The organism is Saprospiraceae bacterium (assembly GCA_016712145.1).
Taxonomy (GTDB): domain Bacteria; phylum Bacteroidota; class Bacteroidia; order Chitinophagales; family Saprospiraceae; genus Vicinibacter.
On the sequence record JADJRO010000003.1, the window covers coordinates 749,730 to 865,072 of the forward strand.

General features: G+C 36.1%; 102 protein-coding genes, 2 tRNA genes and 4 pseudogenes (2 of these 108 cut by a window edge). 91 read left to right on the forward strand and 17 right to left on the reverse strand.

The annotated features are described in order from the left end of the window. The 55 genes and pseudogenes from IPK91_15745 to IPK91_16015 all read left to right on the forward strand — a co-directional run. A protein-coding gene (locus tag IPK91_15745; GenBank protein MBK8298696.1) for a ribose-phosphate pyrophosphokinase crosses the window boundary here: on the forward strand, positions 1-127 show its final stretch. 755 nt of this gene lie to the left of the window's left edge; 127 of the gene's 882 nt are visible here — the last part of the coding sequence; its start codon lies beyond the left edge, outside the window; the stop codon is at positions 125-127. A 2-nt stretch (positions 128-129) separates the two neighbouring features. Next, positions 130-489: a hypothetical protein gene (locus IPK91_15750; protein MBK8298697.1), complete on the forward strand. Its 360-nt coding sequence runs from the start codon at positions 130-132 to the stop codon at positions 487-489. Positions 490-501: 12 nt separating this feature from the next. After that, on the forward strand, positions 502-1,776 hold the full coding sequence (locus IPK91_15755) for an efflux RND transporter permease subunit (protein ID MBK8298698.1): 1,275 nt from the start codon (positions 502-504) through the stop codon (positions 1,774-1,776). Further along, entirely contained in the window at positions 1,776-3,695 is a 1,920-nt protein-coding gene (locus tag IPK91_15760) for an efflux RND transporter permease subunit (GenBank protein MBK8298699.1), read from the forward strand. The genes IPK91_15755 and IPK91_15760 overlap by 1 nt, the downstream gene beginning before the upstream one ends. 4 nt (positions 3,696-3,699) lie before the next feature. Continuing rightward, positions 3,700-4,953, forward strand: coding sequence for a TolC family protein (locus IPK91_15765; GenBank protein ID MBK8298700.1), 1,254 nt, complete (start codon positions 3,700-3,702; stop codon positions 4,951-4,953). Continuing rightward, positions 4,928-5,341, forward strand: a complete 414-nt coding sequence (locus IPK91_15770) for a hypothetical protein (protein MBK8298701.1) — start codon at positions 4,928-4,930, stop codon at positions 5,339-5,341. The genes IPK91_15765 and IPK91_15770 overlap by 26 nt, the downstream gene beginning before the upstream one ends. Positions 5,342-5,371: 30 nt before the next feature. Continuing rightward, positions 5,372-6,229 (forward strand): efflux RND transporter periplasmic adaptor subunit, encoded by an 858-nt coding sequence (locus tag IPK91_15775; GenBank protein ID MBK8298702.1) that lies wholly within the window; start codon positions 5,372-5,374, stop codon positions 6,227-6,229. A gap of 1 nt (position 6,230) precedes the next feature. Continuing rightward, entirely contained in the window at positions 6,231-7,433 is a 1,203-nt protein-coding gene (locus tag IPK91_15780) for an efflux RND transporter periplasmic adaptor subunit (GenBank protein ID MBK8298703.1), read from the forward strand. A 104-nt stretch (positions 7,434-7,537) separates the two neighbouring features. Next, a complete protein-coding gene (locus IPK91_15785; protein MBK8298704.1) occupies positions 7,538-7,849 on the forward strand; it encodes a hypothetical protein in 312 nt (103 codons plus the stop codon). 7 nt (positions 7,850-7,856) lie between these two features. Continuing rightward, positions 7,857-10,157, forward strand: a complete 2,301-nt coding sequence (locus tag IPK91_15790) for a CRTAC1 family protein (protein ID MBK8298705.1) — start codon at positions 7,857-7,859, stop codon at positions 10,155-10,157. A gap of 407 nt (positions 10,158-10,564) precedes the next feature. Then, positions 10,565-10,927, forward strand: a complete 363-nt coding sequence (locus IPK91_15795; protein MBK8298706.1) for a four-helix bundle copper-binding protein — start codon at positions 10,565-10,567, stop codon at positions 10,925-10,927. A 4-nt stretch (positions 10,928-10,931) separates the two neighbouring features. Then, on the forward strand, positions 10,932-11,096 hold the full coding sequence (locus tag IPK91_15800; GenBank protein ID MBK8298707.1) for a hypothetical protein: 165 nt from the start codon (positions 10,932-10,934) through the stop codon (positions 11,094-11,096). Positions 11,097-11,400: 304 nt separating this feature from the next. Further along, positions 11,401-11,673, forward strand: a complete 273-nt coding sequence (locus tag IPK91_15805; protein ID MBK8298708.1) for a hypothetical protein — start codon at positions 11,401-11,403, stop codon at positions 11,671-11,673. Between the two features lie 39 nt (positions 11,674-11,712). Next, positions 11,713-12,156 carry a hypothetical protein gene (locus IPK91_15810; protein MBK8298709.1) on the forward strand — a complete coding sequence of 148 codons (444 nt, stop codon included), beginning with the start codon at positions 11,713-11,715 and terminating at the stop codon, positions 12,154-12,156. Positions 12,157-12,206: 50 nt separating this feature from the next. Then, positions 12,207-12,431, forward strand: coding sequence for an SHOCT domain-containing protein (locus IPK91_15815; protein ID MBK8298710.1), 225 nt, complete (start codon positions 12,207-12,209; stop codon positions 12,429-12,431). A gap of 241 nt (positions 12,432-12,672) precedes the next feature. Further along, positions 12,673-13,029: a hypothetical protein gene (locus tag IPK91_15820; protein ID MBK8298711.1), complete on the forward strand. Its 357-nt coding sequence runs from the start codon at positions 12,673-12,675 to the stop codon at positions 13,027-13,029. An 87-nt stretch (positions 13,030-13,116) separates the two neighbouring features. Beyond that, entirely contained in the window at positions 13,117-13,497 is a 381-nt protein-coding gene (locus IPK91_15825; GenBank protein ID MBK8298712.1) for a hypothetical protein, read from the forward strand. A 17-nt stretch (positions 13,498-13,514) separates the two neighbouring features. Continuing rightward, a complete protein-coding gene (locus IPK91_15830; protein MBK8298713.1) occupies positions 13,515-14,171 on the forward strand; it encodes a DUF4136 domain-containing protein in 657 nt (218 codons plus the stop codon). A 225-nt stretch (positions 14,172-14,396) separates the two neighbouring features. After that, positions 14,397-14,756 carry a DUF1622 domain-containing protein gene (locus IPK91_15835; protein MBK8298714.1) on the forward strand — a complete coding sequence of 120 codons (360 nt, stop codon included), beginning with the start codon at positions 14,397-14,399 and terminating at the stop codon, positions 14,754-14,756. Between the two features lie 128 nt (positions 14,757-14,884). After that, a pseudogene (locus IPK91_15840) lies at positions 14,885-15,926 on the forward strand (zinc-dependent alcohol dehydrogenase family protein). A 9-nt stretch (positions 15,927-15,935) separates the two neighbouring features. Continuing rightward, positions 15,936-16,136: a hypothetical protein gene (locus IPK91_15845; protein ID MBK8298715.1), complete on the forward strand. Its 201-nt coding sequence runs from the start codon at positions 15,936-15,938 to the stop codon at positions 16,134-16,136. A 100-nt stretch (positions 16,137-16,236) separates the two neighbouring features. Then, positions 16,237-16,533, forward strand: a complete 297-nt coding sequence (locus IPK91_15850) for a hypothetical protein (GenBank protein ID MBK8298716.1) — start codon at positions 16,237-16,239, stop codon at positions 16,531-16,533. A gap of 81 nt (positions 16,534-16,614) precedes the next feature. Continuing rightward, a complete protein-coding gene (locus IPK91_15855; GenBank protein ID MBK8298717.1) occupies positions 16,615-17,538 on the forward strand; it encodes a hypothetical protein in 924 nt (307 codons plus the stop codon). Positions 17,539-17,636: 98 nt separating this feature from the next. Beyond that, positions 17,637-19,592 carry a 2Fe-2S iron-sulfur cluster binding domain-containing protein gene (locus IPK91_15860; GenBank protein MBK8298718.1) on the forward strand — a complete coding sequence of 652 codons (1,956 nt, stop codon included), beginning with the start codon at positions 17,637-17,639 and terminating at the stop codon, positions 19,590-19,592. A 5-nt stretch (positions 19,593-19,597) separates the two neighbouring features. Further along, entirely contained in the window at positions 19,598-20,359 is a 762-nt protein-coding gene (locus IPK91_15865) for a hypothetical protein (GenBank protein MBK8298719.1), read from the forward strand. Further along, positions 20,356-21,132, forward strand: a complete 777-nt coding sequence (locus IPK91_15870) for a hypothetical protein (protein MBK8298720.1) — start codon at positions 20,356-20,358, stop codon at positions 21,130-21,132. Before IPK91_15865 ends, IPK91_15870 begins: the two co-directional genes overlap by 4 nt. 11 nt (positions 21,133-21,143) lie before the next feature. Continuing rightward, positions 21,144-23,057 (forward strand): multicopper oxidase domain-containing protein, encoded by a 1,914-nt coding sequence (locus IPK91_15875; protein ID MBK8298721.1) that lies wholly within the window; start codon positions 21,144-21,146, stop codon positions 23,055-23,057. Then, entirely contained in the window at positions 23,041-23,631 is a 591-nt protein-coding gene (locus IPK91_15880) for a hypothetical protein (protein MBK8298722.1), read from the forward strand. Before IPK91_15875 ends, IPK91_15880 begins: the two co-directional genes overlap by 17 nt. Before the next feature lie 609 nt (positions 23,632-24,240). Continuing rightward, on the forward strand, positions 24,241-26,268 hold the full coding sequence (cadA, locus tag IPK91_15885) for a cadmium-translocating P-type ATPase (protein MBK8298723.1): 2,028 nt from the start codon (positions 24,241-24,243) through the stop codon (positions 26,266-26,268). 68 nt (positions 26,269-26,336) lie between these two features. After that, positions 26,337-27,170: a T9SS type A sorting domain-containing protein gene (locus IPK91_15890; protein MBK8298724.1), complete on the forward strand. Its 834-nt coding sequence runs from the start codon at positions 26,337-26,339 to the stop codon at positions 27,168-27,170. Between the two features lie 383 nt (positions 27,171-27,553). After that, positions 27,554-29,422: a DUF1929 domain-containing protein gene (locus IPK91_15895; protein MBK8298725.1), complete on the forward strand. Its 1,869-nt coding sequence runs from the start codon at positions 27,554-27,556 to the stop codon at positions 29,420-29,422. A 16-nt stretch (positions 29,423-29,438) separates the two neighbouring features. Continuing rightward, positions 29,439-30,365 carry a T9SS type A sorting domain-containing protein gene (locus tag IPK91_15900; protein ID MBK8298726.1) on the forward strand — a complete coding sequence of 309 codons (927 nt, stop codon included), beginning with the start codon at positions 29,439-29,441 and terminating at the stop codon, positions 30,363-30,365. Positions 30,366-30,455: 90 nt separating this feature from the next. Next, positions 30,456-32,300 carry a DUF5060 domain-containing protein gene (locus IPK91_15905; GenBank protein MBK8298727.1) on the forward strand — a complete coding sequence of 615 codons (1,845 nt, stop codon included), beginning with the start codon at positions 30,456-30,458 and terminating at the stop codon, positions 32,298-32,300. Positions 32,301-32,401: 101 nt separating this feature from the next. Beyond that, positions 32,402-33,325 carry a hypothetical protein gene (locus IPK91_15910; GenBank protein ID MBK8298728.1) on the forward strand — a complete coding sequence of 308 codons (924 nt, stop codon included), beginning with the start codon at positions 32,402-32,404 and terminating at the stop codon, positions 33,323-33,325. A 697-nt stretch (positions 33,326-34,022) separates the two neighbouring features. Further along, on the forward strand, positions 34,023-35,063 hold the full coding sequence (locus IPK91_15915; protein MBK8298729.1) for a YncE family protein: 1,041 nt from the start codon (positions 34,023-34,025) through the stop codon (positions 35,061-35,063). A 20-nt stretch (positions 35,064-35,083) separates the two neighbouring features. Next, entirely contained in the window at positions 35,084-35,662 is a 579-nt protein-coding gene (locus IPK91_15920; GenBank protein ID MBK8298730.1) for a DUF3347 domain-containing protein, read from the forward strand. Between the two features lie 86 nt (positions 35,663-35,748). Beyond that, positions 35,749-36,471 (forward strand): cation transporter, encoded by a 723-nt coding sequence (locus tag IPK91_15925; GenBank protein MBK8298731.1) that lies wholly within the window; start codon positions 35,749-35,751, stop codon positions 36,469-36,471. A 54-nt stretch (positions 36,472-36,525) separates the two neighbouring features. Beyond that, positions 36,526-37,206 (forward strand): class I SAM-dependent methyltransferase, encoded by a 681-nt coding sequence (locus IPK91_15930; GenBank protein MBK8298732.1) that lies wholly within the window; start codon positions 36,526-36,528, stop codon positions 37,204-37,206. A 248-nt stretch (positions 37,207-37,454) separates the two neighbouring features. Further along, positions 37,455-37,983: pseudogene (locus IPK91_15935) on the forward strand (heavy-metal-associated domain-containing protein). Further along, a complete protein-coding gene (locus tag IPK91_15940) occupies positions 37,980-38,789 on the forward strand; it encodes a hypothetical protein (protein ID MBK8298733.1) in 810 nt (269 codons plus the stop codon). Before IPK91_15935 ends, IPK91_15940 begins: the two are co-directional and overlap by 4 nt. A gap of 98 nt (positions 38,790-38,887) precedes the next feature. After that, a complete protein-coding gene (locus IPK91_15945; GenBank protein MBK8298734.1) occupies positions 38,888-39,580 on the forward strand; it encodes a DUF3347 domain-containing protein in 693 nt (230 codons plus the stop codon). Between the two features lie 7 nt (positions 39,581-39,587). After that, positions 39,588-40,046 (forward strand): heme-binding domain-containing protein, encoded by a 459-nt coding sequence (locus IPK91_15950; GenBank protein ID MBK8298735.1) that lies wholly within the window; start codon positions 39,588-39,590, stop codon positions 40,044-40,046. A 143-nt stretch (positions 40,047-40,189) separates the two neighbouring features. Then, a complete protein-coding gene (locus IPK91_15955; protein ID MBK8298736.1) occupies positions 40,190-42,238 on the forward strand; it encodes a T9SS type A sorting domain-containing protein in 2,049 nt (682 codons plus the stop codon). A gap of 148 nt (positions 42,239-42,386) precedes the next feature. Then, the gene (locus tag IPK91_15960; protein ID MBK8298737.1) at positions 42,387-45,029 is read left to right on the forward strand and encodes a multicopper oxidase domain-containing protein; all 2,643 of its coding nucleotides are present in this window, start codon (positions 42,387-42,389) and stop codon (positions 45,027-45,029) included. A 129-nt stretch (positions 45,030-45,158) separates the two neighbouring features. Then, positions 45,159-45,941, forward strand: a complete 783-nt coding sequence (locus tag IPK91_15965; protein MBK8298738.1) for a T9SS type A sorting domain-containing protein — start codon at positions 45,159-45,161, stop codon at positions 45,939-45,941. 333 nt (positions 45,942-46,274) lie between these two features. Beyond that, positions 46,275-46,502 carry a hypothetical protein gene (locus tag IPK91_15970; GenBank protein MBK8298739.1) on the forward strand — a complete coding sequence of 76 codons (228 nt, stop codon included), beginning with the start codon at positions 46,275-46,277 and terminating at the stop codon, positions 46,500-46,502. Between the two features lie 112 nt (positions 46,503-46,614). Continuing rightward, positions 46,615-46,932: a hypothetical protein gene (locus tag IPK91_15975; GenBank protein ID MBK8298740.1), complete on the forward strand. Its 318-nt coding sequence runs from the start codon at positions 46,615-46,617 to the stop codon at positions 46,930-46,932. A gap of 98 nt (positions 46,933-47,030) precedes the next feature. Continuing rightward, positions 47,031-51,386: pseudogene (locus IPK91_15980) on the forward strand (CusA/CzcA family heavy metal efflux RND transporter). 11 nt (positions 51,387-51,397) lie between these two features. Then, positions 51,398-52,738, forward strand: a complete 1,341-nt coding sequence (locus IPK91_15985; protein ID MBK8298741.1) for an efflux RND transporter periplasmic adaptor subunit — start codon at positions 51,398-51,400, stop codon at positions 52,736-52,738. A 37-nt stretch (positions 52,739-52,775) separates the two neighbouring features. Then, entirely contained in the window at positions 52,776-53,063 is a 288-nt protein-coding gene (locus IPK91_15990; GenBank protein ID MBK8298742.1) for a hypothetical protein, read from the forward strand. A 130-nt stretch (positions 53,064-53,193) separates the two neighbouring features. After that, on the forward strand, positions 53,194-55,077 hold the full coding sequence (locus IPK91_15995; protein ID MBK8298743.1) for a cation-translocating P-type ATPase: 1,884 nt from the start codon (positions 53,194-53,196) through the stop codon (positions 55,075-55,077). Positions 55,078-55,266: 189 nt separating this feature from the next. After that, positions 55,267-57,501, forward strand: coding sequence for a TonB-dependent receptor (locus tag IPK91_16000; GenBank protein ID MBK8298744.1), 2,235 nt, complete (start codon positions 55,267-55,269; stop codon positions 57,499-57,501). 261 nt (positions 57,502-57,762) lie between these two features. Then, positions 57,763-58,455, forward strand: coding sequence for a T9SS type A sorting domain-containing protein (locus IPK91_16005; GenBank protein ID MBK8298745.1), 693 nt, complete (start codon positions 57,763-57,765; stop codon positions 58,453-58,455). Positions 58,456-58,549: 94 nt separating this feature from the next. Beyond that, the gene (locus IPK91_16010) at positions 58,550-59,332 is read left to right on the forward strand and encodes a T9SS type A sorting domain-containing protein (GenBank protein ID MBK8298746.1); all 783 of its coding nucleotides are present in this window, start codon (positions 58,550-58,552) and stop codon (positions 59,330-59,332) included. Between the two features lie 100 nt (positions 59,333-59,432). Next, positions 59,433-60,437, forward strand: a complete 1,005-nt coding sequence (locus IPK91_16015) for a hypothetical protein (protein MBK8298747.1) — start codon at positions 59,433-59,435, stop codon at positions 60,435-60,437. Between the two features lie 82 nt (positions 60,438-60,519). Here the strand turns inward: IPK91_16015 and IPK91_16020 are convergent, their stop codons facing one another. Next, the gene (locus tag IPK91_16020) at positions 60,520-61,695 is read right to left on the reverse strand and encodes a type IV secretion system DNA-binding domain-containing protein (GenBank protein MBK8298748.1); all 1,176 of its coding nucleotides are present in this window, start codon (positions 61,693-61,695) and stop codon (positions 60,520-60,522) included. 122 nt (positions 61,696-61,817) lie between these two features. On the opposite strand from IPK91_16020, the gene IPK91_16025 reads away from it, so the two are divergent. Genes IPK91_16025 through IPK91_16035 form a run of 3 tightly spaced genes read left to right on the forward strand, consistent with a single transcriptional unit; the run spans position 61,818 to position 64,188 of the window. Next, complete coding sequence (locus IPK91_16025; protein MBK8298749.1) at positions 61,818-61,997, forward strand: hypothetical protein; 180 nt, start codon at positions 61,818-61,820, stop codon at positions 61,995-61,997. A 29-nt stretch (positions 61,998-62,026) separates the two neighbouring features. Further along, complete coding sequence (locus IPK91_16030) at positions 62,027-63,682, forward strand: recombinase family protein (GenBank protein MBK8298750.1); 1,656 nt, start codon at positions 62,027-62,029, stop codon at positions 63,680-63,682. 17 nt (positions 63,683-63,699) lie between these two features. Then, on the forward strand, positions 63,700-64,188 hold the full coding sequence (locus tag IPK91_16035; GenBank protein ID MBK8298751.1) for a hypothetical protein: 489 nt from the start codon (positions 63,700-63,702) through the stop codon (positions 64,186-64,188). Here the strand turns inward: IPK91_16035 and IPK91_16040 are convergent. After that, entirely contained in the window at positions 64,185-68,306 is a 4,122-nt protein-coding gene (locus tag IPK91_16040) for an ATP-binding protein (GenBank protein ID MBK8298752.1), read from the reverse strand. The genes IPK91_16035 and IPK91_16040 overlap by 4 nt on opposite strands. Positions 68,307-68,470: 164 nt before the next feature. Here IPK91_16040 and IPK91_16045 point away from each other — a divergent pair, with 164 nt between their 5' ends. The 3 genes from IPK91_16045 to IPK91_16055 are packed head-to-tail and all read left to right on the forward strand — an operon-like array spanning position 68,471 to position 69,541. Next, positions 68,471-68,656: a hypothetical protein gene (locus IPK91_16045; GenBank protein MBK8298753.1), complete on the forward strand. Its 186-nt coding sequence runs from the start codon at positions 68,471-68,473 to the stop codon at positions 68,654-68,656. After that, positions 68,653-68,910: a hypothetical protein gene (locus tag IPK91_16050; GenBank protein MBK8298754.1), complete on the forward strand. Its 258-nt coding sequence runs from the start codon at positions 68,653-68,655 to the stop codon at positions 68,908-68,910. Before IPK91_16045 ends, IPK91_16050 begins: the two co-directional genes overlap by 4 nt. Continuing rightward, complete coding sequence (locus IPK91_16055; protein ID MBK8298755.1) at positions 68,903-69,541, forward strand: hypothetical protein; 639 nt, start codon at positions 68,903-68,905, stop codon at positions 69,539-69,541. The genes IPK91_16050 and IPK91_16055 overlap by 8 nt, the downstream gene beginning before the upstream one ends. A 404-nt stretch (positions 69,542-69,945) precedes the next feature. On the opposite strand, the gene IPK91_16060 is transcribed toward IPK91_16055, so the two are convergent. Next, on the reverse strand, positions 69,946-71,466 hold the full coding sequence (locus tag IPK91_16060; protein MBK8298756.1) for an AAA family ATPase: 1,521 nt from the start codon (positions 71,464-71,466) through the stop codon (positions 69,946-69,948). Positions 71,467-71,620: 154 nt separating this feature from the next. On the opposite strand from IPK91_16060, the gene IPK91_16065 reads away from it, so the two are divergent. From IPK91_16065 to IPK91_16085, 5 genes are all read left to right on the forward strand, one after another. Further along, entirely contained in the window at positions 71,621-71,959 is a 339-nt protein-coding gene (locus IPK91_16065) for a YegP family protein (protein ID MBK8298757.1), read from the forward strand. Continuing rightward, complete coding sequence (locus IPK91_16070; GenBank protein MBK8298758.1) at positions 71,956-72,711, forward strand: hypothetical protein; 756 nt, start codon at positions 71,956-71,958, stop codon at positions 72,709-72,711. Before IPK91_16065 ends, IPK91_16070 begins: the two co-directional genes overlap by 4 nt. Positions 72,712-73,289: 578 nt before the next feature. After that, a complete protein-coding gene (locus tag IPK91_16075; GenBank protein MBK8298759.1) occupies positions 73,290-73,628 on the forward strand; it encodes a helix-turn-helix transcriptional regulator in 339 nt (112 codons plus the stop codon). 7 nt (positions 73,629-73,635) lie between these two features. Next, complete coding sequence (locus IPK91_16080) at positions 73,636-74,139, forward strand: hypothetical protein (GenBank protein MBK8298760.1); 504 nt, start codon at positions 73,636-73,638, stop codon at positions 74,137-74,139. Positions 74,140-74,469: 330 nt separating this feature from the next. After that, positions 74,470-76,029 (forward strand): recombinase family protein, encoded by a 1,560-nt coding sequence (locus IPK91_16085; protein ID MBK8298761.1) that lies wholly within the window; start codon positions 74,470-74,472, stop codon positions 76,027-76,029. A gap of 46 nt (positions 76,030-76,075) precedes the next feature. On the opposite strand, the gene IPK91_16090 is transcribed toward IPK91_16085, so the two are convergent. Further along, a complete protein-coding gene (locus IPK91_16090) occupies positions 76,076-76,636 on the reverse strand; it encodes a T9SS type A sorting domain-containing protein (GenBank protein MBK8298762.1) in 561 nt (186 codons plus the stop codon). Next, the gene (locus IPK91_16095; GenBank protein MBK8298763.1) at positions 76,633-78,447 is read right to left on the reverse strand and encodes a choice-of-anchor B family protein; all 1,815 of its coding nucleotides are present in this window, start codon (positions 78,445-78,447) and stop codon (positions 76,633-76,635) included. Before IPK91_16095 ends, IPK91_16090 begins: the two co-directional genes overlap by 4 nt. A gap of 272 nt (positions 78,448-78,719) precedes the next feature. Here IPK91_16095 and IPK91_16100 point away from each other — a divergent pair, with 272 nt between their 5' ends. Beyond that, positions 78,720-79,496, forward strand: a complete 777-nt coding sequence (locus tag IPK91_16100) for an enoyl-CoA hydratase/isomerase family protein (protein ID MBK8298764.1) — start codon at positions 78,720-78,722, stop codon at positions 79,494-79,496. Continuing rightward, complete coding sequence (locus tag IPK91_16105; GenBank protein ID MBK8298765.1) at positions 79,496-80,284, forward strand: class I SAM-dependent methyltransferase; 789 nt, start codon at positions 79,496-79,498, stop codon at positions 80,282-80,284. Before IPK91_16100 ends, IPK91_16105 begins: the two co-directional genes overlap by 1 nt. Positions 80,285-80,763: 479 nt before the next feature. Here IPK91_16105 and IPK91_16110 read toward each other — a convergent pair whose 3' ends face one another. Further along, the gene (locus IPK91_16110) at positions 80,764-81,138 is read right to left on the reverse strand and encodes an activator of HSP90 ATPase 1 family protein (protein ID MBK8298766.1); all 375 of its coding nucleotides are present in this window, start codon (positions 81,136-81,138) and stop codon (positions 80,764-80,766) included. 226 nt (positions 81,139-81,364) lie between these two features. Between IPK91_16110 and IPK91_16115 the strand changes: the two genes are divergently transcribed. Genes IPK91_16115 through IPK91_16125 form a run of 3 tightly spaced genes read left to right on the forward strand, consistent with a single transcriptional unit; the run spans position 81,365 to position 85,311 of the window. Further along, positions 81,365-82,231: a sigma-70 family RNA polymerase sigma factor gene (locus IPK91_16115; GenBank protein ID MBK8298767.1), complete on the forward strand. Its 867-nt coding sequence runs from the start codon at positions 81,365-81,367 to the stop codon at positions 82,229-82,231. Between the two features lie 60 nt (positions 82,232-82,291). After that, the gene (locus IPK91_16120) at positions 82,292-83,761 is read left to right on the forward strand and encodes a glyceraldehyde-3-phosphate dehydrogenase (GenBank protein MBK8298768.1); all 1,470 of its coding nucleotides are present in this window, start codon (positions 82,292-82,294) and stop codon (positions 83,759-83,761) included. 14 nt (positions 83,762-83,775) lie between these two features. Next, positions 83,776-85,311, forward strand: coding sequence for a hypothetical protein (locus tag IPK91_16125; GenBank protein ID MBK8298769.1), 1,536 nt, complete (start codon positions 83,776-83,778; stop codon positions 85,309-85,311). A gap of 131 nt (positions 85,312-85,442) precedes the next feature. On the opposite strand, the gene IPK91_16130 is transcribed toward IPK91_16125, so the two are convergent. Then, positions 85,443-86,027: an L-threonylcarbamoyladenylate synthase gene (locus tag IPK91_16130; protein MBK8298770.1), complete on the reverse strand. Its 585-nt coding sequence runs from the start codon at positions 86,025-86,027 to the stop codon at positions 85,443-85,445. Between the two features lie 215 nt (positions 86,028-86,242). Here IPK91_16130 and IPK91_16135 point away from each other — a divergent pair, with 215 nt between their 5' ends. After that, entirely contained in the window at positions 86,243-88,501 is a 2,259-nt protein-coding gene (locus IPK91_16135) for a gliding motility-associated C-terminal domain-containing protein (GenBank protein MBK8298771.1), read from the forward strand. Between the two features lie 77 nt (positions 88,502-88,578). Then, positions 88,579-88,950: a 50S ribosomal protein L19 gene (gene rplS, locus IPK91_16140; protein MBK8298772.1), complete on the forward strand. Its 372-nt coding sequence runs from the start codon at positions 88,579-88,581 to the stop codon at positions 88,948-88,950. A 134-nt stretch (positions 88,951-89,084) separates the two neighbouring features. Here the strand turns inward: rplS and IPK91_16145 are convergent, their stop codons facing one another. Together IPK91_16145 and IPK91_16150 are read right to left on the reverse strand one after the other, a co-directional pair. Beyond that, positions 89,085-90,725 carry a M1 family metallopeptidase gene (locus tag IPK91_16145; protein MBK8298773.1) on the reverse strand — a complete coding sequence of 547 codons (1,641 nt, stop codon included), beginning with the start codon at positions 90,723-90,725 and terminating at the stop codon, positions 89,085-89,087. Further along, on the reverse strand, positions 90,725-91,573 hold the full coding sequence (locus IPK91_16150; protein MBK8298774.1) for an SDR family oxidoreductase: 849 nt from the start codon (positions 91,571-91,573) through the stop codon (positions 90,725-90,727). Before IPK91_16150 ends, IPK91_16145 begins: the two co-directional genes overlap by 1 nt. A gap of 103 nt (positions 91,574-91,676) precedes the next feature. Here IPK91_16150 and IPK91_16155 point away from each other — a divergent pair, with 103 nt between their 5' ends. The 4 genes from IPK91_16155 (at position 91,677) to prmA (ending at position 95,416) form a co-directional block, all read left to right on the forward strand. Continuing rightward, complete coding sequence (locus IPK91_16155) at positions 91,677-92,030, forward strand: hypothetical protein (protein MBK8298775.1); 354 nt, start codon at positions 91,677-91,679, stop codon at positions 92,028-92,030. A gap of 1 nt (position 92,031) precedes the next feature. Beyond that, complete coding sequence (locus tag IPK91_16160; GenBank protein MBK8298776.1) at positions 92,032-93,486, forward strand: GWxTD domain-containing protein; 1,455 nt, start codon at positions 92,032-92,034, stop codon at positions 93,484-93,486. A 209-nt stretch (positions 93,487-93,695) separates the two neighbouring features. After that, entirely contained in the window at positions 93,696-94,571 is an 876-nt protein-coding gene (locus IPK91_16165; GenBank protein ID MBK8298777.1) for a bifunctional 5,10-methylenetetrahydrofolate dehydrogenase/5,10-methenyltetrahydrofolate cyclohydrolase, read from the forward strand. A 2-nt stretch (positions 94,572-94,573) separates the two neighbouring features. Next, the gene (prmA, locus tag IPK91_16170; GenBank protein ID MBK8298778.1) at positions 94,574-95,416 is read left to right on the forward strand and encodes a 50S ribosomal protein L11 methyltransferase; all 843 of its coding nucleotides are present in this window, start codon (positions 94,574-94,576) and stop codon (positions 95,414-95,416) included. Here the strand turns inward: prmA and maf are convergent. From maf to IPK91_16195, 5 genes and pseudogenes are all read right to left on the reverse strand, one after another. Next, positions 95,379-95,981 (reverse strand): septum formation protein Maf, encoded by a 603-nt coding sequence (gene maf / locus IPK91_16175; protein ID MBK8298779.1) that lies wholly within the window; start codon positions 95,979-95,981, stop codon positions 95,379-95,381. The two genes, prmA and maf, sit on opposite strands and share 38 nt — an antisense overlap. Then, the gene (locus tag IPK91_16180) at positions 95,971-96,888 is read right to left on the reverse strand and encodes a UbiA family prenyltransferase (protein ID MBK8298780.1); all 918 of its coding nucleotides are present in this window, start codon (positions 96,886-96,888) and stop codon (positions 95,971-95,973) included. Before IPK91_16180 ends, maf begins: the two co-directional genes overlap by 11 nt. After that, positions 96,882-97,375, reverse strand: a pseudogene (locus IPK91_16185) (HAD-IIIA family hydrolase). Before IPK91_16185 ends, IPK91_16180 begins: the two are co-directional and overlap by 7 nt. Positions 97,376-97,496: 121 nt before the next feature. Continuing rightward, positions 97,497-97,745: a Fe-S cluster assembly protein IscX gene (gene iscX / locus IPK91_16190; GenBank protein MBK8298781.1), complete on the reverse strand. Its 249-nt coding sequence runs from the start codon at positions 97,743-97,745 to the stop codon at positions 97,497-97,499. A gap of 11 nt (positions 97,746-97,756) precedes the next feature. Further along, entirely contained in the window at positions 97,757-98,098 is a 342-nt protein-coding gene (locus IPK91_16195; GenBank protein MBK8298782.1) for a 2Fe-2S iron-sulfur cluster binding domain-containing protein, read from the reverse strand. Between the two features lie 141 nt (positions 98,099-98,239). On the opposite strand from IPK91_16195, the gene IPK91_16200 reads away from it, so the two are divergent. Next, positions 98,240-100,870: an AAA family ATPase gene (locus tag IPK91_16200; GenBank protein MBK8298783.1), complete on the forward strand. Its 2,631-nt coding sequence runs from the start codon at positions 98,240-98,242 to the stop codon at positions 100,868-100,870. 2 nt (positions 100,871-100,872) lie between these two features. On the opposite strand, the gene IPK91_16205 is transcribed toward IPK91_16200, so the two are convergent. Continuing rightward, the gene (locus IPK91_16205) at positions 100,873-101,682 is read right to left on the reverse strand and encodes a class I SAM-dependent methyltransferase (protein ID MBK8298784.1); all 810 of its coding nucleotides are present in this window, start codon (positions 101,680-101,682) and stop codon (positions 100,873-100,875) included. A gap of 32 nt (positions 101,683-101,714) precedes the next feature. On the opposite strand from IPK91_16205, the gene IPK91_16210 reads away from it, so the two are divergent. Continuing rightward, positions 101,715-104,558, forward strand: a complete 2,844-nt coding sequence (locus IPK91_16210; GenBank protein MBK8298785.1) for a CRTAC1 family protein — start codon at positions 101,715-101,717, stop codon at positions 104,556-104,558. Positions 104,559-104,717: 159 nt separating this feature from the next. Here the strand turns inward: IPK91_16210 and IPK91_16215 are convergent. Together IPK91_16215 and IPK91_16220 are read right to left on the reverse strand one after the other, a co-directional pair. Next, positions 104,718-104,791: transfer RNA gene (locus IPK91_16215), tRNA-His, on the reverse strand. A gap of 76 nt (positions 104,792-104,867) precedes the next feature. Then, positions 104,868-105,644 (reverse strand): phosphopeptide-binding protein, encoded by a 777-nt coding sequence (locus IPK91_16220; protein MBK8298786.1) that lies wholly within the window; start codon positions 105,642-105,644, stop codon positions 104,868-104,870. Between the two features lie 178 nt (positions 105,645-105,822). Here IPK91_16220 and IPK91_16225 point away from each other — a divergent pair. The 12 genes from IPK91_16225 to IPK91_16280 form a co-directional block, all read left to right on the forward strand. After that, a tRNA-Ser gene (locus IPK91_16225) sits at positions 105,823-105,907 on the forward strand. Positions 105,908-106,562: 655 nt separating this feature from the next. Beyond that, complete coding sequence (locus IPK91_16230; protein ID MBK8298787.1) at positions 106,563-107,339, forward strand: helix-turn-helix transcriptional regulator; 777 nt, start codon at positions 106,563-106,565, stop codon at positions 107,337-107,339. Positions 107,340-107,460: 121 nt separating this feature from the next. After that, the gene (locus IPK91_16235; GenBank protein ID MBK8298788.1) at positions 107,461-108,747 is read left to right on the forward strand and encodes a hypothetical protein; all 1,287 of its coding nucleotides are present in this window, start codon (positions 107,461-107,463) and stop codon (positions 108,745-108,747) included. A 21-nt stretch (positions 108,748-108,768) separates the two neighbouring features. Then, a complete protein-coding gene (locus IPK91_16240) occupies positions 108,769-109,830 on the forward strand; it encodes an imelysin (protein ID MBK8298789.1) in 1,062 nt (353 codons plus the stop codon). A 9-nt stretch (positions 109,831-109,839) separates the two neighbouring features. Next, the gene (locus tag IPK91_16245) at positions 109,840-111,198 is read left to right on the forward strand and encodes a thiol oxidoreductase (GenBank protein MBK8298790.1); all 1,359 of its coding nucleotides are present in this window, start codon (positions 109,840-109,842) and stop codon (positions 111,196-111,198) included. 447 nt (positions 111,199-111,645) lie between these two features. After that, entirely contained in the window at positions 111,646-112,029 is a 384-nt protein-coding gene (locus tag IPK91_16250) for a hypothetical protein (protein ID MBK8298791.1), read from the forward strand. Positions 112,030-112,160: 131 nt separating this feature from the next. After that, positions 112,161-112,787, forward strand: coding sequence for a hypothetical protein (locus IPK91_16255; protein MBK8298792.1), 627 nt, complete (start codon positions 112,161-112,163; stop codon positions 112,785-112,787). Between the two features lie 108 nt (positions 112,788-112,895). Next, a complete protein-coding gene (locus tag IPK91_16260) occupies positions 112,896-113,096 on the forward strand; it encodes a hypothetical protein (protein ID MBK8298793.1) in 201 nt (66 codons plus the stop codon). A 53-nt stretch (positions 113,097-113,149) separates the two neighbouring features. Beyond that, the gene (locus tag IPK91_16265) at positions 113,150-113,680 is read left to right on the forward strand and encodes an archaeosortase/exosortase family protein (protein MBK8298794.1); all 531 of its coding nucleotides are present in this window, start codon (positions 113,150-113,152) and stop codon (positions 113,678-113,680) included. Beyond that, a complete protein-coding gene (locus IPK91_16270; protein ID MBK8298795.1) occupies positions 113,677-114,339 on the forward strand; it encodes a hypothetical protein in 663 nt (220 codons plus the stop codon). Before IPK91_16265 ends, IPK91_16270 begins: the two co-directional genes overlap by 4 nt. Continuing rightward, the gene (locus IPK91_16275; protein ID MBK8298796.1) at positions 114,329-114,892 is read left to right on the forward strand and encodes a hypothetical protein; all 564 of its coding nucleotides are present in this window, start codon (positions 114,329-114,331) and stop codon (positions 114,890-114,892) included. The genes IPK91_16270 and IPK91_16275 overlap by 11 nt, the downstream gene beginning before the upstream one ends. A 112-nt stretch (positions 114,893-115,004) precedes the next feature. Further along, positions 115,005-115,343: the start of a S8 family serine peptidase gene (locus IPK91_16280; protein MBK8298797.1), read on the forward strand. Its footprint extends 3,378 nt past the window's final position; the window shows 339 of its 3,717 coding nt (coding positions 1-339); the start codon lies at positions 115,005-115,007; its stop codon lies off the right edge, out of view.

The window sequence follows — 115,343 nt, forward strand, 5'->3', positions numbered from 1 at the left end:
ATTTGCTGGAAATGCTTACCAGGATTTATTAAACACGGGAGTAAAAAAAGTAATTACCTGTAACACTATTCCGCACGTAAGTAACAGGATTGATGTAAGTGATTTGTTTTACAATTTATTTGAGTAATAATGAACAGAATAAACAAAAGTCTTCTCATTTTCAGTTTATACTCTCTGCTTGTAGGTATAGTATTGTTATTTTTACCAAATATCATTTTACCTTTTTTTAGTCTTCCTGTTTCGGGTGAACCCTGGTTGAATTTATTAGGATTTGTGCTGCTCTGTTCTTCCTATTATTATTACCGTTCGGCATTATCGGGTAACAGGCAATTTGCGATATACACAATTCATACCCGATTTGCGGCCCCTTTGGTGGTTGCTTATCTTATGCTCTCAGGCAAAGCCGACTGGCATTTTTTATCGTTCGGAATTATTGACGGTTTGGGTGGATTGTGGACTTGGTTTGAACTGAAACGAAATAGAGTATAAAACAGAATTAGGATGATTGAAAAAATAATTTCATGGTCAACGCATAACCGCTTCTTTGTTTGGATCGGCATTGTGATGATTGTTGTGGGAGGAGTTTGGTCAATAATGAATACAGCTGTTGATGCTATTCCTGACCTTTCAGAAAATCAGGTAATCGTATATACCGAGTGGATGGGACGCAACCCGCAAATCATGGAAGACCAAATTACCTATCCATTGGTTTCTAATCTGCAAGGCATTCCAAATGTAAAAGCTATTCGTGCTGCATCGATGTTCGGCATGAGTTTCATCTTCGTCATTTTTAATGATGATGCAGAAATTTATTGGGCAAGAACACGCGTGTTGGAGCGATTGAATTTTGCACAGCAAGCATTACCACAAGGAGTGACTCCTTCACTCGGTCCTGATGGCACCGGTGTAGGACATGTGTTTTGGTATACACTTCAAGGCGATGGATACGATTTGGGAGAACTGAGAGCTTTGCAGGACTGGTATGTTAAATTCGCCCTTCAAAATGTAGAGGGCGTTAGTGAAGTTGCCTCATTTGGCGGATTTCAGAAACAATATCAGGTAAGCATTAATCCACATAAGCTTGTTTACTATAATGTTTCAGCAATGGAAGTAGCAAATGCATTGAAAGCCAATAACCGGGATGTAGGTGGAAGTATATATGAAATGAATCGAATGGGTTATATGATTAGAGGATTGGGATATATAAAGGATATAAAAGACATCGAAGAAATTTCAGTAGGTGCAATGAAGTCAATTCCAATCAGAATGAAAGATGTTGCAGATGTTCAAATGAGCAGCGACATCCGACTTGGGATAGTAGATGAAAACGGAGAAGGCGAAGTTGTTGGTGGTGTGGTAGTCGCGCGATACGGAGAAAATGCCAAAGAGGTAATTGACCGGGTAAAAGAAAGATTAAGCGATGTGGAAAAAGGCCTTCCCCCCGGAACAAAAATTAAAATCGCTTACGACCGCAGCAACCTGATAGAAGCTGCAATTGCTACATTGAAAGAAGCATTAATTGAAGAAATCATTGTGGTTTCTCTCATTGTGTTACTTTTCCTTTTTCATGTGCGAAGCGCAGCAGTTGCAATTGTTACTATTCCCCTCTCGGTGTTGATTGGCTTTATGCTGGTAAAACTATTTGGTATTTCACTCAACATCATGTCGCTTGGTGGCATTGCATTAGCTATTGGCGATTTAGTAGATGCCGGAATTGTAATGACAGAAAATGCTTATAAAGGATTGGTAAAAGCGGTTGTAAAAACTAACGAATAATGGAAAAGCAAAGAATAGGTAACACAAGAGAATTAAGCGAAGATGAACGCATCAAAATCATTGAACGTTCGTCACGCACAGTAGGGAGAGCTGTTTTCTTTTCGATACTCGTAACACTTATATCCTTCGCTCCGATTCTGTTTTTAGAAGGGCAGGAGAAAAAACTTTTCTCACCATTGGTATATACAAAAACATTTGTAATGATTGGATCTGCAATTGTTGCATTGTTTATTGTACCAATGTTGTTGCGTTCTTTAATGAAAGGTAAATTAATTCCTGAAAGTAGAAATCCAATTGCCAATTTCTTCATAAAAATTTACAGCCCTGTTTTACATCTTTGTCAGAGCTGGAAAAAGACAGTAATTGTCATATCTGTTCTTATTTTATTAGGAAGTATCCCTTTCGTATTGCGATTGGGTTCGGAGTTTATGCCACCGTTGGATGAAGGTTCACTTTTGTTTATGCCAGTTACCCTGCCCGATGTTTCCAACAACGAAGTCAAACGAATTTTACAAGTGCAGGATAAAATCATCAGCAGTTTTCCCGAAGTAGAAAATGTGCTGGGAAAAGCAGGTCGCGCTTATACGGCCACCGACAATGCTCCTATGAGTATGATAGAAAGCGTCATCATACTTAAGCCAAAATCGCAATGGCGCAAGGACATGACCACCGAAAAACTGATTTCGGAGTTGAATGCAAAAGTGCAGATACCGGGAGTAACAAATGGTTGGACACAACCCATTATCAATCGCATCAATATGCTTTCAACCGGTGTGCGAACAGATATTGGAATAAAAATATACGGACAAAACTTAGATACCATTTACAAGTTTTCACGTCAAATTGAAAAATCATTACAAGGTATTGAAGGCCTTGCCGATCTATATGTAGAGCAACTCACCGGAGGAAAATACCTTGATATTAAAATTAAGCGGGAAGAAATTGCCAGATACAATCTATCTATCGAGGAAGTAAACATGATAATTGAAATGGCTTTGGGTGGCATGAAATTGACAAATACGGTTGAAGGCCGCCAGCGGTTTAGTATTGCCATGCGTTTGGCGCAGGACTTTCGGAGTGATCTGTCAGAAATAAAACGAACCCCAATACAAACTTCCGATTATGGTGTCATTCCTTTATCCGCAGTGGCAGATTTACAAATTTCTGAAGGCCCTCCCATGATAAATTCAGAAAACGCAATGCTCAGGGGAACTGTATTATTTAATATTCGTGGCAGGGACATGGGGAGCGTAGTGAAAGATGCTAAAACAAAAATTGAAAGTGATTTCAAAAATCTTCCTAAAGGCTACTTCATCAACTGGAGCGGACAATATGAAAATAAAGTTCGTGCAGAAGCCCGTTTGAAAATTATTATTCCCATTACACTCCTCATCATAGCGTTTGTTTTGTTCTTTACTTTCCATTCAGCTAAAGAAATGTTGATTGTGCTATCCAGCATACCAATTGCACTTATCGGGGGCGTGTATTCTATGTATTTCTTTGAAGTCAATTTTTCTGTTGCAGTTGCAGTAGGATTTATTGCACTGTTTGGCATCGCAGTGGAAACCGGCGTTCTAATGTTAGTTTATATGAATGAAGCATTGCGAGAAAAAATAGAACAAAAGAAAACAGCAGAACTATCGCAGGAAGAAATTCAATCAGCGGTGTTTTCGGGGGCCGTGATGCGTGTTCGGCCTAAACTAATGACCGTTATGGCAGATATGATTGGACTTATGCCAATTCTTTTAGCAACTGGCGTTGGAAGCGATGTAATGAAACCGATTACCATACCTTTTGTATTTGGACTTATTACTTCCACCCTTTTTGTGTTAATCGTGTTGCCTGTAGTTTACCAATTGGTGAAGGAGCGTGAAATGAGAAAACATGGAAAAGTAGAATATTTAGAAATAATAGATTAAGAACATGAATAAAATAATTTTAATCATACCATTAATGTGTATTTCCCTGATGAATATTCAGGCACAGAATACAACATACATTTCATTGGAAAAACTTCTGCAACAAGTTGAAACTAATTACCCTTCCATATTACAATACCAACAAAATATTCAATCATGGCAGGCAAAAGCGGAAGGTGCCAAGGCATGGATGCCACCAACATTTTCAACCGGACTAATGCGCTTTCCTTACAAGCTATCGATGATAAACGAAAAGAATGACCCAATGAATCAGGCTGGAATAAACTTATCCATTGAACAAATGATACCTAACCCAAGTAAACTCAATGCAAAGAAAGAGTATATAATTTCATTATTGGAGGTTGAAAAAAGTAAAAGCGAATGGACTAAAAATGAATTAGCCAGAGAAGCAAAAATTTTATATTACAACCGATTTGTAAATGAACAAAAGCAAAATATTATAACCAAAAGCGAAGATGTATTAAATCTTTTATTGACAACAGCAGAAGCCAAGTTCAGCAACAATCAATCGCAATTGCAAACCATTTACAAAGGAAAAGCAAGGTTATCTGAATTAAAAAACATGCATTACATGCTCTTTGGAATGATAGCCGAAAGCAATATCGGTTTAAATATCCTAATGGTGAGAGATGTAAATTCAACAATAGAAATAGACACTCTGATTGAACCTCGGAATTATTCATTCACTTTAATCGATACGAACAATATTTCTAACAGAAGCGATATTACTGCAATGTCAAAATACATTCAATCCATGCAATTGGAGCAACAAGTAATGAAAATTGGCAACAAACCTGACTTTGGAGTACGGGCTGAACACATGTATATGTTTGGAATGCATAACCAATGGTCAGTAATGGGTATGATGACAATTCCAATAGTGCCCTGGTCATCAAAAATGTATTCATCTGAATCAAAATCCATCGGCTTTCAAATTCAGGCAATGGAATTGGAAAAACAAAAAATGGAACTGATGGCAAAGAGAATGGTATCTGAAAAACTCACTCTACTCAACTTTGAAACCAGGCAATATGAAAATTATAGAAACGAAATTATTCTGGCATTTGAAAATAATCTTCAAGCTAATTTACTTGCCTATCAGCAAAACACCGGTGATTTTTTCATATTACTCGATGCCTGGGAAATGTTATTGATGAAGAAATTGGAAATGAATGACAAGTTATTCAACATTTTAAAATTAGAAGCCGAATATGAATTCGAAAAAGAAATCAGATAGTAATCTTGGTTTGATGTTGTTATTATTTTCAGTTATAATCCTGTCTTGTAATAATTCCGATCATACCAATCATATTGAAAAACAAAAGTTGCTCAATGAAGTAATTTACACCTGTCCGATGCATCCTGAAGTTGAAAGTTATCAACCTGGAATCTGCCCAAAATGCAACATGAAACTGGAATTGAAAGTAAATGATGCATCGGATCAGATCATTTCTCCCAACAAGCAGGTTTTATCAAGACAGTCAACCGTAAAGTTAAACGCACAAAGTGAAACACAATCTTTGAAAGCACAAGGCTATATTGATTTGGACAGAAACCGCAATCAAACAGTTTCCAGTCGACTTGGTGGAAGAATTGAAAAACTTTATGTGAAATACGATTTGTAGTTCGTAAAAAAAGGAGATAGAATATTAGAATTGTATAGTCCCGAGTTAAATACATTTCAGGAGGAACACTTATTCATCTTAAAAACAAAAGCGGAAAAGTTCCTTTTAGAACAATCCAGACAGAAACTAAAATTTTTGGGTTTAACGGATAATCAAATTAATCTGCTAGAAAAAAACAAAACATTCACTCAAACAATAACGGTTTATAATTCGTCAAGTGGCTATATTTTTTTCAATACAGAATCCAACAACAATTCAGGATCTGAAAATACACAACAATCATCCATGAACAATATGAACAATACCTCAAAGAATAATCCTGATAAATCATTTGATTCGTCACTTAATCAAATCCGGGAAGGCATGTATATAAATAAAGGGGAAACACTTTTTAATATAAATGATTTACAAAATGTTTGGGCCATTGTTTCGATTCCTGCTGATCTTCATTCCACGATACAATTAAACAGTAAGGTAAAAATCATTTCAGAATTATTTCCGGACCAGCTGCTTAATGGAAAAATTGCTTTGATAGAGCAAAATTTTGAAGAAAATAAACAGCGATTTGTAAGGATAAGGATTGACTTACCAAATCCCAATGGTCAATTAAAATTAAATTCTCTTGTAACAGCAGAAATAAATCTTGGTTCTAAAGGTAATTTCCAAATTCCAGTTTCGGCAGTTTATCGCACAGGATTCAATTCTTTCGTGTGGGTAAAAACAGGAAATACTCAATCAGGTTCAGGTATTTTTAAACTTCGAAAAGTTAGTACAAGTTCACCTATTAATGGCATGGTTACTGTCATCAATGGGCTTGCTGAAAACGAAGAAGTCGCAGAGCACGCAGGGTACTTAACTGATAGTGAAACATTTTTAAATGACAATTGAAATGAAGGAAATAAAAGCTATCCTATATATAGCTGTGACTCTTTTATCATTGAGTTGCAAGAACAATAATGAGGAACATACTGGACATGAGATGGGTACGTATTATACCTGCCCTATGCACCCAAGTGTACAGAGCAATTCGCCCGGAGCTTGTCCTGTATGTAATATGTCTTTGATAAAAGTGGAGAAAAAAGAAAAATCACATGAAGGGCACAAAGGCAATTTTATTACACTTGATGCCCGGCAACAATTATTAGCTGGAATTGAAACTGATACCGTAAAATTCAAAACGATTATTCCCACCTCGACAATTCTTGGAACTGTGTCCATTGATGAAAAACAAGTAACAAGTATCAGCAGCAGAGTAAAGGGCAGAATTGACAAACTCTTTGTCAGATCATCCGGTGAGTTTATTCAAAAGGGGAATTCAATTTATGGAATTTACAGTGAAGAATTGGTTGCTGATGAAAAAGAATATCTTGCATTACTTGAACAAAAGAAACAGGCCATTTCATCGAACGAGACTTTGGATGATATTTTATCTGCATCCAAAAACAAACTTTTGCTTTGGGGACTTACTAATAATCAGATTTTTGAATTAGAAAAAAATAAAAAACCATCACTGCTAATAACTTTCTTTTCTCCGACAGAAGGCTATGTTACGGAATTACTTATCAAAGAAGGAATGTATGTCGAAGAAGGAGCGCCGCTTATGAAATTAGCGGGGTTAAAACAAGTTTGGGTAGAAGCACAAGTTTACACTAATGAAAAAATGAACAGCAATAATTTATTTCAGATTTTTTCAGAAACATCTCCAAATGAAATATACAACGGTCGGCTAGTCTTTAATAATCCAAGTGTAGAAAGCGGCCGTAAAATACAATTGCTCCGCATCACAGTTGATAACGCCAAGCACAAACTAATCCCGGGAATGATGGTATATGTAAGTCCGAAGAAAACAACACAGCCCGTTTTGCTAGTGCCAAAATCAGCCGTACTATTGGAGAGAATGAAAACAGTTTGGATAAAAACAGATGAAACTACGTTTGAACAACGCATGATAGAAACAGGTACAGAGAATAACTATTTCGTTGAAATACTGTCAGGTCTTAAAGCGGGAGAAATTGTTGTAACATCAGGTGCATATCTGATCAGCAGTGAGTTTATATTAAAAAGCGGAGCAGGGCAAAGGCATGAGCACTGATGACTTATCCTGCAAATAATATACTGCCAACTAGTTTAGGGATAAGTCGCCACTTTTAAATGAAAACAAAAAAAATAAAAACAATTGAAGAATAAAATTAAATCATGTCATCTTTTGTAAAGCTTGTTGACGAAAATCATTATATTCCATTTCGAGTATGCTATGTTTGGATGCGTGACATTCAAAATTTTGTAGATCTCCTCTTAGTGCACATCTATGCAAGCTACTATCGATATAAATGCTATTTCACTATTTGTGATGTCTTTGAAAACTTGATAGTTCGTATTGCAGAACACAAATCAACTCTTTGCAAAATACTCAAAAATAATTATATACTTAATGCAGTAAATTTATTTTCAATAAGTCGTACCTTTGTACAAGTGACCTGCGATTTTTTTATATGTGTTTCAAATTGAAAAGAAAATGAAAAACTTACATCGAATCAGATTGATTGTGCAAATCAATTTTCTTTTGTTTATACATGGGAAGAGAAAACATGCTCTTTTAGGATTATTTATAAGTATCCTTTTCCTGATGTCATTTCAGTCTTGCAATGAAAAAACGATTGATAACCATGAAAAAATGATTCAGATAATATCTGAATCTTATAAAATTTTTCAGGACAAGAACAATGGTTACTCAGTTGATGCTGCCATCCCTTCCATTGAAGCAAAGTTGCGAACAAACCTGACTTTAATGCAGCGTCTTGAAACAGAATATGCTTTGGGACTTGCACTTTTGAATACTGGAAACGAAACACAATCTCTCTCTATTTTAAATTCTGTAGTTAATCAGGTTAATGATCCATTCAACCCAAACACATCTTTTTTGGTAAAGAATCTTGCTTTAGCAAATCTAAGATTAGGTGAACGACAAAATTGTGTATCCAATCATTCACCAGAATCATGTATCATTCCAATAAGAGGTAATGGAATTCATAAATTCCAGACAGGTTCACGAACTGCAATTGAAATTTATGAAAAAATATTAATTGCTAATCCTCAAGATTATGAATCGAGATGGCTATTGAATATTGCCTACATGACCTTGGGAGAATATCCTAATAAGGTTCCTAAAAAATGGCTGGTTCCTGAGATTGACAAAGACCGATCCGGACTTCCTATAAAACCATTTCAAGATGTAGCCTCTTTACTGGGTCTTAATATAAGAAATAATGCAGGCGGAGCTATTGTAGAAGATATGAATAATGATGGATATTTGGATATTGTAACTTCGAATTGGTTGTTGAACCAATCCATGCATTACTTTCAAAATGATAAAAAAGGTGGATTCGTAGATATTTCGGTAAAATCCGGCTTATCCAGAATCCAAGGAGGAATAAATACATTGTTTGCAGATTATGACAATGATGGTGATGCAGACATCTTTGTCCTGAGAGGTGGCTGGTGTGAAGTATTCGGCAGGCAACCAAATACCTTGTTAAGAAATAATGGAGATGATACGTTTACAGATGTGACCATTGAGAGTGGTCTTTTTTCCAAACATCCAACCCAAACAGGAGCGTGGCGTGATTTCAACAATGACGGTTGGTTGGATTTATTCATAGGAAATGAATCTTCAAAATCAACAGGTCCGGAACCTTGTGAACTTTTTATAAATAATAAAACGGGTACATTTACAGAAGTAGCGGCGAAAGCAGGTTGTCAAGTTGTTGAATTTATAAAAGGTGTTGCATCGGGTGATTATAACAATGATGGCTTGACGGACCTCTTTCTTTCAAGTACATTTGGAAAAAGATTTCTACTAAAGAATACCGGAATTAAAAATAACATACCACAATTTCAAGATGTATCTCAGGAAGCTGGATTTAGAGACATAGAAGTACCGACGTTTCCTACCTGGTTTTGGGATTACAATAATGATGGATGGCTTGATATTTTTGTTTGCGGTTATGGGTTTGGAATATCAATTGCTCATACCTCTTGCACAGAAGCTTTGAATATTCCCAACAATGCCAGCTTTATGTACCTATATAGGAATAATAAAAATGGTACATTTACTAATGTCTCTAAAAATGCAGGATTGAATAAATCTGTTTTTGCTATGGGTTCTAATTTCGGCGACATAGACAATGACGGTTATTTGGATATGTATCTCGGTACTGGAAATCCATTACTTAGCGAATTGGCCCCAAATCGTTTATTCAAGAATATGGGAAATGAAACATTTGTGGATATCACCATTCCTGCACGTGTCGGAAATTTACAAAAAGGTCATGGTGTTGCAATCACAGATATTGATAATGACGGCGATCAGGATATCTTTATTGAAGTTGGAGGTGCTTTTTTGGGCGATTCATATAACAATTCACTCTACATCAATCCAGGTCAAAACAACAACAAGTGGATAAACCTTCGATTGATTGGAACTGAAACAAATAGATCTGCTATTGGTACACGTGTTAAGGTAAGCTTTAAAGAAAATGGAATCCAAAGAACTGTTTACCGTGACGTAAACACAGGAGGAAGTTTTGGTTGCTCTTCATTAAGAAGAGAGATTGGTGTTGGTCAAACAGAAATAATTGATGAGATCGAAATCACCTGGCAAAAAACACAGAAAGTCCAGACTCTTAAAAATGTAAAACCCAATCAGTTCATCACATTACAGGAAGGTGAGAACGATTTTAAAATTGTCGATATTCAAGAATTGAATTTTGCAGGTGATAGCTCCAAACTTAGTATGTGTAAACCAGCAACATTGTGAATTTATCTGGATTCTAAATTGGAATAATCATTTAGAAAAAAATATACAAATCCGTAGAATGCAATTTATATCCTATGAAACTAACATACATTTTATCTCCAGCCTTATGCTTAATATGGGTCGTCGGATTCATCAGCATCTTTCATAATTTGAGGTAATAATTGAATTGACTTCGTTTAAAGCCATCTGGATAAGCCTTATGGTAATCTTCCCACAAAAGCTGTCAGCCTTTGCATTTAAGTTGCTGTTCATAGTATGGAATTATGCTGAACAATCTTACATAAATATTTTAACTAAAATGCGTGAATTGTGCAACACTTTACTCTAAATGTGTAATGATTTAAGAATCAAATAACTCACCTTTGTTTTGTTGTGAAAATTCATTCACAATTTCAAACATAGTAAAGATGAGTCATCAAAAATTTAAAGTATGTATAGATGCCTGCAATGAGTGTGCAGCTGAATGCGAACATTGTGCAACTTCATGTTCAAACGAAAAAGAGGCTCAAAAACTAGCACAGTGTATTGAGCTTGATCGCTATTGTGCTGACATGTGTCGCACAGCCGCTTCTTTTCTGGCAAGATCAGATGAACATACTATCAACTTTGTAAATAAGTTTTGCAGTTTATGTGCAGAGATATGCAATGCCTGTGCTGTTGAATGCGAAAAATATACACATTTGGAGCATTGTAAAAAATGTGCAGAATCTTGCCGTAAATGTGCTGCTGAATGCATCAAGATGGGTAAAATGGAATTTGCAAATAACTAAAATAATGAACAACCTAAAACATTCAGAGTTGTTTAGGAAGTTTTTTTTAGGTTTTATGATTTTATTTTTGGGTATATTTTCATTATACGGTCAGCAAATGCCGATTATGAAAATGGATGCTTCTACTGCAAAACAAGAAAATATGAAAGATGGGCAACATCTGAAATGATAATAAAATATTTCTAAATGACTACAATCACCTTTCAATATGACCCTGGTTATTTATTAATTATATAGTAATATAGACCTTCGTTTTGACATCTAAAAAGTAACTAATATGAATAAACATTTAATTTGGATGATTATCGGTTGTATAATTCCACTGCTTCTGATTTTTCTTTTACCATTATTTGGAATAACAGGAAACTACCCCTTTTTCATATTTATTCTTGCAATGTTCGCTTGTCATTTATTAATGCCAATGAACCATCGACAACATCAAACGCATTCACAAATCCCTAATAAGGAAAGCCATGAATCACATAAACATTAGAAAATTTGGATTGGCATTTGGCCTAACGGGTGCATTGCTGCACTTTGGTTGTGTATTTGTCATGATGATATTGGGCCATGATAGCACCGTGAAATTTTTCAATACCTTAATTCATGGCTTAGATGTTTCGTCAATAATCAGAATGGAGATTTCACCTGTTGAAGTAATATTAGGTCTTGTGCAAGTATTTATTCTTTGTTGGCTAATAGGTGCTTGCATTGCCTGCATTTACAATGTTTCACTAAATAAATAATTATAAACTCAATACAACTAAACTTTTAAAAATAAACAAATGAAAAATATTCTTTTTGCCTTCTTCCCATTTGCAATGCTGTTTTTATTAACACAATGCAACAATGCCACACCTGATACCCTTTGCAGCAATGCAGAAACACGTGGAAAAATTATTTCAGCTTTAATGAACAATGACTCCTACATGAATGAAGTGATGGATTCCATGCGAACAAAACATCCTGATTTAATTCTATCGACTGCCTTTGTTGTTGTTACTGACAATACGCAAATGCAAGGAAATATGCTAGATAAAATGACTGACATGTGCAAGATGGATTCTTCCATGTGCAAAATGATGATGAGCAAAACAATGGCAATGTGTGATGCAGACCAATCCAAATGTAACATGATGATGGGCTCGATGCAGCCTCATCCGAATGTAATGAAGTCAATGCAAAGTATGTGTGACATGAAAGGAATGAAGATGGAACATAGTAAATAATTGCATTTATACAATTGAATAATATCCATTAACACTTAAATCAAAAAATTATGAATATGTATGAAGGTTATCACTTTTGGGGTATGCACCTTTTTTGGTGGTTCATTTGGGGAATCCTTCTTTTTTGGATTTTCGCAACACCTTACGATGTTCCGGGTCAGCGAAGGAAAAAAGATTCTCCACTTGATATTTTGCAAAAGCGCTTTGCTTCAGGTCAAATCACAATCCAAGAATATAATGAGAAGAAAAATATTCTCAAAAGTGATTTAGTTTAAAGCAACAATTTAGCAATACGGTTTGCAATCAATGCACCATTTGGGCTAATTATAATAAATTACAAAAGCTTCTTAGCTCGCTTTTGATTATATCTGAGTAATATCAAAAGCTATATTAGAAATAGCCTAAGGATATTTAGCGAACTAAGTATGAACTAAAAAAAATGTATATTAACTAATAAAATATTTTTTTAAAACTTGGCAACTATCAGCATAGCTGTAGAGCCGCAAACTATTAAAAATGAAAAAGCTAATGATTTTATTTGCAGCCTTTACTTTAAGTTCAGAGGTATTTGCTCAAGAACACAAAATGGAAAAAATGGATCCTAAAATGGAAAAAATGGATCCAAAGATGGAAAAACCTAAACATAAAAAGGACCATATTATGATGATGGGCGGTAAGATGATGATGATTAAAAAAGGTAAAACAATGGAGATGGACAAAGATATGTCGCTAAGTAATGGTACAAAGGTAAAGACGGACGGAACCATGAAAACAAAAGCTGGTAAAACGATGATGATGAAAGAAGGGGATATGATATACATGAATGGAAAGATGAGAAAGATGAAAATGGATGAACCTATGAAGAAAATGTAAGTAATTTTTTAATCAGTAGCCATTCTTTGTGTTTGATAATAATAAGAATGAAACTTGAATGAGTCGGCTCATAAAAATTCTGTTACAATGAAATTGTCTCCATTAAAATTCAGTGTTGCACTTGGTTTAGCTTTCAGCATCTCATTCATACTTTGCAATATCTTTCTTGTTATGCTCGGCAAGGAGATTACCCTTCAGGTTTTAAATTCTCTCTTTCACGAAATAGATTTCAAACCGCTGCTCATTGATAATGGATTTAGATTCGGTAAACTTTTGCATGGAACGCTGATGCTGTTTGTGGCAGGTACACTCATCGGATTCATAACTGCATTTATTTACAACTTACTCACCAAAATTATAACCACATCTTCAGAAGATGATTCAGAAAAACAACGTGATAAAGTAATAACCATTCATGAAAATGTCGATGACATTCAAATCCGTAAGCAAATCGGCTATAAAAAATAAATAATTCGTAAATTAAAATGAAAATCTTTCTCTCATTAACATCAATCATGCTCCTTGCAGCATGCGGAGTGTACAACAACATTTCTTCGGACTATGACCGTTCCGTTGATTTTACCAAATACAAAACCTTCGCCTGGCTGCCTGATAAGGATTCCACCAACACTCCCACCAACAATCAGATTATCCGCAACAACACCATCAATTATTTTTCGCATTGCATGGGCGAACGTGGCATGAAAGCCAATGTGGATAGTCCTGATGTGTTGCTACAGTTAGTGGTTTATAGTGTAAAAAAAGAATACACCACTACTTCACCTGCATTTTACAACTACCCAAGTTATAACTATTCGAATCCCTACTATTATCCTTATCCCAATTCATACTATTACCGTTCTCATAATTACAGAAATTATTACAATTATAATTCCATTTATTCAGGTAATTATTCCAATACCAATCGCAGTTATACAACTCAAAAAGTTGAATATACGCAAAGCATAATCACCCTCAATGTGATTGACGCAAAACAAAATAAATTAGTTTGGTTGGGCACTGCCGAAGGTGACTTATATGACCCTTCCTATATTGAATACAATCTGCATCCTGCTGTTTATGACATTCTCACCAATTATCCGGTCAATACAATTCGTGAACATAAGAAACCAAAAAGTTAATATATGAAACAGCACAAACATTCAACAGGGCAACAAGAAAGATACGGCCAATCATCTAAAAGCTCGAGGCAGCATGACGATGCCGCTAAGTCCACTTGCTCGATGGACCCTTGTCCAATGGAAGTAAGCGGGCAGACCGGCAAATGTCCAAAATGCGGGATGATGATTGAACCAGGTGCAGAAAAAAAAGAAATGATGAGATGTTAGTAGCTACATTATTCTCCTATGGATAATTTTAATTATATAGCATTAGGTGTTGGCATAGCAGGTAGCATTATTATTATATGGGGTGTTCTTATAACGCTATTCAATTTTTTTATAAATGAAAAAAATAATCTGATAAATAAGAAATTGCCAAACATCAGCGGAACTATAAGGTATCAATTCAGTGGGTACCTGATACTCGGACTTGATTTTATGTTGGCGGCTGACATGATTCATACCATACATAAACCGCAGTTAAATGAGCTGTATGTTTTAGCAATGATTGTAGGGATAAGGTCGGTTATAAGTTTCTTTTTGGTAAAAGAAATGGGAAGCAGCGAATCGAATACATCTATTTTACAAAATGAGGAAAGGCAATAAATATTTAAATCAGTAAGCAAATATCAATTCACAATTTTAAATCAAAAAAAATGACAACAATAACAACATCAGTCAAAAAGGAAAAAACAAATGGAATACCTGCTGCAAATAAAAAAACCGGTACCACAATGAAAGCATTAGTATATCACGGTCCCGGAAAAAAAGCGTGGGAAGAAAAACCGAAACCAACGATAACAGAACCAACCGATGCAATTGTAAAAATTCTTAAAACGACTATATGTGGCACAGATCTACATATTCTAAAAGGAGATGTTCCCACTGTTACAGATGGTCGAATTATAGGTCACGAAGGAGTTGGCATTATAGAAGATGTTGGAAAGGCTGTAACTAATTTTAAAAAAAGGAGACCATGTTTTAATTTCATGTATCACATCCTGCGGCAAATGCGAATATTGTAAAAAAGCGATGTATTCGCACTGCGAAAAAGGCGGATGGATTTTGGGTAATACCATTGATGGCGCACAGGCAGAATTTGTAAGAATACCTTTTGCCGACAATAGCTTATACCCTATTCCTGCCGGTGCCGATGAAGAAGCATTAGTGATGTTGAGCGACATTTTACCCACGGGTTTTGAATGTGGCGTACTCAACGGACAAGTAAAGCCCGGTGATACCATTTCTATTGTAGGGGCAGGACCCGTAGGCTTAGCAGCATTATTAACAGCTCAATTTTACTCTCCAGCTGTAATTATTGTGATTGATCAGGACGATAATCGCCTGAGTGTTGCAAAAACTTTCGGGGCAACACATATTATTAATAGCGAAAAAGAAAATGCAACTGATAAGATAATGAAACTGACAAATAACAAGGGCGTGGATACAGCCATTGAAGCCGTTGGCATTCCGGCAACATTTGAATTATGTGAAGCGATTATTAGTGCCGGTGGACATATAGCCAATATAGGAGTTCACGGTAAAAGTGTAACTCTTCATCTGGAAACTTTATGGTCTAAAAACATTTCTATCACTACCCGTCTTGTTGATACCGTTTCTACGCCAATGCTTTTTAAAACTGTTCTCGCGGGTAAGTTAGAACCAAAACAACTCATCACACATCGTTTTAAATTAGATGAAATAATTAAGGCTTATGACACCTTTGAACATGCAGCAAAAGAAAATGCATTAAAAGTTATTTTAACCAATGAATAACTATAAAATATGAAAAAACTAATGTTTTTAATCGCGGCATTTACTTCAAGTTCATTGTTTGCCCAAAACGATGGAATGATGAATAACAACAGAAATTCCAATGAAACTTACTCTTTCACAACAGTGGAAATGCTTTTGGGGGCTATTCTGCTCGTTTTAATTGTCGCAGGCTTGATGATGTGGTTTAATAACACCAGAAAAGTAAAATGACAATAAATAAGATTAACATGCTAAAAAAATTGCAATTGCCAAAACATCAACAATCAATAACAAATAAAATATCGTTATGAACAAGTCAATTTTTAATACCATGAAAAGAATCTTTTTAAATATTGACAACAGATTCTTTAGTTGGAGTAATAATATAATAAAGTTTAAAATGATTCAATTAATCATCATCTCAATTTTAATTCCCTTCATCACTGGCTGCGATGGTTGCAATAATGCTGGAGGAGATAAGAATAAAGACACAGTCGCTCCACCTAATGAGCAAAGGGTTGATGACCATGATGACATGAATACTCATCGGGGAATGGGTCATGACAACCATGGTATGGACACGATTCATCGGGAAATGAACAACACTCAACAGAGAAGGCACAATTAATTCATAATAGGTTTAAATATAACAAAACCCTGATCAATATCAGCAACGAAAAAACAATTAATAACAAATAAAAAAATCAGTATGAACGAATCATTTTTAAAAACTCTGATAAATATTTTTCATAATTCAGGTAGAAAGAAGATTACATCAAAATCTGAAACTATTGTCTTAATCATCCTGGTCATTGCATCTGTATTTACCACCGGTTGTAGTGACAATAATAATGCAAGTCGAGATCAGAGAAAAGACAATGTTACCAATCCCAATTTACAAAATTCAGATACTACTAAAGGTATTGAAATGATTTATGAGGGAATGGCCATGGTAAAATCAGGTAACGAAATGATGATTAAAGGAGATAGAACCAATGACAAGATTATGATAAATAGCGGGATAGCAATAATGGACAAAGGGATGGAAATGATAAAATCAGGCAAGAATTTGATTCGTGATGGTCAAGATGACCAACATGAAATTATGGATGAACACATGAGTAGGTCAGACAAGAACAATGCAATGCAAGACAAGGATATGGATATGAAGGATAATGGCATGGACATGATTCATCAGGGAATGGATATGGCGAAATCTGGAAAAATAATGACCGATAAAGCTCAAAAAACGAAGGATGTTGGTATGATGCAAAGAGGAATGGGCATGATGGACAGGGGAATGAGAATGATGACAATGGGCAAAGAAATGATGGAAAAAGACAAAACCGTGATGACCAACAATGGGATGGCTGACGATATGGATATGATGGATATGGGAATGGACATGATGGACAAAGGCAATGATATGACCGGCATGGGTATGGATGCTAAAGACATGAAGATGATGGATGGAGATATGATGGATAAAGGTATGGATATGATGGATAAGGGTATGAACATGATGGAAATGGGTGCTGGTAAAATGAAAAAGGATTCAATGAGTAGTGATCCCATGAAAAAAACTAAAGACACTATGCCAAAAGATCCCCCAATGAAGGACAATGATATGTAATTTCACTAGTCCTCAATAGATCGACATTCTGGAGGACTTTTTATTAAGGGATTTTATATGAATGTATTTTTATTTCAAAACAATCAACATTAATTACCATGAAGCATGTTCATGCTGTAACTTCTGCATTGCTTCTGGTTACCATTTTATTTGCAGCGGCATTTACTGCCTTCACTCAAACTGCTGATGAGCATGCTAAACATCACCCGGTAAAAACTTCACCAGACGCTTCTGCTGTAATGACTAATATGGCAAATTCGAAAGATTCAAACAGTGCAATGTCAAATACAACTCTTGATAAAAAAAGCGCTGGAATGGGTGGAATGATGGATGGAATGGGCGATATGATGAAGGAAATGGGTAAAGCACCAACTAAAGAAATTTATCCTTCGCTGATGCAGTTGCCCGATTTTGGCCCCGAAAAACGCGATGAAATAAAACAATTGGCAGATAAGCTGGTGTCAGAAGGAAATGCACTACTCACCATCGGATTAAAGCAACTTTCAGATGCAACCAGAGATCAGAATTATGAAGCAATGGAGGATGCCACCCAACAAATACACCGTGGGCAAACGATGTTAGAAAGCGGACTTGAAGGTCAGCGGGCTTTAGCCGAAAACAAGGACCCGCGCATTATAGCATTGCAGTGGTTTAAAAAGGAGACAGATCTTTCACACTCCGAAATCGTGCAGCCCCATGGCTTTTTTGGATTATCATGGTTTCACTACATAACAATGTTCACATTTGCCGCATTTGCCATTATCATGATTTGGATGTATTTCCACAAGATGAAACGAGCGAATGAACTCTTCCAAAAATTAGCGGGCAATACCAGTGAAAAAACAAAGCCACCTGGTAACTCAAAGCCCGATGAAGAAGAACGATCTGTTTCTACAACTGAATCTACTGGCAAACCTGAACCAAACACATTGAATTCCGACTTTGCCCCTTCTAAACCAAATTCATGGACGGGGACTTTACTTGTTGCAAAAATTTTTGATGAAACACAGACGGTCAAAACGTTTCGCCTTACCGACCCGGCGGGTGGGAATATCCCTTTTAATTATTTGCCAGGACAATTCATAACAGTAACTGTTGTTCCGAAAGGTGTTCCGGTCAAGCGTTCATATACAATTGCTTCGTCCCCGACACACCGGGATTACTGCGAAATCACTGTAAAGCACGAAGAGAAAGGAACTGTTTCGCATTATATGCACACCTATGTTCATGAGGGAGAGCTTATGCAGTTTACCGCTCCTTCAGGCAAATTTACTTTTACAGAAAAACATGCGGACAGTGCCGTATTTATTGCCGGCGGAGTCGGTGTAACGCCAATGATGAGTGCCATACGATATCTGACTGACCGTTCTTGGAAAGGAGACATTTTTCTTTTCTTTAGCTGTAAAAATGAGAACAGCATCATTTTTCGGGAAGAGATTGGATACTTGCAAAAACGCTATCCGAATTTTCATGTAGTGTTTGTCCTTAGCCAACCGGAGGGTGAGTCCGCTGATGGGTTTATTTCTGGGCATATCACAAAAGAAATTTTAAATGAGCGTGTACCGGATATAATATCCCGCATGATTCACATTTGCGGACCACCTCCCATGATAACCGCGGTTAAGTTGATGCTTGATGAACTGAAGGTGCCAAAAGAAAATGTCATGGTCGAGGTTTTTGCAGGCCCAGCAACACCTGGCCTTAAAACTTCATCAACCTCACCTGCAGAAGCTGGCAAACCAGATTTAGATAAAGAAGCTGGAAAATCATCCGCAACTGATGAAGCAGGAAAAACAGGAGTAGTCACTTTTGCTAAATCAAACAAGACCGCAATACTAACTATTGACAAATCAATTCTTGAAGCATCGGAAGAAGTCGGAGTAAATATTGATTACTCTTGTCGAATCGGAACATGTGGTATTTGTAAAACAAAATTGATTTCTGGCAAAGTAACGATGGCAATTGAGGACTCTCTGACAGAAGAGGATAAAGCACAAAATATAATCCTGGCATGCCAAGCCAAAGCAACTGAAGATGTCTCTGTTGATGCATAAATGTGATGAAAAAAGAACGGATAATAATGTGCGGTTTACTTGTGATTCAACTTATCCTTTGGCTGGGTTTTTTGTTTCACCGTTCACCTCGGTTTCCAGGAAGTTTAACTGGTGGAGTCCTCGCAATTTCAGGCACATTATTATTATTGGTGCCGCCGATATTTTATTCTGCAATAAAGAGAATACCGTTTTTAAAAGAAAAATTTTCGAATCGAATTTCACTTGGCACAATATTGAATTGGCACATTTATACCAGCATCATTGGTTCAATTCTGGCAATTCTTCATACTGGTCACCGTTTCGAAAGTAACCTGGGCATTTGGTTGACAACAATGATGTTACTAACCGTATTGAGTGGCTTCATAGGAAGATATTTTCTCACTTATTCCTCGCAAGAATTACGTGAAAAACAAGATCAACTGAACCTATTGGCCACGCAATACAATCAGATAGTAGGTGAGCTAGGACAGAAGCCTGAAGCTGAAACCACCTACGCAGCTTCTCATGGATTTGTTCGTCATGCTCTTAACAGTATTATTGGAATTGGAAATTCTCAGGCAGATTCAAAAGCCCCACTCTCCATCAGGGCAATGCGATTAGCTGAATCGATCTCTGATCTTGAATACGCTATAAAGACTCATGAATTATTCAAACGCCTCACAGCACGTTGGCTTAAAGTACATATTGTAACATCCTGCGTCTTTTACCTTTTACTCATTATCCACATCTGGTCATCTATATATTTTGGTTTACGGTATTTCAAATGAAAAAAATAAATATTATCATAGTACTGTTTGTCCTGGCTTTTGTCGCATTTGTTTATTTTAGCAATGGTGATATTACTTCAAAAATCAACTTGCAAAGTCAGGTGGGTCCAGGCAAACTGTCTGCTGCCCATGAGCATTTGTCAACTAACTGCGCTTCATGTCATACCGCCGTCAAAGGCATAGATGATGCGAAATGCATTAGCTGCCATGCTGATAATAAAGCATTGCTTGAGCGCCAACCTACAGCCTTTCATGCAACCATCGGTAATTGTGCTTCCTGCCACATTGAACATCAGGGTGCAGATGCTAACATTCGTGTGATGGATCATGAAGCGTTAGCGAAAATTGGTACGAAATTTATTTCAGACGGAACAAAAAATTTAAAACAGACTGACAATTCGCATATACCCGCTGATCATCCTTTGGTTTCACAACTTGTATCGCAACTCAATTGCGTTGGTTGTCATAGCACAAAAGATAAACACTTCGGATTATTCGGCAAGAATTGTGCTTCCTGTCACGCAACAACCCAGTGGACAATACCTGAATATCAGCATCCATCGGTTCTCTCTATTCAATGCGCCCAATGTCACCAAGCACCACCCAGTCATTACATGGAACATTTTGAGATGGTTTCTAAAAAAATAGCGGCCCGAAGCAAGGATCAGAATAATGGTTGTTGTGAAGGTGTTGTAGTTACCCAATGTTATTCCTGCCACAAAACCACTGCCTGGAACGACATCCAGGGCGTTGGTTTTTATAAGCATCATTAAACAATTTTAAAATGAAAATAATATTACTAATAGTCGCAGGAATGATAATACATTCATTTGTATTCGGACAAGATATGAAGGGAATGGAAATGCCGAAAAAAGAAAATAGAAAAAAATCAGAAGTAAAGAAAAAAACCAAAGTTGTTTTAGTTCCGGTTAATGCCGATGAGAACATGCAAATGCCCAAAGATACGTCCAAAGAAAAAAAAATGGATATGGGCAATATGAAAATGCCGGTCCATTCGCCAGATGTGGATAGTATGGAAAGCATGAACATGCCTGAAAACGCAGAAACAAAAAGCATTGGTAACCGTGTAGAATATTACTTAGATGTTACTGATACATTAGTTTCATTTGCAAAAGGGAAATTAAAACCAGCAATTGCAATTAACGGCACCATCCCCGCTCCAACACTTTATTTTACAGAAGGTGATACTGCAATAATTTATGTGCACAACCTGATGAAAAAGGAAACATCCATTCACTGGCATGGTCTATTATTGCCTAATGCAGAAGATGGAGTTCCAAACCTTACTACTCCGCCTATTGAGCCTGGAAGTACCTTTACATTTTCTTTTCCTATTATTCAAAACGGCACTTACTGGTATCATTCGCATACAGGCTTGCAGGAGCAAGTGGGGCTTTATGGAAGTATTGTCATCTATCCAAAAAAAAGCAAGAAAGAACAAAAAGAGAAAGTGATTCTATTTTCTGACTGGACGAATGAAAAAATGTCAACAGTTGTGCGCTCATTAAAGGCGAATTATGAATGGTATGGCATCAAAAGAAAATCGGTGCAAAGCTGGGGTGAAGCAATCATAAAAGGGTATTTAGTTGATAAAGCAAAACAGGAATGGAGCCGTATGCCACCTATGGACGTATCCGATGTTTATTATAATACCTTTTTGGCAAATGGTAAACAAACAATAGAATACACCGAGTTTAAACCAGGTGAAATCATAAGGCTGAGACTGATCAATGGAGCTGCAGGCTCATACTTTTGGGTGCAATTTGCAGGTGGACCTATGACTGTTGTTGCAGCTGATGGAATTGATGTAAAACCAGTGAAAGTAGATAGGATAGATTTTCCTATTGCCGAAACATATGATGTACTTATCACTATTCCTTCTGATGGTGCTTATGAATTACGAGCCACCGCTTCTGATATTTCCGGCTATAGTTCTGTTTATTTTGGTAATGGAAAAAAGAAGAATGCACTTGAAATTCCCAAGCTGAATTATTTTTCGATGCTTCGCGAAAGAAACAAAATGGACATGAATGGTTCTGACAAAAAAGGTAAATCAATGCCCGGTATGGATATGCAACAAGAGAAAAAAGACAATACAAAAAAAATAAAACCAATGGATATGGTCAATCCTGACAAAAAAGACAAATCAATGCCCGGTATGGATATGCAGGAGAAAAAGGACCCCATCAAAAAAATAAAACCGATGGGTATGAATGAAAAAAAAGAAAATGCTGACATGCCAGGCATGGTGATGGAAAACGAAAAAAATGAAGCAACACTCACCTACAACATGCTTCGTTCTTTAGAACCAACAACCTTTAATAAAAATATACCCGCGCGTGAAATTCCACTAACGCTTACCGGCAATATGCTACGATACATCTGGTCGTTTGACGATAAACCGCTTTCACGAGCAGATAAAATTATGATTAAAAAAGGTGAAGTTGTTCGGTTTAAAATGTTTAACAACACCATGATGCGGCATCCTATGCATTTGCATGGTCATTTTTTCCGATTAATTAATGCGCAAGGCGATTATGCTCCACTCAAACATACATTTGATATACAACCAATGGAAACAGTGACCATTGAGTTTTTAGCTAATGAAGAAAAAGACTGGTTTTTTTCATTGCCATATATTGTATCACATGGCAACAGGTATGGCGCGGATAATTAGTTATGAAGGTTCGGAGCAAAATGAGTTTGCAAAAACCGGGTATAAAGAATTGAAGAAAGAAGATAATGCAATTTACAAATGGGCCGATTTAAATGTGCTGTCCAACTGCGCATGGCTCGAAGGGTTTGTATCTAACAATAAAAACCAACTTCGCTTTGATGGCCGGGTAGATTGGAAAGGCAATTATGAAACAGAAACCCATCTGTTACAATTTATAGACAAAAAGGATTACCTCGCTGCATTTATAGGTTATGATTTTCGTCTGAATAAAGGAAGCATTGAAAATTCAAAAAATAATACTAAAGATAACCGCAAGCAGTTTGAAGTCGGCCTATTGTATTTATTACCCTTTTTTATAGAAACTGAAGTACGAATGGATCCAACCGGCAAGTTTCGTGCACAACTGCAAAGAAAGGATATGCCTATTACAACGAGATTGTTTTTTGATGGCAGGGTAAATACAGATAAAGAATATACTTTGGGCTTGCGCTATTTTATTTCGCGCACTTTCTCTATTAGCACTTTGTATGATAGCGACTATGGAGCAGGGGCCGGTATCAGTATTCGTTATTAACATTAAATAAGTAACAAAAATAATTTATATATCAAAAAACATTAACACCCTATTGGTAAAGGATAATTAATAGATTTTTTCAAACAATGAAGAGAATCTGTAAACATCACTTAGACGAATCTTGCAATTTATAAAGTTTCAGTTTTACAGCTGTAAATGAAGAGATTAAAAAAGGATTTTGGAGTAATGGGTGGATATGTTAATGCTTAAGGTATATTGATTAAATTTATTGCACTCACACAAACTAAGCATTTAGTCCAATCTGAATTTCAGGAATCAATTCGATAGGATTTATAACCCTTCTAAAATGTAATATTAATTCGGATTTTAAATGGATACTACTATCTTTACATTACCCTTGTTAATCACATTACTTCTTTACTGTTCTCACAAATAAAAACCAAAATGGAACAACAAAATCCACAACCGAAATATACTTGCCCAATGCATCCGCAGATAAGAGAAGATAAACCGGGGAATTGCACTATCTGCGGAATGAATTTGATTTTAGAAGAAAAAACTTCTCACAAATCCACAGTAGAACCTGCTAAAGTTAGTCTTGTTGATGTGCCACTTACTCAGAATCAACTTCAAAAATATACCTGTCCTATGCATCCGCAAATTATGCAGGATGCACCAGGTAAATGTCCATTATGCGGAATGACCTTAGAGCCGGTTGCAAATAAATCCTATGGAAAAGCGAATCACACAGGTATGATTGCTGATTTTAAAAAAAGATTTTATGTTGTATCAGCGCTTACTATACCGGTTATGTTGCTATCACCAATGATACAACAGTGGCTGAATATCAACATTAGTTTCCCCGGTTCAAAATATGTATTGCTCGCACTTTCTTCAGTTATTTTCTTTTATGGTGGTTGGCCATTCCTGAAAGGATTGGTTGATGAAGCAAGGGTGAAAAACCCAGGTATGATGTTTTTGATTGGCTTTGCAATTTCTGTTGCATACATCTACAGCGTAGCAGTTGTATTTGGTTTGGATGGTATGGATTTTTTTTGGGAACTGGCAACACTTATATTAATTATGCTTTTAGGGCATTGGATTGAAATGAAATCCGTTGCAGGAGCATCAAGAGAATTAGAATTATTGGTACAACTGATGCCATCAGAAGCCCATATGGTTATGCCTGATATGGTTCATGATGTAAGAACAGATACCCTGAAAGTGAACGATATAATTCTTGTAAAGCCAGGTGAAAAAGTTGCAGCAGATGGAATAATACTCGAAGGTGAAAGCTATTTGAATGAATCAATGCTGACTGGCGAATCAAAACCGGTTCAAAAAATAAAAGGAGATAAAGTAATTGCTGGTGCAATTAATGGTAATGGAGGAATTAAAGTTACAGTGTCTCATGCAGCAAAAGATTCTTACCTCTCTCAAGTAATAAAATTGGTTGATGATGCACAAAAATCAAAATCTAAAACGCAGTTACTTGCAGACAGGGCTGCAAAATGGTTAACCATAATTGCAATTGTTGCAGGTATTGCTACATTTATTTTTTGGTTTTTGACTGGACAATCATTGGCATTTGCAATGGAGAGGATGGTTACAGTAATTGTTATTTGTTGCCCTCATGCCTTGGGATTGGCTGTACCCTTAGTGGTTGCAAAATCAACAGCTTTATCAGCGAAGAATGGATTGTTGATTAAGAATAGAACGGCTTTTGAAAATTCCAGAAAAATTACCACCATCGTTTTTGATAAAACCGGAACGCTTACTGTAGGAAAATTTGAAGTGTCGAAAATCGTTTCTTTGCAAAAAGATGTAAACGAAAATGAAATCATTCGCCTGGCATCTGCCTTAGAGCAAAAATCAGAGCATCCAATTGCGACAGGCATTCTTCAAAAAGCAAAAGACTTATCTATCGCAATTGCATCAACAGAGAATTTTAATGCCATCACTGGTAAAGGTGTTGAGGCCACTATAGAAGGAAAAAAAATAATGGTGGTAAGTCCCGGCTATTTAAAAGAAAATAATATTAGTGTTCCTGAAGGATTTATAGCCAATGACACGGAAACAGTTGTGTTTTTAATTATCAATAATACCTTAGCAGGATATATTGCCTTATCCGATGAGATACGACCTGAATCCGCTGAAGCAATTAAAACCTTAAAACAAAACAAGATCAAATCAATTCTACTTACAGGCGATAACAATAAAGTAGCTAAAAGTGTAAGTGAAACTTTAGGTATGGATAGTTTTATTGCCGAAGTTTTACCGCACGAGAAATTAGAAAAAATAAAAGAGTTGCAAGGCAATGGAGAATATGTTGCAATGACCGGAGATGGTGTAAATGATGCACCTGCATTAGCGCAAGCTGATGTAGGAATTGCAGTTGGAAGCGGAAGCGATATTGCAGCCGAAACAGCCGGAATCATTTTAGTAAACAGTAATCCAAAAGATATTGTAAATTTAATTTTATTCGGAAAAGCCACCTATCGCAAAATGATTCAAAATTTGATTTGGGCTACTGGTTATAATGTGATTGCTTTACCTTTGGCCGCAGGTGTGCTTTATAATTATGGCATTCTATTGAGTCCTGCAGCAGGAGCTATATTGATGACAGTGAGTACAATAGTTGTTGCCATCAATGCAAGCTTTTTGAAAATTTCATAATTGTAATCTATAGTGTTACTTAATTTTCAAGGATCAATCCAAAATTAAAAATTAATTAAACTCCACAAATGAAAAAAATACTTACCATCTTTCTAATTATAGGCACTTATTTAATTTTTAGTTCGAGCATCACAAAGGCCCCTTCACCTTGCGACAGTCCTTTTGTAGGAGATCATAGTGGAGCCCCCGGTGAAACAAACTGTTCCGGTTGCCATATTTCACCCGTAAATCCGGATGTTCCAGACTTGTATTTTGCTTTGGACAGTAACCAACTAAATTATATTCCCGGAAAAAGTTATTTGGTTCATTTAAGGATTCGTCGAGTTGGACATGACAAGTTTGGTTTTGTTTGCACTTCCTTAGATTCCCTCAATAAAGCAAAAGGAACGTTTGATTTAATCGATTCGATCAATACCCGTAAATTCAATTCCGGGAATAGAACATACATCAGCCATACACCATGTGGTGCAGATTCTCAAGATAGCATCTATTGGGATTTTCGATGGAAAGCACCTGTATCAAATTCCGGTACAATAAAAATTTATATGTCCTCTCTTGTTGCTAATCATAACCATGCACTTACAGGTGATACAACCTATACGAGAATATTAACATTGAAGCCAAGCGTTCCAACCAATTCAATTAATTCGGATAATTTTGAATTTGTCAAAGTGTATCCTACCCTGTTTAATGATTTGCTAATAATTAAATTTGATGATCAGTTTCAATCAAAAGAAAAACAAATTTCGATAACTGATTTTACGGGCAGGGTTTTAGAAACATTTTCAACAATGGATCAAAATATTTCGCATTTTTTTTTGGACTGCCAAATTAGTGGGATCTACTTTTTACAAATTAAAACTAAGGGATTTCTACAAACTTATAAATTAATAAAGCAATAAAACCAAAGTCACTCTTTAAAGAATTGCATCAGGTACTACATTAATGACTGTTAGTATATTTAGGGCAGTTCCTAAAAGACGACAGTCATCTATAGGTCTATAAACAGAAAATAATAAGATAAGTAATTAAATTATAAACAACCTTTTGGCGGTTATATGCGTACAAAACAAAATGAAAAGAAAAATCACATCATTTGTTGAGCTCCTGTTTGCAACAATCACTTTTTCGTAACTTTTTACTTTTACAATTTTAAATCCACTTTCATGCATCGCATTTTAATCCAGCTTACCGCCTTCATCTTTTTGCTTTAAATTCCTCAGATGCCCAAACTCTTATCGGTAAAATTACCGACACCTTTGGCAATCCAGTGGTCAATGCGCGTGTGACTTTGTTCACGGTAGATACCATCCAATTTTGGGAATCCCGCACTGACATCACAGGCCAATATTTATTTAAAAATCTGAGCGGTGGACCGTACCTATTTTTGGGTGTAGCAGCTCGTGGGTTCGATTATTTTAAACTCGCCACTACTGGCATTATTGATACCGTTGTCTATGATATCAAGCTCAAACCTGAAACCAATCCAGGTGTTTGGACGACTATAGTGGATTCGCCTGAACCACTCGGTGGCACAGATTTGGGTATTTTATTGCCAAATGGAAATATATTTTATTGCCACGATACTAAGGATCCTTTTGCCTTCAATCCTTTACTTAACGACACCATTGGGATGTCAGGCGACATGCTGATACAAGGCTGTGTAGCCCCAAAGCTCCTTTGGAATGGAAAAATCATCATGGCTGGTGGTACAGATCTAGAAATCTATGGCCCTGGTACCCGTAAAATAAAACAATACAATTTTTTTACAAAAACATGGCAAGTGTTACCACTCATGCTTGATTACCGATGGTATCCTTCAATGACCCAATTAGCCGACGGCCGATTACTCATAACAGGTGGTGGTGGGCTAAAAAACCCAATTCGCGTAAACACAACCGAGTTGTATAATCCGCTTACAGGTAAAACTGAATGGGCTGATACTATTGCCATTCGCAATGAACAGTCGCCCATCCTGACTCTTTACAGCGGTCAAGCCTTGATAACTCATCGTCCGCCCCAGCTTTTCGACCCGACAACCAGAAAATGGGAACTTGCTGCAGATTTTATACAAGGCAAACGGATGCCCAATGGTGACCATGTGGACCATGAGTTAATACATTTACCAGAGGGGGAAGTAATTGCAATCGGTTTCAAACCGTTCCCAGCAGGTAGCGGCGGCAAGTTGGTAGAGCGATACGACCCTGTCTCAAATACCTGGACTTTAGGTGCGCATTTTGCCCCTTTGCGCTCACGCCCGGAAGCAGTCTTACTGCCCGATCGACGCATACTCACTCTCGCCGGCGAAAAAGAAGACCCCAATGACCCATCTCCTGTAAACCAATGGAATTATATGGACCTCGCTGACCTTTATGATCCTTACGCCAACACTTGGAGGCGGCTTGCACCCATGCCCCGCAAGAGAGAATATCATGCATTGGCCATTTTAGTGCCAGACGGCCGAGTGATTGTAGTAGGTGGAGAAGGTCAGCCAGGAAACGAGCCACCGAAAAGTGTTATTGATGCTTTTGAGCCACCTTACCTGTTTCGAGGAGTGCGCCCGCAGGTCTTGAATCTGGAAAAAACTGACTATCAACGCGGCGATACAATTCGTTTTGAAGTCGGGCGTACTAATGGGCCCACCGATATAGTACTTCAAAGCACTCAAGCCGCCACACACATGATGAACTGCGGCGAAAACCGCTTTCTTGACCTAGACTTTACTCAACAAGGACAATCGATTGAAGCATTGATTCCAAATGATTCATTAATGGCATTGCCTGGGTGGTATTTGCTCTGGGTAATGGTTGACGATATTCCTTCGGTTGCACGCATCGTGCGAATTTTGCCAGGAAAGCCAGTGATAACTGCGACAGAAGAATCAACGGCAGCAAACGTGTTTAGCTTGTTTCCCAACCCGGCGGCTTTGAGCGGATTGTTGACAGTTAAATTTGCGTCGCATAGAATTGGAAAAATCAATTTCGAATTAACAGATGCAATGGGCAGAACCATTCGCAATTTCTCCTTTTTTGAAAAACCGACTGGAAATCAAATTTTTACATTGAAAACCACTGGAGTAGTCGCTGGTACTTACTTTCTTACAGCACGATTGGATGGGAAATTTTTAGAAACGCAAAAAGTTATTTTGGAATGATAAATATAAAGCTGAAATGAAAAATGAAATCACACTATGGTTGCTTGGAATTATTATTATAATTGTTTGTGCGGTACAATCAAACGCACAAGATCCAGCCATTGATAAATTTGAACGTTCAGTTGGGCTTGGATCAAACTGGACTGTTTACTTTGGAGGTAGTGCTATTACCATAATTGCTGATAGTGATATTGGAATTTCTAATTCCTCAACTTTGTTTGGTATCGCTGCTTGGACCGGCAGCAATTTTGAAGCTAATCAATATAGTGAAGCAATCATTTCATCTGAGAAAATTGAAAGCATGTGGGCTCAGGTATTTGTTAGAAGACGCACCAGTGATGCTGCGCGATACGCATTTCATTGGAGTGACCTCGATGGCAAAATTCCTGGAGTGTGGGACATTAAGTATAACGAAGTTCCAACACCACAAACTCGTATTCTTGATTCACTTTTTGCTCCTCCTCCTGCAGTTGGAGATACTTTACGCATTGAAGTTAGAACAGATATCATAACAGGCTATCCTGAAATAAAAGGATATCATAACGATAAACTTGTAGTATCTGCCATAGATAGTACTAGGACTAAAATTATGAACGGTGCACCGGGAATGGTTTTTCGGTTTCGTGTTGGTTTTAATCCTAGTTATCCTTCAAAGGTTTTTGAAGAATGGGAAGGTGGCAGTTTGAAAACAATAACGGGCATCAACAATAATGCAACAGAACATCAAATTACCCTTTTTCCGAATCCTGTTAACAACGAATTAAAAATCAATTTCTACTCACAAAATGATTTCGAAATCGAAATTTTTAATACAATCGGCAAGATAGAAATTAAGAACCGAAACCAAAACACGATTGATGTCTCAAGATTGCCTTCAGGATTTTATTTCTTGAATTTGAAACAAGGAGTAAGTTCTTACAAACAAAAATTTATAAAAAAATAATTATTTGGACACGTTGCGCTGATTTACTTCATTTAGTAATCTTTAAAGACTTTCAATACTTATACAATTACTATCAATTAAATAAATGACATGATGAAAATAGCAATCAAACTCATTTGTATAGCAATATCATTTGTTTTACATATATCATTATTAAATGCACAAATTACAGTTACCGCAAATACAAATTCAATTGGAAGATATGATATCTATGAACTTACCATTCAGCATCCACAATCGTATTCAAATAACTGGGAAGACGTAAATGTCACCGCAGTTTTTTCAGGACCTCAAACAATAAACATTGATGGATTTTTTTACAATACCAATATCTGGAAAATTCGTTTTGCTCCTCCCCAAACAGGAAGTTGGACTTATGCAATTACTTTTAGCACTCCTACAAATACATACACTGCTTCTGGTGGCTTTAATTGTATACCATCCACTACAAAAGGATTTCTTCGTCAACATCCCAATAATCCGTTTCGTTTAATTTATCCTGACGGAACATTGTTTAACGGAATAGGTATTGGAGACTGCTTCCATGATTGGGATAAAAATGGAACACCACATGATAATTGGGGATATGATGGCGATTTTAGACCAGCAGGCCAGCATGATGGCAGAGATACAACGCTTGAAGTTTATATGAATGCTTATGGTGTCAATGAAGCTGGATTCAATTTGTTCCGTTGGAGTATTGATAATTGCGCCTTCAATCTTTATTACACCATAACCACAACAAGCAACAGCTATCTTGTTCAGCAGGGCATGTGGGGTGACTCATTGGTACAATCACTTCGAGAAAATGGTATACGCTTATGGACTACCTTCTTTGGATTTAATCCACCATTTCCAGATTTAACAGGAAATAATTCTCCTCAGGAAATTGCCATCGAAAGATATATAAGATATGTGGTTGCGAGATATGGAGCTTATACTGATATTTGGGAACTCTACAATGAAGCCACTACTCCCGACCACTGGATTTATGAAATCGTCCCATTTCTTAATTCAATTGACCCCTACAATAGGCTTGTTACAGTAAGTTGGGAAAAACAAAATCTTTCCGTCATAGATATCAACGCTCCGCATTGGTATGAGAAAGAATCGGAATTTGTTTCTGACCAACGCGCATGGGAAATGATTACAAGTAGAAAATCATGGAATAAACCTATCATCTTTGGTGAACAGGGAAATTCAGTGCAAAATTGGGATTCACTTTCTGCATTGCGTATGCGTATTAGAAGTTGGACTGCATTTTTTGCTGAAGGAATGTTTATCTTTTGGAATTTATCCGGGGTTAAAGATTATTTTAGTGGCGCAGCAAATATTTATTTAGGTCCCGAAGAAAGAAGATACATCCGTGCAATGCAGAATTTTACTTCCCATGCAGATACCGCTATTCAGCAAACTACCATTATACCTTCTAATCCTTCAAATGTCAGAGCTTATGGCTTGCAATCTCCTCAAATTATTATGGGATATTTTCATCATTACAGCTCACATTCGAGTAACATCACAACATCATTCAATCTTACATTATCAAAAGCAGGTATAATCTATTGGATAAATCCAGCAAACGATTCGATTATTCAGACTTCTCCAATTGGCGTCGGTACACAAAATATTACTTCACCTGCTTTTAACATTGATCTTGCTATGCGAATAGACTTAGAAACAATCACTGCCACAAAAAATACATTTACAGAATCAGAAATAAATATTTATCCAAACCCTGCAAACACGGAATTAAAAATCAATTTTCAATCAAATACGATTTTTGATGTTGAAATATTTAACACTCTTGGAAAAACGATTATCAAAACTAAAATCAAAAACACCATAGACATTTCCCAATTAGTGAATGGAATTTATTATCTTAAATTAAAAGATGGAAGCAATCATTACTCACAAAATTTTATCAAACAATAATCCGGTATAATTGCGTTTAACAATGTTATATTTTTATACCTATGGTTATGTATTAAAACTTGAATATCATCTAGATGCCTGAAAATAAATTTGACTTAGCAATTATCTATGAACATCCAGCTTGGCATCAGCCCTTGTTTGATGCTTTAGAAAAAGAAGGTGTACGTTACACAACTATTGATTTGAAAAAAGGAGCCATGAGTTTTGATACCATGCCTGAAGCGAAATTATATTACAACATGGTGAGTCCAAGTGCTTACCAGCGTGGTAATCAAGGCGCGATTTCATATGCCAGGGCAATTTGCAAAATTCTAGACAACAAACACAAACGCCTATTGAACGGCACTAAATCAAACGAATTGGAGTTTAGTAAAACTGCTCAAATCGCACTATTGGCATCCATCAAAGCTGAACACCCAAAGACCATCGTATTCAATAATATTGATGCATTGAAGAGAAGATATGACTTGAGCTTTCCAATGATTTTAAAACCGGAACAAGGCGGTAGCGGTGCTAGAATGTTTTTGGTTAATACCTTAGAAGAATTAGAAAATCTATTGCAAGTACAACCAGAAGTCTGGCTACCGGATAATCTTTTGTTGCTTCAGGAAAAGTTGGAATACAATCCTGAATTTGGAATTGTAAGAGTGGAATTTGTAGGCAAAAAATTATTGTATGCTATGCGGGTAGTGACGCAAGGCAAATTCAATTTGTGTCCTTCCGTGGTTTGCAATCCGGAAGATGGAAGTGATAGTCAATGCGATATTCCCGATATGGCTGAAATTAAACCCGAATTTTTTCCTTACCTTAATATTACTGAAAGTGAACGGGAAGAAGCGTGTAGAGTTTTTAAGGAAACAGGACACGATATTGGTAGTATTGAATACCTTATAACTAATGATGGTAAGCAAGTATTCTATGACATCAATGCCAATTCAAATCTTCGCACTTCCATTGGGGAAGCATGGGAACTCAATCCTTTTGATGAGGTGGTGGCGTATTTGAAAAAAGAAATTTACAATTAATGTTTTTCCTAATTTAAATGGACTTACTTTACAAAAGCGTACATTTGTGAATAAAAAAGCAAGAGTTGTTATACTTAAACCAGACATTGCACGTTAAAGGACGATATTGAAGAATTTTACCTCCATATTATTATCTTTTGCATTTTTTCTCACGGCTGAAATAGTCCCTGTAACTAAAGTTTATGCTTGTGGAAGCAACAAGAGTTGTTGCAAAATAATGGTTAAAAAAGGTTCAAAATCAAAATGTTGTTGCTTTAAAAATTTGGGGGAACGAAAATCTTGTCATAAAGATCAGAAGGAAGAAGGAAATTGCAATGATAAAGGCTGCCCCTGCCCTCAAATTAGCTCGAATATTCAATTAGGAGATATTACCAACCAATTAGAATTAAATTTTTCTAATTGTTTTTTGTCTTCCAAAATGTCTTGGTGTTATGTCCAGGAAATTCCTACGCTCATTTATCTTTCTATTTGGCTGAAGCCAAAAATAAGTTATTCTGATTTAGGATAGCCATAGGTCTGTCTATACCTATTGGGAGTTTTTAAAAACAAACTTATATTTCATTACGCTAATCTTTTTAAGACGTCATCTCGTAAAGGGGCCTCGTGTTTAAAATATTTATAAGTCATGTCTAAGTGGTTTCTAGAAGTTCTCTAATCTTAAAATGTTTTCTATTATTTATCTTTCAATCATTTTAAAATGAAATTCAATTATTCATTTGTGTCAATTTTGGCATGTACCATATTTGCATTTTTTATCGCATGTTCAGATGAAGATAATCCGGTGCTCAATATTACTCATCCAGCTGCTTTTGTAGTCAATGGCTTAGGAAATACAATCAGTGTTATTGACCTCAATGATGACACGAAGGTTTACGACATTAGTCTGAATGGAGCAAAGTATCCTCATCATATATATCTAAATTCTGACAAATCCAAATTTGCCGTGGCCATTACAGGTACTGACTTGAGTGGAGGACATACCGGTCATGGCGGTGGAAGTACAGGAGGATATAAAGTGCAAATATTTAATTCAATAACAGGTGTTATTGAAAAAGAAATAGCACTTACAAAACTCCCCCACAATGCTGTTTTTAGTCCTAATGGTTCTGAATTATGGATACCACAATCCGATACACCAAGTCATGTATTTATTTATAGTACTACAGATTGGAAGAAACTGAAAGAAATCACTGTTGGTCATTTGACGTCTGAAGTCACATTTTCTGCTGATGGGTCAAAGGTTTATTCTGCAAATACCGATGAAGCTTCTGTATCTATCATTGATCCAATTACAAAAACTGTTGTGACAACTGTATCTGTAGGAACAACACCAGTTGGGGCCTGGCCTGCCAGTAATGGCAAAATGTATGTTGATAACGAAATCAGCAAAACGGTTTCTGAAATTGATGTGGCTACAAATCTGGTAACGGCAACCATCAATCTTGGCTTTAAACCCGGCTATGTGGCGTATAATGAACTACATGCTGAACTTTGGGTAAGTGACGCAGATAATGGCAAAGTTGTATATTATAAATTGGTTGCCGGAGTGTGGACAAAAAATGGCGAAATCTTCACTGGTTCAGATGCGCATGCTATAGTGTTTAACACCGATGAAAGCAAAGCTTATGTAACCAATCAAGGTGCCGGAAATGTTTCCGTGATTGATTTGAACACTCATACTAAAATTAAGGATATACTAGTAGGCAGCAAACCGAATGGACTTGTTTTAAAACAATAATTAAATTAAAAAATCTAAAAATGAAATTACAAAATATCATATTGCTTGTTGCGACATTCTTTTTTTCAAAAAGTAATGCGCAGCACCATCATCACCATGACCATGATTCAATTCATATTTCTTCACAAATTGAAAAAACTTCAAAAGATACTGTTACACAGTTTAATGCAGTATTGACTGCCTATCTGGATTTGAAAAATGCTCTTGTTATGAATGATGCAAACAAAGCTGCGACTTCAGCAAAGTCTTTTATGAAAGCCATTGATGCCTTGGATACGAAAAGATTGACTAATAAACAAGATCTCATTTGGACAATGTATGCTGAGAAATTATCATTCGATCTCGAACATATTAAAGGGGCTCCTGAAACGGAGCACCAACGTGAGCATTTTGTTAGCTTGTCTAAAAACCTTTATGAGGTAGCAAAAGTATTTAAGGCAAATCCAGATGACCTCTATTATCAATTTTGTCCTATGGCTAATGATGGAAAAGGAGCTTTTTGGTTGAGCGAACAATCCAAAATACGCAATCCATATTTTGGTAAAAAAATGCTATCCTGCGGTTCGACAAAAGAGACTTTACAGGCAGCAAAACGGTAAAACAGAGAAGCGAAAAAACGGAGAAACAGAAAAACAGATAAAGTTAAATCATAAGAAGATATAACAATTAACAATTTGAGATAAATATGACACATACATATCAAGTCGCAGGTATGACTTGCAGTGGTTGCGAAGCATCAGTAAAAAACGGTTTACTGATGCTACCTGAAATAACATCCGTTGTTGTTTCAAGAGAATCAAATTCTGCAACAATTACCATGGATAATCACATTCCGTTATCTGAATTACAAAAGGCCATAGGAGGTACTGAAAGCAAATACCAAATTTCGATAACCAAACATGATGAAGAAAGCGAGCAAATCAAAAATTGGTTTGAAAACTACAAACCAATAATTTTGATTTTTGTTTATATTACTTTAGCCACATTTATTGTTCAGCTTACCCAATATCATTTTGACTTCATGATGTGGATGCGACATTTTATGGCAGGATTCTTTTTGGTATTTTCTTTTTTCAAACTCTTGAATTTGTCAGGATTTGCTGAAAGTTATGCCATGTATGATGTCATTGCAAAGCGATTTAAAGCCTGGGGCTTTATTTATGCATTCACTGAATTGGGTCTTGGACTTGCATATCTTAGTAATTTTCAACCCATTTTGACTAATACCGTTACTTTTATCATAATGTCCTTAAGCATCATAGGTGTTTTACAAAGCGTCCTAAACAAACAGAAAATTCAATGCGCTTGTCTTGGTGCAATTTTTAATTTGCCGATGAGTACGATCACCATTACTGAAGATGCATTGATGATAATCATGTCCGGTATCATGTTATTAATAATGATATGACGCCAATGAACTATACCATTCTTATTAATTTGAAATTGACTTATAGTCTAATTAATTATGACGAAAGATAAATTTATTCCTGCCCTGGGTTATAACTTTTTGACTGCTTGGTATGATCTGGCGATAAAAATAACTATGCCGGAAAAAATAATCAGGTCAAAGTTGGTTGAAGAATTGGTACCCCTAAAGGGTGAAAAAATTTTGGAATTTGGATTTGGAACAGGTCAAAATTTGATTTTAATAAAAAAAACAATTCCAGATATAGACCTTGAAGGATTGGATATTGATCCGAAAGTTAAAGAAATTGCTTTGTATAAATTAAAGAAAAACAATCTTGAAATTCCCTTGAACTTATACGAAGGTAATGTTTTTCCATACAAAGAGAACCAATTTGACAAAGTATACAGCTGCTTGGTATTTCATCAATTAGATGCAGAATCAAAATTAAAATGTTTAAAAGAAATTCATCGTGTTTTAAAGCCAAGTGGAACACTTATAATTGCCGATTGGGGTAAGGCCCAAAACGTATTGATGCGCTTTACATTTAGATTTGTCCAATTTTTAGACGGATTCAAAACTACCAATGATAATGTAAAAGGATTATTGCCTAAGTTTATTTCAAATGCAGGATTTTTGAATGTAGTAATTGTGACATCAATAAACACAATGTTAGGTACATTTTCCTATTTTAAAGCAATTAAAGCAGTAAACACACACTTCAGATTTCAGGAATGATTTACACACATTGTGAACTAAAAGCAAAATCTGTTTTCATGATTTTTGATTATGTTACCAATTTATAAGTTTCTAAAGCAGATAAATCAGAAGTAATAATAATGCACAAAACCATTTTTTAATCGGACTTTCAAAAAAACTTTGGAAAGAAAATGCAATCTAAATTTCTATTTGATGAAAATGGGCTTTAGATTGTAATTGATCCATCAGAAGAAAGAAATAATTAATAATTATAAAAAAAAGAAACAATGAAATTTAGTAAAATGAATTCAATGGCAATACTTGTAGCGATAGTATTCAGTGGTAATGTGTTCGCTCAAATTAATATGGCAGAGATTGTTGCAACAGGATTAACGTGTTCTATGTGTTCAAATGCTATCAATAAGCAACTTTATAATTTGGATGATGTAGATAGTGTTTCAACCGACTTAAATACGAATACTTTTGTGGTGTATCTAAAAAAAAGGAAATCAATTAAAACCAAGAGTATTGAAAGAAAGTATTGAAAAAGCTGGTTTTTTTATAGGCTCCTTAATATTATTTGTACCAACCGACTCTTTAATACCAGATAGTAGCAATACAATATTACTTAATGGTTCAACTTTTATTCTTTTGAATGAAAAACCTAACAAAAAAAATGGAGAAACAAAATTTAAAATTTATGACAAAGGCTACGTTACTCAGAAAGAATATAAAAAATTGCTAAAATCTTTAAAAATATCCTCATATCCTTTAAATAATGAAGATGATTATCATATCAAATTTGTCAATTTATGAAATTGTTTTTAATTCTTACTTCGGTTTTTCTAATGAATAACATATCGGCTCAAGAACTTTTTGTAGTTACGGATCCTGCGAGCAATGTGCCCGCTGGTTCTCTTTATGTTCGCATTGGACAATCGTTTTTTAAAGAACAATTTAAAACAGGTTATAATTACCATTTGATGCCCGAAGTTACTTGGGGAATTAATAAAAACTTCATGCTACGAACATCAGCATTTGTAAGTAATAGAAGTAATCAATTGATTACCGAAGGTGGTAGCTTCTATGCTAAATACCGTTTTTATTCTAATGATGATTTGCACCGGCATTTTCGTATAGCTGCATTTGGAAGATTTAGTTTCAATAATGCAGATATCCATCAGGAACAAATTGAGATCATGGGACATAACACGGGTTTTGAAACAGGAATTGTAGCCACGCAGCTAATAAAAAAAGTAGCAATAAGCTCTTCTATTAGTTTTGAAAAAGCTCTTGACAACAAACCTGATTATATATTTCCAACTTCGCAAAGTGATAATGCCACAAATTATACACTATCGCTAGGAAGACTAATGTACCCAAAAAAATACACTAACTACAAGCAAACTAATATCAATATAATGGTTGAATTTGTAGGTCAAACATTACACAATAATGGGAAATCATATTTCGATATTGTACCTTCAATTCAATTCATTATTTTTAGTCAAGCCCGAATTGATGTTGCTTACAGACAAGAGTTGTATAGTTCAATGTTACGTTCAGCTCCGAATGGATTTTATCTGAATTTAGAATATACTTTTTTCAATGTGTCAAAATGAAATATGTAAAAGATTTATTAAATTGGTTATTCAAAATATTATTCACCAAAAAATGCTGCAAGTGACAGCATTATTATTCATAAATTAAAATTTAAAAAATGAAGAATTCAATTATGATTCTAATTGCCACGTTATTGGCACTTATTGCCTGCAAAAATAATCAGGCACAACAAGAAAGCAGTACACCAACTTCGGTAAGTTCCGAACCTGGTTCAGAAGCTGTGTACGCTTGTTCGATGCACCCTGAAATAAAGGGAAAGAAAGGCGACAATTGCTCTAAATGTGGTATGAGCCTAACTGAAACAAAAGCAGCAACCACCAACTCTGATGTAAGCACTGGCTTACAAACAGGAGGTGCAGTTTCCATCAAGGAAATAGTGAATGGTTACCTGCTTTTAAAAAATGCGCTTGCCGCAGATAATACTAAAGATGCCGCCTCAGCAGGAAAGACATTAGAGTCTGCCTTTAAAAATTTTGATAAAAACGCTTTAAATGCAGAACAAAAAAAAGCGTTTGAAGAGATTGAAGAAGATGCCAGAGAACACGCAGAACACATTGGGGATAATGGTGGAAACATTGAGCATCAACGGGAGCATTTTGAAACATTGAGCAAAGATATCTTTGATTTAGTAAAAGTCTTTGGCAGTGAACAAATCTTGTATCAAGATTTTTGCCAGAAGTATAACAAAGGCCAAGGAGCAATATGGTTGAGCGAAACCAAAGAAATTAATAATCCATATTTAGGCAAAAAAATGTCAGCATGCTGCGTGATGAAAGGCGAGATTAAATGACGAGATGATGATCCTGTTTAAAAAAATATCATTCGTATTTATCATCATACTTGTACTAATTCAGTTTATCCAACCTGCCCATAATCAAAATGGGCAGGTTTTAGATACAGATATTTCCAAGTCAGTATTCGTACCGGAAAACGTGCAAATGCTTCTAAAAAAATCCTGTTTCAACTGCCATAGCAATAACACGAATTATCCCTTTTATATTTATATCCAACCAGCGGGTTGGTTTTTAAGTTATCATATTCGAAATGGAAAGGAAAAATTAAATTTTAGCGATTTCGGTTCGTATTCTAAACGAAAGCAAGAAAGCAAACTAAAATCAATTGCCAAACAAATAGAAAATGATGTCATGCCTTTAGCCTCATATACATTTATTCACAGAGATGCAATTCTTGCAGCGGAAGATAAAAACCTAATCATCAATTGGGCAAATAATGCAAGAGATAGTCTTTCACATTAATAAATAGCGGGAATAAAATATCCATTGTCAACCAAAATGTTATATAAATTAAAAATGAATTTTTAAAATGGATAATCAAAAAGAATCCCTTATTTTGTTATGATTTTTCATATTTATGATATTTTAAAAGATGTAGGTTTACTATGAAATATATTATTTTACTCCTCGTACTTCTCGGAAATCATTCTTCTTATGCTCAAAGCATAAATGAACCATGCGGTTTTAGTCTATTCACCAATACAAAATCAAAAGAAGTAGCAGATTTTGAAAATCGAATATCGAAAGAGATCACCCGAAAAAGAACTGATAACAAGTTTGCCTTTAATTCAGGAATTTATACCATTCCTGTCGTAGTTCACATTATTCACAATGGCGGAGTTGAAAATATTTTGGACACACAAATAATTAGTCAAATACAAATATTAAATGAAGATTTTAGAAAAGTACCAGGTACCAATGGTGATGGTTCAGGTGTAGATACAAAAATACAATTTTGCCTGGCTAAAGTAAATCCAAATGGTAAATGCACAAACGGTATAGTTCGTTTAAAATCTACACTTACAAATCATCAAACATATCAACAGAACTTATTAAAAGAATTAAGTTTTTGGCCACCGGATAAGTACTTAAATATTTACATCGTAAATTCAATAAATGGCGGAATTTTAGGCTATTCCTCATATCCTGGTGGTCCATCAGATGCTGATGGAGTGGTCTTGCGTGATGATGCATTTGGAAATATGGGCACAGCATCCGCACCTAATAATTTAGGTCGAACACTTACTCACGAAATTGCTCATTGGTTTGGATTATATCATACTTTTGAGAATGGTTGTGGCATAGATACATGTACTGATGGAGACAAAGTGTGCGACACGCCACCTGTTGCTATCCCAAACTTTGGTTGTCCTTCATCTATCAATTCGTGCCATAATGATTCTCCGGATGTTCCGGATCAAATTCAAAATTACACGGACTATACCAATGATGCTTGCAAAAACATGTTCACAGAAGGGCAAAGAGAAAGAATGCAAGCTACGCTCACAGCAATACGCACAACTATATGGAGCAATGCAAATTTGATTGATACGGGTTGTGATACCACTTTTCCTCAACCTGCATTTTGTCCAGTCGTTGCAGATTTTACAACTTCGAAAACGGGTCTATGTATTGACAGTAAAATCAATTTTACCAATCGTTCTTTAAATAAACCAACTAATTATCTATGGACATTTGAGGGGGGCACTCCTTCATCAGATACATCTGCAAATCCTAATGTTAGCTACTTTGCACTAGGTACATTTGCAGTAAAATTAAAAATTTGGAATGCTACCTCACAAGACAGCTTAATAAAAACAGCTTATATTACCGTTACTACACCTGCTTCCGGAGATTCTTTAGCTCTAAATGAAGGATTCGAAAATACAAGTTTTCCCCCGAGTGGTATTATTTTAGAAAATGCAGATACAGGTGTTACTTGGGAAAGAACTACTAAGGCATCTTATCAAGGAATTGCTTCGGTTCGAATAAATAATTTAATTAATACAAATTATGGACAAAGTGATGCATTGGTATTACCTCCTTATAATTTTACTACTTATTCAAATACGCCATTCCTTCGTTTTAAATGGGCGTATGCACGTAGCTCCCCAAGCTATTCAGATGAATTGATAGTATTAGCTTCAAAAGATTGTGGATTAACCTGGCAACAGATATTTTACCGTTCTGGTAATAACTTAACAACCGGTCCTACACAAACCACAGAGTACATTCCAGACTCAACTACTGTTTGGAAAACTGCTAATATCAACATGACTGCGTATTCAACAACAAAAAATGTGCAGTTAAAAATTATCAATGTAACTGATGGGGGTAATTGCTTGTATATTGACAACATTAATATGGGTGATACATCCTTGGTTTTATCGACCAAGAACGATGGAGAATCAAAAAATGAAATAACAATATATCCAAATCCAAGCCGGAGTAATTTAATCATTAAAAGCATTACAAGTTTAAAAGATTGTGATATTATAATACATGATATGCTTGGCAGATTATCTCAAAAAGAGATACTGAACAATGATTATGAAAATGAAATTCATCTCAATCAATCCATAGTGATCGGTATTTATTTTATAGTAATAACTAAAAAGAGCAAATTATTTAGTTATAAAATTATGAAACTATGATCTTTATAAACCCAGTTTCTATGTTAAATTATGTACATTTATTTTTCTGAATTAAAAATCTTCTATGATTTTATTTGCCGATTCGACGCTAATGATTCCAAAATGCATAAAATTCAAAATCAGTTTGACAATGAAAATCAATTTAACAATGAAATTATTTAGAATTATCATCCTTTTGCTTTCTTTGCAGGCTATTGTCAATGCTCAGGATATGAAGGGTATGGATATGACAAAAAAAGAAAACGTCACCCAAGCACAGCCGGTTACATATACTTGCATCATGCATCCGGAAATTCACGCCACAAAACCCGGCAAATGTCCCAAATGCGGAATGGATTTAATTGTCGAGAAATCAAAAAAAGCAAAACCAAAAAAGGCAAAGCCAAAAAAAACACAAGCTTCTCATGAAAACCATGATACGATTCCTGTGAGTAAGGAATCGACAAAGACTGAGAAAACGGATATGATGATTATTGATAACATGAAAATGCCTGCCAGTCCGTCTGGCGGGAATAACATGGATAATATGCCAGCGCAAAAACCACAAGACAAACCAATAAAAATAATTGTAAACAATACGCCGCCACGAACCGTAAGGTACGATTTGTACATTGCCGATACCTTTGTAAATTTTTCGGGTAAATCTAAACGAGCCATTGCAGTGAATGGAATCATTCCTATGCCCACACTAACATTTACAGAAGGGGATACTGCAGAAATTTATGTACACAATAATTTAAATGAAGAAACATCCTTGCATTGGCATGGACTCTTTTTGCCTAATCAATATGATGGCGTACCTAACCTTACCCAGATGCCAATAAAGCCTCAAACGACACATCTATATAAATTCCCGATTATACAGCATGGCACACATTGGTATCATAGTCATACAGGTTTGCAGGAACAAATCGGTATGTATGGTTCCTTTATAATGAATAAAAGAAAAGAATGGGACATTCCTACTCTACCAGTTGTGCTCAGTGAATGGACTGACATGAAACCAGAAGAGGTTCATCGCAGTCTGCACAATGCTACAGATTGGTTTGCCATAAAAAAAGGAACAACCCAAAGCTATTACGAAGCCATAAAAGAAGGCCATTTAAAGACAAAAATTACCAATGAGTGGAAGCGCATGAATGCAATGGATGTAAGTGATGTGTATTATGATCAGTTTTTAATCAATGGAAAAAACCAAAATGAACAAGCTCAATTTAAGGCTGGAGATAAGGTAAGATTGCGAATTGCAAATGGTGGTGCCTCCTCCTATTTTTGGCTTACTTATGCCGGCGGCAAAATTACCGTAGTCGCCAGCGATGGCAATGATGTAGAACCGGTTGAGGTGGATAGACTAATCATTGCAGTATCTGAGACATATGATGTTGTTGTAACAATCCCTGATAGCAAGAGTTATGAATTTTTAGTTACTCCTGAAGATCGCACTAACTCAGCTTCACTTTGGTTAGGTAGCGGAGAAAAAGTTCCGGCAAAAAAATTACCAACGCTGAAATATTTTGCCGGTATGAAAATGATGAATGCAATGATGGACATGAGCGGTAACCTGATAGAAATGGAAGGAATGAAAATGCAAAATCAGGAGATGGATATGAATGTTGTCATGTATCCTGAAATAACCGGCGAGGATAAACCGCAAAAGGAAGAAAAAAAAATGAATATGCAAGGGGATGATAAGCACAATATGCAAATGCCCAATAATAATAGTATGCAGGGGATGAATATGGAAAGTGAAACATCCGATATAGTTACATTGAATTACACGATGCTGCGTGCAACAAACAAAACGACTTTGCCGGAAGGACCACTGAAAGAATTAAGATTTGAATTGACTGGTAATATGAATCGCTATGTATGGACATTAGACAATAAGACGGTTTCAGAATCGGATAAAATATTAATTAAAAAAGGTGAAAATTTAAGAATCATCATTTACAATAACAGTATGATGCGCCACCCAATGCACTTACATGGACATGATTTCAGAGTACTGAATGGACATGGGGAATATGCACCCATGAAGAATATTATAGACATTATGCCTATGGAATTAGACACGATTGAATTTGCTGCCACTGAAAGTGGCGATTGGTTTTTTCATTGTCATATCCTTTACCACATGATGAGTGGAATGGGTAGAGTATTGAGTTACGAAAACTCACCGCCCAACCCCGAAATACCCAATCCGAAATTGGCACAACGGCAATTGTTTAGTGATGATCGGAAGTTTCATTTTATGGCAAGGGTGGGTATAGAAAGCAATGGTAGCGATGGTGAAGCCATGTTTGGACAAACCCGATGGAAGGTAAACACACTATGGCATTTGGGTTATCACGCTAGGCACGGTTACGAAAGTGAAACTACTGTTGGAAGGTACTTGGACAGAATGCAATGGCTATTTCCGTACATTGGTTTTGATTATCACTTTAAAAAACACAATCCAAAGGAGGATGCAAACCTATTTGGTGATGATGACTACACCATGTTCGGACAAAAAAGCAACAAAAACGATCGTAAAACAGTCGTTGCAGGTTTTGCTTATACATTACCTATGCTAGTTACTGCTGATGGAAGAATAGATAGCGATGGTAAATTCCGTTTTCAATTAGGTAGAGAAGATATACCGCTAACAAGCCGGTTGCGTTTAAATTTCATGGTCAATTCAGATAAAGAATACATGTTAGGAGGAAGGTATATTGTTACAAAATATCTATCCATTTCATCACATTATGATAGCGACATGAGTTTAGGGGGAGGCATTACAATAAATTACTAATAATAAATATCATGACAGCCATGATTTTAAACAAATAAATTTAACCCATTTACCTTAAAAAGTATTTATTCAATAAAATATAGGAATTACAATATTTGAAGGTAAATTTGTAACCTAAAATTAGTTAAAATGAAAAATCAGTTACTTTCTTTTCTATTAGTTACATCTTCCACAATAATCATGGCTCAAACCAATGCCACCAACTTCACTTGCAATGACTGTTCAGGAGTTTCGCACGAGCTTTTTAAAGAATTAGAAACAGGAAAAGTAATCGTCCTCGTTTGGGTAATGCCCTGTGGTGCTTGCACAGGACCTGCAATTACGGCATACAATATTGTCAAAAGCTTCCAATTAAGCAATCCTAACAAAGTTTATTATTATATGGTGGACGACTATGCAAATACCAATTGCCAATCATTGGGCAGCTGGTGTACTTCCAATGGAATTGAGGAAGACACTTTCTCATTAAGATTTTCAAATTCGAAAATTAAAATGAGCGATTATGGTTCAGATGGAATGCCGAAAATTGTTGTCGTGGCCGGAATTGATCACAAAATTTATTACAATGTAAACAATACGGTAAACGCGGTTAATCTGCAAAAAGCTATTAATACCGCATTGATAATTACAGCTACAAACGATACAGAAAATAATGATATTTCAATAATGACATCACCAAATCCTGCAAATGAATCAACTGTTATTAGCTGCAATCTTGAACAATCATTCAATACGAAAATTGAACTTTTAAATGCAGAAGGTAAATTGTTGCAATCTGTGTATTCAGGTAAACTAGCTGCCGGTGAAAATAAAATGGATTTGAATGTCGCCAATTATAATTCAGGCATTTATTACATCAAGCTGACATATGGCGACAAAGTCAAATTGTCGAAGTTTACTGTATCGCATTGATTAATTTACAAAGACTAAATAACTTGTTTTAAAGAAATTTATTTTCTCTTGTTGTTCTATAAAATAGCCATAAGATAATAACTAATAATTCATGAAATACAATTTAATTCTTTTTTATACCTTATTCGCTTTAAATCTTCATATGCAGAATGCTGTTTAAGAGGAATTAAAACCTCTATCGCAGGTGGTATGGCTATATAAATTTAGTCCTTTAAGCCTAATTAATTATTTACTCAATAAAAATATTTACAATATTAACCTTAAATTTGCAGCCCACAATTCATGAAAATACATATACTTTATATAATTATTGTTGCTTTTTCAACAATTATCATGGCACAAGAAAAAGCCACCAACTTCACCTGCAATGATTGTTCAGGAGTGCCTCATGATCTTTTTAATACACTTGATTCCGGAAAAATAGTCGTAATGGTTTGGGTCATGCCATGCGGAGCATGTACGGGAGTAAAAGGTTCCTATTTTTTAATGTCGGCATTAAAAAGTGGGGAAACCGTTGGTTGTTGTGCACCGGCAGAACCAAAAGTCGACAAGAATGAGTAGAAAAATCATAATAGAGACTTAAAACCTTAGGATTACGTTAATTTTCATTATTCACAAGCTAATTTCATCTTATAGCCAACAGACTAAAGACTTTGTCCTTATCTTCGCAGCCATGAAAATTTTTGCGTTCACTTTCAGTATCTATATTTTCCTGCTGGCTTTAGTGCCTTGTGGGGATGGGGATGAATGTAATGATCTGCAGAAAATAAGCATTTCAGAAAATGCTGACCACGATCATCATGATAATGATAAAGAATCTTGTACCCCTTTTTGCATTTGTTCTTGCTGTGGTACTTCCGTAATTAACTTGTATGATCTGGTGACTTTTTCTGATATAGTTCCGGTCCACTCTAAAGGCTTTCCAGTTTTTAATCAAACCTTTCTTTCTGTGGAGTATTTCCACATTTGGCAGCCGCCCAAAATCAGTTAGTGAATTTATGAATGTCCTTAATTGGACATAATTTAAATTACTTAAAGCGCTTCTGCTTTTTAAGTAATCAATTTTTCATTCATTATACTGATTAAAATATGTTAGATAAAATCATCGCTTTTAGCATACATAATAAATTCATCATTGGCTTGATGACATTTGCTCTCATTATTTGGGGCGTTTGGAGTGCGGGTAAATTACCCATTGATGCCCTTCCTGATATCACCAACAACCAGGTTCAAATAATAACACTATGTCCAACTCTTGCCGGACAGGAAGTCGAACAATTAGTGACATACCCTATCGAACAAAGCGTAGCCAACTTACCGGATTTGGTGGAGCTGCGTAGTATCTCTCGTTTTGGGCTTTCAGTAATTACTGCTGTATTTGATGACAAAGTGGACATCTATTTCGCACGGCAACTCATTAATGAAAAACTAAAAGAAGCAGAAGAAAAGATTCCTGAGGGAATTGGTACTCCTGAATTAGCGCCTGTTAGTACGGGCTTAGGGGAGGTATACCAATATATCATTCACCCAAAAAAGGGTAGTGAAAATAAATACACAGCAATGGATCTGCGCACGATGCAGGACTGGATTGTTGCGCGTCAATTGTATGGTACACCTGGCATTGCAGATGTAAATAGTTTTGGAGGACAACTTAAACAATACGAAGTAGCTGTCAATCCGGACCGTATGATTGCAATGGGGATAAGCATTCCTGAAATTTTTACGGCTTTAGAACAGAACAACGAAAACACCGGCGGAGCATACATTGACAAAAAGCCGAATGCTTATTTTATTCGCGGAGTAGGATTGATTGGTTCTTTTGATGATATCAAAAATATTGCAGTTAAGAATAGCCCCAACGGGATTCCCATTTTAATTAAAGATGTGGCCGATGTTCGTTTCGGATCTGCAGTTCGTTACGGAGCACTTACTTTTAATGGTGAAGTTGATGCAGTTGGTGGTGTAGTGATGATGCTGAAAGGTGCAAATAGCGCTGTAGTCGTAAACCGTGTGAAAGAGAAAATGCAAACCATTCAAAAATCACTACCGGTTGATATAGTCATAGAACCCTATTTAGACAGAACCGACTTAGTAAATCGTGCAATTTCAACTGTTGAAAGAAACCTGATTGAAGGAGCATTGATTGTAATTTTCATTTTGGTCTTATTCCTGGGAAACCTTCGTGCAGGACTGATTGTAGCATCAGCCATTCCTTTATCCATGTTGTTTGCATTGGGAATGATGAATGTATTTGGCGTGAGCGCAAATTTGATGAGTTTGGGTGCAATTGATTTTGGTTTGATTGTAGATGGTGCCGTAATAATTGTAGAGGCCACGATGCATCATCTGGGTTTACGCAAAAGAATTGATAGACTTAGTCAGGCTGAAATGGATGCGGAAGTTTTCAAATCGGCCTCAAAGATCAGAAACAGTGCTGCATTCGGTGAGATCATTATCCTGATAGTATATATACCAATACTTACTCTCATAGGTATTGAAGGTAAAATGTTCAGACCAATGGGACAGACAGTTGGTTTTGCAATTTTTGGTGCTTTGATTTTATCAATTACATATATACCAATGATGTGTGCACAGTTTTTATCAAAAAATGTTTCACACAAACGAACTTTCAGCGACAGAATGATGGAATTTTTTCAGCGTATTTATGCACCACTTTTGCAAATGGCTATCAAAGCTAAACTTTATGTGGTTGGATTAACTGTTGCAATATTTATTATTACTTCTGTTATTTTTTCAAGAATGGGTGGCGAATTTATTCCAACATTGGCAGAAGGCGATTTTGCATTTCATTGCATCTTATCCAAGGCACATCATTATCGCAAAGTATAGAAACATCGATGCAGGCTTCCGGCTAATCAAAGAATTTGATGAGGTCAAAATGGTGGTAGGTAAAACAGGAAGTGCTGAAGTGCCTACAGACCCAATGCCACCTGAAGCCAGTGATATGATGATTATACTCAAACCTCAAAAGTGAATGGAAACGGGATATTTCTTATGATGAGCTGGCGGATGAAATTTATGAAAATTAGAAAACATTCCCGGAGTATTCTTTGAAAAAAGTCAACCTATACAAATGCGTTTTAATGAGCTAATGACAGGCATAAGACAAGATGTAGCAGTAAAAATATTTGGCGAAAATATGGACACCCTTTTAAAGTATGCCAACAAAGTAAATGCGGTTGTCAATAATGTGGAAGGCGCCACAGAACCCAGTGTTGAACGAGTGGCAGGTCTGCCACAAATTGTTATCAACTATAATCGTGCGCAAATTGCAAACAATGGTTTAAATATTGAGGACATTAATCATATTGTCAGCACCGCTTTTGCAGGTGGTGAAGCGGGCGTTGTATTTGAAAATGAACGAAAATTCGATTTGGTGGTCCGCTTGGACAGTACTCACAGAAACAATATAGAAGACGTAAGTCATTTGTATATACCCACCGCTAACGGAACTCAAATTCCATTATCCCAGGTTGCAGAAATAAAAATGGAATTGGGTCCGGCACAAATAAGTCGTGAAGATGGAAAGCGTAGAATTGTAGTGGGTTTTAACGTCAAAGGTAGAGATGTGGCTAGTGTGGTCACTGACATTCAAAAACAATTGGATGAAAAAGTAAAATTACCGGAAGGATATTATTATACCTATGGAGGAACATTCGAAAATTTACAAGCAGCATCAGCACGATTGATGGTTGCTGTACCGGTTGCTCTTGCACTTATCTTTATGCTACTCTATTTTACATTCACATCTATTTCACAAGCAACGCTCATTTTTACAGCTATACCAATGGCTGCTATCGGCGGTGTTTTTGCATTATTGATTCGTGACATGCCTTTTAGCATTTCTGCAGGGGTAGGATTTATTGCATTGTTTGGAGTGGCTGTCTTGAATGGAATTGTATTAGTCGGCACATTTAATCAATTGGAGAAAGAAGGAGTTACTGACATTCTGCAAAGAATAAAGGAAGGCACTAAAATCCGATTGCGGCCTGTGTTAATGACTGCTACGGTAGCCTCACTGGATTTTTGCCGATGGCGCTTTCGCATGGTGCCGGCGCTGAGGTTCAAAAACCATTGGCCACCGTTGTAATTGGCGGACTTATCACAGCAACATTTCTTACCCCTTTTTGTATTGCCATTGCTATATATTTTGTTTTCTAAAAAAAGTAAAATTTATAAGGAGTTATGACTAAAATTATTTTATTGATTGCGATATTCTCTTTCAGTGATATCCATTCACAAGCATTGCCAAAAACCCTTACGGTTGAGAATGCTATATCTACGGCGTTAAAAAATAACCTGGAATTGCAATCGCAACAACTAAGCGTACAATCTTCCAGCGCATTACGGAAATCGGTGTTTGAACTACCAAAGACAGAAATCAACTTTCAGTACGGACAGTTCAATAGCATACAAAAGGATAATGCATTTGAGATTTCACAAACCATTCCATTTCCCACTTACTTTACTGCTTAAAACCCGCTTGTATAAAGCGGAATTACTAGGAAGTGAACTGCGGCAGCAAGCTACCATTAACCTGATAAAGCACAGGTACAATCTAATTTCTATCAGTTGTTGTATTTGCAATCAGCCAAAAAGCAATTGCAATCTTTAGACAGCTTGCTGAACGATTTTGTGAAAGCTGCTGCACTGCGATATAAGTCAGGTGAAACCAATTTATTAGAAAAGACAACGGCCGAAACCAAACGGGGACAGCTTTCACTTCTGCTCAAACAAAACGAAACCGAATATGCAATGGCATACAATTCTCTAAAAGTACTGATGAATACGGATGAAAATTTTGAAATCAGCGAGAATGAAACATTTGAGCCATTAACCATAAGCAACAACTTAGATACTTCGCTGATTAATAATAATCCTTCCATTAAATTAATGTATCAGCAAGCAATCATTGCAGAACAAAACAAAAGAGTAGAAAAATCAGCAGTATTACCCGATTTTACAGTTGGTTATTTCAATCAATCTTTAATTGGAACACAAATGGTAGATGGGGAAGATGTGTTTTTTGACCGAAGCAAACGCTTTCAGGGAATAAATATTGGCATCAACATTCCCCTTACATTTTTCAGCAACTCTGCAAAAATTAAATCACTCAATTACAAACAGCAATCTTTACTAAAAGAAGCCGAGAGCGGAGCGGTGGTATTGCAATTGCAATTGGAAAACGCCTTTCAGCAGTACAATCAAAATTACTCCCAATACAATTATTATAAATCAATTGCAATCCCCAATGTAGACATCATCATCAATACAGCAAGGATAGGATTTAGAAGTGGCGACATAGGTTACATCGAATATACCCAGGCATTGCAAACCGCAATCGATGTTCATCTCAATGCTCTGCAATCGGTAAACCAACTGAATCAATCGGTAATTAATATTAATTTCATAATCAACAAATAAAATAGTTCAAGATGAATAAGTTTATTTTAATCATATCTATTGCAACAATGAGCTTGTTACTTTCTTCATGTGGCGATCGTAAGAAGGTTGATCCACATAATCACGGCGAAGAAACTGCGCATGGAGAAGAAGGACACCATGATGAGCATGAAAACACCAATACGACTATGCTCACCGCCGAACAAATGAAATCCATAAAAATCGAATTGGGTAGTATTGAGAAAAAGCAACTCACTGCTTCAGTAAAAGCCAATGGCATATTAAAGGTGCCAAATCAAAACAAAGCTACAGCCACAGCCATGATGGGTGGTGTTATCAAATCTATTTTGATTCAGACAGGTAATCCTGTAAAAAAAGGACAAACTATCGCCAGGATCACAAATAACGCTTTTATTGCAATGCAGGAAGAATATATTTCTGTGTTGGCAAAAGCAGATTTAGCGCAACACGAATATAATCGTCAGAAAGAATTGCAGGAAGGAAACGCAGGAGCATTAAAAAACCTACAATCAAGTGAGGCCGAACTAAAAACATTAAGTGCACGTAAGGCAAGTTTGAAGAAGCAGCTTGAGTCAATCGGTATTAGCACCGCCGCACTCACTAGCGAAAACATACAGACAGTTGTAAGTATAACAAGTCCGATTAATGGTGCCATTAGCAATGTAATGGTAAACATCGGCAGTTTTGTTGAAGCAAATAACTCGATTGCCGAAATAGTGGACAATAGTCAATTGCATCTGGATTTATATGTTTATGAAAAGGATTTGGCAAAATTAAAAGTAGGGCAGACTATCCATTTTACTCTTACCAATAACCCGGGTAAGGAATATGACGCCGTGGTTTTTAGTATAAGCAATACGTTTGAACAAGCCAACAAAGCGATAGCAGTACACGCAAAAGTACAAGGCAACAAAAAAGGGCTCATTGATGGTATGTCCATTACTGCCTTGGTAAGTCTGGAAAATGCTAATGTAGACGCGGTCCCAACAACTGCCATTATCAATCATGAGGGGCAGGATTACATCTTCATTGTCTCAGATGCACATGCTGAAGAAGAACATCACGAACATAAAGAACCCGGAGAAACACATGAACATGACGAGCATGGACATCAGCATAGCGAAAAGGAAGAAAGAGATCATAAAGAAAAAGGTACACATAAGGAAAAAGGTGCACAAAGAGAGGAAGGAACGACGTTTGAAAAAATTCCCGTTCGTAAAGGCACCTCCGATGTGGGCTACAGCGAAATCACTTTGTTAAGAGAAATTCCGCCTAATTCAAAAATTGTCACCAATGGTGCTTTTTTTATTTTAGCAAAAATGACGAATAAAGGTGAAGGGCATGCTCATTAATTCAATTAAAAATTATTAATAACTAAATAGTTAAAAAATGAAAACAAAAGTATTTTTTATTATGATGTTATTCACTGCTATAGCATTTGGATTTACATCTTGCGGAAACGCCGAAACAAAAAAAGAAAACAAGCAATCTAAGCACGAACACAAAGAAGGTGAGGCACATCATCACGTTTATCAATGTGCCAATGATTGCGAGAAAGGAAAAACCTATGAGAAACCTGGTAAATGTCCTGTGTGCAATTCCGATTTGAAGGAGGTTCACGAACATAAAGAAGGAGATGGTCATAATCATAAGGAAGGAGATGGTCATAATCATTAAATGATCCTTTATATACCCCAATAGTTTAAATGTAAAACATTTTTTGCTCTTAATGATGCAAAAAAGATCAGAGGTTTCGACTCCTCTGTCGGGGCCTAATTGAATAAATGAAGAAAAAAACTTCAAGCCAATGAAACTTCCATTACACGACAATAAATTCATCTTCCTTTTGATTGCGATCGCCATCGTGATTGCATTGGAAGTGTTATCTCTTCTTGGCATTCACATACCAATGCCCTATGCTCCTTTCATTTTTGCCGCATTCATTATTGGCATTGGGCATCCTGTAATTTGGAGCGGATTAAAAGCACTCGTAAAACTCAATTTCAGCAGCATCAGTTTACTCATGCTCATTGCGGTTGTTGGTGCTTTTTATCTTGGAGAATACCCCGAAGCTGCTGTAGTCATAGTACTCTATGTTTTGGGTGAACGCCTTGAAAAAATCGGTATTGAAAACAGCAAGTCCGCTTTGGATGAACTCATTTCTAAATCGCCTAAAACTGCATTTGTAAAAGAAAGTCAAACAGAAATCCCAATTGATAAAGTTCAGATAAATACCATCATTCAGGTAAAACCACATGACATGATTCCTCTTGATGGAATTATTGAGTCAGGAGAATCAGCCATTGATGAGGCTACGATCACAGGAGAAGCAATTCCAAAAGATAAATACAAGGGCGACACTGTATTTGCCGGTACGCTCAACAAAAGTGGTTTTATAGAAATCAAAACCACTAAGCTTTCTGCTGATACGACTTTTTCTAAAATCATTCAGCTTACTTTTGAAGCGAGCGCTAACAAGAGTCCTACACAAAAATTCATTCAGCGTTTTGCAAAAATTTACACGCCATCTATTATAGTTATAGCAAGCTTACTTTTTATCATTCCAGTTTTTCTTTTGAATCAGGATTTAAACCATTGGCTGGAACAAGCAATTACATTGTTGGTCATCGCTTGCCCTTGTGCATTGGTGATATCGACACCAGTAGCAATCTATGCCGCGTTGGGTAACGCCTCATCAAAAGGCGCACTTGTGAAAGGAGGAAAATATCTTGAAGCATTGGCTCATATCAAGGCGATCTGCCTGGACAAAACAAGAACAATCACATATGGCAATCCGGTTGTTTCAGATGTCTTTCCCTTACAAGGAACCAGTCGGGAAGAACTTTTGGCCTGTAGTGCCGGTGCAGAAATTTTTAGCGAACATCCTTTGGCACAAGCTATTGTTGATGCAGCCCGGAAAGAAGGGTTTGAAATTCATAAAACTGAAAAATTTGAAAGTATCATTGGTAAAGGCGCCATGGCAAAATGTTTGGTATGTGAAGATGAAACCATATTTGTTGGTAAACTCAATTTTATTAGTGAACACCAACCAGTAAGCGATGAAGCCATAGAAATAGTCAAACAACTTTCTGAGCAAGGAAAAACAAGTGTCGTAGTTAGCTTCGGAAAAGGAGTAGCGGGTATTATTGGTTTAATGGATGAAATAAAACCAGATAGTATCGACGCACTCAAAAAAATAATCGAAATGAACATTGAGCCTATCATGCTAACAGGTGATTTAGAAGCCTCAGCAAAATATGTTGCACAGATTGTAAGTATTAAAAAGTTTTACGGCGGATTGTTACCGGAAGATAAGGTAACGCGCGTCAAAGAAATTACGTCTCAATATAAAAATGTAGCCATGGTAGGAGATGGTGTAAACGATGCACCGGCATTGGCACTCTCATCTGTGGGTATCGCAATGGGTGCTGCCGGAAGTGATACTGCTATTGAAACTGCAAACATCGCATTGATGAACGATAAGCTTTCACTCATCCCATTTCTCATTCGATTGAGCAAAGCAACAGTCAATACCATAAAATTTAATACGATTGCTGCCATACTTGTAAAAGTTGTTTTTATTATTCTGGCATTAGTTGGTTTCAGCAATTTGGTATTAGCAATTGCTGCGGATGTTGGAGTGACATTGATTGTAATTTTGATTAGTTTAAACCTGATGAAATTTGAATAATACATTGTCAATTTATAAATCACTGAATAATCCTTTGGTTGCTGTATACAATAGTCGCAATAAATTGAAGTGTGACAATGAACTCAGACTACAGTAATTCCGTTTTGGACAACTTGTTTTACCAACTTCACAAATTACTCATTTGGTAATGAATTAATTTTGAGTGAAGATTAACAAATTAATTAAATAATGAATACATATACAATCATTTTCACTGGACTATTTCTTTTCCAGTTTGCCATAGCTATTGCACATGATACAATACCTGATGCAACACTCAAAGAAGTAATAATAATTGATAAACTGCCAGTTCCTGAACGACTGAATGATATCGAAGAAACTGCACTTTTTTCTGGCAAAAAGAATGAAGTAATAAGGTTATCAAAAATTGATGCTAATCTGACTACAAATAATTCACGACAAATATTTTCAAGAGTGCCAGGTGTTAGTATTTGGGAAAATGATGGCTCTGGTATACAAATAGCTGTAGGTGTCAGAGGATTAAACCCCAATAGAAGTTGGGAATTTAATACAAGGCAAAATGGATACGATATCTCCAGCGATGTGTTTGGTTATCCCGAATCTTATTATAATCCACCAATGGAAGCAGTCGAGAAAATACAAATAGTAAGAGGTGGTGCTGCATTACAGTTTGGGCCTCAATTTGGCGGTCTTCTCAATTACATTTTAAAAAGGGAAAATGGTGATAAACCATTTACTTTTCAATCACAAAATACATTGGGTAGTAATGGTCTGATTAGTACTTATAATTCAATAAGCGGTAAGACGAAAAAAATTAGTTACAATGTTTTCAACCAAAGCAGGAAAGGAAATGGTTGGCGACAAAATGGAAGATATGAAGTATCCAACAGTTACGCGTTTTTAAAATACAAGTTCTCCGAGAATACAAGTATTTCTGCTGAATATACCAATATGGCATACGAAATTCAACAGTCAGGTGGACTTACGGATGTACAATTCAAACAAAATAGTCAACAATCAGTAAGACAAAGAAATTGGTTTAGTGCTCCCTGGAATTTATTTGCTTTAAATTTTGATACTAAAATAAGCAACAAACTAAGCCTAAACACTAAAGTATTTGCTTTAATAGCTGAACGAAATAGTATTGGTTTTTTAGCTACACCTAATATAAAAGACAGTATAAATATTGCCCTAAATGATTACAACAACAGGCAAGTTGATAGAGATGAGTATAAAAATATCGGTGCGGAATTGCGAATGTTATACCAATATAAATTAGGGAAATTAAATAATAATCTGGCTATAGGTGCTAGGTATTATATTGCAAATACAACCAGAAGACAAAAAGGAAAAGGAGATACAGGTTTTGATTATAATATCGATTTATTAACTGATAAATTCCCAACTGATTTGGAATTTACTACTGATAATATTGCATTATTTGCAGAAAATCAAATAAAAATAACAGATAAGTTTAGCATCACTCCCGGCTTTCGCATTGAAAATATTGTTTCTAAGATAAAGGGAAGATTAAACATAGAAATTGGAGCAGATGTAAATGTGATTCCACAAACCATATCGAGGCAAGTATTTCTTTCAGCTCTAGGTGCACAGTATAAACTAAATACTACGAATTTTTATGCTAATTTCTCACAAGCCTATCGTCCGGTTTTGTTCTCCGATATGGTTCCTCCTGCAACAACAGATGTGATAGATCAAAATCTTAAGGATGCCAACGGTTACAATATGGATTTTGGTTATAGAGGTTCTTTATTTTCTGATGTATTGGATTTTGATGTCAGTTATTTCTGGATTCAGTATAATGACAGAATTGGTATAATAAGAAGATATGCGGATAACGACCCAACAAAAGCAACTTATCAGTTTAGAACTAATTTAGGCAAATCATTTAATACTGGTTTCGAAGCTTATGTAAACTTAAATATTTCAAAAGTTCTGCACATTCAAAATTTAGTTGGTAACATTAACGTGTTTGCCTCCCTGGCATTTATTGATGCAAAATATTCAGATTTTAAAACCACAAAAATTACTGGAACTGCCCCGAACGTAATTATTATAGAAGAAAATTTAAAAAACAAATTGGTGGAATACGCTCCAAAAAACATACATAATATTGGACTAAGCTATAATAATGATGGATTTACCGCAACGATTCAAACAAGAATTTCTTCAAGTGTATTTACAGATGCTACCAATACCGAAACACCTAATGCCACAGGTACAAATGGAAAAGTTGAAGGGTACAACATCTACGATCTATCGGTTGAATACCGATTTCTTAAAAATTACAATGTAAGAGTGGGCTTAAACAACATGTTTGACGAAATATACGCAACGAGGAGAGCAGGTGGTAATCCTGGACCAGGCTTGATACCTGGAGAAGGTAGAGCTGCATATATAAGTGTTGGGATAAAACTATAAACTGAATTGCAGCATGCAATCATAAATAATTTAAAAATAAAACTAAAATGAAACAAATAATATATTTCGTAATATTAATTCTTTAGGCAATTGCAATTAGATGTATTAATGAGAATTCTCCAAATCGCTATTTTCTATAGTAATATGACAGCTCAAAACAATCTTGTTTGAGGATGAGAACTCAAACATTTTATTAGGGGTCGCTTTGCTAAGTCTTATGAAATAATTATCTTTACAATTGTATAAAAAAAATCAAGACCAATGAAATATATTTACTTGATTATCTGTATTTTATGTACGAATGGACTTTTTGCACAAAATCAAAGGTTCATTGTGACGCCTAATCCAAATAGCATTTCTTTCATTCCTGACATGACAAGTCACAAGGCACATGGCACTGTTAAAAATAATACGAACGGTACCATAAAAGTGTCCTGGATCCGCGAAATTATTCAATTACCGGTGGATTGGAATACGTATATATGCGATGCAAATTTGTGTTACAGTCCTCTAGTTGGTAAATGCCCGGACAACTATCCAAATGTAATTAAAGCAAATGATTCAACCCTTTTAGACGTGTATGTTACGGATGATGGCACTGATGGAGCAGCACATATTGTAATGTGGGTCTATGAAAAAGAAGATACATCCAAAAAGCTAAAAGTCGATTACTTGTTTAATAAAATCGTTTCCAATAACGAGGTTAAGAATATTGAAATCAAAGTGTATCCGAACCCTACTTACAATGAATTCTTTGTTGATTATAACCAGGGGCTTACCAGGATTGATTTGTATTCCATATTGGGCAAAAAAGTGACTTCGTTTGAAGCGATGCAAAGAAAAAGTTATAACACTAGCCATTTGATGGATGGACTTTACTTTATAAAACTAATAGGCCCGAATGAGCAAGTGCTTCAAACTATTCGACTACAAAAAGGATCATTAAGACCATAAAGTAATATTCTATTCTGTGAAGTAATTAAAAACTTGTCGAAAGAGAAAAATAGGCTCCATAGCTTTTTATATTTGAGTTCATAAATTTAGGAAAATGAAAAATCAATTACTTTCTGTGCTTTTTGTAGCGTTTACCGCCATGATTATGGCTCAGACCAATGCTACCAACTTTACCGCAAATGATTGTTCGGGCGTTTCGCATGAGCTTTTTAAAGACCTTGACTCTGGAAAAGTGATCGTCATGGTTTGGGTAATGCCCTGTGGTGCCTGCACAGGTCCTGCAATCACAGCTTACAATATCGTCAAAGACTTCCAGGTAAGCAATCCAAACAAAGTATACTATTATATGGTGGACGACTATGCAAATACCAATTGCCAATCATTGGGTAGCTGGTGTACTTCGAATGGAATTGAGCAAAATTCGTACTCCTTGAGATTTTCCAATTCAAAAATAAAAATGAGCGATTATGGTTCGGATGGAATGCCTAAAATTGTTGTAGTGGCTGGAAATGATCATAAAGTATATTACAATGTAAATAATACTGTAAATCCAACCAATCTCCAAAAAGCTATTAATACTGCATTAATACTCACAGGAACATCGGATCAGAACAATACCGAATCAACTTTAACAATTTCACCGAATCCCGTAAAAGAATCAACAGTAGTTAGCTTCAATCTTGAAAAAGCAGCCAATGTAAAAATGGATTTGTTAAATGTAGAAGGTAAATTGATACAAACTGTTTTTTCAGGAAAACTTGCAAGCGGAGAGAATTCATTGAACGTAAATATGGCAAACTATAATCAGGGTATTTATTTTGTTAAATTGTCCTATGAAAACAAAAGCAAATTAGCTAAATTCTCTGTAGCGCATTAATTCTTCTTTTAAGATTAAGATTTGGCAGTTTATTGAAAAGTATATTGGGTATGTTTTGTGGTTCATCCTTACGACCAAAAAAAATTATTGCTGACTTTACATGAAGTTTCAATTAATATTCTTACTGTGCTTACTTTCAGGTACAAAATCTTTGTTTGCGCAATGTTGCGCAGGCGGCAGTGGAAGCCCGATTGCAGGTGGTGCTTCCCAGGGTGTATTGTTGGAAAGACAAGTCGAGCTGAATACAAATTTTCAATTTATAAATACCAGCCAATTTTACAAAGGTGATGCAAGAGATGAGCAAAAGTATTTTGACAATTTTAGTAGCTCTTATCAATACTTCAGGTTAGCATATGGTGTTAGCTACAATTTTACCATGTCCTTAGAAAGCGGCTATTATTTTTCAAAAAAGGAAGTCGGTTTAAATAATAATCCTTCGACTACTTATTCATCTTCTGGAATTGGAGATCTGATTTTCTTTCCACGATACGATATCATCAATCGAACGGAAGAAAATCATCGTACCGAATTAACTTTAGGTTTAGCTTATAAAATTCCATTGGGAAGTTATAATGATTCAACGGGGAATATAGAACCATTTTCAGGTAAAACATTTTATGTAACAAACCCACAGGCAGTGCAGCTTTCATCGGGAGCCCAGGACATTATCTTCTATCTTTTTGGAGCAAGATCATATCCATTGCAAAACTTCCGCATTTTTGCAAATGCCCTGTACATTAAAAAAGGCTGGAATCCAATCGGAGAAAAACTAGGCGATTATGCAAGTTTTGGTTTGTTTGTAAGTAGAACCTATTTTGAAAATCTGGGAGTAACACTTCAAGTGAGAGGGGAATGGGTGGATAAAATGAAACTCAATGAAACGATTCTGCTTAATGCTTATCCAAATTATGATCCGGAAGCTACTGGCTATAAAAAGATTTTTATTGCACCACAACTTAGTCTGACACATGGAAAGTTTGTTGTGTACGCACTAACTGATATTCCCGTTTATCAATATGTAACCAAGTCACAGGTTGGTTCTGAATTTTCTGCAACTTTTGGTTTGTCGTACCGATTTTTTGCAACAAGCAAAACATTGGAATAAAATCCTTATTATTTGTTCTGTTTTTGACATTTGAATCCATGCGATTAACCGTATGGAGTTTAAGCTTCCTTTTTTAGCCAAATTACATACTATGATGCAGTGTGGTAAGGGCGCTAAATGGTCTACTAGGTTTTCCATCAATCATCAGTTTTAAATAAATTTTGTAGTTAGGAAGATTAATAAAATCTTCAACATCAAATTCAGGATACATTTCTTTCGCCATGTGCATTGCATCTTCCGTTCCGATTCTAAAGGAAATAACAGTTCCGGCATTACCAAGCACTGCGCTTTTAATATCATCATCTAATTGATTCATGTATTGATGTGCTAATGTCATACCGACTTTGAATTTGCGTAGTTCTGAAAACATATTGACTAAGGATAATGTAGTGAAGTTGTGAAACTCATCCATGTAAACCATGAATGGAATCCGGTTTTCTTCAGGAGTATCCACACGACTGAAAGCAGCCGAAGCAATTGAGGTGATAAAAAGAGCACCTAAAATATGGGATACATCAGCTCCGACATGTCCTTTAGAGAGATTAACTAGAACTATTTTCTTTTCATCCATTGCTTTGCGTAGCGAAACTTCTTCTGTGTTTTCAATCAAAACTCGTCTAATTGCCGGATGCACCAACATTCCACCTATCTTGTTCATTACCGGTAATAAATCATATTTCATATATTCTGGAAATTCACGTTTCCAGAATTTCTTGACGCTTTCGCTTTTGACATATCGAAGGGCTTCTTTTCTGAAGTCCTTGTTAAGTAAAATCTCAACAATGTCTGCAATCGTTGCTTGCGGTTGGTCGAGTAATGTTAGAATTGCATGACGAAGAATATGCTCCAATTTCACTCCCCAGGCACTATCCCACAGCTTGGAGAATACATCTAAGATGCCAGATGCAACCAAAGACCTTTTTTCAATACTTACTCGCTTAAATGGATTGTATCTCAAATTCAATTTAGGATCAGCAATATTGAAATAGATTAAATCTTTCTTACGCTCTTCTGGAATTGACTTCACAATTTTTTCAACAAGATCGCCGTGAGGATCTAGTAAACAGCATCCTCTTCCTGCTTGAATGTCTTGCATAATCATTGTTTCTAAACATGTAGATTTTCCGGTTCCGGTTTTACCGATTATGTACGTGTGCATTAACCTATCTGCTTGTTTAATACCAAAAAGTCGCTGGTCGCTTCGCCATCCGACTTTTGCAAAGTATGTAATGTTTTTGTTTAGGGTTTGATTTTCCATTTTACTATCATAGTTGTTTCGATCGAACTCATATAGACGGTATTAATTGCCACATCGGCACTTGCCAAAATGGCAATTAATACCGTCTATATTCCTCGAAAAAGAACCCTTAAAATAGTTTTATGGATAATGAGAATAAAGAATTAAAACCCATTCAATTCGTTCGCGACCTCAGTCAAGGGAAAACGGAAGAAGAATTGTTGGAAGCAGAACAAAATTTCAGAAACTACCTATTGGTAGTAAAGGCAATTTGTGATCGATTAGAACAAGAGGGCAAAGATCTAATTTGCATTGATGATTAGCAATAAATATGGTAAGGTGTTAAATCAATATGAAAAATGTATATGGATATATACGGGTATCAACCGTCAAACAAGGGACAGGGGTATCGCTTCAAGAACAAAAAGAAGCGATAATTCGCTATGCGGAAAAGCACCAATTGAATATTATTAAGTGGTTTGAGGAGCAAGAAACTGCTGCAAAGCAAGGACGCCCTCTGTTTACTCAAATGATGAAATTAATTAAATCTGGTAAATCTCATGGAGTTATAATTCACAAAATTGATCGAAGTGCTCGTAACCTAAAGGATTGGGCAATATTAGGTGATTTAATGGATCAGGGATTTGAGATTCATTTTGCGCACGAAAGTCTTGATATGGATACACGAGGTGGTCGTCTTGCTGCCGACATCCAAGCGGTCATTGCATCAGATTATATCAGAAATCTTCGTGATGAGGCTATTAAGGGCTTATATGGCCGTTTAAAACAAGGTATCTATCCATTCAATGCTCCTATAGGATACTTAGATGCCGGTCGAGGTCAATTAAAAAAAGTTGATAAAATGCAAGGCCCATTAGTTAGAAAGACATTTGAATTATACGCAACCGGAAATTATAGTCTCGAACAACTCACGGAAATAATGAAAAAACTTGGATTGAGAAATACACGGGGTAATTTTTTGTATTTGACCGGAATATCTAAGATTCTAAACAACCCATATTATACAGGAGTAATGAAAATAAAAAGTAAAACATTTCAGGGTAAACACGAGCCTTTAATTTCTTCTAAACTTTACTCTGAAGTACAAAGTGTGTTGAGAGGTAAAACCAACACGAGAAATATTAAACATCAGTTTTTGTTTCGTAAGTTAGTAAAATGTGTTGATTGTGGATATTCTCTAATTGGTGAAAAGCAAAAAGGGCATATTTATTATCGATGCCAAACTAAAGGCTGTCCAACTAAGACTATTCGTGAAGAGCGCATAGAAAAGTTTTTGATCAATTCACTTGAACAAGTAAAGCTTCAACCTTTGGAAGATAAAGTATTAAACGAACTTCTAGAACAATCGCAAAATAATTGGTCAACAACTCAAGCCAATATTGAAGATTCTTTAAAATTACAAGAAAATAAATTATCGCAAAAATTAGGACGACTTACCGATGCTTACCTTGATAATGTGTTAAATAAGGATCAGTTTGAAGAAAAAAAAGAGGAGCTACTAATTGAGCAACAAGAATTAATAAATAAAAGGAGTCATCTTTCAAATCAAAAAGAGGCTATTTTCAAAAAGGCTAAATATTTCCTCGAACTGATAAATAACGTTAAAAAATCGTATGTAAACAGTATTGTTGAAGAAAAAAGAATAATTATCAATTCTATCACCTCGAACTTTGGAATTGAAGGAAGAAAGCTAACAATTACAATGCAATCTCCGTTTACCGAGATAGCGAATCGGTGGAATTTTTCATCAGGTCGGCACGAACGGAACGACCCTCGAAAATGTACAGCAGAAATTGCCACTATGGCAAATTCTCTTGATGACCAATCCGATGTTCATGCCTGTATATCAAAATATGACGCAAATGACAACTTTTTGCAAGTGGTTGAAGACACACCACAGCTCCGAGAAAGCATGAAGAACTTATTGGATGAAATATTGAAGCATTTTGAATTATTACCTGAGAGTAATGATGAACAAGAACTATGATATTTCAACATACACAAATGCCAAATATTCTCTTTGATAAGCATCTACCCAATCTTACTGGAGCCGAAGTCAAAATTCTTCTCATTATCATCCGACAAACCATAGGATGGATTGATAAATCAACTGGTAACCGGAAAACCAGAGATAGAATAACGCAAAGTCAATTTAGGGATAAGACCGGACTGGCACCCAGGATCATATCTAAAACGCTCAAAATGCTCTCAGAAAAGGATTTAATTGCAATAACCGACCAGAACAACCAATCGCTTAAAAACTCACTCGATCGAAAGGGTAAGTCAATTTTGTATTATGCTCTAAATCCAGTGCACTTTTCGACATCAACCAGTGCACAAAGTGATACTGGGCCAGTGCACAAAAGTGCATATAACAAAAGAAACAAAGAAAATATAACAAAAGGAAACGATTTGCCAATTCGGCAAAATAATACCGGAACAGTTGATGAAATAATAGAAAAGTCGAAATATCAATCGCTTTTAAGATTCTAATGCCTAGAATAAATTTTTGGAAATTTAATTGTTGTACTCATTTTTCCTTTTAGTTTTTCATCTATTCCAACGGTATAGAAACCACTTATTTCTTGCGACCCATAAAGTTGATTAATCTGACTACCACCTATGATATTCTTTTCGCCAAGTAGTGTCCAAAATATTGCGTATTTTTCATTCTTCAGGAGAGCAATCAACTTATCCTTCCTCATTATTAAATATTTTGTTTTAGTATTGAAGGCATGAGCATCACATACTACAAGGTCACCTTCTCCATTATAAAAACGACCATCACAATACTTATTATGCAAATTCATTTTTTCAATAATCAATTTTGAAGGAAGATTAACCATTAGAGACTCATCTAAAGAACAATCACGCGTTGATCCCTCATAGCCATAGCACTCGTCGGTCATTAATAAAGGTGCAGGTAGTTTATGTTTTTTATCAATAATTTCTTCAATCCATGTATTTGGCCTGTTCTCTAAAAATGATTGGTAAGATGGGTATTCTCCCATAAATACTTGAATAAAATAATCGGATTCTGGCATCCAACCTCCCTGGAATTTTTGTTTATTTCCCCATTTATAAAATACATCTTTATACTCATCTTTTATCAAATAACTTTTGAACATATAATAAAGGGTTCTTTTTGGAAGATCATTTTTTTTGTATTCGAGAGGTATTTCTTCTTGCCATTGATAGAAGCCTTCTAAAATAATCCAGGTTTTCCCATCCGTATCCGTTAATTCAACCATTGAGTCAGGTTTCGGTAAATTTCTTCTACTCTTTATCCATGTTTCCATCGGACTATTAGGTTGCCAAGATTTGTATTTTGGTGTTTGTATTTTAAATTTTGGAATTTCTTCAGAAAAATTGATTGATTTATTTTTTAAAGTACATGATGGATCAATATCCCTTTTCAATATTTGCCACGCCCCCATATATTTTGTTGGATTTTCAGACGAGCTACTTTCTTTAAATTCAAAATTATCTGCCACCATACCCAGCATCTCAAATAATGCAATCCATTGATATTTCTTTCCAATGCGTTCAGGTTTATGAGCATCCCTCCCATAATTATAAGAACGATTAATAATTGAATCGAACATCCCATGTTGTTTTTGATTCCATCCCAGCTGAACAACACGATGTAATATCCAACGCTGAACTAAATTGACGTCAAAATTATCTAAGGGGTCATTAATTTCCCCAATACTATCTAGAAATGGCTCAAAATATTTTTCAAAAAACTTCTTGTTTTTGGTAGAAATAGATTGCTTGAAATCTTGGATTGTTTTTTGTCGTTTTGCGGTTTCTATATCAAATTGTAATTTTGAATCATCAATCATTGCCTTTATGCCTTGTGGTTTAGTATTAACAATAAACTTAACTTTGCTGAAATCAATTCCCAAATATGGATTAAGTTTATTTAATAACTTCAACTGCTTAGGTTCAAGTTCTTTCTTAAAGTTTTCATATAATTCTTTTTTAGACAGGATATTAGAATGTAAACGTCTTGCAGACCAATGATTAATTGTAGGCTCAATTACATATCTACCAAAATCACCGGCCATAATTGATGACCAAATGAGTTCATTCCCGTTTTCTCTAAAATTGTTATTTTTAGAAAGATACTTTCTCTTTAAAGTTTTCTCATTTGATATTACTTTTGGCCAACTACTGTTATAAGGGGGTTTTGTTTTCTGATATGTTATTGAGGGAATTAACTTCTTTCTAAAGGCGACTTCCATGACACCACTTGCGTATTCTCTTATCATAATATTAATTGGAGGGTTTGTAATTTCAAAAACATTTTCAATGAACCATTGTGCCAGTATTCTTAAATTTATTTTATCGCTACAGTCTCTCAAAGCACATCCATAAGCAACAGCAAACAAACGCTCTACTATATAAGGATCATTTACATCTTTAAACTGTTGTAGCACTTCAACAACTACGTTTAATTTTCCTGTTAAAAGTGATACAAGAGCTTTGGTCGTTCGATCTCTTATAAATCTATTTGAACTTGCCAAAAACCAAGCAAGTGCTATTGAATAAAGCTTACGAACATCATCTGTTATAAAGCTATGATCTTGATTCGACCATGCCCATTCTATTAAGCGATCAACTGATTCACGACTCCCATATTGGTAATGCAAAAATTGATTCCAATATGCATCGCGACTTGGTAAGGTAAGGCTTAAGTGATATTTGTGAATAAATAGAGCATTAAATGGATGATTCGGTACGCCCGCGATTGTTAGAGAAGCATTTAATAGTTTATTAAACCGATCGTCGTCGTTAATAATTCTCTTATTAATATATTCAAATGCTTTAATTGGCTGTCTGGCAAAGGAAGTGGGTCGTCGCCAAATAAGGCTTTCAATAAATGCGTCAACCATAATCCAAGTAGATATATGAGGTGCTACTTCAAAGAATTCAACTCCATCAAATTGTTCAGGATATTGGATGCATAACGCTTCAATTAAACCCAGATTCCATCTTTCTGATAAAAGTTTACCTATTTTTGATTTTTTTGAAAAAAAATTCTCTGGTTTTCTTTTTGAATCTCTTAGATTTTTAAAAATATATCTCCCTAGTAAATGATCACTAAACTTTTGAAATGGAAAGCGAAAATCAAAGCCAACGACTTCATTAGTTGCCTTTGAAAAAGCAGGTATTCTAACTAGTAATAAATTTTTATCTAGTGCCAAGATCAATTCAGCAACATTAATCTCAGGATGACTTGTATTAATTATATTACAAAGAAATTCTTCCGATATTGTGTTTTTATTTGCCTCAATCATCTTTTGGGCAACCTTTTCAATTACTATATCCCAAATTATATGATCTCCATTTACTGTTCTGCCTTTCGGTAATTTAAATTGATTTACTATTTGACTTGAACAGCTTTTAACAAAATTCTCAAAGATATATGTTGCTCCTTCATGTCCTCTAAATATCTGTTTTTCTTTACCTGTTTTAATATTTTTTTTTGAACGTTTTTCAAAAGCTTTACAAAACAAGAGTAAAAACAAAGGATTTTGAAACTCAGGTGTTAAAATCGGAATTTCTGGGAGCGGTATTGAATATTCATGAAAATATTTGCTAACCGCTTCCCATTCATTAAACTTGAAACCAATATGTTCTTCGATCACAAAATTTCGAAGAGTATTATTTGTTTGAAATATTTGCTCAAACCCTGATCTAATGCTTACTATTAAGCCAATGTTCGGATATTTACTAATCTCAAGACGCAGAAGGTTCAAGCGACTCTCCCAAAAATTATCCGGATTCGACTCATTAAGAGCATCTATAATAATGAGTGATCGTGTTTTTAATCTTTTACCCATTCTATCAAACAATTCTAGAATCCTCTTATTTGTATATTCTTGAGGTAGCCGGAGTTGTGATCTAAATTGGCTCCATAAATCTCCTTCCGAAATGAATTCACTAAAAAACAAAACAGCAGGCAGTTCTTTGGTAATACGACTTTCTAATAAATCACATAATAGATGAGTTTTACCACTTCCTGCGGCTCCTTTTAGAAATAAAAATGGCTTATTTGATAATAACGCAGATGTGTTAGTTGAATATTCGATAAAATGACGAAGTTCACGCTGTGCATCGTAAACTCTACTTATATTTAAGGATAATCTTTCGGCTTTTGATCTTATTCCTTCAAATTTTCCTGGTATCATTTTACCATCAAATTTGTCTCTTTCATTACGAAGTTCGTCAATAAATTTCAGACCAAGTTTATCGGCTTTGATTGCAAAGTGATTTATTCGTTTCCAATTTGTAGGTTTGACATCATACTCCTTTATTATTTTAAGAATATTAAGCATCTCAATAATATTGTTTTTAAAAGCATTATTAGTTTTCTGGAGTTTGGGGTTTCCATAGTTTTTTGAAATGGACGAATAATTACTTTCGAGTATGCCATAATGTAATCTGATAGAAGTATAATATTCTTTTGTTCTACTTATACCATCAAATATTGATGATATAGGTAAGTTAACATTTAACGTTGGGGTGTAACGTTTTCCGGCCAATACTTTGACATTAATTAAATGCGCTCTAAGCCACTCCTCGCTTAAAAATTGTTTCGGCATTGTGTTAATTGAAATATTCAAAGTTAACAAGAATATTTGCTTTAATATTTTAAAATCTTTTGATTTATACCGTCTTACATTAGAATTATCTAAAGTATTCTATGTTGAAAGGTTAATTTAAAATGATCATTGCATTTTCCCATTGTTGCATATATAATATATACATGGACAAAAAGGCTCAATTCTTAAAGACATACGCGAATCTACCACAAGCATCAAGAGAAGAAGTGGTGGCAGTTATTGGTGGAGAACCTTATACTTGGCAATCTGCGAAGTTAGAAGTTGAACATGATACACCAATCGGAGAAAATATTTTAGAATTGTTAGTAAATTTAAAGATACTTGTATGAACCACAAAATAGAAAATTCCATAGAAGATATTATTTCGAATTCAGAGCTTAACGAACAACTAAAAAGCTTGGTACTTGAACGTGTTGGCACAATGCCGGACACTTTAAGAATGTCAGTTGACTCGGATGAACTTACAAAAAACGATGTCCTACAGCATGTAAGCCAGGGTGATGATATCGGCAATCAAGTAATGGAAATGGAGCTTGGATTTCTGCGTGATTTAGCAAGTGGAGCTATCTATGCCTATGAGTAAATCCCTTCTCGTTACTCGTCCTGACTATGATTTGATAACCAGATACTTTTATGCGTGGAGTCAAGAAATTATTGACTTCGCTAAAAACAAAAATATTCAGGTGTATGATTTAAAGAGTAAGAAATCGAACAAAAAAGAATTTGTAAGCTATACAAAGACTCGCTCTCCGTCTGTTGTTTTCCTAAATGGACATGGGAATGCAGACATTTTAATCGGATACAACAATGAGCCAATAGTTGATACAGAAACTGTTTTAAAGAATTCGATAGTGTATGCACGTAGCTGTGAAGTGGGACAAAATCTTGGCTCCAAACTCATTACTAATGGTGCAAAATCATTTATTGGCTACAAAAGAAAATTCTTTGTTGGATATACACCAGAAAAAATTACCAAACCACTTGATGATAGTATTGCAGGTCTTTTTCTTAAACCATCAAATTTAGTTGTTTCAACACTTTTGAAAAGTAACACTGCTGAAGAAGCACACAAACGATCACAGAAACAGATGTATAGGAATTTCAGAAAAATGGTTTCGAGTACTGCTTCTTTTGAAGAACGATACTCTGCTCGATGGTTGTGGAGTAATTTAAATAACCAAGTACTATTTGGTGATCGTGTGGGAAAAATATAGCGGCACGTAAAACCAAGCAAGCCGGTATTCATAGTAGGAGAGTGCTGAAAAAGCTTCTAAAATGAAGAGTTATGATATAATTTGCCTCATTATTTCTTTTATTTCAATACTTCTAGGGTCGGAGGTACTTGCAAGGAAAGTACTTAAATCATCATTACAGAATTTAATGATCTCCGTTAGTCCTTTATGGGAAACTCCAATATAGTGCTCTAGGGGGCCACTTTTTTAGAATATATGTTTTATTGGGATACTCTGAATCAATTTTGATTTCCCAATCAGAATTTCTTATTTTGAATGCACTAACCTCAGCACTTGTTTTTATTGACTTACCTTTCTCAGTGGAATAAAACATTTGAACTACATAGTCAAAATCTGCAATGCGATAGACAACAAGGCCAAAAATCTCAAAAAAGATGACTCCATTCATCATAATTTCCCTTTCCACCAATATCAAGAACAGCAATTTGTTGGTCTAGAGCTGGATATTTATCTTGTATTATAGCTTTATAAAAATATCTATCCGAATATACTTCAACCAAAAGTACTTTTTTAGCAAAGAAAGCATAAGTTGCACGTGTATTATCAAGTATTTTTATTAATATTCTTTGTTCAGTGGATATTGTAGGGGCTTTTATTTCTGTATTTCCTGTATTGTTCAATGAGAAACGTTTTACATGATTTATAGTAGTAGAATTAATCAAAGCTTCTGAATGAGTGACTAAAATATATTGACAACCTTGTTCCTTGTTCAATTCTCTGATGACTTGTAGATACTCATTTGGAAATTGATAATGAAGATGTATCTCAGGTTCGTCGATTATAACTACACCTCCTTTTAAATCGCCCCGACCATATGCTTCAAAAACAAGATGAATGATGGCTTTTTGTCCCGCACTTAGGCTGTTTATATCAGATAAAACTTTTCCTCTTCTGGTGTCCAAAAACTCAAATGCATACTGCCAAATCCTCAACTCGATTAATCTTATCTTGCATTCGAGGTTAATAATCTTTAATCTTTTATTAATAGATAAAATGAAATCAAGATTGTTGGCTTGTTCTTCACATTCAGCTTCTGTAAACTTTTCCGATATAAGATTGAAATGCTTTTCGGCTATTCGTAGTCTTACTAAACCAAATATACTTGGCTCAGATTGATCACTAGAATTTAAACTTTTTGAATAGTCTTTAGTTTTAATTTGCTGAATTTGATGAGTTGGATGCGCGTCTCTTAATGAAATTGATTTTTCAAAAGCATGATAATTTCTATAGCTGCTTATTAGAGTATAACCTTCGTATAACGAAGTCAGGGTATCTTCTGGGTTCTCTAAGTTATAAAAAGAGATAAGCTCCTTATAAAAGTTATAATCAGTGAGGTACTCGTATCCAAAATCTTGAGAGCCGCTAACGACTGTAACTGAAAATCCATTTGTTGTTTTGTCTAAAGTAATATCAAAAGTGTAATCCGTACCAGGAGTAGTTGGAGAAATAGTTCCTCTACCTGTATATAAACTTGATATTGAATTAAGCTTAGTTGAATTGCTTTGAATGTGTTGAATGTTTTGTAAGTCTATAGCGTCAAGACTTATTTCTAATCTAATTACTTGAGCTGCGCTGGGTGTATCCCAGTTAGGTTCTAATCTGAATTCCGAATATGTTTGAGCATTTTTCGGTGCTATCGTTTGTTTCTTTTCATCAATAGAAATCGCAAACCTACGAGAGTATAAATCCTGATTAACATCAAATTGCTTATACAGAACTCTCTTAAAAATAAAGTTGATTACTTCAAGTGCTGTAGATTTTCCAGATCCATTTTCTCCGATAATAATATTCAATTCTTCCTCAAAATTTATAGTCTCAGCATCCGCCACATCAGTGTGGTATTTGAAGCTTAATATGTTGGAAATTCGGAGGGATCTTAACTTCATAAAGCTATCTTAGCATTCTTAGGGATTTTTACAATCTTGCAAATTATGCAAATTTACGAAAAATTTTAAGATTTTATTTAAGCCTAAAAAACCAATTCTATATTGGATGCACATTAGCAGTGTTATCTTTATTTTTGCGTCTTAAAATGGAACAATGGGAAAATTCGTAATATCGGTTCGTAAAAATGGTGGATATCAATTTAACTTAAAAGCTGGAAATGGCGAAGTCATTCTAACCAGTGAAGGTTATACCAGTAAATCAAGTTGTATTAACGGAATAGAATCTGTCAAGACTAACTCTCTATTTGACTCAAGGTTTGAGCATAAAACTTCTGCTGATGGGAAATATTATTTTAACCTTAAAGCGGGAAATGGCCAGATCATTGGAACGAGTGAAATGTATACTGAAGCTTCAGGAAGGAACTCCGGTATTGCTTCAGTTAAAAGCAATGCAATGAGTGCTGAAATTGAGGATAGCACAATATCATCATGAAAATACCATTTCTACAAAAATTTATTAAAATTTTAGGTTATACCCTTTTAGGCATAACTTTGTTTGGCAGCATATTGGATGCAGTTAATAATTCCATATCATTAATTAATTTTAGGAGTGCTTTTTTTATAACGGTTTTCATGGTATTAATTTTGGGTATTACTATAGTCCTTCTTAAAAAAGGATTAATACCTTGGAGAATAAAAATAATTGGTAATAATGATCAAGTTCAATATAAAATAGTTAAAGTATCAAAAATGAATATGGGAATTTATATTCCTATGTTTGGAATATTTGTATTTGTGTGGGTCGCGGCATTCATTAATCAAAAGAATAATATTCCAAAGGAAGTCATTAAGAAAGAACAATCCCAATTTAAACAATCAAAACCTAGGGCTTTAAGAGAAATGTTTGATTCTGATTTTGGTGGTAAAATTATTAGCTATGATTTAGAGAAAGATGTTAACTATACACCAGCAAAAAGTAATAATACTATAACACTGAAAATAAATCAACGGGTTCATTTTGATTTTGATTCTCGTGCAAAGTTTGTGGCTTTTTATGTACCTTCCTCTTTATATACTCCTGAATATTGTTTTCATTTAATAAGCAGGGTTGATACCCTTTTGAAATTTTTAGAGGAGCATACAAATGGAAATTATTTTTCTTTAGGTGAACGAGAGATGGATGTCAAGGACTTAAAATTCACGGGACGAGTTTTTTGTTTATCATCAAGATGCGATGACACATAAAGTAGTTGATGAACTGACATTTTTATTCGAAAAAAGCATCTAATCCCTCAATTTAGGGGGCCGGAATATGAAGTTGCACAAAACTTGTATAAATCACGATGAGCATCTTTTATTCATTAAACATTCACTGAATGTTCTTGAGATATTACGGTAAATTTGACTTTACTACCAAATTATGGTATAATTAAGTTAAGGCGTATCTCAGAGACGATCTTGATTATCACTGACATACCGGACACACCAACTCACTCTAGGCAAAACCTAAATTTATTGTAAGTACAACTTATATAAATGTTGACGGTGCTTTTGCACCGTTGGTTTTGCAATCTGCGGTACCTTTTAATTACCGTAGATTATGGGTACCTACAGGTGCGAAGGTGCCTATTTTATCAATTTAATTTACATCACTATGATACCACCATAATTGGTTGTTTACAATTGAATAGTTTATCCACAAAACGTGGATCGTGGGCGAAAAAATTTGCCAAATTGGCAAATAATACCGTCTATTCTAGGTCAGATTATAAGACTAAACTTAGGGCATCAGAAAAATTATTTCTGATGCCCATTTTTTATTTATGTCAATCATACCAAATTATTTAAAAGTATATCGCAAACGATCTCCGCTTGATCAAGAGGACATGCGATCTATATCAGGATTACTGGATGTCTCAAGTATCTCAAGATATGAGAAAGGATTAAGAGAACCAACCACAGAAGTACAGCTTATTTATCATCATGTTTTCGATACGTCCATTGAATCGTTTTATCAATTGCAATCCCAAAATATGCTACCAGGTCTCATTGAACGAATGAAAGAACGAATCAGAGAATTAAATAAAGAAGAACAAATAACATTAAAGAACACCTCTAAAATTAAATTCCTTGAGCAAGTAATTATAAGATTAACAAATTAAAAAACGTATGACATCACAAAATATAAAATTGAATATAGTGTGTGCAATTTATCCAAATGCAAATGGCTTTGGGTTTGTGAATTTGGATAATGAAGGAGAACTAATTTATTATGGTTCAGTAAGAATTAGTCCAATTTCCAATAGGAAAATCCTTGAACGAATTAAAAAGTCCCTTGATTACTTTCAGCCTAGAATAGTAATTCTATTTGATCCAGAAAGTAAATCATCGAGAACTGGAAATCGAACTAAAAAACTCCTTAAAAAAATTACTGACTATGCTGAATCAGAAAATCTCCCCGTCGTTAAATACTCTCGTGATCAAATCAGAGATGTGTTTGAAATCCGAGGTGCATTTACCAAATATGAAATATCCAAGTTCTTACTCACAAAATTTCCAGAACTGGAACCAAAGAGACCAAGAGAACGGAAAAAATGGGAAAGTGAGGATCGGAATATGGTAATTTTTGATGCACTGTCCCTTGCGCTGACTTGGTTCTGGCTGAATGAATAATCAAGATTGAGATAATAGCGAAGCAAAGAGTAATGCATCTAAAGCATTAACATTGTCTTCTCATGGAACATAGACCTCTAATCCTTTTGATTTTTTTGAGACAAAATATCTTCAATAAACAAATCACCAAATTTAATTGCATCTTCTGGGAAATATGCTTTCTTTGTTTCCAAGCTAACTATGCATTTTGCATACTCCTCTGGCTTCATTCTACTTACAGTATTTTATTTCATATTTTCTAAAAAAATAAAGTAAGGCATAGCTTATTTAAAAAAATGAACAACCCATTTTTGTCGCATTGTTGTATTTTTACATGATATCAAGAAAATCATGAAAAAACGAGTAGGAATCTGGATAAGGGTATCTACAGAAGACCAAGCCCAGGGTGATAGCCCCAAAATGCATGAACATCGAGCCAATGCCTATGCTGAGATTAAAGGTTGGACAGTGGTTGAAACATATCACCTTGAAGCTGTAAGTGGAAAGCAGGTAATGAACCACTCAGAAGCCAAACGAATGCTCGAAGATATTCGGAGAGGACACATTACAGGTCTAATATTCTCAAAACTAGCTAGGCTGGCGAGAAACACTCGTGAACTATTAGAATTCGCCGATCTGTTCCAGCAACATAATGCAGATCTCACATCACTTGATGAAAGTATTGATACCTCCACTCCGGTTGGTCGCTTCTTTTATACCCTCATCGCCGCAATGGCAGAATGGGAAAGAGCTGAAATTAGGTCGCGAGTTAAAGCCTCTGTGCCAATTCGCGCAAAGCTTGGAAAGTCTTTAGGCGGTGAAGCTCCATACGGATACAAATGGGAGAATAAAGAATTTCTTTTGGATGAAAAGGAATCACCCGTCCGTAAGCTCATTTATGAACTCTTTGCAAAGCACCAAAGAAAAAGAATCGTAGCTAATCTGCTTTCTGAACAGGGCTATAGAACGAGAGGTGGTCATAAGTTCACAGATACAACTGTTGATCGGATTCTTCGTGATCCGATTGCAAAAGGAATGAGACGTGTTAATTACACGGAACATACACAAGAAAACGGTTGGCAATTAAAACCAAAAGAAGAATGGATTTTTGTCAAAGCTCCTCGAATTGTTTCTGATGAACTCTGGAATACTTGCAATGAGATACTTGATAAAATGTCTCAATCAAGAAACAAGGTCAGAAGAAAGAGCGTCCATCTTTTCAGCGGAATTGTTCAATGCCATTGCGGAACAAAAATGTACATGAGAATGAATTCACCAAAATACATCTGTCTTGATTGTAAAAACAAAATAGCGCCGGATGATCTTGAAGAAATCTTTCAAACCCAACTCAAGAATTTCGTATTTTCGGACATGGAAATCCAAAGCCATTTGAATCAGGAAAAAGTAATGCTGAAAGACAAGGAGGAACTGCTAATTGTACGAACAAAAGAATTACAAAACCTCAAGCTTAAAATTACCAATATTATAGAACTGTATCATGAAGGAGAACTGACAAAGGAGACCTTTAGAACCAATTATGCCCCAGTGGAAGAAAAGCAGAACCAAGTTGAGCAATCAATAATGGAGATTCAGGGTCAGATAGATGCCCTTCGAATGCAAAGCTTGGATAATAGCCAGATACTTTATGATGCTCGAAACCTTCATTCCCAATGGAATGCCTTTACCCAAGAGGAAAAGAAAAGCATTATTGAATTGATAACGGAATCCATTATAATTGGAAAGGAGGATATAGCGATCAACCTTTCCTACATACCCACTTTAGTTCCAGATGCCCCAGTACCAGGGCCATCTGAACGCAATAACACTACCAAATATGGTGATGATTCTAAAACACTACAACTATGCAACGAACGGGGAAGGGTTGAAATTAATTTAAAAAGTATCTCCTAAATAATGTTAGAAGCAATCAAGCAACATACACTTCACCTACCTCCTATCAAATTTTCACAACTTTAAAGCTCTTTTTCATTCCCAGTTCATTTTGAACCTGGATGATGTATATCCCTTTTTCCAGATCGCTTCCAATTGGTATCAGGGTTTCATGACTTATTCTAGTAGCTTGTAAAATTTGTCCTTTTAAATTGCTGATGCTGAGATGTAAGGATTGCCCAGCTGGATTTACCAATAAAGTTTGTGTTTCAAATACAGTAGCACTTAATGTGACGTTGATTTCAGAATTCACCTCATTAGTTGCAACCGGATTGCCATCAAAAACCAGAAAAGCATCCAAGGCTCCTTCAACCAAATGACCTGGATTGTCATCTGCAATGCTGACCATAAATTTTACATCCTCTAATTTTGTGGTCAATGATTTTATATTGAATCGATCTTTTGCAATCCAGGCAGATTCACTTTTGTTTATTTCTTCAATACTTATGGTATCCGTGCCGGACAGTATATAAAATTTTACTTTATCATTTGGTGCATTGTTGCCACCACCATTAAAAAACCAATAGGAATAATTTAATAAGGGCTCATTGTACTTAGTTAAATTCATAGTAGGACTGGTAAGAAACGTTGCGCCATTGTCCACATCCGCTGCGGATGGATCTGTGGTGCCATTTCCAGTAACATAACAAGCATCACCCAGATCTGTATCAACATCGAATTCTGATTGTGCCTGATCGTTTCCACTGATGGTTCCAACGGGCTCTCCACGTACCCAGGCACCAGTTGAAGCGAAGGTTTTGTAGTCCAATTTTGTTCTAATATAAAATCATCCTGGTATCCTTTATCGAGTAAGATCTCAATTTCTGCTTTAGGACTTAAGGAACTATACACTTCAGCATGATGCAAATAAGCCCATTTGCCAACTACTAATTGAAAATCTAAATTATCCTGAATAATTTTTACGTTGGCAACACCGTCAGCTGCAGTTTGTGCAGTAATGCTTTTATTGGCATTAAACAATACAATTTTTGCATCCGCTATTAAATTTAAACTACCCTTTTCTTTTACAATAATTTTTTGAACAATTGTATTTTTAGGAAGCAGTTTTACGTTTTTAATAGTAACGACGCCATGTTCTAACACGGCGGATGTAGTAAGCGGGTTGTAATCAGGATGCGAAAATTCAACTGAAAATGTACCGGAATCAGCATAACCGGTTTTATATTCTCCTTTCAAATTTGTTTGTTCATTGTTTTTTCTGGGAGTAATCAAACGGACTTCAACATTTGATATAACTTCATCTGTGAAACTGTCACGTACAGTACCTTCTAAATAACATGCACGGATGTATTCTGGTTTTATTACAAATAATCCGCCTTCAATATCTGAAGCAACGATGGTTTTACTTGGCAAAAAAGGACTCACGCCCCAGCAACCATGAAATCCGCTTTGATTTCCAGAATAAGTATCAACAGATCCAACTTCAATTAAATTTTCAGGACGGTGTGCATCGATAATTTTTACTCCATCTGTGTAATACGCTGTAATCAAATAACCATCCAGGTATCTGGTATTGTGTGGAATGACTCCAGTGCCTTCAGTATCTTTTGGACGCCATTGATCAAGTAATTTAATATTATGGATATCAGAAATATCATAAGCAGCTACATACGCATTTTCTTTTTCATCTGTCGTAAACATGTATCGGTTATCATCCGATGGCCAGTTATTATGTGTAAATGCAAAAGGAGTTTTTACACCATTGATTTCAACTGGTTTTGATTTATCAGTTACGTCATAAGCAGTCATCAGACCTTCATAAATTTCAGAAGAATACAAGGTATCTCTGCGCATAAACATATCGTGGCTGTAACGCGTAGTCTCAGCACCTAAAAATTTTGGGTTTTCAGGATCTTGATTGAGGTCAAAAAACAAGACTCCCTGCCAGGGACGACAACCATTCAAACAAAGAATTCCTTTTTCATCTACAAATACTGTATGGCATGTGGTGATATTTGCTGTTTGATTGTTTGCAGTTACAGAAGTGGTCCAGAATTTACTGGTAATAGTGCCCGGAGCATTTTTCATATTGACAATGATTACCCCATCGGATGCATTGTCTGTTACAGCATAGATGTAATCTTTGTAAGCATAAACCTCTCTCCAAATGGTGTTGACGCCTTTAACACTGGCTCGCAAAATGGGTTTTGACGGATCTTCAAGACTGTAAATTTCCAATGCTTCACGGGTGCCGATGGCTGCATATTCAATCCCATTGCGATCGACATAATGCCAGATGCCACTGCCCCCACTGGGTGCTGGAACATGAGCAATAATTTTCATGTTGAGGTCGCCGTCTTGTGCGATCAAATTATGGCCAAGAATAAAACAGAACAGTATCGTAAGTATGTTTTTCATTTACTTTAATTAAAATTCGGTCAAAGGTAGTTCCCTAATTAGTATTTCATCCAAAATTTAACGTTTGAGGCCTTAATTTTGGGCTCAATCAAGCACTAACTAAACGTAATATGAAGCTCGTTTGTGATCCGGGGCTATTGCTGCTTTTAGAAGCACGAAATCGGTCAAAACATTTAAGATTCATTAAGAAATCCACGATCTCAATATATTTGCACCCGTTACACAAAATCTCAGATACATAAACTATTCTGAATCAATCAATTAATGAAATCATGAATGAGGTATTAAAGCAATACGAACATAATGTCTGCATTTTAACGATCAACCGCGAACAAGCGATGAACGCCTTAAATCACAATGTAATTGACGAATTAAATGCCGCAATCGATGAGATTGAGGCCAAAACAGATGAATTACGTGGATTAATTATAACAGGTGCCGGACCTAAATCTTTTGTTGCGGGTGCAGATATTTCTGAATTTGTCGGACTCAGCAGGAAAGAAGGCATCGCGCTTGGTCGGAAAGGGCAGATGTTGTTTTCGGAAATCGAAAAACTCAATATCCCTGTAATTGCAGCGGTAAATGGATTTGCATTGGGAGGAGGTTGTGAATTGGCGATGGCATGTCACATTCGGGTAGCTGGTTCCAATGCCAAATTTGGTCAACCTGAAGTGAATCTTGGATTGATCCCAGGTTATGGAGGCACCCAAAGACTGATTCACTACATTGGAAAAGGAAAAGCAATTGAAATGTTGATGACCGGCGATATGATTTCTGCAGAAGAAGCCCATCGCTTGGGTTTGGTAAATCACGTAGTTGAACCTGGCAAAGAAGTTGAAAAATCATTGGAGATCATTCAAAAAATTGCGACCAAAGCTCCGGTAGCCATCCAGAAAGTTATCAAAATTGTAAATTCATATTTTGATTTTGAAATGCAGGGATATGAATCAGAATTAGATTCATTTGGAAATTTAATGATTACCAAAGATGCAAATGAAGGGGTGGATGCTTTCTTAAATAAGCGCAAACCGACGTTCAAAGGAAATTAATGTTTGAATACCATAAAGATAAACAACGCTATTTTGACATGCAGTACCTCACTGCAAGAGACTTTATAATTCCATTTATAGAAGAAAAACGTCCACTTAAAAATCAGGATCGGGTATTAGAAATTGGATGCGCCGAGGCAGGCGTTTTAAAGGCATTTGTTGAAAGAGACCTACCCTGTTATGGCATTGATTTAAGTCCTTCACGCATTGAAGCAGCCAAACATTTTCAACAAGAAGCATTTGGTTTAGGAAAATTAAAATTCCTCTCAAAAAATATTTATGACATCCAACTTAAATATGATTTGGATGGTCCGTTTGATATCATTTTATTAAAAGATGTAATTGAGCATATTCCAAATCAGGAACAATTTATTCAGCAATTAAAAAGTTTCTTAAATCCAGGCGGTGTGATATTTTTTGGATTCCCGCCCTGGCAAATGCCTTTTGGTGGACATCAACAAATGGCACAGTCAAAGCTCTTGAGCAAGCTTCCCTGGTTTCATCTCTTGCCAAAATTCGTTTACAAAAAACTGTTGGAGTGGGGTGGACAAGATGCCATCACCCTCAATGAATTTATGGAAATAAAAGAAACCGGAATTTCCATAGAGCGCTTTGAAAAAATAATCAAACAAAATCAATTTCAAGTTTTAAACAGAAAACTTTTCTTCACCAACCCCATCTACAAATTTAAATTTAATGTAGAACCAAAATCGGTTCTTCCAGGTTTAAATTCCATTCCTTATTTTAGAAATTATTACACCACGGCAGCTTATTATTTGATTGCCTAAACATTGATTGATTTCAAATCTTAAAATGATCAGTTCCCGAAGGCGTCCACGCCGAGGGTCACTGAGACGCCTTCGGAAACTTTGAAGTAATTAATTCGTCAAGATCCCTCATGTTCATAGATTACAAAAACTTAAAACAGACCAGTTTCCGAAGGCGTCCTCGCCGAGGGTCACGAAGACGGGTGCATGTTTGAAATATTAAAAAATGAATTGCATTTAAAAAGGCAGATTTCTCTTCGAAAATCCTCGGCGGGGACGCCTTCGGAAACTTTGAAGTAATTAATTCGTCAAGATCCCTCATGTTCATAGATTACAAAAACTTAAAACAGACTAGTTCCCGAAGGCGTCCTCGCCGAAGGTCACGGAGACGTGTACATGATTAAAGCATTTCCTCAAAACAACATGCTAGGATTTCAGCATTTCAGGATCGCAGCATTGAAAGATTGCAGGATTGCAGCATTGAAAAATTGCAGCATTGTTTAACCTCCACAGAAAGTCTTAAACTTCTTGATATAAACCTCCCAGAGGTCTTTTTGACCTTTTACCTCATCGTCATCACAAAAATCGGTCACTTCCATAATGGTCTCATTAGTAATATCCGTTTTATAGATGCGGAATTGTAAAAATTCGTCTTCCCGGTCATTCCAGCGGTATCTTACCAATTCTTCTTCGATATCTTGTACAAGAGTTGCCTCTTCGTGATCCCCCTCCCAATCAAAAGTATATTGGTCGCCGATGTTATCCACCCGATCACAAAACCACCGTACCATACAAGTGGGTTCCGTTGTAAAAAGGTAAAGCGTCGCAGGCGATGACTTAAACATGAACTCGGTTTGAAATTGGACTCTGGCCATTGATACTGTATCTTTTTTAATCTAATTGAGTGCGTTGAAGCGGCAATATTAAAATTGTTTGAATATTTTTTTGTTAAATCATGAACTTTTTTTATTCACAAAACATTAATTCGTGATAGGGTTATTATTGCCAGCTTGGCATTATTTTCGCCCTCTGTTATAAAATTTCTCTAATTTATTTTATAATTCGTTGAATTTTAATAATTTATAAATTTACCAATCCTACATGAGGCAGCTAAAGATTACGAAATCCATCACCAATCGAGAAAGTCAGTCTCTCGAAAAATATTTACAGGAAATTGGAAAAGTAGATCTTTTGACCCCGGAGGAAGAGGTTGATTTAGCAAAAAAGATTAAACAAGGGGATCAGCTGTCCCTCGAACGACTCACTAAAGCAAACCTCCGTTTTGTAGTTTCAGTTGCAAAACAATATCAAAACCAGGGACTTTCTCTTTCAGATTTGATTAATGAAGGCAATTTAGGTTTGATTAAAGCCGCCCAACGTTTTGATGAAACCCGGGGATTTAAATTTATTTCCTATGCGGTGTGGTGGATTCGTCAATCCATCCTTCAGGCTTTAGCCGAACAATCACGGATTGTGCGTCTTCCTTTAAACAAAGTGGGTTCTTTAAATAAAATTAACCGTGCTTTTTCTGAACTCGAACAAGAATTCGAACGGGAGCCCTCTGCAGAAGAGTTGGCTACTTTGCTGGAGATTCCAACTGAAGAAGTTGAAACGACCATGGGCGTAGCTGCACGCCACGTGTCCATGGATGCACCTTTCGTAGAGGGAGAAGACAATTCCTTATTGGATGTACTGGAAAACGACAGCACACCTGCAACCGACGCAAAGCTGGAGTTCAAGGATTCCTTACGTCAAGAAATTGAGCGGGCCCTTGGCACTTTAACAGATCGTCAGGCAGATGTAATCAAATTGTATTTTGGAATTGGTGTAGAACATCCCGAGTCCCTTGAAGATATTGGGGATAAATTTGGATTAACCCGTGAACGGGTGCGCCAGATTAAGGATAAAGCCATAAACAAACTGCGTTCAGCTTCCAGAAGTAAATTACTTAAACAATACCTCGGATAAACCGCAAGCCGGATTGTTTTTTGCTTCGGATTTTATAACCTTTGCGGAAAATTAAATCCTATGTCTATCGTTAACCAAAACGAAAAAATTGAACTCGCACTGAAGGACTGGCGGGAAAAGGAAAAAAATGCGCTTGAGTTAAGTAAAATCGTTGGCGACCTGCGTTTTGACCGTTCCATTGAATTGGTCATTTTTCGCAAGGATCTTTACGACGTTCGCCCCAGTCAAATTATAAGCGACCACCTCTTTGCAAAAAATTACATTGATAAGCCCCTGGATCTGGATTTAAGCCTGGAGATTGCCCGCATTATTTTTAAAATGAATGAACTGGGCCCTTCACGGATAGACATTGGAAAATTAGCCTCCGAATGGGAAACACAGCAAAAGCATTTCGATAGTTTAGACCATTTTATTAAAGACCGCTTGCAATCGGGTCTCCAAATTGGAAATGTTGGATTTGAACCAAAAGATGTTGTCTTATATGGATTTGGTCGCATCGGCAGGTTGGTTGCACGCAGACTGATTTCTTCAACGGGAAGTGGCGAACAATTGCGATTAAAAGCCATCGTAGTCAGAGCGGGTATGAAAAATCAATTTGAAGAAGTGCATAAACGATTGGCACTTTTGGAAAGTGATTCAATCCATGGGAGTTTTCCAGGAGCCATTGAAGTAAGCCCAGACGGTACCGAAGCGATCATCAATGGAAATCGGATCAGAATGATTTTTGCTGCATCGCCTGCTGAAATTAATTATGAAGACTATGGCATTCACGACGCACTTCTGATTGACAATACAGGAATGTTTGACACGCGTGAAAAATTATCGGCACATCTTAGACCCGGTATTTCTGAAATCATTTTAACGGCACCGGGAAAAGACATTCCAAATATTGTCGTAGGTGTCAACACTCAAGAAGCAGACAATGTAAATGAAAATATTTTTTGTGCAGCTTCATGTACAACCAATGCAATTGTACCAATTATTCAAGTAATAGATCAGGCATTCGGAATTGAAAAAGGACATTTGGAAACCGTTCATGCGTATACCAGTGATCAAAATTTGTTAGATAATTTTCACCGCAAACCGAGAAGAGGTCGCGGTGCACCCATCAACATGGTAATCACAAGCACAGGTGCAGCCAGTGCAGTCGCTAAAGTATTGCCTCATCTAAAAGGTAAATTAACAGGCAATGCCGTTCGCGTTCCGGTACCGAATGTTTCATTAGCAATCTTGAATCTGACTCTTGAAAAAGCAACCAACCTGGAAGAAATACTTGGCAAATTGCGTCATGCAAGTTTGTATGGGGATTTGGTGGAGCAACTTCAGTATTCAACTTCAAACGAATATGTTTCCAGCAATGCAGTAGGAACCACCTGTGCTTCAGTTGTAGATGCACCTTCTACCATCGTTTCGGCAGATGGAAAAACAGTGACTATTTATGCCTGGTATGATAATGAATTTGGATATACCTGCCAGGTTGTAAGACTTGCAAAACACGTAGCTAAGGTGAGACGCTATACGTATTACTAGCCGTGAGCACCAACTTGGATACATACAAAAAATGGCAACCATTTTTATTGGGTTTGTGTGCAGCAATCGGACTGATAGCTGGCATGAATATGCGTCAAATTCATAAACCATCCGTTGAAACCAATTCGATCCAATTAAATTCCATGGATCGCATTCAAAAATTTGCGGATGTCATGGGTTATATTCAATCAAAATATATTGACAGCATTGATTTAGAGAAAAGCACAGACCTTGCTTTGGATGCATGGTTGGCAAGTTTGGATCCTTACTCAGATTACATTCCATCGAGCGAACTCAATTCATTTTCGAATCGGATGAATGGCACCGCAGTGGATTTTGGATTGGATTTGGTCGTTGCCGATTCAAAAATAATTATTCAAAAGGTTCGTGAAGCAAGTGGAGCCGCTGCAGTTGGTATGCGCGCCGGTGATCAAATTAAAGGAATCAATGGTTTGCAAATCAAACCGGATCCGTATTATTTAGATTCTTTAATTAATTCCATTTTAGAATCCAATCAGGATAGTATAGAAATTGCTTGGTTTAGTCATGAATTTGCACGGGAGCAAAATTCAAAAATTGGCTTGAGTCCTTTTAAAGACAATGCAGTGGAACTTTCTTTCAGCCCTGAAAAAGGAGTGGTGTATTTGAAATTAAAAATCTTAAATAAAGAAAGTTACAGAGAATTTATGAATGTATTGGAAACCTATGTTTCCGAAAAAAATTGCAAACGCCTGATCATAGATTTACGTGGAAATGCGGGCGGATTGGTTCACGAAGCTGCCTCTATTCTCAATCAACTCATACCGGAAAAAGATGTCTTGTTGTTTAAGACGCAAGGATTTAAAACAGCCGCAAAAGAATTTAAATCAACCGGAAAACCATTTTTTAGATTGGATAAAATTGTGGTGTTGGTTGATAACGAAACAGCATCTGCTGCAGAATTGATTGCAGCTTCACTACAAGATTTAGACCGTGCGATCCTAGTCGGTCAAAATACATTTGGCAAAGGCACTGTGCTCGAACAATACAGCTTGCCGGATGGATCTGCAATCCGATTGGCCGTTAGCAGATTCAGTACCAATTCCGGAAGACACATTCAAAAGCCTTATGAAAATTCAGAAGCGTTCAGCTATTTGTCGAATCCTGAAAATTCAAGAGACACAATTTATTATAGTAGAAAAAAAAGAAGATTGGCTACAAATAATGGGGTGGTTCCTGATAGTGAATTAGATACCACAAATCCAGCATTGGATTCTACGGAACAATTAATTGCAATACCAATTATTGCAGAACAGATCAATGAAATAAAAAAAGCAGTAGCCAATCAAAAAGAATCCTTGAAAAATAATAAGCAATTGGATTTGATTCTAAAGAATGAATTATTAAAAGCAAAGACAAAATATCCCGGAGTTCATTGGAATGAAGAACGAGTAATCCAAACTTGTCATGCAACGATTTTATTGTGGTTGTATGGTGAATCCGCTTTTCAGCAAGAACTTTTAAAAACAGATCCGGTTTTCCTACGCGCCTTGAAGGAATTGAGAAATTAATTTAATCCTCATTCCTTTTTCATTCGCAGCTTTCTTCTTCTTTAATTTTGATTACAATTCGTTACTTCGTTGTGTTGCAATCCTAATTGCACAAAGCTTAAAAACATATTTAAAGCTGCCCATTCAAATAATTACATCCTGATGAATTCCAATTCCCCTTCCGGATCAAATCGTATGATAGAGCTTACTTGATTTTTTGAAGTGTCATCTTGTCTGTATTTTACAACGTAATCAACCTGTTGAATGAGTAAGGGATCAATTTCTCCAAAATGAGCAGGAGCATCGATGCCGTTGAAATTGGCCGAAGTAGAAACCAGGGGTCCTTTAATTTCTTGGATGAGTGCCTTGCAGAAAAGGTCCTCACAAACGCGAATGGCTATGGAACCATCTTGTGCGGTAAATCGAGGGTCTAAATTCTTTGCATGCTTGTAAATTACCGTTAAGGGCCTTTTATGAAATCCCATCAGCGTTTCGACCCGTGGGTGTATGTAGTCGATATATTTTTTTAACATGTCTATTGAGTCTACTAAAAGGATGGCAGCCTTGCTTCCAGGTCGTTGTTTAATTTCATACAAACGATCCAATGCTTCAGGAAAATCGGTAGAGCAGCCCAAACCCCATATCGTGTCGGATGGATACAAAAGAACCTTCCCGTCCTTCAGACACCGTACGGCATTCCAGAAATCAGTATTTTCATCATTTAAAGTGAAATTCATCCAACAAATTTAATTTTGCATAAAATATGGAAATTGTAAAGATCAATGAAAAGGTTCAAAAATTTAAATGCCTTGATTAAGACCCTTTTGGAGCAAATTAATTTAGGTCATATTATGTTTTTGAGTTTTTAAAAGATTTCATATAAATTAGTTTTACATTATCATAACCAATTAACGCTGGAATTCGTTTAGTTAGGTATAATCGCAGGCAAATTTTGAGACACTTTCTACTATTATTGGTTTTTTTAAGTCAAACCATGCTTTTGAATGGGAAACACATCATTGGGGGAGATATGTCCTATCGGTGTTTAAGTGTGGATACCGTCAATAAGTTTGTCAATTTTGCGGTGACCTTAAAAATGTATAGAGACTGTTATGCCTTTCAGGCTGCAGAATTTGATCCACAAATTAAAATTGGGATTTATGAGAAATTACCCAATGGTTTTTATAGAAATGTCAAGAAACTGGATCAGGTATTACTAAAAACACCCATTGTTAAAATAAATGAAGATGCAGATAACCCCTGTTTGATTGTACCGGAGAATGTCTGCGTCCAGGAAGGCACCTACGAATTTCAAACCGGAAATTTACGTATGAGCACCAATTCCTATTACATAGCATACCAACGATGTTGCCGTAATGAAACCATTTCCAATATCCTAAATCCTGATATGGATGGCGCTGCGTTTGTAATCGAAATTACTCCGGAAGGGCAACGGGTTTGTAATAACAGCCCCCGATTTAAAAAATTTCCTCCCATCGTGATTTGCATCAACAGTTCATTAAATTTTGATCATTCTATCATTGATGCTGACGGGGATTTAGTAACTTATGAATTTTGTACACCCTTGGTTGCAGGGGGACAGGATGGCACCGTCAATGGAAGTGAAATGTGCTATGGCGTAAAACCAGATCCGTTTGGCTGTCCACCACCATTCAACACCGTGAACTTCAGGACACCAACATATACTGCAAATGCGCCACTTGCCGGAAATCCGGTAGTTTCAATAGATCCTTTAACCGGCTTGATTACAGGGAAGCCTGAAATTCAAGGTCAATTTGTAGTGGGTGTTTGTATCCGGGAATTTAGAAATGGAATCTTACTTACAGAAACCAGACGGGATTTTCAATTTAATGTGACCTATTGCGAACCTAAAGTTCATGCAAAACTGAAATCGGATTCGATACTAAGTGGAAAAAAATTTATTATCAATCTCTGTGGCAAAACAAGCATTGATTTTGAAAATTTAAGTACCGATGCCCAATATATAAGAGCTTATGATTGGACCTTTAATATTGGAGGGGTAAACCAAAAAGAAGTCCAAAGAAATGCGCGCTTTACTTTTCCGGGATTGGGTACATACTTTGGAAAAATGATTTTAAATCCAGGCAGTGAATGTTCAGATTCAGCCGATATTCAAGTGAATGTTTTTCCTGAGATCCGGGCGGGTTTTGGGTTTAGTTACGATACCTGCATTGCCGGGCCAGTCGCTTTTTTAGATAATTCGTTTTCAGGAAGTGGACAACTAACAAGTTGGAACTGGAATTTTGCTGGTTCTGGAAATTCAATCCTCAAAGATCCGAGTTATATATTCAATACCCCTGGATTGAAAGCAATTACGCTTCAAGTTCGGGATATCAATGGGTGTTTGGATGATACGGTGGCAACAATTCCTTATTTTCCGGTACCTCCTTTATTGATCGTAGAGCCTTCAACGTTTGATGGTTGTACCCCTTTAAATGTGTGTTTTAAGAACCTCTCGATTCCAATCGATACGACCTATGACATTTTATGGGATTTTGGGGATGGGCAAACCAGTTCAGAAATTTCACCCTGCCATAGTTATAAAACCGGCGGGGTGTTTTCAGTTAAACTCCAAATAACGTCACCCATAGGATGCTATATAGAGAAAAACTACCCCAGTTGGATAAATTCAAGGCAGTCTCCGAATGCGGACTTTAGCTTTACCCCTGATAAATTCAGTTCATTTCAAAAAACAGCCAGTTTCTCAGATCTGTCAACCAATACCAACAGCCGGTTATGGATTTTTGATCAAACCGATAGAAGCATGTTGGTAAACCCAATGTATACGTTTAGGGATACAGGGAAACAAAGCATCCAATTGATTGCAATAAACAACAATGGTTGTCGCGATACATTGACGCAATACATTGATGTAGAGCCAATTGTAACTTATTTTATGCCCAATGCCTTTACGCCCAACGGAGATTCAAAAAACGAACAATTTTTAGGCTTGGGGATTTTAGATGGCATGAGATCGTTTGAAATGAGTATTTGGGATCGTTGGGGAGGCCAGGTTTTTAAAACCAATGACCCCCAGGAAGGATGGAATGGCCGTTTTGAAAATTCGGGCAATAATATGCCAAATGGGGTTTATGTATATGTGGTTCGTTATACCACGCCTCGAAATCAACTCATAGAATTGAAAGGTTTTGCCAGTTTAATAAGATAAATTAGGCTAAATTTTTAGAATTTCAGGTAAAAACTATATCTTTGCGACTCTTTTTAAAATCCTTAAACTAGAATATCATGGATTTGCTCAGATATGTACAAGACACTTTAATGGACACCAGCCGGATCCCTGAATTTTCTTCAGGAGATACCATCGTTGTCAGCTATAAAATTATAGAAGGAAATAAAGAGCGTATCCAGGATTACAGAGGAGATGTCATCAATGTCCGTGGTGAAGGCAAAAACAAAACCTTTACAGTCAGAAAAGTTTCCAGCGGAGTGGGTGTAGAGCGTATTTTCCCTTTTTCATCCCCAAATATTGCTGAAATTAAAGTGGTGAAAAAAGGACGCGTTCGTCGTGCCAAATTGTTTTACCTGCGTAAATTATCAGGTAAAAAAGCACGTATCAAAGAACGTACACTGGTTGTTAGAGAAAGCACCGAGGCTTAATTGAATCCTAAAATCAGTGTTTAGGAAATAGTGGTCAGTGGTCAAAAATTCCTAACAGCCTAATAGTCTAATAGTCTAACAGCCTAACAGCCTAACAGCCCTTCAGCCCTCCAGCCTTCCAGCCTTCCTCCGGCCTAATTTTCTATCGGTATGACTTCTACCAGGGATTGATTGTTAACCCCTTTTATGTTTTTAAACTTTTTACGGAATTCAATATTGCGTTCTTTTGTTCCGGCTTCTAATGGAATGACCCGACCATCTATACTGATTTCTATAGGGATCTCTAATTTTTCTTCAGAAGCAATTAATTTATAAAAAATTCGGGTCCGGTTGCTGTCAGCTTCTACTCTGATTTTTAATTTTGGAATTTCTGCATGATAAAAATACTGTTGAAAAAATGGTGTAAAATCTTTTTTGGTATAATTGTTTACATAATTAAAAAAAGTTTCACTGTCAATATTTTTATATTTATAGGTATTGTAAAATCCTTTAATCAGTTTAAACCAGGTACTGTCATTTTTAATTGCAAAACGCAAGGTCTGTAATGCCCAGCTTCCTTTGTAATACATATCCGCATCAGGAAAACCTTGATAATTCACGTCTCGTGGTCCAATTAATGGATGTTTATTTTGGATCATAGATCGTTGACTATTTAGGTATTTCAATGCTTCCTTTCTTCCAAATAAATATTCAACGTATAAGGATTCCAGATAGGTTGTAAAGCCTTCATGGATCCACATATCAGCATGGTCTTTGCAAGAAACGGCATTTCCAAAATACTCGTGACCACTTTCATGGACAATGATATAATCAAAATTTAGATTTTCAGGAATTCGACCACCCAAATAGCCACGTTGATAATTATTTCCATAAGCAATGGCACTTTGATGTTCCATTCCTAAATAAGGGGATTCAACCAGGGCATAGCCATCATTCCAGAAAGGATATTTATCAAAAAAATGTTCGTAAACTTCCAGCATTTTTTTAGCCTGTTCAAAATGATTGCGGGCTTTCTCAATATTATAACTCAAAACATAATAATCCAATGGCAAAATGGATCCATCAAGAGCGGTATACTGATCGCTAAAATGACTGTAATCGCCTATGTACAAACTCACATTGTAATTGTTGATTGGGTAACTCACTTTCCAATGATAGGTTTTATGCGTTTTATCTGCATCCGTTACTTTAGAAAGATTACCATTTGAAATGGCCATCAATTCGGATGGTACCGTAATGTGAATTTCCATACCTTTCTCGGGTTCGTCAGAGAGATGGTCTTTGTTTGGCCACCATAAGCTATCACCTGTACCTTCACAAGCAACGCCTACCCAAGGTTTACCATTTTGATCTTTAGACCAGACAAATCCTCCGTCCCAAGGTGCATTCTTAGCAACCTGTGGTTTTCCATCATAATAACATTTGAAAACAGCCTGTTCACCTTTCTTTAAATTGGTTTGAACCAGAATCGCATCATAGTTCCTCTGAAATTTTAATTCGCGGCCACCTTCAGTTATTTTTCGGATATTCATTTTTTCAAAAAGGTCAATCTGCAGAACAGATAGTGCTTCGTTTGCAGATAAGTGGATTTCACAAACCCCTTTGAGGCTCTGATTATTAATATCTACAACTACATCCAGGTCGTAAAAACTAACATCGTAGTTTCGTTCGGGCCTCAATGCACCGCGAAGACTGTCTTTTAGACTAAACGAATTCTGACAAATTGCTAGCACACTAAAAAGAAAAAAGAGAATAATTGCAGATAGGTATTTCATCAGACAGGCCTTAATTTATTGTTATTGGACTTTAAATTTCTATTAACCAGATAATCAGCCCATTTATCAGGCAAAATTTTTGCCAAAAGTAAGAACAGAAATTTGTTTTTGTGGATCAGGTATCGGGTTTTAGGTTTCGTTGACAGTAGCGCATCCAGAATTGGTTGATTTAATACCTCCAGAGGCATGGCATTTTCTTCCATTTGTTGAATGATATCTGTAGCTTTTAGAAGATATTGGTCAAATAAACCCCCTTTATAATCCTCAGAAACTCCCAAATGTTTACTCCAGATTGCGGTTCGGATCGGCCCGGGCTCAATGACAACTACTGCAATTCCCAATAAATTTAATTCTCTTCTAAGACTGTCAGATAAACCTTCCAGGGCAAATTTGGATGCTGCATAACTTCCTAAAAAGGGTGAAGCAAATAAACCTGACACCGAACTCATGTTAATAATTCGGGAACCGGGTCCATTTTTTTGTAATAGGGGCATCAATTTTTGGATGAGCAATAAATTTCCAAATACATTGACCTGAAATTGGTATTTGATCTTTTCCATTGGAACTTCGGTCAAAGGTCCTGGTATGGCTTGTCCTGCATTGTTTATTAAGGCATACAATCCCTTATATCCTACGATTTTTTGAATTTGAATTGCGGCAAGCTCAATGGAGTGCTCATTGGCTAGATCCATATACAATTGAATCAGTCCATTGACTGTGTTAGGCAACCCATTCGGAACATCCCGATCCCGATGGGTCCCAATGACCTGAAAACCCTGATTTATTAAAAATTTACTTAGATATAAACCTATTCCAGACGAAATTCCTGTAACGACTACAAATTTCAATGTATTAATTTAGATGTAAAATTATTGAAAATACCCATCTTTAACGGGACTGCTTATCTTTACCAATCCAAGCACAAGCATTATTTGATCAGAGCCAATAATCATGCGATTTTTATTTTTTATTTATGTCTGCCTGTTCCTAACCTCCTGTGTAAGTGATACTTCCATTAAACAGGACGAATTGATTGGAAAATGGATTGTGATTGAAGCGCTTCGAAATAATAAAAAAACGAATACCCTGGAAGGTGCCTTTTTCTATTTTGACCAACACATACTGACTACCAATTTTATGGGTGGTGAAAATCAGGCTGGCTATCAATTGACAAAAAATGTTTTGCAATTAACAAAAGGCATGGATTATACGTTTCACTTAGAAAGGACTCCGGAGCTGGGTGTAATTGTAATGAAAACAAAAATTCAGAAAACGGAATTCCTTTTCAAATTAAAGAAAGAATAGGATGAACAAGTGGATAGTCTGGTTTCTTTTTCTCCCCAGTTTGCTCATGAGCAATTCTAAAGAGGGTATAGAGGCCTTTGTGCAATCCAATGTTTTTTATACCACCGAGCTATCTCCCTATCTTGAAATCAGATTGCACATTCTAGCAGATCGATTTACAAAAAATATCGAACGGGATAGTTTGTTATCTATTGAATCCCAAGTAACCCTGATTTTGAGAAAAGACAGCAACATTGTCAAAGCAGAACGTCTGTTGCTAAATTCAACTCCTCAAAAAAGTTTGCACGATATGATTCACCTCGTTCGGTGGCAGCTCCCGGCAGGAAATTATATTTTAGAAACTAAAATCGAAGATCTCCGGGATCCCAGCAGAGAGTTGAGCTTGTTAGACTCGGTTGAAATAAAAAACATTCCGTTAAAACCGCATGTGTCTAATTTACAATTGGCTTCAGTAATCAGAGAATCAAAAGACACCAATAATTTATTTTATAAAAATGGTTTTATAAGCGAACCGTTGCCTTATAACGTATATAAAGAAACACAGAAGTTACTTTGTGCATATTTTGAAACGTATACTTGTGATAAACTTGGTAAACGATTTTTTTATAGATTCAATTTATCCAAGCAAGATTCCGTTGGAAATTTTATAGTACAACAAGAATGGCACAAAGCACGCACCGGTCGAAATTTTGATGCGTATTATCTTAAACACGACATCAGTAATTTAACCAGCGGGACCTATCGTTTAACAGTTAAATTATTGAATGAATCTTCTAAAGAAGTTGCAGAATCATTTACTGAATTTAACCGGGTTAACCCATTTTGGGATAAAATTGCTAAGCTGGTTGCGAGCAAAGTAGAAGATCATCAGTTTTTTGATACCTTATCAGAACCAATTATAGACTATAGCTTGCGAGCCATGTATCCCTTGATATCAAGCCTGGATGTCGATATTCTCAATAATTTTTTTAAGGATAAAAAACTAGAAGAAAAAAGGATTTTTCTGTTTGCGTATTGGAGTGATCAGGCCGACACGGCAAGAATTGCTTTTGATAAATTTTTAAAATATATCCGAAAGTTGGATGCCATGTTTTATTCAGGCTTTGGTTATGGTTTTGAAACTGCACGTGGAAGTATTTATTTACGATACGGAAAGCCAGACGAACAAATTGCTGAAGACAAAGACAACGGAGCCTTTCCCTATGAAATTTGGAAGTACAATAAAATTATTAAAACGGGCCAAACCAATGTAAAATTTTTATTCTACAATCCGGATCTAGCTGGAAGTGATTTTCGTTTACTGCATTCAACGGCACATGGAGAAACACACAATAAGAATTGGGAACTTGAACTCTATAAAAATGCCCTTCAGGAAGTGCGTGGCAACAATCCGATCGATGCCAACTCCATTCCAGATGGATACAATCGGAGAGCACGCGAATACTTCTACAATTAAGACGAGCTATGTACTTGTTTTGCAAGCAACATGATCTAGCTAATTAGCTAGTAAGCTTATAAGCTTACAAGGTATAAGCTTTTAAACACGAATCTTCCCAGCTTCCCAGCTTCCCAGCTTAACAGCTTAATAGCTTCCCAGCTTAACAGCTTAACAGCATCCTCCCTATATTTGCACTCCAAATTTATAAATTCCACAATTCAAACCCTATGCTTCTATTAGACGGCAATAAATTATCAACGATTATAAGAAAGGAGATCTTGGCTAAAGTCATCCAGTTTTGTCAGAATGACATTCGGCCACCTCATTTAGCAGCGGTCATCGTTGGGGATAATCCTGCCAGTCAGGCTTATGTACGAAATAAAATGCGCGCTTGCGAAGAAGTCGGTTTTGCATCAAGTTTGATTAAGAAACCACTTGCAACTACCCAATCCGAATTGTTGGATATTATTGCCAAATTAAACGAGGATGATCAACTGGACGGTTACATCGTGCAACTCCCTTTGCCCAGACACATCGATGAACATGCAATTAATTTGGCGATCAATCCGATAAAAGATGTCGATGGATTTCATCCCAATAATTTTGGAAAAATGGCTTTGGGATTTAAAGCATTTCAACCGGCTACACCCATGGGGATTATGATGATGCTTGATCGTTATCAAATTGATACTGAAGGAAAACATTGCGTGGTATTGGGGAGAAGCAATATTGTCGGTACCCCCATCGCCTTATTGATGTCTAAAAAAACCAAGCCAGGCAATGCAACCGTAACGATCGCTCATAGCCGTACATCCAATTTAAAGGAAATTTGTCTGAGTGCGGATATATTAATTGCTGCTTTGGGAATTCCTGGATTTGTGAAAGGAGATATGGTTAAAGAAGGTGTTGTAGTAATCGATGTTGGTATAAATAAAATGGAGGACCCGGGAGTATCAAAAGGATATCGCTTGGTTGGGGATGTAGATTTTAATGAAGTTTCCCGAAAAGCAAGTGCAATTACACCTGTACCCGGAGGCGTAGGTCCGATGACAATCACGGCGTTGTTGGAAAACACCTGGAGCGCCTATAGTAAAGTATATTAACCATGGTAGATTGCATTTCGTACCGCATTGAAACCAGTCCGGAGTCTTTTGATTTATTACTTGCAGTTTTATCAGAGTTGGGAGCTGATGCCTTTCAGGAACACGAAGATGCATTGGAAGCTTTTCTGGAAGGGGAAGACCTCTTGCAAAAACAAACAGTAATTGAATCCTACCTAATAGAACACAAACTCGTTTTTTATAAAATCGAGCATCAACGAAAAGACTGGAATGCAGAATGGGAATCTAATTTTACTCCATATACAATTGAAACTAAATTAATCGTTAGAGCTCCCTTTCATCCTGGCGATCCAAATTATACAGAGGAACTTATCATATTTCCAAAGATGGCTTTTGGGACGGGGCATCATGAAACCACTTCCATGATTTTATCTTATATAGTGGATCAGGATTTTTCCAATAAAAAAGTCCTTGACTTTGGTTGCGGTACGGGCATCCTTGGAATTCTTACTGCCAAACATCATGCAGATCAAGTGGTTTTTATTGACAATGATCCTTTATGTATCGATAATACCCAGGAAAATTTGCGATTGAATTTTGTTGAAAAGGGTCAAGTGCATTTGGGATCTGCAGATATAATTCCAAAAATGGAATTTGATTTGATTATAGCCAACATTACCCGGAACATTTTATTGGATACCTTGCCCATATTGTCACAACATTTGAAACAAAACGGCCAAATCATTTTATCTGGTTTTCTTCATCAAGATTTGGATGATATGAACCACCAAATACATGCTGTTGGTTTAAATTATAAAAGTCACATGCAAAAAGGAGAATGGATTTGCATTATTGCGGAAAAACCAATGCCCCATCAAAAGATTTAAGTCCTTCGTAAACTAAATCAGTTGGCAAACCCATAATGTTTGCCTGACTTCCATGTATGTGAGATATTTTACAAAGTCCAATCCATTCTTGCACAGCATATGCCCCTGCTTTATCGTAGGGTTTATACTGCGCTATATACCAACAAATTTCTTCATGATTTAATGGGCGTAAATAAACTTCAGAACTCCCGGTAAATGCTATTTTTTTATGGTGGTCCTGGAGACACACCCCTGTATAAACGAGATGTTTTTTACCAGATAAATGTGCCAGCGTAGCATACGCTTCATCAAAATCTGAAGGTTTTCCAAAAACCCGGTCATTAAGTACCACAATTGAATCAGCAGTTAATAAGATCTCATTTGGAGCGATGCTGTGAATGGCATGCTTTGATTTGTTTTCAGCAATATGTTGTGCGACTTTAAATACCGCCAGATCATCCGGGTAGCTTTCTTCAAAATCAAAACTCCGTTGTTCAAACCAAAATCCGGATTCCTGCATCAATTGAAATCTCCTTGGAGAGTTAGATGCAAGAATTATTTTCCTTAAATTAATTTTAGAATTCATACAATACGCAAAATAGAATTAATCCTGAAAGCATTAGAAATTTTAAGGATGCACTGACATGAGCAAAATCCTTTTGTTGAAATGATTTATATAATTGAAAGGAACAATAACTTGCCGGAGCTAATGCAAATACAATGGCTAATACTTGATTGAAGGCTGTGGGTTGACGAATCATGTCAAGAACCAATAGCGCGTCCAATGCAAACATACACCACAACGTCATCTTTTTCGCAGTTGGTATTCCATAGAAAACGGCCGTACTTTGGCATTGTTGGGCTTGATCCGGAATAGAGTCTTCCAGATCTTTACAGAGCTCACGGCACAAATTGCAAAGCATTGCAAATATTCCCAGCATTAAAAACCGGTAATTCAACTGAGCCCACAAAGAATAATCGAGCATTCGTAAATCATTTAAATTCTCACGGAATGCAAAGGGGATAAAAAGCAGCGCAAGCCCGGTAAAAGCAGCAACAATTAAATTACCCAATACAGGAAAACATTTCAATTTATAAGAGTAAATCCAAAGTAAAAAAACACTAAACGGATAGATCCACCACAACAGCGTTTGGTGGCTTGTTTTGGCCAAATAAAAACTAATTGCTGCACCGACTCCAATTAAACTTATATAGAGCATCCAGCAAAATTGCAAGCTAAAATATTTAGGAATAATAAAATGGGATTCCTGTGTAGCATCTAAATGCCGATCATAAATTGCATTGATCACATTGCCGGAAGCACAAACCATAGTAAATCCGAGAATTAGCAATAAAAACTGATTGAAATTTAAAGTCAATTCATCCGGGTCAAAAAATGGAAGTATTAAAAAGCGAAATACTAAAAATTGACTCAAAGCCAGAATAAATAAATTAGGCAATCGAAGCAGGCGATTCCAGGCTTTGATTACCATGAATCCTGTGCTTGTAAGATTTTTTCAATGATTTCACGAACGCAGCCATTGCCACCGCTTGCAGAAGAGATGTATTTTGAAACGGAAATAATTTCAGGTACAGCATCTGATGGGCAACAAGGGAGTTCTACCCGTTTCATGATTTCAAGATCCGGCAAATCGTCTCCAACATAGGCACACATTGAATGTTCCATATTCCATGATTTTAAAAGTTGATTCAGGACTTCCAATTTATTTTCAACTCCAAGGTAAATTTCTTTAACACCCAATAATTCAAAACGAATGCGTGTACCTTCAGAACGACCTCCTGAAATTATCCCAACATTAAGACCTGCCTGGAGAGCCCGTTTGATGGCATAACCATCTTTAACATTCATGCTCCTTAAAATTGGCCTTCTTCGGTTACCAGGATTTTATTATCTGTTAAAACCCCGTCAATGTCCATTACGATGGCCTTGATTTTTGGAAAAAGCTGATATACATTCATGCATTAAAGGTATATGAATCTCGAATATTCGTTGAGCTTACAAATTTTTAATTTCGAATTTCTCTGCTAAAAAATAGGAATAAAATTTATAGCAGGGATTGTTGGTTTTTTTTGAACAGGATTACGAATTATTATCCCTCCATTCATAGACCCACTTGGCTTGGATTTGCTCCAGATGTGCTTCGCTGCAGGCATCGCGATGTCCTTCAAAATTCGGAATTTCCAATACCCATTCAATTAAATCGGTGAAACGAATTCTGTATATTTTTCCTTCATTAAATTCACTTCCAAAGCGCTCATATAACGCCATGGCGATGTCTTCATGATCTGCCCAATGAATGGGTAAATTTTCAATTTCTTTAAATGACATGCTTGTACGTATTAATGTTCGTGTCCAATAATTCTTTTTTGGTCAGGAATCTCAACTTTGATATCAGCATGTTCATCCAGTAAAATACACTGACATGCTAAACGGGATTCCAGCCTGGGATTGATTGCCCGATCAATAAAATCTTCTTCTTTATCTGAAATGGATTCTAAAAAGGATTCTCCGGAATGAATATATACATGGCAGGTTGAACAAGCGCAAACGCCACCACAATTATGATTGAGATGAATATCGTGTTCTTCAGTAATTTCCAGGATCGATTTATCCAAAGCAGCGCACTCGACAACCCGATCGTCAATGCTCTTATCCTCAAAAATAAAATGTATTCTGGCCATTATAAAACTGAAAGCTTAACACGAAGTCCGCTTAAAAGTTCATTTTTTAAGGAAATTCAGGATTTTTTAAAAAATTGGCTGAACCATCCAATTTTGAATAAATGTGTTATATATTTATTCTTGAATCTGGTATAAACCGAAATGGAAGAAGAAATCAAAATTCCCGAAACCAAAAAATTTAAGTTTAAAGAACTAAAGGTTTACGCATCTACAGAATGGCTGGCTGATAATAAAAAAAAGTACCGCCAGGTATTCGATCGCTTTGATACATCCTATATCTATGTGGAACTTTCATTTATTAATAAATATTTTGACAAAGAATCCTGGGAGACCGACATCGAATTAAAATGCTTTAGTTTAATTAAAACCAAGAAAGAAGTTTGCAATCTGAGTTTCCGGCGTAAAATTTCAAAATTTGACCACACGGTCTTTATTCGGGAAGGTTGGGGAAATAAGAAGGAGGGCTCTTTTTGGAAGAAAGGCAGTTATTATTGGGAAGCCTGGATGGATGGAGAAAAAATAGGAAGCAAGTATTTTTATATTGAAGATCCTGGAGTATCTAAAACAGAAACCGACAGACCGTATATTGAATTGCAATCCCTTAAATTGTATGAGGGTCCTTTTGAAGATGTATCTCAAGAAGAACGGAATTATGTAAAAACATTTAACGGAGAAGAAACCAGATATATCTATGCAGAATTGGTCTTGGACAATAAAAGTGTTCAAGCTCATTGGCAATGCGAACTCTTTGTGAAATTTCTAAATGAGTCTCGCGAGTTAAAAGGGCAAGTAACCCGTTTGGTTCCGGTACGCAGAGAAGATGAAAAAATATTAATTACCGCAGGTTGGGGTTCTAATGTGAAAGGATCCTGGTGGGAAGGATTATATACTGTTGAAATAGTATTTATGGAAAGCCTCTTGGCTGTGATGCCTTTTGAGGTGGCTTTTGAATTTGAAGAAGGAATTGCTCCAATAACACTTCCGCATATATCTGATCCCATCGTATTGCCCGGGATCGAGTCCGATCAATCAAAATTGGAAGACATCTTATCTGAGTTGAATCAATTAATCGGATTACAGGATATTAAAAGAAAAGTAAGCGAGCATGCGCAATACGTTAAATTTTTACAATTAAGACAAGAAAAAGGAATACGGGAGGAAGAAAAATTGGCTTTGCATTCTGTGTTTTATGGAAATCCTGGAACCGGTAAAACGACCATTGCAAAAATGATGGGTCGTTTATATCGCAAGATGGGCGTGCTTTCTAAAGGACATGTTTATGAAGCCGATCGCGCAGAACTGGTTGGAGAATATATTGGACAAACCGCACCAAAAGTCAAAGAAGTTATTGAAAAAGCAAGAGGAGGCGTTTTATTTATTGATGAAGCTTATGCCTTGGCAAGAACCAATGATGACAGCAAAGATTTTGGAAGAGAAGTTATTGAAATTCTTGTAAAAGAAATGTCAAATGGACCTGGGGATCTTGCCGTAATCATGGCGGGTTATCCAAAAGAAATGCGCTATTTTCTGGATTCAAACCCCGGTTTAAAATCTAGAATTAAATTGTATTTTGAATTTCCTGATTATTTGCCTCAGGAACTTTATGAAATTGCAAGTTTTGCGATGATGCGCAAAGGGGTTCAGTTTCAAACAGACGCTGTGGAAGAATTACAGCATCTTATCCTTGAAGCGTATCGCAACCGGGACAATACCTTTGGTAACGCGCGACTTGTTTTTGATCTGGTGGAAAAAGCAAAAATAAATCTGGGAATCCGGGTAATGTCAAATAGCGCACCACAGGAATTGGAGGTGGAATTATTAAGCAGCGTGACCCTGGAAGATGTGCAAAAAATCGAATTGGAGCCTGTTCACGTTAAACCATTAATTCCAGTAGACCAGGAATTATTGCAAACTGCTTTGGTTGAATTAGACCAACTGGTTGGAATAGAAAAAGTAAAAAAAGAAATCCGTGAATTGGTTCGGATTGTTCAATTTGCAAGAAAATCAGGTAAAGAAGTTTTAAATCAACATTTTCTGCATACGGTGTTTCTGGGAAATCCTGGAACAGGAAAAAGTACTGTTGCAAGAATATTAGCAAAGATTTACAAAGCCCTTGGAATTTTAGAACGCGGTCACATGGTAGAAACCGATCGCCAGGGTTTAGTTGCAGGATACATTGGACAATCTGCTATTAAAACCGCAGAAAAAATTGAAGAGGCCATGGGAGGCGTTTTATTTATCGATGAAGCGTATTCACTCAGTTCTGTAAACCAACAAAACGCTGACTACGGAAGTGAGGTCATTCAAACCCTCTTGAAACGGATGGAAGACCAACGTGGACAGTTTTTTGTCTTTGTGGCTGGATACACGGATTCTATGGAACTCTTTTTAAAGTCAAATCCGGGATTAAGCAGTCGCTTTGATAAGATTCTAAAATTTGAAGACTATTCCGAAGAGGAATTGTTTATGATTGCAATGAAAATGTTTACGGATGTAAGTTTGCATATCAGCGATGCGGCGGATACCCATTTACGGGCTTATTTAGCCTATCTCTTTGATAGCAAAGACAAGTTTTTTGGCAATGCAAGGGTGATTCGGTCTATATGTGAAGAAATAATTCGCTTCCAAAATATTCGTCTTTCCAATTTAAGTGAAAATGAGCTTTTAAAAACGAATCAAACAATTATTGAATTAGAAGACGTCTTGTCGTTTGTTCCAGGAAAAGACAGACGGGATGTATTTAATAGGCCTCGTTTAGGTTTTATGAAGTAATTTCAGATAAATTTTTGCCAGGGTTTATAAAACGCTGGAATATAACTAAAGTGACCTTTTGTTAATTTTTTTGATTTAAATAATAAACCCCATCGCATCATTTCCAAACTGCTATGTATGGATGGGTGCCGACACAATTCCATCCAGGCTTTATGCATTTCTGCTGACCAATGAATGTCATCTATTAGCAAGATGGCATCTTCTGTAAGCATATCAACCAACGTATTAAAATTATTCAGGGTCGCTTGGTATTGGTGATCCCCATCGATAAATACAAAATCAAACAAATTGGAATTTGGGTTATTTGATAAAAATTGATCAAAACGGGCATGCAAACAATAAGCATTATTCAGTTCATAATTTTGAAATAAGCAATTCGTTGATTCAGCGAGCGAACGATTTCCTTCAACGCTGGTATGATTGCCGTATTTATTAGCCAGTGCGATGCTTAAACCACTCATTCCGACAGATGCACCAAGCTCCAAACTATTTTTAGATTTAATAAAAGTAATCAAACGATACAAGCACTCATAGGCTGCCAATGTATGTCCGGATTTCTTATACATGGCTCCAATGCTTAGTCCTGCCTGTTGGTGTGTTTTTGAAAAATCAGTTTCAGAGATCAAATTATAATTAGATTCTAAGGATTTTGATGCCTCATGGATTTTTATAAAATCATAATAATTTCTGTCCGGATCATAAACAAATTGTAGCAATTCATACAAATAGGGTGCATGCATTTGAAATATGCTTTTGGCACTCAAATAATAGCGGCTATACAGGATCAGGCGTTGAATCAGTAGGGAGTTCAAATATTATAATTTTTTTAATATATTTGCATACTATGAAAAGCAAATTTAAGCTACACCCGATTCGTTTAACCTGCTTATCAATAATTTTATTGGTTTTACATCAGTTTGTTTCGGCACAATCGTTCTGGAACGAACACGCTTTAGGTAAATCATTTTTCAGTGGGATTGCAATCGCTGCTGCAGATGTCAACGGGGATGTAACCGATGATTTATTAATACTTGACCAATCTAAAAAATTATGGTACGGAATCAATGACGGTTCAGCCCATTTTTTTTGGACTGAATTGCCATTTCACAGTCTGACAGCAGTCTATTCAATTAATGTTGCAGATGTTGATCGAAATGGTTACAATGACATCGCACTAAGTGGAGAAGGAACACAAGTCCATATTTTATATCAATCTTCAACAGGATTTTCTGATAAAATTTCTGATGTTGATTATTTTTTCTCCCAAGCAGCATGCTTTTTTGATATAAACCGGGATGGCTGGATTGATTTCACGATTTGCGATGACAATGCTGCGTCTCGGGTATATCTAAATGATTCAACAGGCCAACTGATACGTAACAACAGTTTGATTGATTTAGAATTACCTGGTGTCGGGAATTCAGCGGGTAATTATGGCATCATTTGGACTGACTTTGACTGGAATGGGATCCCTGATCTGTATATTTCAAAATGTAAACCAGGCGTAAATGATCCCAGAGATCCCAGAAGACTCAATCTGTTTTATGTTTATGATAGTTTAACAAAATCATGGATGAACCAGACCGTAATTCGTGGATTGGATATTGGAGATCAAAGTTGGGCCAGTTTGTTTGAAGATTTTGACAACGATGGATTGACAGATGTTTTTGTTATCAACCATTATACTCCTTGCAATTTACTTAAACAGACTGCAGATCATAGATTCGAAAATGTTACAGCAAGTGCAGGTTTGGAATACAATGGAATCGCACTGCAAGCAGTGGCTTTTGATTATGATAATGACGGTGATTTAGATATCTTACTAACCGGCACAGGCACTGAATTGTGGCAAAATCTGGGAGGCTTTAAATTCGAAAAATTAGACATAGAAGCATTTTCTCAAGCTTTTTCAAGTTGTGCCACAGGAGATTTTAATAATGACGGCAGAATGGATGTCTATGCGAGTTATGCAGATCTGTTAAACGCGCCTTCAAATAAACAAGATAAGCTTTGGCTCAATCCATCAAACGGAAATAATTATATAAAATTTAATTTTGAAGGGACTCGTTCCAATCGCAATGGAATTGGAGCAAAAATTAAATTGTTTGTAAATGGTACCATTCAAATCAGAGAAGTTCATGCAGGTGAATCTTATGGAATTCAAAACAGTCTGGCTGTTTATTTTGGATTGGCTAAGGCGCAACGTGTTGACAGTGTTTATATTTATTGGCCATCCGGCTTACAGGAAGTTTTCTACGATTTGACTCCAAACACGCATTATAATTTTTATGAAGGTGAATGTTATCAGATAATAGATCGAACAAATCCCAACAAATTATTCTTTTGTGGTACCATCGATACCAGTTTAATTGCAGACAATAGCTTCCGGGATATTCATTGGAATACAGGGAGCAATTCATATAAGATCCAGCTGGTTAAAGAAGGTGTTTACTTTTATACTGCGCGAGATTCTAATAATTGTTTTTTTATTTCAGATCCTGTTTCAGTTTATCTGAATCCCAAAAATCAAATTCAATTAAACCACCGATTTACTAAATATTTGTGTTCCGGAGATGAATTGGAATTGGCATTGAGCCCCAAAGAATCGGTCCGCTGGTCTACAACAGATAGCGCTGCTTCAATAACAATAAAAACAAGAGGATTGTATTACGCCATTCGACAAGGGATTTGTGATTTGGAATATTCTGACACGCTGAATGTTCAAGTTTTTGACCCCCCAAATCCTCCTCAAATAAAACCAGATACAGCCTATAAATCAGGTCCCAGAATTTTAAATGGTGGCGCGGATTCTTGTTTTTGGTATCGAAACAAAGACGATTTATTTCCAATAGCAAATGGACCTTTTTTTACTACAGACAGTTTGTTGCAATCAACATCGTATTGGCTTGAATTTTTTAATAGAAACAGCTATCCAAATGTACATGGAGGTTTAAAAACACCAAGCTACAGCTCCGGACCTTACCATGCTGCTTTTATTAATAATCAAATGTTGTTTACGGTTTTTAATCCGGTGATTTTGGATTCTATCACGGTTTATACAGATGATCCCGGGAAACGAATCATTGAATTATTAGATGCAAAGGGAGTGGTGATTCAACAACAAGAAATTAATCCAGTCAAAGGACGCAATCAGGTGTTTCTTGGTTTTAATATACCCGCAGCAGCAAAACCATATAAATTGACAACCAATTCAATACAAAACACCGCTGTTTTTGGATCTATCAGTCCTAGATTGTATCGATCCGATCAGAATTTTTATTACCCATTTTTTATTGAAGATAAAATTCGGATCAACACATCTGACAAAGGAGATAGTTACTATTATTATTTCTACGATTGGGTAGTCCGCTCCAACGATTTGGTCTGTAAAAGTGAACGGGTTGAATTTCCAGTAGTATTAATTCCCGATGCCAATCAGGACGTATTGGCAAAGAATCTAAAACTTTACATTAATTCAAATCATGAACTAATCATTGAAGGGATTGATGGGTTTTATCAGATTGAAATACTTAAAATGGATGGCAGTTTATTGGGTCAATTTATAAGCAGTACTGCGAGTGACCCAATTCATACCGAAATGTTTCCACCAGGTTTGTATTTTATTAGAATCAATGCTGCTGATTTGGATCAATCTGCTATCCGGAAAATTTTTATAACGGGTCATTGATTTAATTCAGATTTGATGGGGATTCAAGTTGATATAAAATCAATAGGATCCAAGCTGTTATATGTAAAAATTGAACTAAAATAAATCGAACCCCTTTTTAGCGATACGATTAGTTTTATGGATTTAAATAAAAAAAGCCCCAAAAAGGGGCTTTAAAGGGGTGGATGATGGGATTCGAACCCACGACCCTCGGAACCACAAACCGATGCTCTAACCAACTGAGCTACAACCACCATGTGATTCTTAAAAGACCATAGAACGCATTCGTTTTCCTGGTTTCTTAAAAAAGGAATGCAAAGATAAACAAAATTATTTCTGACCCGGTTCAGCTTGTAAAGTAAAAGTTCGTTCTACCGGATTAAATGGGTTATTTACCAGAACACCGGCACTGTCTAGTAAACTTAATTTAATTTTATTCTCACCCATTGGCAAACCTGTCAAATAATAGGGTTGCCATTTGTCAATGATAAATTCCTGCTGATTGATCTCAGCTTTTACTTTAAACATTTGACCTAACCGACAATTGGCCAAATAAAAATCAAGCATGACTTTTTTAGTGTCATTTCCAATATAAGTCCCTTTAGGTCGGGAATAAAATAGCATAGGCATATCAACAGGACTCAGCTTCATAAAGGAGCTGTCCTTGACTTCTGCATGGATCAATACGGAAGCCTTTGGGTTTTTGATACTCTCATGGTAGGAACGAGAAAGAAAGGCGAGTACATAATGACTGCCATCTTCAATTTTATAATGAAATTCAGGTTCATATTTGGCTTCATAGGGTTTATTATCCACAATCAAGTGAATGTGTTGACCTTTATCCGAGTTGGCGCACATTTTTTGAGGTGCGTCCGGTGTTTGTTGCCCTAATTGATAATTGCCGGAAATAGCAAACTTAAATTGTCCTTCGCGATAATCCATCTTACTAATGGCTGCATCATAAAATGCTGCAGAGGGCTCAAAAGCAACAAGTTGGATACTGTCCTTGGGGACTTCAACCGGCACTTGGGCATTTTCAGTTTTAGATTTACAAGACATTAGACAGCCCATAAGTGTTAAACAAGAATAAACGATCAGATTTTTCATACCTATAAAAATTAATAAGGCTCTAAAATTAAGGGGAATTCGTATAAAACAGCTGCCATTTGGCAGCTGTTAACGTTTAAATGGTAGAAAAGAACCGGAACGATCAATTTAGACTGTCAAGAATAGCAGGATTTTGTCAGGGAGATTATCTTTGTGCCCGCAAGCTGAAATTCAGCCAGGAGGAATGGCAGAGTGGTTTAACGCGGCGGTCTTGAAAACCGTTGACTGTAACAGGTCCGGGGGTTCGAATCCCTCTTCCTCCGCAAAATTCGAATGCTGACGAAGCAAAGCTTGTCAGCATGCTGACATTCCAAACGGAAATACTGCTTTAAGAGAAACCAACACGGAATCGTCAGCATCCCTCTTCCTCCGCAAAATTCGAATGCTGACGAAGCAAAGCTTGTCAGCATTCTGACATTCCAAAAAGAAATAATGATTTAAGAGAAAGCAACATGGAATCGTCAGCATCCCTCTTCCTCCGCAAAATTCGAATGCTGACGAAGCAAAGCTTGTCAGCATGCTGACATTCCAAAAAGAAATAATGATTTAAGAGAAAGCAACACGGAATCGTCGGCATCCATCTTCCTCCGCAAAATTCGAATGCTGACGAAGCAAAGCTTGTCAGCATGCTGACATTCCAAACGGAAGGAATGCTTTAAGAGAAAGTAAGACGGAATCGTCAATATCCAACTTCCTCAACTTCTTTTTAGAATTCCGTTTCGGATCGTTTTATTATTCACATTCTTTTAAGGTTTACGTTTTTGGCATGTGAAATCAGTAATTGCCTTTGAAATGACGCAATCATTTCTTGAAATTTTAAACATTTGGTTCGACTTATGTATAAAAATGAACTTTTTACATGCAAATTGTATTTTTACATATTAAACCTTCCATTTCTTCAATACGGGTTTTTCTAAAATGATTCACGAGCAACTGATTCGAACTGGATTAACATATTCCTTAAGAAACTTAGAAAGTTCTAAAGAAAGCCATTGCTCGTTAACAAGAAGTAAAGATAAACTAATCTTGCGTTGCCAATTTGCTCCACAAGATTGTAATATTTCCTTAAATGATAATTTGGCTACCTATGAACTTCAGTTTGATTTCTACAATGAATTTTTGATAGTTTATGCAAATGATTTTGGAGCCTTAAATTTAGACCAATTTACACCATTTAGCCAAAAGGAAATTTGTTGTAATACGCAAATGGTATTGCACGATATTGTAAAGTGCAAATATTCAGGAATTCTAAAAAGTATGTTTTTAGAAAGCAAAGCACTTTCATTGCTCTTGTGTTTTCAAAATGAGCAAAACGCCCTTCAGGCGCTTTGTAGCAGTTGTAAATTTTTATCCAAACCTATTGAAAAGGATAAAATATTAAAAGCAAAGGAAATTATTTTAAGTTCTTTGGATAAACCATATACCATCCCTGAATTGGCCATGATTATAGGAATCAATCAATGTTATTTAAAAAAGGGATTTAAAGAAATCTTTGGTCAAACCGTATACGATTTTGTGCAAGAACAACGTATGATGAAGGCCAGGTTATTATTGACAACCACAGCTTTAAGTGTTTCGCAAGTAGCTGACCAAATTGGCTTTTCAAGCCAAAGCAACTTTAGTGCGGCTTTCAAAAAACATACAGGAGTTTTTCCCAGTGATTTGCAACGGGTCCTTGCCGATACGATCTCATAGGGTATTTTCCCGAAAGGGCTAATAATTTCCGTTTTTAATATATTGAATTGATCAGAAGCGATAGACCTTTGCATTCGTTTAGAAAATTCTTTTTAAATAATAATCTTTTATTCATTTAACTATGAAAATTCAGTTGCATAGAATTGGATCATCCTTTCATAAAATAGCAGTATTAAGCAGCATCCTGTTTGGATTTGTTGGATTCCAGATATTAAAAGCGCAAACAGATTCGATCCCTTTGAAATCTGAAACCATCAGTCAACTGACCAAGAAACTTGATTTTGAAGCGTATGGAATAATAAATTATCATGCGTTTAATTGGCAATTAGTTCCTGACAAACGCAATGAAATTGATTTTTCACAGGCAGTGATAGGTTTAGATTATCAAATCTCAGATCGATGGAAATTTACTTCTGAATTGGAATTCGAGCACGGAGGCACTGGCGTTGCATTGGAATTTGATCCTTTAGAGGAGTTTGGAGAGTTTGAATATGAAGTTGAAAAGGGTGGTGAAATTTGGCTGGAAGAATTTAACTTATCATATCAATGGTTTGCGAATCATGCAATTTCATTTGGACGGGTTAAACTCCCCTTTGGACTTGCAACATTTTATGATGAACCAACTGAATACCGGGGCACAAGCTACAATCAATTGGAAAATACCATACTCCCTTCAAACTGGACAGAGTTTGGGATCCTCGTAAATGGCAAATTTGGTAAACATTTTAACTATTCAATGGGGATGGTTAACGCCTTGGATGGTTCCGGTTTTAACTCAGCGAATTTTATCAAGAGAGGCAATCAAAGACGCTTTGAAACAGTCAAAATTGAAGACATTGCAGCCGTTTTGCGTTTGGATTATGAATTTCAAAAAGACCAACTTATTGGATTCTCTTTTTATTCTGGAAACAGTAGAAACAACAGGCCCAAACCGGATTTGAATGTAAATGCACTCGTGAGTTTGGCCGAATTCCATACCTATTTTAATTTTAAATCATATAGCATAAAGTCGATGGCATTATTTGGCCATATACAAAATTCCGAGTTGTTGAGTCTTGCCAATAGAAATTTATCAAATAATCTCAATGTAAAACGAACACCCGTTGGCAAACAAGCTACAGGATTCAATGTGGAATTTGCTTTAAAACCACTGGCTTGGTTTACAAATTTGAATACAAAAGAGTTGTATGTATTTTCCAGTTTTGATTATTTTGATACACATCAAAAAACAGAGGGCAGTATATTTAATAATCCACGTTGGAAAAGACACATTTGGACTTTTGGGATAAATTATTTTCCAACAAAATGGTTGGTTTTTAAATCCCAATTTGAAAACCAGCGTCTGGGGATTTCTGAAAAGAAATTTCAGCGAACATTTTCAATGGGATTCGCCTTTAATTTTTCTTAATAATTATAATTAAATAAAAAGATGATAACTACTCAAATAAAATATTTAGTGTGCTTTGGAATATTCTTTTCGATCGTTTCCTGTTCGGATGAACCGATCAAACCGCAATCAAATTATAGTGAAGTATTAAAAGCTGAAACAAATCAAGTGATCATAGGTACATATTATGATCTAAATGAAAAAGCAAGTTTACTTTCATTGCGTTGTGATGAATTTTCTTCAAATAAAACACAAGCACACCTGGATCTGATGCGGCAACTTTGGCGTGATGCAAGAAAACCATGGGAACAATCTGAGGGCTTTTTGTTTGGTCCTGTAGACATTCAGGGGATTGATCCATCCATTGATTCCTGGCCTGTAAACGTAATTGATTTGGATGCCGTATTGGCAAGCAGTGATCCGTTGACTAAAGAATACTTGGATGGATTGGAAGGAACCCTCAAAGGATTTCATACACTTGAATATTTGTTGTTTGGAATCAATGGAAATAAAACAGTTCAGGAATTCACAGACCGGCAAATTGAATATTTAAAAGCATGTGCGCAAAGTTTAAAAGGAGAAACCAGCAAATTACACACAGCTTGGGTAAGTGGCCCAAATCCTTATGGAACGATTTTAAAAACAGCCGGGGAGCCTTCAAATCAAGTGTATCTATCTCAAAAATCAGCTTTGCAAGAATTGGTTGATGGAATTATCACCATCGCTGATGAAGTAGGCAATGGTAAAATCAATGATCCCTTTGTTAGGAATAATATCACTTTGGAAGAAAGTCGATTTTCTGCAAATTCTAAACAAGATTTTGCAGATAATATACGAAGCATTCAAAATATTTATTTTGGATCAACAGATGGGAATTCTATTTTAAATAGTTTATCAGGCCTTGTTAAAACAAAAGATGCAGTATTGGATGCCAAAATAATCAATCAGATTCAAGTGGCTATCACATCAATAATAAATATTCCTGGTACGTTTACAGAAGCAATTTCAGCCAATCGAGCTGCAATTCAAAATGCACAAGATCAGGTCAGACAACTTCAGTTAATCCTAGAAAGCGAATTAAAACCATTATTTGATAAACTCTAAAATAAATACATGCCACAAAAAGAATTTTGGATACTCACATTTGCAATTGGGTGCTTATTAAGCTGTAAAGAAAACGAAGAAGAAACGCTAAATATATTGGCAGGAGGGAAGACAACTGTATTTGTGGAAAATTCAAATTCATTTCAGTTTCCAGCCCCTAATCTAACCATTGAAGAATTGGAGCAACATCGATTGGGCGATCAAGCCTTTGAAGCAATTTTTGTTACCGCACCTGCAACGAATAATAGCGGATTGGGCCCCTTGTTTAATCAAAGTGCATGTGCATCTTGTCATCCAAAAAACGGACGCTCCGTTTTTTCTGATAATCCCGGGGATCTGGCTGGTTTATTGTTTAGATTGAGTATTACTGGAAAAGGTCCGCATGGTGAACCGCTTGCTGTTCCAGGGTTTGGAGGACAACTTCAAACAAAAGCCAACTTAGGCAAACAAGCAGAAGCATTTGTAAATTATCAGTTCAAGTTTATCAATGGAACTTTTGACGATGGGGAATTGTATGAACTGCGTCAAGCCATTTTCAGTTTAACCAATTCGTATATTCCAATTCCAGGTGGAACCCTTATTTCTCCTAGGATGGCCCCACCTGTTTTTGGTTTAGGTTTATTGGAGTTTATATCGGAATCTGAAATTTTAAAAAACGAGGATATTCAGGATTCCAATGGAGATGGTATTTCCGGTAAAGCCAATTGGGTGTGGGATTTTCAAAAATCAAGCATGCAGATTGGAAGGTTTGGTTGGAAAGCCGGTCAACCTGATTTGGTACAACAAGCAGCAGCTGCTTACAATGAAGATATGGGAGTGACAAACATCCTGTTTAAATCCGAATCATCTACCGGACAACTGCAACAAGATAGTTTGAAGGATGATCCGGAAATTGATCAGGAACTATTAGAGCAAACTGCATTTTATACACGGTCCTTAGCAGTTCCAGCGCCTCGTAATCAAACAGATCCAACGATTCAAAATGGAAAAAGACTTTTTATAAAAATAGGTTGTGAAAAATGTCACCTTTCAAATTTTAAAACCGGAATCAGTCCATTTTTATTTTTAAGCAATCAATCGATTCAGCCTTATACAGATTTATTAGTACACGACATGGGAGATGCTTTGTCAGACGGCAGACCTGATTTTAATGCATCCGGAAACGAATGGCGAACGCCACCCTTATGGGGAATTGGTTTAACCTTATTGGTAAATGGCCATACCCATTTTTTGCATGATGGCCGGGCCAGAAATCTCCAGGAAGCCATCCTTTGGCATGAAGGAGAAGCTAAATCAAGTCGGGATCAATTTAAAAAGTTGGACAAATCAGAACGCAGCGCAATCTTAAAATTTATTTTATCTCTTTAATTAGCTAATTAGCTAATTAGCTAATTAGCTAATTAGCTGATAAGCTGACAAGCTAATAAGCTAAAAAGCTAATTTAATAATTCCTCCCTTCCAACTTTTCTCACTTAACAGCTTAATAGCTTAACAGCTTATCAGCTACTGTTCATCTTATACATTAAAATAATTTTTAATACAAAAAATACCATTTTGAATAGATCAGGATGATGATATTATTTCTACTTTTGCCATTGCCTAGGGGCATCGTATGCCCCGGCTAAACCAAAACTTAAACCATATATCTAAAATGCTAGCAGGGTAAGGGTTGGTAAAGCATAGGCACTATTATTTAAACCAATCTGTCCTGTGAATGATTCTCATCAGCACAAAGGTTGCTTATTGTCCTTCCGGATTGTATTGGTTGTTTATACTAAACCATTATTATTATTTTTAACATATTAAACCAATACCATGAATAATTTACTTAAATTGCTTGCGTTCGTGTGTATAGCCTTAATGGCCAATGCATCCACCGCACAGGCAATCCGACCAGCTACCGTTACGATTGATGGTCTCATTATCCTGGATAATAGTATTCCTGATTTAGCATCTGACTATGTTGCAGATATTACCAATCTGAATATTACTTCCTGGCAGGGAGCCAACACGTTTTTCCAAAAATATTTGGACAGAACAAATGGACGTGGAATTAACATTAGTTTCGATTTACCAAATCGTAAAATGTACATTTCAATTGATGTTGCTAACCAATATGTGGTGCCATTATCTCACGAACCACTTACCGTTTCAAGTTTCAATGAATTCTTCCGTGCGGTTCATGAAGGTCGCATCTAATTTTATCAATAGTTAAAAACTCAATAAATCATGAAAAAATTACTTTTATTTATATGTTGTATTGTCCTGAGTAAAGCTGCTTTTGCACAGTGTACAACGGTGGATCTGGATTATTTCCAATTTTCACTTCAATGAACGGACAAAAACCTACTGCTTATACTTGCGACACATTCCGTGCTTCTGGATTAACTGGTCAAACAGGGGTTCCATTAACTACTGGTGCATCTTCATGTCCAGGTGGTACATGTACTAACCCAGGGTATTTTGCTCCTTATTATGAAACGTACCAATTCAAAAACACTTTATTGCAAAATCAGTGTTTGAGAATCAGCTTTACCGCTGTAAATGCTGGTGGTTGTAACATTACCTGTGCATACTTAGGTTTAGCTCCAATCTTATTGTGGACTGCTGCAGGAGCACCTTGCTACAATGCAGGTGAAATGGGTTCTCCAGGTGGTGTTTGTATGGGTGCTGGCGTTTCTTATCAATTAGAAATTCCACCATGTTCAAACTTTACTGTATTCTTAGCCAATAACAATGGTGCAAGAGGTTCTTATAACATGAACATTACGACTCCTGCAGGTGGCGTTGCCGCTGTAGGTTGTTTAGGTGCTGAGTGTAAAAAATTGTTGACTATCGGTGGTACACCGGTTCCAACAATGACTCAGTGGGGATTATTCCTTTTCGGTTTAATTATCCTTACGTTTGCTTCTGTTGCTCTTTATAATTTTACTCAAAGAGCTTCTGTTAAGCAATAAGATATTGCATTGTTAAAATATATTTAAGGGCAGCTTTTTAGCTGCCCTTTTTTGTTTTATTAGGGATATCCCTGCTTTGGATTGTTATTTTTGCAAATTATTTTTATCATGATGCAATTTCCATTTAACCGTTCTGTTTTTGATAAAGCTTTTATGATTGCTTGCGTTCTGGCAGTATTAGGATGGGTTCTGATCTATTTAATTTGGGGTGAGTATACTACGGCTGATATCGTGTGTATGATTGTGACCGTTCCAATTTTGGCTTATTTTATTCATGTACTCTTGCTTTTCAAAGATTCCAATGATTAATTTGTTTATTTCATTTAAATCGATTCCCTAAAAATCTAAACCATTAATTTGCAATGTCCTATTTAAAAATTTGGTGGCAGTCTAAATCACCCATCAGCCGGTTCTTGATAGGGTTTATAGGTTTAATGCTTGCTTTTTATGTATTTTATTATTCTCCGATCTATGAAAAATACATAATGGATTCATTGCTTTCTGTTCAAGCCAGGCTTTCAAATTCCATATTAAATTTACTAGGGTTTGATACAGATACCAGTGGAGACATAATAGCAGGTTCTGATTTTAGAGTCAGTATTAAAAATGGATGTGATGGGATTGAAGCAACTGCATTATATGTTTGTGCGATATTGGCTTTTCCATTTGTTTCTTTCCGGTCAAAACTCAAAGGACTATTCTTTGGTGTTCTTACATTATCTGTTTTAAATTTATTCCGAATTGCAGGTCTGTATCTTGCAGGTGTTTACTGGAAGTCTGCCTTTGAATTTTTACATTTACATGGTGGGGTGATCGTTTTTACCATGATTGCAATTCTTCTGTGGCTGATTTGGGTATCTCAAATAAAATCTCACTTCGATCAAAAGTCATGAGTGGAGTCCTGAAATTCATCGTGTTCTGTCTATTGTTGTATACAGCCTTTATGTTGCTGTTAAAAGTACCTATGATCGAGTCAGGTATTAATTCAGGATTCAGAAATTCTGTTGAATGGCTATTGCAACAAGCATTTCCAGAAGCTTATATTGAGACGCAAAACTTTGTAGATGCAAACAATCAGATGGATCCAAATAGTTTTTATCTCGTATACGGGAATCCTAAGACAATTGCTGAAGAAGAAGCTTATGCAGCCCAACAACAATTAAAGGAATATAAAATTTCAACCTTCTCATTTCAGTTTTTCATATTTCAAATGTTTGTTGTTCCGTTTGTGTTTCTGTTTGCTATCTTTTTGGCAAGTCCCATTGATTGGAAAAAGAAATTGATCAATACTGGATTTGCTGCACTTGCGTTATTGACTTTAATTCTTTTAAAAACGCTTTTACTTACCTTGTTCTCAATAGCCAATACGCAAATTGGTATTTATACATTGTCCGAATCTCAACTCTCTTGGGTATTTCATATTATTTCTGCAATGACACTTGGATTTAGTGTGATGTTTGTTTTTTGCATTTGGCTGCTCCTGGGATTTCGAAATTCGAAATTCAACTCCTTGTTTTCAAATTATATTAATCAATTTAAAAATGAAGCCTAGTTTTCTATTTGCATTTTGCCTTTTAATACTGATGGCCTGTTCGACCACACAAAAACCATTCTCAAATTTAAAAGCAGAAGATTGCAGTCAATTTATTTTTGGACGGATCGAATCCAGAAGACAACTGACTGAAGCTGATAAAAAAGCATTACTTGAAAAGGGTTTAAGAATTCAAGAAGTAATTTTGGACAATTTTTATCTGGGATCCTGGAATCAAAAATGGGCTCAAACAGATTTGGAAAAAACGAACATCCGTTCGTTAAATCCATTTGGCTTTCAGGATAAATTAGCTTCCGGTTTAAATGTAACGGATTTAAAAAAATTGGTTGAATCTCCCGGGAAAAGTATCATTTTACTACAAACCATTACCACCGTTGATTCTACGGAATGGAGTGCTTTTGGCGAATTGATTTTTCATAAGGATTACTTCTATAGATTGGTAGTGCCACATCAAAATTTAATGGATCTCATCCAGTATCCTTGTTTGCGTATGATGAGTATCGTAAAAGAGAATTATGAACCCGATGACCAATCTTTTAACCCTAAGAAATAAGTTATAGCCTTCTGATCCACGCATTTTTGTCAGCTTTTACGGCTGATTTCTGATTGTTTTTCTGATTTCAATAGTTTGGTTATCTTTAATACTACTAATTAACATTTATTAAATGAAACCAGTATTATTGAATTCCGTATTAATCCTTTGCGTATCAATACTTACTTTGAATAGGAGCGTCTCCCAATCCAATAATTTGACGGAAAAATTGGTGTTGCAGGCTGACAAATCTATTCCATTATCAAGTTATGCAAGCGAAGAATTGGTCTATAATCGGTATTACCGAATTCTTAGTTTTAGTAAATTGTTAAATACTCAGGAAAAAGTTCAATTACAACAAAGTGGAATTTTTATTTTAGAGTATTTAGATCAATATAATTACCTCGCCTCTATTCAGCAATTGCATCACAACAAGGATTTTGAAACTCCTTTACTAAAAGGATGTTTTCAA

Bases quoted from the DNA above. Each gene is read 5' to 3' on its own strand.
- IPK91_15965 (MBK8298738.1), top strand. From the start codon at position 45,159: ATGAAAAATCAGTTACTTTCTTTTCTATTAGTTACATCTTCCACAATA.
- IPK91_15860 (MBK8298718.1), top strand. From the start codon at position 17,637: ATGAAGCATGTTCATGCTGTAACTTCTGCATTGCTTCTGGTTACCATT.
- IPK91_16230 (MBK8298787.1), top strand. From the start codon at position 106,563: ATGATTCACGAGCAACTGATTCGAACTGGATTAACATATTCCTTAAGA.
- IPK91_15880 (MBK8298722.1), top strand. From the start codon at position 23,041: ATGGCGCGGATAATTAGTTATGAAGGTTCGGAGCAAAATGAGTTTGCA.
- IPK91_15890 (MBK8298724.1), top strand. From the start codon at position 26,337: ATGAAAAAAATACTTACCATCTTTCTAATTATAGGCACTTATTTAATT.
- IPK91_15810 (MBK8298709.1), top strand. From the start codon at position 11,713: ATGAAAAATATTCTTTTTGCCTTCTTCCCATTTGCAATGCTGTTTTTA.
- IPK91_15900 (MBK8298726.1), top strand. From the start codon at position 29,439: ATGAAAAATGAAATCACACTATGGTTGCTTGGAATTATTATTATAATT.
- IPK91_15990 (MBK8298742.1), top strand. From the start codon at position 52,776: ATGAAAACAAAAGTATTTTTTATTATGATGTTATTCACTGCTATAGCA.
- IPK91_16065 (MBK8298757.1), top strand. From the start codon at position 71,621: ATGGGAAAATTCGTAATATCGGTTCGTAAAAATGGTGGATATCAATTT.
- IPK91_15925 (MBK8298731.1), top strand. From the start codon at position 35,749: ATGACACATACATATCAAGTCGCAGGTATGACTTGCAGTGGTTGCGAA.
- IPK91_16010 (MBK8298746.1), top strand. From the start codon at position 58,550: ATGAAAAATCAATTACTTTCTGTGCTTTTTGTAGCGTTTACCGCCATG.
- IPK91_15985 (MBK8298741.1), top strand. From the start codon at position 51,398: ATGAATAAGTTTATTTTAATCATATCTATTGCAACAATGAGCTTGTTA.
- IPK91_16080 (MBK8298760.1), top strand. From the start codon at position 73,636: ATGACATCACAAAATATAAAATTGAATATAGTGTGTGCAATTTATCCA.
- IPK91_15940 (MBK8298733.1), top strand. From the start codon at position 37,980: ATGAAATTGTTTTTAATTCTTACTTCGGTTTTTCTAATGAATAACATA.
- maf (MBK8298779.1), bottom strand. From the start codon at position 95,981: ATGAATTCTAAAATTAATTTAAGGAAAATAATTCTTGCATCTAACTCT.
- IPK91_16045 (MBK8298753.1), top strand. From the start codon at position 68,471: ATGGACAAAAAGGCTCAATTCTTAAAGACATACGCGAATCTACCACAA.
- IPK91_16040 (MBK8298752.1), bottom strand. From the start codon at position 68,306: ATGCCGAAACAATTTTTAAGCGAGGAGTGGCTTAGAGCGCATTTAATT.
- IPK91_16220 (MBK8298786.1), bottom strand. From the start codon at position 105,644: ATGAAAAATCTGATCGTTTATTCTTGTTTAACACTTATGGGCTGTCTA.
- IPK91_16235 (MBK8298788.1), top strand. From the start codon at position 107,461: ATGAAAATTCAGTTGCATAGAATTGGATCATCCTTTCATAAAATAGCA.
- IPK91_16180 (MBK8298780.1), bottom strand. From the start codon at position 96,888: ATGGTAATCAAAGCCTGGAATCGCCTGCTTCGATTGCCTAATTTATTT.
- IPK91_15945 (MBK8298734.1), top strand. From the start codon at position 38,888: ATGAAGAATTCAATTATGATTCTAATTGCCACGTTATTGGCACTTATT.
- IPK91_16060 (MBK8298756.1), bottom strand. From the start codon at position 71,466: ATGAAGTTAAGATCCCTCCGAATTTCCAACATATTAAGCTTCAAATAC.
- IPK91_15855 (MBK8298717.1), top strand. From the start codon at position 16,615: ATGAACGAATCATTTTTAAAAACTCTGATAAATATTTTTCATAATTCA.
- IPK91_16050 (MBK8298754.1), top strand. From the start codon at position 68,653: ATGAACCACAAAATAGAAAATTCCATAGAAGATATTATTTCGAATTCA.
- IPK91_16160 (MBK8298776.1), top strand. From the start codon at position 92,032: ATGAACAAGTGGATAGTCTGGTTTCTTTTTCTCCCCAGTTTGCTCATG.
- IPK91_15815 (MBK8298710.1), top strand. From the start codon at position 12,207: ATGAATATGTATGAAGGTTATCACTTTTGGGGTATGCACCTTTTTTGG.
- cadA (MBK8298723.1), top strand. From the start codon at position 24,241: ATGCATCCGCAAATTATGCAGGATGCACCAGGTAAATGTCCATTATGC.
- rplS (MBK8298772.1), top strand. From the start codon at position 88,579: ATGGATTTGCTCAGATATGTACAAGACACTTTAATGGACACCAGCCGG.
- IPK91_16275 (MBK8298796.1), top strand. From the start codon at position 114,329: ATGAAGCCTAGTTTTCTATTTGCATTTTGCCTTTTAATACTGATGGCC.
- IPK91_16095 (MBK8298763.1), bottom strand. From the start codon at position 78,447: ATGAAAAACATACTTACGATACTGTTCTGTTTTATTCTTGGCCATAAT.
- IPK91_16020 (MBK8298748.1), bottom strand. From the start codon at position 61,695: ATGGAAAATCAAACCCTAAACAAAAACATTACATACTTTGCAAAAGTC.
- IPK91_16245 (MBK8298790.1), top strand. From the start codon at position 109,840: ATGCCACAAAAAGAATTTTGGATACTCACATTTGCAATTGGGTGCTTA.
- IPK91_15825 (MBK8298712.1), top strand. From the start codon at position 13,117: ATGAAATTGTCTCCATTAAAATTCAGTGTTGCACTTGGTTTAGCTTTC.
- IPK91_16210 (MBK8298785.1), top strand. From the start codon at position 101,715: ATGAAAAGCAAATTTAAGCTACACCCGATTCGTTTAACCTGCTTATCA.
- IPK91_16195 (MBK8298782.1), bottom strand. From the start codon at position 98,098: ATGGCCAGAATACATTTTATTTTTGAGGATAAGAGCATTGACGATCGG.
- IPK91_15770 (MBK8298701.1), top strand. From the start codon at position 4,928: ATGAATTCGAAAAAGAAATCAGATAGTAATCTTGGTTTGATGTTGTTA.
- IPK91_15870 (MBK8298720.1), top strand. From the start codon at position 20,356: ATGAAAAAAATAAATATTATCATAGTACTGTTTGTCCTGGCTTTTGTC.
- IPK91_15765 (MBK8298700.1), top strand. From the start codon at position 3,700: ATGAATAAAATAATTTTAATCATACCATTAATGTGTATTTCCCTGATG.
- IPK91_15760 (MBK8298699.1), top strand. From the start codon at position 1,776: ATGGAAAAGCAAAGAATAGGTAACACAAGAGAATTAAGCGAAGATGAA.
- IPK91_15920 (MBK8298730.1), top strand. From the start codon at position 35,084: ATGAAATTACAAAATATCATATTGCTTGTTGCGACATTCTTTTTTTCA.
- IPK91_16055 (MBK8298755.1), top strand. From the start codon at position 68,903: ATGAGTAAATCCCTTCTCGTTACTCGTCCTGACTATGATTTGATAACC.
- IPK91_15905 (MBK8298727.1), top strand. From the start codon at position 30,456: ATGATGAAAATAGCAATCAAACTCATTTGTATAGCAATATCATTTGTT.
- IPK91_16265 (MBK8298794.1), top strand. From the start codon at position 113,150: ATGTCCTATTTAAAAATTTGGTGGCAGTCTAAATCACCCATCAGCCGG.
- IPK91_16250 (MBK8298791.1), top strand. From the start codon at position 111,646: ATGAATAATTTACTTAAATTGCTTGCGTTCGTGTGTATAGCCTTAATG.
- IPK91_15795 (MBK8298706.1), top strand. From the start codon at position 10,565: ATGAGTCATCAAAAATTTAAAGTATGTATAGATGCCTGCAATGAGTGT.
- IPK91_15960 (MBK8298737.1), top strand. From the start codon at position 42,387: ATGAAATTATTTAGAATTATCATCCTTTTGCTTTCTTTGCAGGCTATT.
- IPK91_16270 (MBK8298795.1), top strand. From the start codon at position 113,677: ATGAGTGGAGTCCTGAAATTCATCGTGTTCTGTCTATTGTTGTATACA.
- IPK91_15995 (MBK8298743.1), top strand. From the start codon at position 53,194: ATGAAACTTCCATTACACGACAATAAATTCATCTTCCTTTTGATTGCG.
- IPK91_16200 (MBK8298783.1), top strand. From the start codon at position 98,240: ATGGAAGAAGAAATCAAAATTCCCGAAACCAAAAAATTTAAGTTTAAA.
- IPK91_16120 (MBK8298768.1), top strand. From the start codon at position 82,292: ATGTCTATCGTTAACCAAAACGAAAAAATTGAACTCGCACTGAAGGAC.
- IPK91_15875 (MBK8298721.1), top strand. From the start codon at position 21,144: ATGAAAATAATATTACTAATAGTCGCAGGAATGATAATACATTCATTT.
- IPK91_15955 (MBK8298736.1), top strand. From the start codon at position 40,190: ATGAAATATATTATTTTACTCCTCGTACTTCTCGGAAATCATTCTTCT.
- IPK91_15780 (MBK8298703.1), top strand. From the start codon at position 6,231: ATGAAGGAAATAAAAGCTATCCTATATATAGCTGTGACTCTTTTATCA.
- IPK91_16165 (MBK8298777.1), top strand. From the start codon at position 93,696: ATGCTTCTATTAGACGGCAATAAATTATCAACGATTATAAGAAAGGAG.
- IPK91_15970 (MBK8298739.1), top strand. From the start codon at position 46,275: ATGGCACAAGAAAAAGCCACCAACTTCACCTGCAATGATTGTTCAGGA.
- IPK91_16070 (MBK8298758.1), top strand. From the start codon at position 71,956: ATGAAAATACCATTTCTACAAAAATTTATTAAAATTTTAGGTTATACC.
- IPK91_15845 (MBK8298715.1), top strand. From the start codon at position 15,936: ATGAAAAAACTAATGTTTTTAATCGCGGCATTTACTTCAAGTTCATTG.
- IPK91_15850 (MBK8298716.1), top strand. From the start codon at position 16,237: ATGAAAAGAATCTTTTTAAATATTGACAACAGATTCTTTAGTTGGAGT.
- IPK91_16130 (MBK8298770.1), bottom strand. From the start codon at position 86,027: ATGAATTTCACTTTAAATGATGAAAATACTGATTTCTGGAATGCCGTA.
- IPK91_15975 (MBK8298740.1), top strand. From the start codon at position 46,615: ATGAAAATTTTTGCGTTCACTTTCAGTATCTATATTTTCCTGCTGGCT.
- IPK91_16105 (MBK8298765.1), top strand. From the start codon at position 79,496: ATGTTTGAATACCATAAAGATAAACAACGCTATTTTGACATGCAGTAC.
- IPK91_16255 (MBK8298792.1), top strand. From the start codon at position 112,161: ATGAACGGACAAAAACCTACTGCTTATACTTGCGACACATTCCGTGCT.
- IPK91_16005 (MBK8298745.1), top strand. From the start codon at position 57,763: ATGAAATATATTTACTTGATTATCTGTATTTTATGTACGAATGGACTT.
- IPK91_16155 (MBK8298775.1), top strand. From the start codon at position 91,677: ATGCGATTTTTATTTTTTATTTATGTCTGCCTGTTCCTAACCTCCTGT.
- IPK91_16240 (MBK8298789.1), top strand. From the start codon at position 108,769: ATGATAACTACTCAAATAAAATATTTAGTGTGCTTTGGAATATTCTTT.
- IPK91_16025 (MBK8298749.1), top strand. From the start codon at position 61,818: ATGGATAATGAGAATAAAGAATTAAAACCCATTCAATTCGTTCGCGAC.
- IPK91_16035 (MBK8298751.1), top strand. From the start codon at position 63,700: ATGCCAAATATTCTCTTTGATAAGCATCTACCCAATCTTACTGGAGCC.
- IPK91_16260 (MBK8298793.1), top strand. From the start codon at position 112,896: ATGATGCAATTTCCATTTAACCGTTCTGTTTTTGATAAAGCTTTTATG.
- IPK91_15830 (MBK8298713.1), top strand. From the start codon at position 13,515: ATGAAAATCTTTCTCTCATTAACATCAATCATGCTCCTTGCAGCATGC.
- IPK91_16015 (MBK8298747.1), top strand. From the start codon at position 59,433: ATGAAGTTTCAATTAATATTCTTACTGTGCTTACTTTCAGGTACAAAA.
- IPK91_15755 (MBK8298698.1), top strand. From the start codon at position 502: ATGATTGAAAAAATAATTTCATGGTCAACGCATAACCGCTTCTTTGTT.
- IPK91_16085 (MBK8298761.1), top strand. From the start codon at position 74,470: ATGAAAAAACGAGTAGGAATCTGGATAAGGGTATCTACAGAAGACCAA.
- IPK91_15865 (MBK8298719.1), top strand. From the start codon at position 19,598: ATGAAAAAAGAACGGATAATAATGTGCGGTTTACTTGTGATTCAACTT.
- IPK91_15835 (MBK8298714.1), top strand. From the start codon at position 14,397: ATGGATAATTTTAATTATATAGCATTAGGTGTTGGCATAGCAGGTAGC.
- IPK91_16115 (MBK8298767.1), top strand. From the start codon at position 81,365: ATGAGGCAGCTAAAGATTACGAAATCCATCACCAATCGAGAAAGTCAG.
- IPK91_16000 (MBK8298744.1), top strand. From the start codon at position 55,267: ATGAATACATATACAATCATTTTCACTGGACTATTTCTTTTCCAGTTT.
- IPK91_15800 (MBK8298707.1), top strand. From the start codon at position 10,932: ATGAACAACCTAAAACATTCAGAGTTGTTTAGGAAGTTTTTTTTAGGT.
- IPK91_15950 (MBK8298735.1), top strand. From the start codon at position 39,588: ATGATCCTGTTTAAAAAAATATCATTCGTATTTATCATCATACTTGTA.
- IPK91_15805 (MBK8298708.1), top strand. From the start codon at position 11,401: ATGAATCACATAAACATTAGAAAATTTGGATTGGCATTTGGCCTAACG.
- IPK91_16075 (MBK8298759.1), top strand. From the start codon at position 73,290: ATGTCAATCATACCAAATTATTTAAAAGTATATCGCAAACGATCTCCG.
- IPK91_15915 (MBK8298729.1), top strand. From the start codon at position 34,023: ATGAAATTCAATTATTCATTTGTGTCAATTTTGGCATGTACCATATTT.
- IPK91_15750 (MBK8298697.1), top strand. From the start codon at position 130: ATGAACAGAATAAACAAAAGTCTTCTCATTTTCAGTTTATACTCTCTG.
- IPK91_16145 (MBK8298773.1), bottom strand. From the start codon at position 90,725: ATGAAATACCTATCTGCAATTATTCTCTTTTTTCTTTTTAGTGTGCTA.
- IPK91_16030 (MBK8298750.1), top strand. From the start codon at position 62,027: ATGAAAAATGTATATGGATATATACGGGTATCAACCGTCAAACAAGGG.
- IPK91_15790 (MBK8298705.1), top strand. From the start codon at position 7,857: ATGAAAAACTTACATCGAATCAGATTGATTGTGCAAATCAATTTTCTT.
- IPK91_16090 (MBK8298762.1), bottom strand. From the start codon at position 76,636: ATGAATTTAACTAAGTACAATGAGCCCTTATTAAATTATTCCTATTGG.
- IPK91_16100 (MBK8298764.1), top strand. From the start codon at position 78,720: ATGAATGAGGTATTAAAGCAATACGAACATAATGTCTGCATTTTAACG.
- prmA (MBK8298778.1), top strand. From the start codon at position 94,574: ATGGTAGATTGCATTTCGTACCGCATTGAAACCAGTCCGGAGTCTTTT.
- IPK91_15785 (MBK8298704.1), top strand. From the start codon at position 7,538: ATGTCATCTTTTGTAAAGCTTGTTGACGAAAATCATTATATTCCATTT.
- IPK91_15820 (MBK8298711.1), top strand. From the start codon at position 12,673: ATGAAAAAGCTAATGATTTTATTTGCAGCCTTTACTTTAAGTTCAGAG.
- iscX (MBK8298781.1), bottom strand. From the start codon at position 97,745: ATGTCATTTAAAGAAATTGAAAATTTACCCATTCATTGGGCAGATCAT.
- IPK91_16110 (MBK8298766.1), bottom strand. From the start codon at position 81,138: ATGGCCAGAGTCCAATTTCAAACCGAGTTCATGTTTAAGTCATCGCCT.